Origin of the sequence: Streptosporangium sp. NPDC023615 (assembly GCF_040640155.1) — a bacterium.
GTDB lineage: Bacteria > Actinomycetota > Actinomycetes > Streptosporangiales > Streptosporangiaceae > Streptosporangium.
In genome coordinates, this window is the sequence record NZ_JBFABE010000014.1 from 57,268 (window position 1) to 153,598 (window position 96,331).

General features: G+C 72.2%; 80 protein-coding genes and 3 pseudogenes (1 of these 83 cut by a window edge). 53 read left to right on the forward strand and 30 right to left on the reverse strand.

All coding sequences use genetic code 11. The features are described 5' to 3' along the window. From AB0G16_RS13720 to tkt, 7 genes are all read right to left on the reverse strand, one after another. Window positions 1–565: the 5' portion of a serine/threonine-protein kinase gene (locus AB0G16_RS13720; RefSeq protein WP_362803688.1), read on the reverse strand. 1,163 nt of this gene lie to the left of the window's left edge; only the first 565 of its 1,728 coding nucleotides appear in the window; it begins with the start codon at window positions 563–565; the stop codon falls past the left edge of the window. A 118-nt stretch (window positions 566–683) separates the two neighbouring features. Then, on the reverse strand, window positions 684–1,436 hold the full coding sequence (pgl, locus tag AB0G16_RS13725) for a 6-phosphogluconolactonase (RefSeq protein ID WP_362803691.1): 753 nt from the start codon (window positions 1,434–1,436) through the stop codon (window positions 684–686). A 102-nt stretch (window positions 1,437–1,538) separates the two neighbouring features. Next, window positions 1,539–2,450 (reverse strand): glucose-6-phosphate dehydrogenase assembly protein OpcA, encoded by a 912-nt coding sequence (locus AB0G16_RS13730; protein WP_362803693.1) that lies wholly within the window; start codon window positions 2,448–2,450, stop codon window positions 1,539–1,541. Then, on the reverse strand, window positions 2,451–4,136 hold the full coding sequence (gene zwf, locus AB0G16_RS13735) for a glucose-6-phosphate dehydrogenase (protein ID WP_362803696.1): 1,686 nt from the start codon (window positions 4,134–4,136) through the stop codon (window positions 2,451–2,453). A gap of 19 nt (window positions 4,137–4,155) precedes the next feature. Then, a complete protein-coding gene (locus tag AB0G16_RS13740) occupies window positions 4,156–5,784 on the reverse strand; it encodes a glucose-6-phosphate isomerase (protein WP_362803699.1) in 1,629 nt (542 codons plus the stop codon). A gap of 8 nt (window positions 5,785–5,792) precedes the next feature. Continuing rightward, window positions 5,793–6,896, reverse strand: coding sequence for a transaldolase (gene tal, locus AB0G16_RS13745; protein ID WP_362803702.1), 1,104 nt, complete (start codon window positions 6,894–6,896; stop codon window positions 5,793–5,795). 2 nt (window positions 6,897–6,898) lie between these two features. Continuing rightward, window positions 6,899–8,932 (reverse strand): transketolase, encoded by a 2,034-nt coding sequence (tkt, locus tag AB0G16_RS13750; protein ID WP_362803916.1) that lies wholly within the window; start codon window positions 8,930–8,932, stop codon window positions 6,899–6,901. A 502-nt stretch (window positions 8,933–9,434) separates the two neighbouring features. On the opposite strand from tkt, the gene AB0G16_RS13755 reads away from it, so the two are divergent. Together AB0G16_RS13755 and AB0G16_RS13760 are read left to right on the forward strand one after the other, a co-directional pair. After that, window positions 9,435–10,394 carry a heme o synthase gene (locus AB0G16_RS13755; protein WP_362803705.1) on the forward strand — a complete coding sequence of 320 codons (960 nt, stop codon included), beginning with the start codon at window positions 9,435–9,437 and terminating at the stop codon, window positions 10,392–10,394. Between the two features lie 489 nt (window positions 10,395–10,883). After that, window positions 10,884–12,098, forward strand: a complete 1,215-nt coding sequence (locus AB0G16_RS13760) for a PrsW family intramembrane metalloprotease (protein WP_362803708.1) — start codon at window positions 10,884–10,886, stop codon at window positions 12,096–12,098. A gap of 13 nt (window positions 12,099–12,111) precedes the next feature. Here the strand turns inward: AB0G16_RS13760 and AB0G16_RS13765 are convergent, their stop codons facing one another. Together AB0G16_RS13765 and AB0G16_RS13770 are read right to left on the reverse strand one after the other, a co-directional pair. Further along, a complete protein-coding gene (locus AB0G16_RS13765) occupies window positions 12,112–12,795 on the reverse strand; it encodes an ElyC/SanA/YdcF family protein (RefSeq protein ID WP_362803711.1) in 684 nt (227 codons plus the stop codon). A gap of 86 nt (window positions 12,796–12,881) precedes the next feature. Beyond that, complete coding sequence (locus AB0G16_RS13770) at window positions 12,882–13,889, reverse strand: COX15/CtaA family protein (protein WP_362803714.1); 1,008 nt, start codon at window positions 13,887–13,889, stop codon at window positions 12,882–12,884. A gap of 309 nt (window positions 13,890–14,198) precedes the next feature. Between AB0G16_RS13770 and AB0G16_RS13775 the strand changes: the two genes are divergently transcribed. From AB0G16_RS13775 to AB0G16_RS13795, 5 genes are all read left to right on the forward strand, one after another. Beyond that, complete coding sequence (locus AB0G16_RS13775; protein WP_362803717.1) at window positions 14,199–15,446, forward strand: FAD-dependent oxidoreductase; 1,248 nt, start codon at window positions 14,199–14,201, stop codon at window positions 15,444–15,446. Window positions 15,447–15,588: 142 nt separating this feature from the next. Further along, window positions 15,589–15,978 carry a (2Fe-2S)-binding protein gene (locus AB0G16_RS13780; RefSeq protein ID WP_362803720.1) on the forward strand — a complete coding sequence of 130 codons (390 nt, stop codon included), beginning with the start codon at window positions 15,589–15,591 and terminating at the stop codon, window positions 15,976–15,978. After that, the gene (locus AB0G16_RS13785) at window positions 15,975–17,486 is read left to right on the forward strand and encodes an FAD/NAD(P)-binding oxidoreductase (RefSeq protein ID WP_362803723.1); all 1,512 of its coding nucleotides are present in this window, start codon (window positions 15,975–15,977) and stop codon (window positions 17,484–17,486) included. The genes AB0G16_RS13780 and AB0G16_RS13785 overlap by 4 nt, the downstream gene beginning before the upstream one ends. Further along, complete coding sequence (locus AB0G16_RS13790) at window positions 17,483–18,376, forward strand: dihydrodipicolinate synthase family protein (protein WP_362803726.1); 894 nt, start codon at window positions 17,483–17,485, stop codon at window positions 18,374–18,376. The genes AB0G16_RS13785 and AB0G16_RS13790 overlap by 4 nt, the downstream gene beginning before the upstream one ends. Before the next feature lie 76 nt (window positions 18,377–18,452). Next, window positions 18,453–19,454, forward strand: coding sequence for a proline racemase family protein (locus tag AB0G16_RS13795; protein WP_362803729.1), 1,002 nt, complete (start codon window positions 18,453–18,455; stop codon window positions 19,452–19,454). 106 nt (window positions 19,455–19,560) lie between these two features. On the opposite strand, the gene AB0G16_RS13800 is transcribed toward AB0G16_RS13795, so the two are convergent. After that, window positions 19,561–20,397, reverse strand: a complete 837-nt coding sequence (locus AB0G16_RS13800) for an SDR family NAD(P)-dependent oxidoreductase (RefSeq protein WP_362803732.1) — start codon at window positions 20,395–20,397, stop codon at window positions 19,561–19,563. Window positions 20,398–20,489: 92 nt separating this feature from the next. Here AB0G16_RS13800 and AB0G16_RS13805 point away from each other — a divergent pair, with 92 nt between their 5' ends. The 8 genes from AB0G16_RS13805 to AB0G16_RS13840 all read left to right on the forward strand — a co-directional run bounded on the left by AB0G16_RS13805 (window position 20,490) and on the right by AB0G16_RS13840 (window position 26,941). After that, the gene (locus tag AB0G16_RS13805) at window positions 20,490–21,056 is read left to right on the forward strand and encodes a TetR family transcriptional regulator (protein ID WP_362803735.1); all 567 of its coding nucleotides are present in this window, start codon (window positions 20,490–20,492) and stop codon (window positions 21,054–21,056) included. A 197-nt stretch (window positions 21,057–21,253) separates the two neighbouring features. After that, window positions 21,254–22,432 (forward strand): branched-chain amino acid ABC transporter substrate-binding protein, encoded by a 1,179-nt coding sequence (locus AB0G16_RS13810; RefSeq protein ID WP_362803738.1) that lies wholly within the window; start codon window positions 21,254–21,256, stop codon window positions 22,430–22,432. Then, window positions 22,429–22,647 carry a hypothetical protein gene (locus AB0G16_RS13815; RefSeq protein ID WP_362803740.1) on the forward strand — a complete coding sequence of 73 codons (219 nt, stop codon included), beginning with the start codon at window positions 22,429–22,431 and terminating at the stop codon, window positions 22,645–22,647. The genes AB0G16_RS13810 and AB0G16_RS13815 overlap by 4 nt, the downstream gene beginning before the upstream one ends. After that, window positions 22,644–23,537, forward strand: a complete 894-nt coding sequence (locus tag AB0G16_RS13820; protein WP_362803742.1) for a branched-chain amino acid ABC transporter permease — start codon at window positions 22,644–22,646, stop codon at window positions 23,535–23,537. Before AB0G16_RS13815 ends, AB0G16_RS13820 begins: the two co-directional genes overlap by 4 nt. After that, on the forward strand, window positions 23,534–24,499 hold the full coding sequence (locus AB0G16_RS13825; protein WP_362803745.1) for a branched-chain amino acid ABC transporter permease: 966 nt from the start codon (window positions 23,534–23,536) through the stop codon (window positions 24,497–24,499). Before AB0G16_RS13820 ends, AB0G16_RS13825 begins: the two co-directional genes overlap by 4 nt. Continuing rightward, on the forward strand, window positions 24,496–25,323 hold the full coding sequence (locus AB0G16_RS13830) for an ABC transporter ATP-binding protein (RefSeq protein ID WP_362803748.1): 828 nt from the start codon (window positions 24,496–24,498) through the stop codon (window positions 25,321–25,323). Before AB0G16_RS13825 ends, AB0G16_RS13830 begins: the two co-directional genes overlap by 4 nt. Continuing rightward, window positions 25,316–26,023: an ABC transporter ATP-binding protein gene (locus AB0G16_RS13835; RefSeq protein ID WP_362803751.1), complete on the forward strand. Its 708-nt coding sequence runs from the start codon at window positions 25,316–25,318 to the stop codon at window positions 26,021–26,023. Before AB0G16_RS13830 ends, AB0G16_RS13835 begins: the two co-directional genes overlap by 8 nt. A 234-nt stretch (window positions 26,024–26,257) precedes the next feature. Beyond that, complete coding sequence (locus AB0G16_RS13840; RefSeq protein ID WP_362803754.1) at window positions 26,258–26,941, forward strand: GntR family transcriptional regulator; 684 nt, start codon at window positions 26,258–26,260, stop codon at window positions 26,939–26,941. A gap of 112 nt (window positions 26,942–27,053) precedes the next feature. Here the strand turns inward: AB0G16_RS13840 and AB0G16_RS13845 are convergent, their stop codons facing one another. The 4 genes from AB0G16_RS13845 to AB0G16_RS13860 all read right to left on the reverse strand — a co-directional run bounded on the left by AB0G16_RS13845 (window position 27,054) and on the right by AB0G16_RS13860 (window position 31,337). Then, entirely contained in the window at window positions 27,054–27,971 is a 918-nt protein-coding gene (locus tag AB0G16_RS13845; RefSeq protein ID WP_362803757.1) for a DMT family transporter, read from the reverse strand. Between the two features lie 149 nt (window positions 27,972–28,120). Beyond that, window positions 28,121–29,560 (reverse strand): glycosyltransferase family 39 protein, encoded by a 1,440-nt coding sequence (locus tag AB0G16_RS13850; RefSeq protein WP_362803760.1) that lies wholly within the window; start codon window positions 29,558–29,560, stop codon window positions 28,121–28,123. A 59-nt stretch (window positions 29,561–29,619) separates the two neighbouring features. Next, the gene (locus AB0G16_RS13855; RefSeq protein ID WP_362803762.1) at window positions 29,620–30,387 is read right to left on the reverse strand and encodes an ABC transporter permease; all 768 of its coding nucleotides are present in this window, start codon (window positions 30,385–30,387) and stop codon (window positions 29,620–29,622) included. Window positions 30,388–30,428: 41 nt separating this feature from the next. Continuing rightward, window positions 30,429–31,337, reverse strand: coding sequence for an ABC transporter ATP-binding protein (locus AB0G16_RS13860; RefSeq protein ID WP_362803765.1), 909 nt, complete (start codon window positions 31,335–31,337; stop codon window positions 30,429–30,431). 318 nt (window positions 31,338–31,655) lie between these two features. Here AB0G16_RS13860 and AB0G16_RS13865 point away from each other — a divergent pair, with 318 nt between their 5' ends. The 8 genes from AB0G16_RS13865 to sufU all read left to right on the forward strand — a co-directional run bounded on the left by AB0G16_RS13865 (window position 31,656) and on the right by sufU (window position 39,239). After that, complete coding sequence (locus AB0G16_RS13865; RefSeq protein ID WP_362803768.1) at window positions 31,656–32,897, forward strand: multidrug effflux MFS transporter; 1,242 nt, start codon at window positions 31,656–31,658, stop codon at window positions 32,895–32,897. Window positions 32,898–33,001: 104 nt separating this feature from the next. Then, window positions 33,002–33,802, forward strand: a complete 801-nt coding sequence (locus AB0G16_RS13870) for a metalloregulator ArsR/SmtB family transcription factor (RefSeq protein ID WP_362803770.1) — start codon at window positions 33,002–33,004, stop codon at window positions 33,800–33,802. Then, a complete protein-coding gene (gene sufB / locus AB0G16_RS13875) occupies window positions 33,799–35,211 on the forward strand; it encodes a Fe-S cluster assembly protein SufB (protein WP_362803773.1) in 1,413 nt (470 codons plus the stop codon). Before AB0G16_RS13870 ends, sufB begins: the two co-directional genes overlap by 4 nt. After that, complete coding sequence (gene sufD / locus AB0G16_RS13880) at window positions 35,211–36,335, forward strand: Fe-S cluster assembly protein SufD (protein WP_362803776.1); 1,125 nt, start codon at window positions 35,211–35,213, stop codon at window positions 36,333–36,335. The genes sufB and sufD overlap by 1 nt, the downstream gene beginning before the upstream one ends. Continuing rightward, on the forward strand, window positions 36,332–36,649 hold the full coding sequence (locus AB0G16_RS13885; protein ID WP_362803779.1) for a non-heme iron oxygenase ferredoxin subunit: 318 nt from the start codon (window positions 36,332–36,334) through the stop codon (window positions 36,647–36,649). Before sufD ends, AB0G16_RS13885 begins: the two co-directional genes overlap by 4 nt. Window positions 36,650–36,692: 43 nt before the next feature. Beyond that, window positions 36,693–37,424, forward strand: coding sequence for a Fe-S cluster assembly ATPase SufC (gene sufC, locus AB0G16_RS13890; RefSeq protein WP_362803918.1), 732 nt, complete (start codon window positions 36,693–36,695; stop codon window positions 37,422–37,424). After that, the gene (locus AB0G16_RS13895; RefSeq protein ID WP_362803782.1) at window positions 37,424–38,683 is read left to right on the forward strand and encodes a cysteine desulfurase; all 1,260 of its coding nucleotides are present in this window, start codon (window positions 37,424–37,426) and stop codon (window positions 38,681–38,683) included. Before sufC ends, AB0G16_RS13895 begins: the two co-directional genes overlap by 1 nt. 118 nt (window positions 38,684–38,801) lie before the next feature. Further along, the gene (gene sufU / locus AB0G16_RS13900) at window positions 38,802–39,239 is read left to right on the forward strand and encodes a Fe-S cluster assembly sulfur transfer protein SufU (protein WP_362803785.1); all 438 of its coding nucleotides are present in this window, start codon (window positions 38,802–38,804) and stop codon (window positions 39,237–39,239) included. A gap of 126 nt (window positions 39,240–39,365) precedes the next feature. Here sufU and AB0G16_RS13905 read toward each other — a convergent pair. Then, window positions 39,366–40,175: pseudogene (locus AB0G16_RS13905) on the reverse strand (RNA-guided endonuclease TnpB family protein); the annotation flags it as partial. Between the two features lie 140 nt (window positions 40,176–40,315). On the opposite strand from AB0G16_RS13905, the gene AB0G16_RS13910 reads away from it, so the two are divergent. Together AB0G16_RS13910 and AB0G16_RS13915 are read left to right on the forward strand one after the other, a co-directional pair. Continuing rightward, window positions 40,316–40,705, forward strand: a complete 390-nt coding sequence (locus tag AB0G16_RS13910; RefSeq protein WP_362803788.1) for a metal-sulfur cluster assembly factor — start codon at window positions 40,316–40,318, stop codon at window positions 40,703–40,705. A 421-nt stretch (window positions 40,706–41,126) separates the two neighbouring features. Beyond that, entirely contained in the window at window positions 41,127–42,809 is a 1,683-nt protein-coding gene (locus tag AB0G16_RS13915; RefSeq protein ID WP_362803791.1) for a DEAD/DEAH box helicase, read from the forward strand. A 169-nt stretch (window positions 42,810–42,978) separates the two neighbouring features. Here the strand turns inward: AB0G16_RS13915 and AB0G16_RS13920 are convergent, their stop codons facing one another. Next, window positions 42,979–43,455, reverse strand: a complete 477-nt coding sequence (locus AB0G16_RS13920) for a helix-turn-helix domain-containing protein (RefSeq protein WP_362803794.1) — start codon at window positions 43,453–43,455, stop codon at window positions 42,979–42,981. Between the two features lie 97 nt (window positions 43,456–43,552). On the opposite strand from AB0G16_RS13920, the gene AB0G16_RS13925 reads away from it, so the two are divergent. Continuing rightward, window positions 43,553–44,269, forward strand: coding sequence for a DUF899 domain-containing protein (locus AB0G16_RS13925; protein WP_362803797.1), 717 nt, complete (start codon window positions 43,553–43,555; stop codon window positions 44,267–44,269). A gap of 160 nt (window positions 44,270–44,429) precedes the next feature. On the opposite strand, the gene AB0G16_RS13930 is transcribed toward AB0G16_RS13925, so the two are convergent. After that, window positions 44,430–45,464, reverse strand: coding sequence for a LacI family DNA-binding transcriptional regulator (locus AB0G16_RS13930; RefSeq protein WP_362803800.1), 1,035 nt, complete (start codon window positions 45,462–45,464; stop codon window positions 44,430–44,432). A gap of 169 nt (window positions 45,465–45,633) precedes the next feature. On the opposite strand from AB0G16_RS13930, the gene AB0G16_RS13935 reads away from it, so the two are divergent. The 12 genes from AB0G16_RS13935 to AB0G16_RS13990 all read left to right on the forward strand — a co-directional run bounded on the left by AB0G16_RS13935 (window position 45,634) and on the right by AB0G16_RS13990 (window position 58,731). Next, window positions 45,634–47,406: an ABC transporter substrate-binding protein gene (locus tag AB0G16_RS13935; protein ID WP_362803802.1), complete on the forward strand. Its 1,773-nt coding sequence runs from the start codon at window positions 45,634–45,636 to the stop codon at window positions 47,404–47,406. Window positions 47,407–47,479: 73 nt separating this feature from the next. Beyond that, on the forward strand, window positions 47,480–48,475 hold the full coding sequence (locus AB0G16_RS13940) for an ABC transporter permease (protein WP_362803805.1): 996 nt from the start codon (window positions 47,480–47,482) through the stop codon (window positions 48,473–48,475). Further along, window positions 48,472–49,332: an ABC transporter permease gene (locus AB0G16_RS13945; RefSeq protein WP_362803808.1), complete on the forward strand. Its 861-nt coding sequence runs from the start codon at window positions 48,472–48,474 to the stop codon at window positions 49,330–49,332. The genes AB0G16_RS13940 and AB0G16_RS13945 overlap by 4 nt, the downstream gene beginning before the upstream one ends. Before the next feature lie 16 nt (window positions 49,333–49,348). Then, window positions 49,349–50,290: an ABC transporter ATP-binding protein gene (locus tag AB0G16_RS13950; RefSeq protein ID WP_362803811.1), complete on the forward strand. Its 942-nt coding sequence runs from the start codon at window positions 49,349–49,351 to the stop codon at window positions 50,288–50,290. Window positions 50,291–50,425: 135 nt separating this feature from the next. Beyond that, window positions 50,426–51,328 carry an ATP-binding cassette domain-containing protein gene (locus AB0G16_RS13955; protein ID WP_362803814.1) on the forward strand — a complete coding sequence of 301 codons (903 nt, stop codon included), beginning with the start codon at window positions 50,426–50,428 and terminating at the stop codon, window positions 51,326–51,328. After that, complete coding sequence (locus tag AB0G16_RS13960; RefSeq protein WP_362803816.1) at window positions 51,325–53,910, forward strand: glycoside hydrolase family 2 protein; 2,586 nt, start codon at window positions 51,325–51,327, stop codon at window positions 53,908–53,910. The genes AB0G16_RS13955 and AB0G16_RS13960 overlap by 4 nt, the downstream gene beginning before the upstream one ends. Before the next feature lie 151 nt (window positions 53,911–54,061). Further along, window positions 54,062–54,331 carry a phosphoribosyl-ATP diphosphatase gene (locus tag AB0G16_RS13965; protein ID WP_362514069.1) on the forward strand — a complete coding sequence of 90 codons (270 nt, stop codon included), beginning with the start codon at window positions 54,062–54,064 and terminating at the stop codon, window positions 54,329–54,331. A 61-nt stretch (window positions 54,332–54,392) separates the two neighbouring features. Further along, window positions 54,393–55,238: an ATP phosphoribosyltransferase gene (gene hisG / locus AB0G16_RS13970; protein ID WP_362803820.1), complete on the forward strand. Its 846-nt coding sequence runs from the start codon at window positions 54,393–54,395 to the stop codon at window positions 55,236–55,238. A 68-nt stretch (window positions 55,239–55,306) separates the two neighbouring features. After that, complete coding sequence (locus AB0G16_RS13975; RefSeq protein ID WP_362803823.1) at window positions 55,307–56,191, forward strand: ABC transporter ATP-binding protein; 885 nt, start codon at window positions 55,307–55,309, stop codon at window positions 56,189–56,191. Further along, window positions 56,191–56,925, forward strand: a complete 735-nt coding sequence (locus tag AB0G16_RS13980; RefSeq protein WP_362803826.1) for an ABC transporter permease — start codon at window positions 56,191–56,193, stop codon at window positions 56,923–56,925. The genes AB0G16_RS13975 and AB0G16_RS13980 overlap by 1 nt, the downstream gene beginning before the upstream one ends. After that, window positions 56,922–58,046, forward strand: coding sequence for a sensor histidine kinase (locus AB0G16_RS13985; protein ID WP_362803829.1), 1,125 nt, complete (start codon window positions 56,922–56,924; stop codon window positions 58,044–58,046). The genes AB0G16_RS13980 and AB0G16_RS13985 overlap by 4 nt, the downstream gene beginning before the upstream one ends. A 79-nt stretch (window positions 58,047–58,125) precedes the next feature. Beyond that, entirely contained in the window at window positions 58,126–58,731 is a 606-nt protein-coding gene (locus AB0G16_RS13990; protein ID WP_362803920.1) for a response regulator transcription factor, read from the forward strand. Window positions 58,732–58,889: 158 nt separating this feature from the next. Here AB0G16_RS13990 and AB0G16_RS13995 read toward each other — a convergent pair whose 3' ends face one another. The 3 genes from AB0G16_RS13995 to AB0G16_RS14005 form a co-directional block, all read right to left on the reverse strand. After that, window positions 58,890–59,741 (reverse strand): siderophore-interacting protein, encoded by an 852-nt coding sequence (locus AB0G16_RS13995; protein WP_362803832.1) that lies wholly within the window; start codon window positions 59,739–59,741, stop codon window positions 58,890–58,892. Window positions 59,742–59,790: 49 nt separating this feature from the next. Continuing rightward, window positions 59,791–61,170, reverse strand: a complete 1,380-nt coding sequence (locus AB0G16_RS14000; protein WP_362803836.1) for an aminotransferase class V-fold PLP-dependent enzyme — start codon at window positions 61,168–61,170, stop codon at window positions 59,791–59,793. A 120-nt stretch (window positions 61,171–61,290) separates the two neighbouring features. Beyond that, the gene (locus AB0G16_RS14005; protein ID WP_362803839.1) at window positions 61,291–62,409 is read right to left on the reverse strand and encodes an EAL domain-containing protein; all 1,119 of its coding nucleotides are present in this window, start codon (window positions 62,407–62,409) and stop codon (window positions 61,291–61,293) included. Between the two features lie 167 nt (window positions 62,410–62,576). Here AB0G16_RS14005 and AB0G16_RS14010 point away from each other — a divergent pair, with 167 nt between their 5' ends. From AB0G16_RS14010 to AB0G16_RS14035, 6 genes are all read left to right on the forward strand, one after another. Next, window positions 62,577–63,233 (forward strand): acVLRF1 family peptidyl-tRNA hydrolase, encoded by a 657-nt coding sequence (locus tag AB0G16_RS14010; protein ID WP_362803842.1) that lies wholly within the window; start codon window positions 62,577–62,579, stop codon window positions 63,231–63,233. A 260-nt stretch (window positions 63,234–63,493) separates the two neighbouring features. Continuing rightward, window positions 63,494–65,092, forward strand: coding sequence for an ABC-F family ATP-binding cassette domain-containing protein (locus tag AB0G16_RS14015; protein WP_362803845.1), 1,599 nt, complete (start codon window positions 63,494–63,496; stop codon window positions 65,090–65,092). Window positions 65,093–65,206: 114 nt separating this feature from the next. Then, entirely contained in the window at window positions 65,207–65,422 is a 216-nt protein-coding gene (locus AB0G16_RS14020; RefSeq protein ID WP_344903296.1) for a helix-turn-helix domain-containing protein, read from the forward strand. Between the two features lie 133 nt (window positions 65,423–65,555). Then, complete coding sequence (locus tag AB0G16_RS14025; protein ID WP_362803849.1) at window positions 65,556–66,383, forward strand: enoyl-CoA hydratase/isomerase family protein; 828 nt, start codon at window positions 65,556–65,558, stop codon at window positions 66,381–66,383. Window positions 66,384–66,494: 111 nt separating this feature from the next. After that, on the forward strand, window positions 66,495–68,369 hold the full coding sequence (locus AB0G16_RS14030; protein WP_362803852.1) for an ABC transporter ATP-binding protein: 1,875 nt from the start codon (window positions 66,495–66,497) through the stop codon (window positions 68,367–68,369). 88 nt (window positions 68,370–68,457) lie between these two features. Then, window positions 68,458–68,787, forward strand: a complete 330-nt coding sequence (locus AB0G16_RS14035; protein WP_362803855.1) for a transposase — start codon at window positions 68,458–68,460, stop codon at window positions 68,785–68,787. 36 nt (window positions 68,788–68,823) lie between these two features. Here AB0G16_RS14035 and AB0G16_RS14040 read toward each other — a convergent pair whose 3' ends face one another. Next, the gene (locus AB0G16_RS14040; protein WP_362803858.1) at window positions 68,824–69,714 is read right to left on the reverse strand and encodes a sulfotransferase; all 891 of its coding nucleotides are present in this window, start codon (window positions 69,712–69,714) and stop codon (window positions 68,824–68,826) included. A 30-nt stretch (window positions 69,715–69,744) separates the two neighbouring features. Between AB0G16_RS14040 and AB0G16_RS14045 the strand changes: the two genes are divergently transcribed. The 3 genes from AB0G16_RS14045 to AB0G16_RS14055 all read left to right on the forward strand — a co-directional run bounded on the left by AB0G16_RS14045 (window position 69,745) and on the right by AB0G16_RS14055 (window position 74,497). Continuing rightward, on the forward strand, window positions 69,745–70,671 hold the full coding sequence (locus tag AB0G16_RS14045) for an LD-carboxypeptidase (protein ID WP_362803861.1): 927 nt from the start codon (window positions 69,745–69,747) through the stop codon (window positions 70,669–70,671). A gap of 39 nt (window positions 70,672–70,710) precedes the next feature. Next, window positions 70,711–71,649: a hypothetical protein gene (locus tag AB0G16_RS14050; RefSeq protein WP_362803864.1), complete on the forward strand. Its 939-nt coding sequence runs from the start codon at window positions 70,711–70,713 to the stop codon at window positions 71,647–71,649. A 226-nt stretch (window positions 71,650–71,875) separates the two neighbouring features. Beyond that, window positions 71,876–74,497 carry an Hsp70 family protein gene (locus AB0G16_RS14055; RefSeq protein WP_362803867.1) on the forward strand — a complete coding sequence of 874 codons (2,622 nt, stop codon included), beginning with the start codon at window positions 71,876–71,878 and terminating at the stop codon, window positions 74,495–74,497. Window positions 74,498–74,748: 251 nt separating this feature from the next. Here the strand turns inward: AB0G16_RS14055 and AB0G16_RS14060 are convergent, their stop codons facing one another. Then, entirely contained in the window at window positions 74,749–75,957 is a 1,209-nt protein-coding gene (locus AB0G16_RS14060) for a hypothetical protein (RefSeq protein ID WP_362803870.1), read from the reverse strand. 292 nt (window positions 75,958–76,249) lie between these two features. Between AB0G16_RS14060 and AB0G16_RS14065 the strand changes: the two genes are divergently transcribed. Continuing rightward, the gene (locus AB0G16_RS14065; RefSeq protein ID WP_362803873.1) at window positions 76,250–77,188 is read left to right on the forward strand and encodes an NAD(P)/FAD-dependent oxidoreductase; all 939 of its coding nucleotides are present in this window, start codon (window positions 76,250–76,252) and stop codon (window positions 77,186–77,188) included. Between the two features lie 281 nt (window positions 77,189–77,469). Beyond that, window positions 77,470–79,053, forward strand: coding sequence for a S1 family peptidase (locus tag AB0G16_RS14070; RefSeq protein ID WP_362803876.1), 1,584 nt, complete (start codon window positions 77,470–77,472; stop codon window positions 79,051–79,053). Window positions 79,054–79,227: 174 nt separating this feature from the next. Here the strand turns inward: AB0G16_RS14070 and AB0G16_RS14075 are convergent, their stop codons facing one another. From AB0G16_RS14075 to AB0G16_RS14100, 6 genes are all read right to left on the reverse strand, one after another. Next, the gene (locus tag AB0G16_RS14075) at window positions 79,228–81,144 is read right to left on the reverse strand and encodes a dynamin family protein (RefSeq protein ID WP_362803879.1); all 1,917 of its coding nucleotides are present in this window, start codon (window positions 81,142–81,144) and stop codon (window positions 79,228–79,230) included. Further along, entirely contained in the window at window positions 81,141–83,018 is a 1,878-nt protein-coding gene (locus tag AB0G16_RS14080; RefSeq protein ID WP_362803882.1) for a dynamin family protein, read from the reverse strand. Before AB0G16_RS14080 ends, AB0G16_RS14075 begins: the two co-directional genes overlap by 4 nt. Before the next feature lie 135 nt (window positions 83,019–83,153). Further along, a complete protein-coding gene (grpE, locus tag AB0G16_RS14085; protein WP_362803884.1) occupies window positions 83,154–84,074 on the reverse strand; it encodes a nucleotide exchange factor GrpE in 921 nt (306 codons plus the stop codon). Between the two features lie 88 nt (window positions 84,075–84,162). Next, window positions 84,163–84,453, reverse strand: coding sequence for a hypothetical protein (locus tag AB0G16_RS14090; protein WP_362803887.1), 291 nt, complete (start codon window positions 84,451–84,453; stop codon window positions 84,163–84,165). 165 nt (window positions 84,454–84,618) lie between these two features. Beyond that, window positions 84,619–86,379: a glycoside hydrolase family 15 protein gene (locus AB0G16_RS14095; protein ID WP_362803890.1), complete on the reverse strand. Its 1,761-nt coding sequence runs from the start codon at window positions 86,377–86,379 to the stop codon at window positions 84,619–84,621. A 108-nt stretch (window positions 86,380–86,487) separates the two neighbouring features. Next, window positions 86,488–87,981: an oligopeptide:H+ symporter gene (locus AB0G16_RS14100; RefSeq protein ID WP_362803892.1), complete on the reverse strand. Its 1,494-nt coding sequence runs from the start codon at window positions 87,979–87,981 to the stop codon at window positions 86,488–86,490. A 178-nt stretch (window positions 87,982–88,159) separates the two neighbouring features. Between AB0G16_RS14100 and AB0G16_RS14105 the strand changes: the two genes are divergently transcribed. Beyond that, window positions 88,160–89,995 carry a long-chain fatty acid--CoA ligase gene (locus AB0G16_RS14105; protein ID WP_362803895.1) on the forward strand — a complete coding sequence of 612 codons (1,836 nt, stop codon included), beginning with the start codon at window positions 88,160–88,162 and terminating at the stop codon, window positions 89,993–89,995. 367 nt (window positions 89,996–90,362) lie between these two features. Beyond that, window positions 90,363–90,799 (forward strand): annotated as a pseudogene (locus AB0G16_RS14110) (IS5 family transposase); the annotation flags it as partial. 248 nt (window positions 90,800–91,047) lie between these two features. On the opposite strand, the gene AB0G16_RS14115 reads toward AB0G16_RS14110, so the two are convergent. Further along, window positions 91,048–93,744, reverse strand: a complete 2,697-nt coding sequence (locus AB0G16_RS14115; RefSeq protein WP_362803898.1) for a tetratricopeptide repeat protein — start codon at window positions 93,742–93,744, stop codon at window positions 91,048–91,050. A 445-nt stretch (window positions 93,745–94,189) separates the two neighbouring features. Between AB0G16_RS14115 and AB0G16_RS14120 the strand changes: the two genes are divergently transcribed. Beyond that, window positions 94,190–94,513 carry a trypco2 family protein gene (locus AB0G16_RS14120; protein WP_362803901.1) on the forward strand — a complete coding sequence of 108 codons (324 nt, stop codon included), beginning with the start codon at window positions 94,190–94,192 and terminating at the stop codon, window positions 94,511–94,513. A 62-nt stretch (window positions 94,514–94,575) separates the two neighbouring features. After that, window positions 94,576–95,037, forward strand: coding sequence for a hypothetical protein (locus tag AB0G16_RS14125; RefSeq protein WP_362803904.1), 462 nt, complete (start codon window positions 94,576–94,578; stop codon window positions 95,035–95,037). Window positions 95,038–95,232: 195 nt separating this feature from the next. Here the strand turns inward: AB0G16_RS14125 and AB0G16_RS14130 are convergent. Further along, window positions 95,233–96,331, reverse strand: a pseudogene (locus tag AB0G16_RS14130) (hypothetical protein); the annotation flags it as partial.

The window sequence follows — 96,331 nt, forward strand, 5'->3', positions numbered from 1 at the left end:
CGGGGGCGATGTAGGCGGGCGTGCCCACGACCATCCCGGCGCGCGTGAGGCCGGGCTCCCCGTTCACGGCGGTGGCCAGCCCGAAGTCGGTCAGGATCGCCCGGCCGTCGTCGGTGAGCAGGATGTTGGCCGGTTTGACGTCGCGGTGGACGACACCGGCCGCGTGGGCGGCCTCCAGGGCCGACAGCACCTCCAGCCCGATGCGCGCGACGACGGGAGCGGGCAGCGGGCCCTCGGAGGCGATCACCTCTCCGAGGTCGCGGGACCGGATGAACTGCAGCATGATCCACGGATTGCCGTCGGTGCGGACCACGTCGTACACCGCGGCGATGTTGGGATGGCTCAGCCGCGCGGCCAGGCGCGCCTCCCGCATGGTGCGTTCCAGGAGGACCTCGCGCTCCGGGCCGGGCAGGTGCAGGGGGATCGCGACCTCCTTGGCGGCGACCTCGCGGTCCAGGAGCTCGTCGCGGGCGCGCCACACCGTCGCCATGCCGCCCCTGCCCAGTTCGGCGATGAGACGGTAGCGCCCGGCCAGCAGCAGGCCCTCGTAGCGCAGAAAAGACACGGGGCCTCCTACCCGGTCGATCGGTTCGGCATGCCGTTCACGTCCGCCCCATCGGGTGGACGCCCCCACCGGGTGGACGCGCCCGTCGGACGGACGCGTCCGGCGGGGAACGCGCCCCTCAGGAAGAGGGGATCTTCGAGGCGGCGGCCCGGTCCAGCAGGAAGAGGGTCCGGCTGCCGCCCCGGGCGCCCGCAGCGGGCACCGGCATCGGCCCCGACTCCGACAGGGCCGCCCGTACCGCCTCGGCCTTCTCCTCTCCCGCGGCGATCACCCACACCTCGGCGGAGTTGCGGATGACCGGCAGGGTCAGCGAGATCCGGGTGGGCGGCGGCTTGGGGGAGCCGTGCACCGCGACCACCGGGCGGGTGTCGTACAGGGCGGGCATGCCGGGGAAGAGCGAGGCCACGTGCCCGTCCGGCCCCATGCCGAGCATCGTCAGGTCGAAGACCGGTGCCGGGACGTGGTCCCCGGGACGGGCGGCGCGCCGCAGCTCCTCGGCGTAGGCGTCGGCCGCCTCCTCGACGGTCATCCCCGAGTCGGGGCCGCGCATCACATGGACCCGCTCCGGGGCGAGGTCGAGGTGGTCCAGCAGGGCCTTTCGGGCGCCGGTCTCGTTGCGTTCGGCGTCGCCGGACGGCAGGAAGCGCTCGTCGCCCCACCACAGGTCCACCGCGCGCCAGTCGACGGCGTCCCTGGCCGGGGAGGCGGCGATCTCGGCGAGGGTGGCGATGCCGACGGTGCCGCCGGTCAGCACCAGGTGGGCCGAGCCCCTGGCCGACTGCGCGTCGACGGCGCGGACGACGACCCGGGCCGCGACGGCCTTGGCGAGCACGTCGGCGTCACGGTGGATGATCACGGTGGGAACGCTCACGGGACTACTTCTTCTCTTTCGGCCCGGGACCTCGGGCGCGGGACTTCGGGAACGCCGGCGGGCGGACGGGCGCCCCGCGGCTCACCGCGGGGCGCCCGTCGCTCAGGACCTGCCGGTCTTGGCGAGCCGCTGGATCGCGGCCTCGTAGACCTCGTCGGGGTCCAGCCGCCGCAGCTCCTCGGCGAGCAGCTCCGACGTCGGGCGACGGGTCAGGGCGACCCGGCGGTCCGGCTGGCCCGGACGCGAGAGCGTGGCCAGGTGCCCGTCGGCCCGCGTGATCACGATGTCGCCGTCGGCGGCCGACAGCTTCACCGCGGTCAGGCCGGGCCCCTCGGAGTCGGAGACCTTCACGGACGCGCCGAGCCGGTCGCTCAGCCAGGCCGCCAGCAGCAGGGCGCTGGCGTGGCCGGGCACCGCCTCCACGCTGCCCCGCTTGACCTTGCCCACCGGCTGGTCGAACGCGGCGGCCAGCAGGCTCCGCCACGTCGTCAGCCGGGTCCAGGCCAGGTCGGTGTCACCGGGCACGTAACCGCGGGCCCGGCCGACGATCGCCTTGACCGTGTCGTTCGCGGACCGCGCGTCGATGATGCGGCGCTGGGCCAGCATGCCGATCGGGTCCTTGGACGGCACGTCCGGGCACTCGCCGGGCCACCAGGCCACCACCGGGGTGTCGGTGAGCAGCAGGGGGCTGACCACCGAGTCGGCGTGCCGGGTCAGCTCCCCGTACAGGCGGAGCAGGATCACCTCGCCCGGGGTCGACTCGCCGAACCGGATCTCGGCGTCGAGCCGGTTGGGCTCGTTCGCGTCGCGGGAGATGACGACGAGGATGCGCGAGGGGTGCTCCCTGGCCGCCTCGGTCGCCGCCCGGACCGCGTCGTACTGCTCGCTCTCGCCGCACACCACCACCAGGGTCAGCACCATGCCGACCGCGGGGGTGCCCATCTGGTGACGCAGATGGGTGAGCTGCGAGGAGATCTTCGAGGCGGTCGTGCCGCTCAGCATGAAGCTGGTCATCTACAGCCGCCTCCAGACGCGCCCGTCGCGGGCCATCATCTCGTCGGCCGAGGCCGGCCCCCACGTGCCCGCCGGGTACTCCTCCGGCGGACCCTGGGAGCTCCAGAACTCCTCGATCGGGTCGAGGATCTTCCACGACAGCTCCACCTCCCGCTGGTGCGGGAAGAGCGGCGGGTCGCCGATCAGCACGTCCAGCAGCAGCCGCTCGTAGGCCTCGGGGGAGGACTCCATGAACGACTCGCCGTAGGCGAAGTCCATCGAGACGTCCCTGACCTCCATCGCGGTGCCGGGCACCTTGGAGCCGAACCGCACCGTGATGCCCTCGTCCGGCTGCACCCGGATGACCAGGGCGTTCTGCCCCAGGATCTCGGTGTCGTCCTTGCTGAACGGCAGGTGCGGCGCCCGCTGGAACACCACGGCCACCTCGGTCACCCGCCGGCCGAGCCGCTTGCCGGTGCGCAGGTAGAACGGCACCCCGGCCCAGCGCCGGTTGGCGATCTCCACCTTGACGGCGGCGTAGGTCTCGGTGATGGAGTCCGGCGGGATGCCCTCCTCCTCGGTGTAGCCGATGACCGGCTCGCCGCCCTGCCAGCCGGGCCCGTACCGGCCGCGCGCGGTGGCCAGCGACAGGTCCGCCGGCAGCCGCAGCGCCTTGAGGACCTTCTCCTTCTCCCTGCGCAGCGAGTCGGCCCCGAACGAGGTGGGGTCCTCCATGCCGACCAGGGCCAGGAGCTGGATCAGGTGGTTCTGGATGACGTCGCGGGCCGCGCCGATGCCGTCGTAGTACCCGGCCCGGCCGCCGATGCCGATGTCCTCGGCCATCGTGATCTGCACGTGGTCGACGTACCCGCGGTTCCAGATCGGCTCGAACAGGTTGTTGGCGAAGCGCAGCGCCAGGATGTTCTGGACCGTCTCCTTGCCCAGGTAGTGGTCGATGCGGAACACCGAGCTCTCCGGGAACACCGCGCTGGTGATCGCGTTGAGCTCCTGGGCGCTCTTCAGGTCGTGCCCGAACGGTTTCTCGATCACGACCCGCCGCCAGGCGTCGTCCGGGCCGTCGGCCAGGTCGGTCCGCTTGAGCTGCTGGACCACGACCGGGAAGAACTTCGGCGGCACCGACAGGTAGAAGCCGTAGTTGCCGCCGGTGCCCCGGGTCTGGTCGATCTCCTTGAGCATCATCGCCAGCGCGTCGAACGCGCCGTCGTCGGTGAACTCGCCCCGGCAGAAGAAGATGCCCTCCGAGAGCTGCTTCCAGACCTCCTCGCGGAACGGCGTCCGCGCGTGCTCCTTGACCGCGTCGTGGGTGAGCTGCGCGAAGTCCTGGTCCTTCCAGTCGCGGCGGGCGAAGCCGACCAGTGAGAAGCCCGGCGGCAGCAGCCCCCGGTTGGCCAGGTCGTAGATCGCCGGCAGCAGCTTCTTGCGGGCCAGGTCGCCGGTCACGCCGAACAGCACCAGCACGCAGGGGCCGGCCACGCGCGGCAGGCGCTTGTCGCGCGGGTCGCGCAGGGGGTTGGCCTCGATCACGGCGTCGGTGATGCCGACGCTGGAGGCGGCGGTGGCCGCCGTGGTCGTGTCCGTGCCCTTCCCTGGGCTCTTGTGTCCCTTGTTCCCGCCCTGACGGTCGGAGGCGTCCGCGGAATCCTTCTTGCCCTCCCCGGCGGGCGCCGGGGAGCTGTCCTTGCTCATGCGAACCTCCAGCGTCCCATCAGACCTCCCTGGCGGCGGCCAGCAGGCGTGCGACGCCCGCGACGCGGTCGGTCAGGTGCAGCCGTACGGCGGGACGCCCGCGGCCGGTCAGCGCTCCCAGGTCGCCGAGCGCCTGGGCGAGCTGGAGCCGGCCCAGGGTGTACGGCTTGCCGGGCACCTCGAGATCGTTCTCCACGGCACCGGTGATCTGCAGGAACGCGCCGTTCTGCGGGCCGCCCTTGTGGTACTGGCCGGTGGAGTGCAGGAAGCGGGGGCCCCAGCCGAAGGTGACCGGGCGGTCGGTGCGGATGGCGAGCATCCCGCGCAGCGTGGCCGCGTCGGCCCCGCTCCACACGTCGGTCATCTCCTCGAACGAGGCGCCCTCGGCGTAGGGGGCGTCGAAGGCGGCCTCGCGGTCCAGGTAGGCCATCACCGCGAGGTAGCCGTCGGAGGGGATCGCCTCCAGCAGCCGGGTGAACACGTCGGAGAGGTCCTTGGCCTCGCCCTCCCCGGGCAGCTCGCCGTAGACCTCCACCGGGCCGTCCACCAGGATCGGCGTGCCGAGCGGCAGCTCGGCCCGGTCGAGCAGCGCGGCGGTGTTCTCCTTGGACTCCGACACGTTCGGCTGGTTGAACGGGTCGATGCCCAGCACCCGCCCGGCCACGGCCGTGGCGTACTCCCAGACGAGGAACTGCGCGCCCAGCGGCCCGGCCACGGTCACCACGCCGTCGGTGTCGATCCCGGCGAGCAGCTCGTCCTCGGCGTCGCCCGGGTCGGCGCCCACCACCGGCAGGATGCCCCTGCCGGACTTGCCGGTGGACTCGGCGACGAGCTGCTCGATCCAGTCGGGCAGGCCGTTGATCTCCGACAGCCCGTCCTCGATGACCAGCTTGTCGCGCCCGGCCGCCGCGGCGGCCCCCAGGGCGGCGCCGAGGTCGAGGCCGGGGTTGCCCTCGGTGCGCGACAGCAGCGGCAGCACCTCGGCGGCGTCGTCGAGCAGCCGCTCGACGTCGGCCCCGGCCAGCGCGCTGGGCACCAGGCCGAACGCGGTCAGCGCGCTGTAGCGCCCGCCGACGTTCGGGTCGGCCAGGAACACCTGGTAGCCGGCCTCGCGGGCGCTGTGCTCCAGCGGCGAGCCCGGGTCGGTGACGACGACGATCCTGCTCACCGGGTCGATCCCGGCGTCGCGGAAGGCCTTCTCGTAGATCCGCCGGTGGCTGTCGGTCTCGACGGTGCCGCCGCTCTTGCTGGCCACGACCACGATCGTGCTCTCCAGCCGGTCCGCCAGCGCCCGGCGCACCTGGCCGGGGTCGGTGGTGTCGAGCACGGTCAGCGGCACGTCGTCGGAGGCCGTGATGACCTCCGGGGCCAGGGAGGAGCCGCCCATGCCGGCCAGGACCACGTGGTCCAGGCCCTCGGCGCGGGCCCTGCTCACCAGCGCGCCGATCTCGGGCAGCAGCTCCCGGCTGGTGTGCGGCAGGTTCAGCCAGCCGAGGCGGACGGCCGCCTCGGCCTGGGCCTCGGCCCCCCACAGGGTGGGGTCGCCGGAGGCCAGCGCCTGGGGAACGCCCTCGGCGGCCAGGCGCCCCGCGGTCTCGGCGGCAAGCTCGGTGAGATCGTCCTCACCGAACGTCACGGACACTGACATGTGCTCCCTCACGCCTTCTTCAGCTCGGCGGAGACGGTCGCCAGCAGCTCGGTCCAGGAGGCCTCGAACTTGTCCAGGCCGTCCGTCTCCAGGAAGCCGACGACGTCGTCGTAGTCGATGCCGACCTCCTTGAGGGCGGCCATGGTGTTCCACGCCTCCTCGTAGGAGGAGCGGATCGTGTCGCCGTCGATCTTGCCATGGTCGGCGGTGGCCTCGAGGGTCTTCTCCGGCATCGTGTTGACCGTGCCGGAGGTGACGAGCTGGTCGACGTAGAGCGTGTCGGGGTAGTCGGGGTTCTTGGTCCCGGTGGAGGCCCACAGCGGGCGCTGCGGACGGGCCCCGGCCTCGGCCAGCGCCTTCCAGCGGTCCGAGGCGACGACCTCCTCGAAGGCGGCGAAGGCCAGGCGGGCGTTGGCGAGCGCGGCCTTGCCCTTGAGGGCCGACGCCTCGGGGGTGCCGATCGCATCGAGCCGCTTGTCGATCTCGCCGTCCACCCGGCTGACGAAGAACGAGGCCACCGACTCGATGCCGCCCAGTTCCAGGCCCTTGGCCTTGGCCTGCTCCAGACCGGTCATCCAGGCGTCCATGACCGCGCGGTAGCGCTCCAGGGAGAAGATCAGCGTGACGTTGACGCTGATGCCCTCGGCGATCACCTGGGTGATCGCCGACAGGCCCTCGACGGTGGCGGGGATCTTGATGAACAGGTTGGGCCGGTCGACCAGCCACCACAGCGCGCGCGCCTCGGCGACGGTCTTGTCGGTGTCCTTCGACAGGCGCGGGTCGACCTCGATGGAGACCCGGCCGTCGGTCCGGCCGCCGCTCTCGTAGACCGGCCTGAGCACGTCGGCGGCCCAGCGGATGTCGTAGGTGGTGATGGCGCGCACCGCCTCCTCGACGTCCACGCCGCGGATCTTCAGGTCGTGGATCTGCTGGTCGTAGGCGTCGCCCTTGCTCAGCGCCGAGGCGAAGATCGTCGGGTTGGACGTGACGCCGACCACGTGCCGGTCGCGGATCAGCTCCTGGAGGTTGCCGGTGCGCAGGCGCTCGCGGCTGATGTCGTCCAGCCAGATGGAGACGCCCTGCTCGGACAGTTTCCTGAGAATCTCACTCATGATCAGTTTCCCGTCGTCTCGCCCTTGTCGGCTCCGGTCTTGGCGAGGGTCGCCTTGGCGGCGGCGGCCACGCGCTCGGCGGTCAGCCCGAACTGCTCGTACAGGGTGCGGTAGGGGGCCGAGGCACCGAAGTGGTCCAGGCCCAGGATCACGCCCTCGTCTCCCACGAACTCGCGCCAGCCCAGCGGGATTCCCGCCTCGACGGCGACGCGCGCCTTCACCGAGGGGGGCAGCACCGACTGGCGGTAGGCCGCGTCCTCGGCCTGGAACCACTCCACGCACGGCATCGACACGACCCGGGCGGTGATGCCCTCGGCCTCCAGGAGCTTTCGCGCCTCGACGGCCAGCTCGACCTCGGAACCGGTGGCGATCAGCAGCACCGACGGCTGGCCGTCGGAGGCGTCCTGCAGAATGTAGCCACCGCGGGCGACCTTGGTGGCGTCCCGGGTGCCCTCGTAGACCGGCAGGTTCTGCCGGGTCAGCGCCAGCGCGGCCGGGCGGTCGTGGTGCTCCAGCACGACCTGCCAGGCGGCGGCCGTCTCGTTGGCGTCGGCCGGGCGGACCACGTCCAGGCCCGGGATCGCGCGCAGCGCCCACAGGTGCTCGATGGGCTGGTGGGTCGGGCCGTCCTCGCCCAGGCCGATGGAGTCGTGCGTCCACACGTAGGTGACCGGCAGCTTCATCAGCGCCGCCAGCCGCACCGCCGGGCGCATGTAGTCGCTGAAGACCAGGAACGTGCCGCCGTAGGGGCGGGTGCCGCCGTGCAGCGCGATGCCGTTCAGGATCGCGCCCATGCCGTGCTCGCGGATGCCGAAGTGCAGGGTGCGGCCGTAGGGGTGGCCCGGGAAGTCCTTGGTCTGGAACTCCTCGGGGATGAAGGACGGCTCGCCCTTCATCGTGGTGTTGTTGGACTCGGCCAGGTCGGCCGAGCCGCCCCACAGCTCGGGCAGCACCGGCGCGAGGCTGCTGAGCACCTCGCCCGAGGCCTTGCGGGTGGCGACCGAGGAGCCGATCTCGAACGTCGGCAGCGCCTCGCTCCAGCCCGCCGGCAGCCGCCGGGAGGAGATGCGGTCGAACTCGGCGGCGCGCTCGGGCTCGGCCTCGCGCCAGCTCTCGTAGCGGGCGTTCCAGTCGGCGCGGGCGGCGCGGCCGCGCTCGACGACCTCGCGGGCGTGCCCCAGCACGTCGGCGGGGACCTGGAAGTCCTTCTCGACGTCCAGGCCGAGGACCTTCTTGGTGGCGGCGACCTCCTCGGCGCCCAGCGCCGAGCCGTGGATCTTGCCGGTGTTCTTCTTGTTCGGCGCGGGCCAGCCGATGATCGTGCGCAGCCGGATGAACGACGGCCTGCCGGTCTCGGCGCGGGCGGCCTCCAGGGCCTGGTGCAGCGCCTGGACGTCCTCGACGTAGTCGCCGGTCTGCGTCCAGTCGACGGTCTGGGTGTGCCAGCCGTAGGCGTCGTAGCGCGCGACGACGTCCTCGCTCAGCGCGATCTGGGTGTCGTCCTCGATCGAGATGTGGTTGCTGTCGAAGACGACGGTCAGGTTGCCCAGCTTCTGGTGGCCGGCGAGCGCGCTGACCTCGTGGCTGATGCCCTCCTCGATGTCGCCCTCGGAGGCGATGCACCAGATGTTGTGGTCGAACACGCTGGTGCCCGGCGCGGCGTCCGGGTCGAACAGGCCGCGCTCGCGGCGGGCGGCCATCGCCATGCCCACCGCGTTGCCCAGACCCTGTCCCAGCGGGCCGGTGGTGGTCTCCACGCCCGCGGTGTGGCCGTGCTCGGGGTGGCCGGGGGTCAGGCTCTGCCACTGGCGCAACCCCTTGAGGTCGTCCAGGCTCAGGCCGTAGCCCGACAGGTAGAGCTGGATGTAGAGGGTCAGGCTGCTGTGCCCGGCCGACAGGACGAACCGGTCACGGCCCGTCCAGGAGGGATCCGACGGGTCGTGCCGCATGACCCGCTGGAACAGCAGGTAGGCGGCGGGCGCCAGACTCATCGCGGTGCCCGGGTGTCCCGAGCCCGCCTTCTCAACCGCGTCCATGGCCAGAGCCCGTACGACGTCGACCGCGCGGCGGTCCAGGTCGCTCCATTCAAGGGTTGGCACGAGTTCACTGCTCAAGTGCTCGATCTCCGGATCTTTAATCGTGTGATGATGGCACCGGTCTGGCTATTTCCCGCCCACACCGGACCCTAACGGTTTCGGCCGTGCCGTCGTGGCGCGGACGTTTCCCGGGCGAGGCCGCGGAATCGGCGATCGGTCCGCGCCGGTGCGGCGCGGACGTCCCCGGGGCGCCCCGCGGGACCCGTTGATCCGCCCGCGCCGGTGCGGCGCGGGCGTTCCCCGGGGGCGGGCCCGCGGGATCCGTGACCGGCGCGGACGCCTCCCCCGGGGGATGGCGCGCCGTGCCGCTTCCGTACCCCGTGCCAGGACCGGCCCCCCCTGCAACTACAGTGAGTCCTCAAGGCTGGCTGGTGCCCGCATTCACGGATCCGCTCTAATCAGAGGTTACGCGTTGACCCCGCACGTGCTGGAAGCGCCTTAGATGGTGCTCACCGAGAAGCAATCGACGGCCCCGCGCGAGCCGGGCGCGACCCCGCACACGGCGGGCGCGTCCCGCTCCCTCGGCGACGTCGTCAAGGCGTACGTGGCCCTGACGAAGCCGCGGATCATCGAGCTGCTGCTGATCACGACGCTGCCGGTGATGTTCCTGGCGGCCAAGGGGCTGCCGCCGCTGTGGGTCGCGGTCAACACGCTGCTCTTCGGCACCCTGTCGGCCGGCAGCGCCAACGCGCTGAACTGCTACATCGACCGCGACATCGACGCGGCCATGCGCCGCACCCGGCGCCGGCCGCTGGCCCGCCACCTGGTCCCGCCCGCCAACGCGCTGATCTTCGGGATCGTGCTGGGGGTGCTGTCCACCCTGGGGCTCGGCCTGACGGTCAACTGGCTCGCCGCGGGCCTGTCGCTGGCCGCGAACCTGTTCTACGTGCTGGTCTACTCGATGATCCTCAAGAGGCGGACCTCCCAGAACGTGGTGTGGGGCGGGCTCGCCGGATGCATGCCGGTGCTGATCGGCTGGGCCGGCGTCACCGGCGGCCTCGCCTGGGCGCCCGTGGTGCTCTTCGGCGTGGTGTTCTTCTGGACGCCGCCGCACACCTGGACCCTGGCCATGCGCTACAAGGAGGACTACGCCGCCGCCAAGGTCCCCATGCTGCCGGTGGTCGCCACCGAGCGCCGCGTGGTGCTGGAGAGCATCGCCTACACCTGGGCCACCGTGCTCTGCTCGCTGCTGCTGTGGCCGGTGGCCGGCACCACCCTGCTCTACCCGGCGGTCGCCCTCGTCCTCGGCGCCGCCTGCCTGTGGGAGGTGCACCGCCTCCTGGGACGGGTCAACGCCGGCAAGACCGGGGTGGACCTGCGCCCGATGCGCTTCTTCCACTGGTCCAACGCCTACCTGGCCCTGCTCTTCCTGGCCGTGGCGATCGACTCGATGTTCGTCTGAGCCGTCCCGCGACGCCGCGGGGCCCGTGGCGCACCCCCGGTGTCGCACCCCCGGTGCCCCGAGGGCCTCGGGACGGGGGGCGTGACCGGTCGCCCCGGGCGGTGACACGCAAGGGGCGGGGCGCCGGGAAAGGACGGGGATCCCCCGGATTCGCCGGGACGCGCCGGCTTCACCCGGGTGCCCGGAGGGCAGGATCCGCAAGGGGCGGGGCGGACCGTGCCGGGGGAGGGGCGTTCATGATCACCGATGGCCGGCGGCGCCGGGATCGCGGATCCGCTCGCGGAGACGGCCCGTCACCCGGTATGGTCACGGAATTCCGGGAGGCCGTACGGGGTCACCGGACCGTCGGCAGGGCGTGGGGGCCCCGCCGCCGGACGATCCGCCGTCCGGTGATCCACCCGGTGACCCGCGTCCGGCCGATCTCCGACGCCGGAGGTGGATTCCCCCTGTCTGAACCGCGGTGTGCGCCCCAGCGGTTACGGTTGCCACATGTCCAGCCGTGACCCCCGATGGGTGCTCAGGGACCGCCCGTCGCGCTCCCTGATCGCCGGGCTCGTGGCGACCGGGCTCTGTGGCCTGGTGTCGCTCTCCTTCGACGTGCTGAACGGCGACCCGGTCTACTTCTTCATCGCGCTCGTGCTGGCGCTGGCGCCCGTCCCGGTGCTGCTGGCCGCGGTGCTGGCGCTGGACCGGATCGAACCGGAGCCGCGCGGCAACCTGATCTTCGCGTTCGCCTGGGGCGCGGGGGTGGCCGTCCTGTTCGCCGGGGTGATCAACTCCTTCAACCTCATCTACCTGGAGAGCACCGTCCAGCTCGGCTACGACTACGCGCGCAGCCTCACCGCCACCTTCGGCGCCCCCGTGGTGGAGGAGACGATGAAGGGCCTGGTGCTGCTGGGCCTGCTCAGGTTCAGGCGCGCCGAGCTGGACGGTCCCACCGACGGCATCATCTACGCCTGCATGGTCGGCCTCGGCTTCGCCATGAGCGAGAACGTCAGCTACTACGTGGCCGCGCTCGACGAGATGGGCGCGCAGGGCCTGGCGGTGACCGTCGTGCTGCGCGGGGTCCTGTCGCCGTTCGCGCACCCGCTGTTCACCTCGATGATCGGCGTCGCGGTGGCCTACGCGGCGCAGCGCCGCGGACCGGGCCGGATCCTCGTCATCGCCGCCGGGTGGATCGGCGCGATGCTGCTGCACGGCATCTGGAACGGCTTCGCCTCCTACGTCGGCATCCTCGGCCTGGCCATCGCCTACGTGCTGCTGATGGTCGTCTTGTTCGTCCTGATCTGGATCGTCTTCCGCGACCGCAAGCGCATCATCGGGCTCATCCAGGCCTACCTGCCCGCCTACTGGGCGACGGGACTGGTCTCCTCCGCCGACGTCGCGATGCTCTCCTCCCTGCCCGGACGCCGTCACGCCAGGCAGTGGGCCAAGGCGAACGGCGGGCGGGCCGGATCGCGGGCGATGAGCGACTACCAGCTCGCCGCGACGGAGCTGGGCCTGCTCCACGAGCGGGCCAGGGGGCACGTGATCGACGAGGCCACCTTCAACACCGAGCAGCGGGCGCTGCTGGAGTGCATGGCCGCCTCCCGCGCGCGGTTCCCGGCCGTGCCCCCTCCGCCGCCTCCCGGCCGGGGCGGGCCGGCGCCGGCGTACGGGCCGGGTCCGTGGCGGGAACGGCGCCGGCCGGGCGGGACGCCGTAGCGGCCGGGCGCGCTCACCCCGACCGCAGCGCCGTCTCCAGGGTGGTCTCACGCGGCCCGGGGAAGACGGCAGGGGAGTCCAGGATCACGGAGTCCAGGAACCCCTTGGCGGCGGCGGCGAACTCGCGGGCAGCGTAGGCGCAGGTGGTGGAGGCCCACCGTCGTGACGAGTCGTCGCCCACGCCGAAGGCCTCCAGGCCCGCGGTGCGGCAGAGCGCGACGGCCCTGGGCAGGTGGAAGACCTGGGTGACCACGGTGAGCCGGGTGGCGCCGAACACGGTACGGGCCCGCACGCAGGAGTCCCACGTGTCGAAGCCCGCGTGGTCGAGGACGAGCGCGCGGCCGGGGATCCCGCGGGCGAGCAGGTAGTCGCGCATCACGGTCGGCTCGTCGTACCCCGCCCGGCCGTTGTCGCCCGAGAGCAGGATCGCCTCGACCCTGCCCGCCCGGTACAGCTCGGCGGAGACGTCCAGCCGCCTGGCCAGCATGGCGGAGGGGGTGCCCCCGAAGACCGCGGCCCCCAGCACCAGCGCCACCGGCGCCCGGGGCACGCCGGCCGTCCAGCCGGGGGAGGAGCCGGCCACCAGGCGGTGTCCGGAACTGGCCAGCCAGGCCCAGGTCAGCGGTCCGATCGCCAGGACGCTCAACAGCACGGCGCCCTGGTAGCAGAGGCGGAGAGTCCGCCGTGACGGTGGCATCCGGCCATTCTCCCGGCCGTACGGGGGCGGGGTCGAACCCGCCGGGTCAGGCGGGGCCACGGGACGGGCGGGCAGGGGGCCGCGGGTCAGGCGGGGACGCGGTCGAGCCGGTCGGCGTCGTCGGTCCCGGCGGGCTCCGCCGGGGCGTGCGGACGGGTCGCGAACAGCACCCGCAGGGCGCAGACCCAGACCAGGGAGGCCCCGAGCACGTGCAGGTTGACCAGGGCCGCGGGCACGCCCGTGAAGTACTGGACGTAGCCGACGACGCCCTGGGCCGCCTCCACGGCCAGCAGCGTCCACGCGGCCCGGCGGGCGCGCCCGGAGGCACCGGTGATGTGCAGCGCGAACGCCAGCGCGAAGGTGAGGCCGACCGCCACGTAGGCGATGTCGGCGTGGATCCGTGCCACGGTCTCGATGTCGAAGCCGAACCGGGAGGCCATCTCGTCGCCGGAGTGCGGACCGGTTCCGGTCACCACCACGCCCGCGACGACCAGGACGAACACCGAGGCCAGCAAGGCCCAGGCGAGCGCGCGGACCTCGCGGCGGACCGGCCGCTCGGGGGCCTCGTGCCCGGTGGCGGGCACCCGCGCCCGGGAACGCGCGTACAGCGCGTACGCCGCGGCGGTCATGCCGATGGAGACCAGGAAGTGCACGCTCACGGTGACCGGGTTGAGCGCGCTGCGCACCACCAGACCGCCCCAGACCCCCTGGAAGGCCACGCCGACCGGCTGCAGCCAGGCCAGCAGGACCAGGTCGCGGCGCCGGGGGAGCAGCCGCAGCGCGGCCAGCAGGCAGGCCACCGCGACGAGCAGCACCACGAAGGTGAGCAGCCGGTTGCCGAACTCGATCGCCATGTTGATCGGCGAGATCTCGTCGTGGGCGCTCGGGACGAAGCTCTCCGGGGTGCACCGGGGCCAGGTCGGGCAGCCCAGCCCCGAACCGGTGACCCGCACCGCCGCGCCCGTGACGGTGATCAGGACGTTGACGACCACCGCCGCCAGCGCCCAGCGGTGCACGGTGGGCAGGGTGGGCGGCCCCACGATCCGCGCGGCGCTCAGGAGGCGCCGGTCGGCCAGGGCGAGGAGGTGCTTCACGGCTCATATGGTAGGCGGCCAGGTGGGCGGTCCCGTGACGGGCCCCGGCGGCTCCGGTCCCTCCCCGCCGGCCTCCCCGCTCCTCCCGCCGGCCTCCCGGTCGGTCCTTCGGCCCCACCCGTGACCTTCACCGGGCCACGGCCTTCACCGGGCCGTGGCGGGCTCGCCGGGGCGGCGGTGGAACCGGCCGGGCGGGGGGACGACGGGGAGGCGAACGCGCCCCCCGTAATGTCTGATTTGGTGCATTGATCCGTTTAAAGGTATGTGACATAGTACTGACGGATCCGGGCTGCGGGAGCGAGGTGGGACATGCCGGACGTGGTGGTCATCGGGGCCGGGGTCGTCGGCGCCGCCTGCGCCTACTACGCCGCCCGTGCCGGACTCGACGTGGTGGTCGTCGACCGCGGACCCGTGGCGGGCGGCACGACCGGGGCCGGTGAGGGCAACATCCTGGTCTCCGACAAGGAGCCGGGACCCGAGCTGGACCTGGCGCTGCTCTCCAACCGTCTCTGGCGCGACCTGGCCGGGGGCGCGCAAGGAGCCGGTGCCGGAAGCGGGGGCGGGGCCGGAACGGGGACCGGGGCCGAGACGGGAATCGGAGCCGGGGACCTGCCGGAGGGCGGGTCCCGTCCCGGCGGCGGGTTCGAGTTCGAGGCCAAGGGCGGCCTGGTGGTCGCCGAGACGGACGAGGTCCTGGAGGCGCTCACCGGCCTGGCCGTCGCGCAGGGCGTCGAGCACGTCCTCGCCGGTCCCGGAGAGCTGCACGACTACGAGCCCCACCTGGCCAAGGGATTCGCCGGGGGCGTGTTCTACCCGCAGGACGCCCAGGTCCACCCCATGCTGGCGGCGGCCGGGCTCATCCGGCTGGGCGCCGAACGGTTCGGCCACGGCGCCCTGATGCTGCGTACCGGCGTCACGGTGACCGGTTTCGTCCGCCGGGGCGACCGGATCGCCGGCGTCGCCACCGACCAGGGCGAGATCCTCGCCGGGGCCGTGGTCAACGCCGCGGGCACCTGGGGCGGCGAGATCGCCGCCCTGGCCGGGGTACACGTCCCGATCCTGCCCCGCAGGGGGTTCATCCTGGTCACCGAGCCCCTCGCCGGGCCGCTCGTCCGGCACAAGGTCTACACCGCCGCCTACGTCACCGCGGTGGCCAGCGACTCCGCCGGGCTGGAGACCTCCGCCGTGGTGGAGAGCACCCCGTCCGGGCCCGTGCTCATCGGCGCCAGCCGGGAGCGGGTCGGCTTCGACCGCACGGTCTCGATCCCGGTGCTCGAACGCCTCGCCCGCCAGGCGGTGGAGCTGTTCCCGGCGCTGGCGGACTACCGGGCGATCCGCGCCTACTGCGGGTTCCGCCCCTACTGCCCCGACCACCTGCCGGTGATCGGGGAGGATCCCCGGGCGCGAGGTCTCTACCACGCCTGCGGCCACGAGGGCGCGGGCATCGGCCTGGCCCCGGCCACCGGCCACCTGATCGCCCGGCTCCTGGCGGGGCTCCGTCCCGAGCTGGATCTCACCCCCTTCCGCCCGGACCGCTTCATCGAGGAGGCGTCGTGAACCCCGCCGGAGGTGACCCCGTGAGCGGTGCCCCCTTGAGAGGTGACCTCGTGGGAGGTGTCCCCGTGGGAGGTGTCCCCGTGGGGAACGGCGCCGTGGGGAACCGCGCTGTGGGGAACGGCGCTCGCGCCGGGGACGTGCGATGAGGGGGCCGTACGAACTGGTGCGGGCGCGGCCCGAGCCGGAGTTCGAGATCAGCGTGGACGGCGCCGGTGTCCCGGTGGTCCCCGGCCAGACGATCGGCGCCGCCATGCACGGCGCGGGCATCCGCTCCTGGCGGACCACCCGGTTCGGCGGGCGCCCGCGCGGGCTGTTCTGCGGCATCGGGGTCTGTTTCGACTGCCTGGTCACGGTGAACGGCGTGCCCTCCCTGCGCGCCTGCCTGACCGAGGCCCGCCCCGAGGACCGGGTGACCACCGGCACTGACGCCACCGTCGGCACCGACGCGACCGACGTCACCGATGGCACCGACGACGCCGCCGCCGGTGACGAGGGGGAGAGCGAAGAGGGAGGGACGGTGGGCGGCCCGTGACGCGGATCCACGACCTGGCCGTCGTCGGCGCCGGCCCCGCCGGGGTCGCCGGTGCGCTCACCGCCGCCCTGGCCGGGCTCGACGTGGTCCTGCTCGACGGCGCGGCCAGACCCGGCGGCCAGTACTTCCGGCGCCCCGCCGAGGGGTTCAACGCCGCCCGGCCCGGCGCGCTGCACACGTCGGGGCACGGCCTCGACGGGTTCACCCGCCGCTGGGAACTGCTCGGCGAACGGGCCGAGGTGCTGCTGCGCCACCGGGTGTGGGCGGCCGGGCGCACCGGGGGGACGATCACCCTCCACTGCCTGGAGGGGGACCGCGAGGAGCGGCCCCGCACGGTGACCGCGCGCGCCCTGCTGATCGCCACCGGCGCGTACGACAGGCCGCTGCCCTTCCCCGGCTGGGACCTGCCGGGCGTGCTCACCGCGGGGGCGGCGCAGGCCCTGCTCAAGGGGGACCTGGTCCTCGCCGGGCGCAGGATCGTGGTCGCCGGCACCGGCCCGTTCCTGCTCCCGGTCGCCGCCGGCCTGGCGGACGCGGGGGCCCGCGTGCTCGGCGTGTACGAGGCCAACAGCGGGTTCGGGCTGGCCGCGCACCCGCTGCTCGCGGCGGGCCGGGCGGGGGAGGCCCTGGGGTACGCCGCACGCCTGGCCCGCCACCGGATCCCGTACCGCGGGCGCCGCGCGGTGGTCGCCGCGCACGGCCGGGACGCGCTGACCCACGTCACCGTCGCCACCCTGGACGACGGCTGGCGGCCGGTCGCGACGAGGACCGTCGAGTGCGACACCCTGGCCGTCGGCTACGGCTTCGTCCCCCAGCTCGACCTGCCGGTCCAGCTCGGCTGCGCCACCCGCCGCGACCACGACGGCGGCGCGGTCGTCGCGGTGGACGCGGGCATGCGCACCAGCGTGCCCGGCGTGTACGCGGCCGGGGAGAGCACCGGCGTCGGCGGCGCCGCCCTGGCCGAGGTGGAGGGCCGCCTGGCGGGACGCGCCGCGGCCGCCGACCTGGGCCGCCCCACCGCCCCGGCCGGTCCGGTGTCGCCCGACCCCGCGCTGACCCGCCGCAGGGAGCGGCTCGCCGCCTTCGCGCGCGCCCTGCAGGAGGCGTACCCGGTACGGCCCGGCTGGCAGGACTGGCTCCACGACGACACGCTCGTCTGCCGCTGCGAGGAGGTGCCCCTGTCGGCCGTACGCGAGGCCCAGGCCATGGGCGCCGCCGACGCCCGTTCCGTCAAGCTGCTGGCGCGGCCGGGGATGGGCTGGTGCCAGGGCCGGATCTGCGGCTACGCGATCTCCTGCCTGGCCGGTGAGGACCCCGCCCCGGCCCGGCGCCCGATCGCCCACCCGATCCGGCTCGGCGCCCTGGCGACGCGGGCCGACCCTCACCCGCCCGGCCCCCAGGACGAGCCCGCCCCCCACGGCGAGCCCGGCCTCCACGGGAAGCCCGACCCCCAGGACGATCTCGACCCCCACGGCGAGCCCGACCCCCACCGGAAGGACGAATCATGACGACCCGCGTGAAACCCTGGCACGGAGTGACGGTGGCCACCGCGCTGCCCCTGAACGAGGACCTCTCCGTCGACCTGGACGGCTACGGCGAGCACTGCCGGTGGCTGGTCGACTCCGGTTGCGACGGCGTCGTGCCGAACGGGTCGCTGGGGGAGTACCAGACGCTGACCCCCGAGGAGCGCGCCTCGGTCGTGGAGACCGCCGTGGCGGCCGTGGGCGGGGACCGGGTGATGCCGGGGGTCGCGGCGTACGGCTCCCTGGAGGCCCGCCGCTGGGCCGAGCAGGCCGGTGAGGCCGGATGCCGTGCGGTGATGCTGCTCCCGCCGAACGCCTACCGCGCCGACGAGCGGACCGTGGTGGAGCACTACCGGCACGTGGCCGCGGCGGGCCTGCCGGTGGTGGCCTACAACAACCCCTTCGACACCCGCGTCGACCTCACCCCCCGCCTGCTGGCCACGCTGTACGGCGAGGGCCTGATCGTCGGGGTCAAGGAGTTCAGCGGCGACGTCCGCCGGATCTACGAGATCGCCGAGCTCGCCCCCGGCCTGGACGTGCTCGTCGGGGCCGACGACGTGATGCTCGAGCTGGTCACCGCCGGCGCGGTCGGCTGGGTCGCCGGGTACCCCAACGCGCTGCCCGTCTCGACCGTGGCGCTGTACCGGGCGGCCGCCGAGGGGGACATGGCCACCGCGCTGCCCCTCTACCGCGCGCTGCACCCGCTGCTGCGCTGGGACTCCCGGCCGGTGTTCGTACAGGCGATCAAGCTCTCCATGGACCTGGCCGGGCGTCGCGGCGGCCCGTGCCGCCCGCCCAGGCTCGCGCTCGTCGGCGAGCAGGAGGCCGCCGTGCGCGCGGACACCGAGAAGGCGCTGGCCGAGGGCCTGCGATGACCCCGTCCCTCCGCGTCCCCGCCGGACCGGCCCCCGCCAGGTCCGGGACGGGGGCGCCCTCCCGCGAGGAGCGTCCATGAGAACGAAGAGGGTCTTCCACGCGGTGGACTCCCACACCGAGGGCATGCCCACGCGGGTGATCACCGGAGGGGTGGGGGTCATCCCGGGCGCGACCATGGCCGAGCGGCGCGAGCACTTCCTGGCGAGGATGGACCACGTCCGGACCCTGCTCATGTACGAGCCGCGCGGCCACTCGGCGATGAGCGGCGCCATCCTGCAGCCTCCCACCCGGCCCGACGCCGACTACGGGGTGCTCTACATCGAGGTGTCGGGCTGCCTGCCCATGTGCGGGCACGGCACCATCGGGGTCGCCACCGTCCTCGTCGAGACCGGGATGGTCGAGGTCGTCGAGCCGGTCACCGTCATCCGGCTGGACACCCCCGCCGGGCTGGTGGTCGCCGAGGTGCGGGTCTGCGACGGCGCCGCCGTCGAGGTGACCATCACCAACGTGCCCTCCTTCAGCGTGGGCCTGGACCGCGTGGTCCGGGTGCCCGGCATCGGCGAGGTCGTCTACGACCTCGCCTACGGCGGAAACCACTACGCGATCCTGCCGATCGAGTCCGTGGGCCTGCCGTTCGAGCGCTCGCACAAGCAGGAGATCCTGGACGCGGGCCTGGCCGTCATGCGGGCGATCAACGAGCAGGACGAGCCCGTCCACCCGCTGGACCCGGCCATCCGGGGCTGCCACCACGTGCACCTCACCGCGCCGGGCTCCGACGCCCGGCACTCGAGGCACGCGATGGCGATCCACCCCGGCTGGTTCGACCGCTCGCCGTGCGGCACCGGCACCAGCGCCAGGATGGCCCAGTTGCACGCCAGGGGGGAGCTTCCGCTGGGGGCCGACTTCGTGAACGAGTCGTTCATCGGCACCCGGTTCGTCGGGCGGCTGGTGGAGGAGACCCGGGTGGCGGACCTGCCCGCGGTGGTCCCGACCGTCACCGGGCGGGCGTGGATCACCGGCACCGCGCAGTACTTCCTCGACCCCTCCGACCCGTTCCCGGCCGGTTTCCTGCTCTGACCGCCCGCCCGTCCCGCGAGGGGTCCCCGCCCGTCCCCGGACGTCCCCGCCCGCCACCGCCCGCCACCGCCCGCCGTCCCTGCCCGTCCCCGCCCGCCACCGGCCGTCACCCGGTGATCCTCCCGAGCAGGTCCCTCGTGACACGGTCGAGGCGTGCCGCGGCGGCCGGGTCGAAGTCCTCACCGGTCAGGGGCAGCGGCCTGCCGCGCGTGTAGGCGGTGACGGGGGGTTCCGGCGCGGCGTCCAGCAGTGCCGCGATCGGCACCGTCGCCTTCGCGGCCGGCGTCGCGAAGAGCCGGGCGAGCGCCTTGGTGACGGTACGCGCGGGCTGCGGCAGCGGATCGGCCATGCCCGTCCTCACGAAGCCGGGGTTGTAGAGGACGTAACGCGTGCGGGCGGCCGGATGGCGGGCGGGGAAGGCCGCCCCGAGCAGGTCGTTGCAGCGGGAGGCCTGCATCGCCGCGCGCATCCCCGTGTAGCCCTCTCGCCACTGCAGGTCGTCCCAGTTGACGCGGCCCGGCAGGCCGCCGGGTCCGGCGATGTTCATCACCACGGGCGCCTCGGCGCGCTCCAGACGGCCCATCAGGCCGTGGCCGATCACGAAGCGGCTCAGGTAGGCGAGCGCGAAGGTGAACTCCAGCCCGTCCGCGGTCTCCTCGCGCACCGGGCGGAAACGCTGGGCCCCGAACACCAGCCCGTCCACGGCCCCGGTGGTCGCCGTCACCTCCTCGACCACCCGCAGCATGCCCGCGACGGTGCTCAGGTCGGCCCGGAGGAACACGGCCCTGTCCCCGGCCCCGGACCGGCGTGCCTCGGCGAGGAAGGCGCGCCCCCGGGCCTCCCCGCTGGCCACGGCGATCACGGCGTCCCCGCGCCGCAGGAGGCGCAGCCCCAGCTCCCTGCCCATGCCGTCCGTACCACCGGTGATCACATATGTGCGCATCCCCGAGCCCTCCCGCAAGTCATCGGTCGATGACCGAAAGGGTAGGGCGCTACGGCTCGCTAAGTCAACGTTCGATGACTTATGATGATTTCATGGAACAACCGAAACGCCGCGACAGGGCCGCCACCCGCGCCGCGCTGCTCGACGCCGCCCGCCTGCGCTTCGCCCGGCAGGGCTTCGACGGCACGGGTGTACGTGAGATCGCGGCCGACGTGGGCGTCGACCCGGCGCTGGTCTTCCGCTACTTCGGCTCGAAGGAGCGGCTCCACGAGGAGGCCGTGCGCGTGGAGATCCCGGCCGGCCTCGCGGACGACCCGGCGCGCCCGCTCGCCCACCTCGCCGACGCGTTGCTGCACGACGTCGTCTTCGCCGACTGGGAGCAGTTCGACGGTGAGCACCCGCTTCTGGTGATGCTGCGCTCCGCGGGACGCCCGGCCATCCGCGACCAGTTGCGTACGCAGATCTGCGAGGGTTACCTGCCCGGCTTCGCCGAGCGGATGGGCGGTGAGAACCCCGCCCTGCGGGCCGAGCTGGTGGGCGCGCTGCTGCTCGGCATGGGCGTGATGCGCTCACTCCTCGACAGCCCCGCCCTGCGCGACGCCTCCTTCGAGGAGACGCGCGCGCTGGTCGCGCGGCTGGTCACCGCCCTGGCCGAATAGACCGGAACCCGCCGCGCCGGGGCCGGGGCGGGGCCGGGGCGGGCCCTCCCCCCGAACCGCCGAAGAGGTGGTTCGTGCCGGTCGGGAGGGTTGCGCGGGGAAACGGCCACTTAACGCTAACGGTCTTATTTCGGCCCTTGACGTTGTCCTTCACTTGGCCATGCAATGTCACACATCACCAGATGTGAGGAGCGGCAATGCGCGCCATCCCCCTGAAGTCCTTCACGTCGCTGGCCGTTCTCGGTCTCCTGGTCACCGGATGTGGCCAGGGGCTGCTCGGTGGCGGCGAAGACGGCGGCGGCCAGGCGGCCGGCAAGAAGGACGAGCCGATCGTGCTCGGCATGCTGGTCCCGCAGTCGGGCAGCGAGGCCGCCATCGGTCCCTACATGAGCAACGCGGCACAGCTCGCGATCGACGAGATCAACGCCAAGGGCGGCGTGCTGGGCCGCCAGCTCCAGCTGAAGACCGCCGACGACGCCTGTGACGCCCAGTCGGCGGCGGCCGGTGCCAACAAGCTGGTCACCGAGGGGATCGACGTCTCCGTGGGCGGTTACTGCTCCGGGGCGACGCTACCCACCCTGCCGATCTTCGGCAAGGCCGGCATCCCGATGATCATTCCGGCCGCCAACTCCCAGGAGCTGGTGGACCAGAAGCTCAAGCACGTCTTCCTGATCAACGGCACCGGTTCCCAGCAGGCCGAGGCCGCCGAGAAGTGGATCGCCAAGCAGGGTTCCAAGAGCGTCGCGCTGATGCACGACAACACCAGCTACTCCAAGGACATCGCGCTGCGCACCCAGACCCTGCTGAAGGCTCCCGACGGGGCCGAGGCGGTCATCACCGAGGCGGTCACCCCCAAGGAGAGCGACTACAGCGCCAACATCACCAACGTGCTGGCCAAGAAGCCCGACTTCGTCTACTGGACCGGCTACTTCCAGGAGGGCGGCCTGATCGCCCGCCAGCTCCGGCAGGCCGGCTACAAGGGCTCCATCATGGTCGGCGACGGCTCGGTCTCGCCCAAGCTGATCGAGATCGCCGGTGACGAGGCCGCCGAGGGCCTCTACGCCACGATGACCCAGACCCCCGACACGCTGGAAGGCGCCGAGGGCTGGATCGACGCGTACAAGAAGAAGTTCGGCACCGACCCCGGGCCGTACTCCAACCAGGCCTACGACGCGGTGCGGCTGGCCGCCGAGGCGGTCACCAAGGCGGGCGGCACCGACGGCACCAAGGTGATCGCCGCCCTGGAGGCCGTCGACGGCTTCTCGATGTTCTCCGGGCCGCTGAAGTTCACCCCCGAGCACACCCTGGCCAACGGCGGGTTCCAGATCCTCGTCGTGAAGGACGACGCCTTCGCCCTTCAGGACTCCCTCAAGTGACCGGGAACACCTCGCCCGGGGCCCGCGGCGGCGACGCCGCGGCCCGCGGGAGCGCGCCGGGCGGCGAGAACGACGCCCGCCCGGAGACCCCGGGGGAGCGGTCGCCCGACGGCTACCGGGGCAGGCACCGGCGTCCGGGCACGAGCGGCGGCAACGGCGGCAGCGGCGGGCACGGCGGCCCGGACCGCCCGCTGGCGAAGCGGGCGGCGCGATGACGCAGCTCGTCTGGAACGGCCTTTTCGTCGGCTCGTTCTACGCCCTGGTGGCCCTGGGCTACAGCATGGTGTACGGGATCATCAAGCTGCTCAACTTCGCCCACGGCGACCTGTACATGCTGGGCGCGTTCGCCGGCTTCGCCATCCTCGGCGCGGTCGGCGGCGTGACCTCCTCCATGGCGCTGCCGCTGCTGCTCGCGGTCCTGCTGGCGACCATGGCGCTCACCGGCCTGGCCGGGGTCGCGCTGGAGCGGATCGCCTACCGCCCGCTCCGCCGCGCCCCCCGCCTGTCCCTGCTGATCACCGCGGTGGGCGCCTCCTTCGCCCTGGAGTACGGGATGCGCGCCGTGGCCGGGGCCGACCCGCGGGTCTACCCGGTACGCCTGGGCGGCACCTCGATCGAGATCCTCGGCGCCCGGATCACCCTGCAGCAGCTCGCCCTGATCGCGGTGGCGGTGGTGCTGATGGCCGGGCTCAACCTGCTGGTCACCCGCACCCGGCAGGGCCGGGCCATGCGGGCCATCGCGCTGGACCCGCGCACCAGCGCGCTGATGGGCATCGACGTCAACGCCGTGATCTCGCGCACCTTCTTCATCGGCTCGGCCCTGGCCGGGGCCGCGGGCGTGATGGCCGGGGCCTACTACGGCAAGATCGACTTCCTGATGGGCTTCCTGATCGGCCTCAAGGCCTTCACCGCGGCGGTCATCGGCGGCATCGGCAACATCCCGGGCACCATGCTCGGCGGGCTGCTGCTCGGGCTGCTGGAGTCGTTCGGCACGTTCTGGCTGGGCGGCGAGTGGCGCGACGTGTTCGCGTTCGGGGTGCTGATCCTGTTCCTGACCGTGCGGCCCACCGGCCTGCTCGGCGAACGCGTCACGGAGCGGGTGTGACGGCCGCGACCAAGGTCCGCCGCCGCGGCACGGACCGTCCCCCCAGCCGGGCGTCGAAGCTGATGCAGAACAGGTGGGCCGGGCTCGCCGGCCTGCTGATCGCGCTGCTCGCGCCCTTCGTCAACGCCAGCCCGTACGCGCTGTCGGTCATGACCAGCGCGGCCATCGCCGTGATGCTCGCGGCCGGGCTGAACATCGTGGTCGGCTACTGCGGCCTGCTCGACCTGGGATACGTCGCCTTCTTCGCGGTCGGCGCCTACACCAGCGGCGTGCTCGCCACCCGGTTCGACCTGCCGCTGATCGCCACGGTGCCGGCGGTGATCGTGGTCACCGTCATCGCCGGGATCGTCATCGGCGCGCCCACGCTGCGTCTGCGCAGCGACTACCTGGCGATCGTGACGCTCGGCTTCGGCGAGATCATCCGGATCACCGCCAACAACCTGGACGTCACCGGCGGCCCGTCGGGCATCTACGGCATCCCGACCCTGGTGGAGAACCCAGCGGTCTTCTACTACGTCACCGTGGCCGTCGTCTCGCTGGCGGTCCTCGGCTCGGCGCGGCTGGGCCGCTCCCGGCTGGGCCGGGCCTGGCGGTTCGTCCGCGAGGACGAGGACGCCGCCGAGGCGATGGGCGTGCACACCTACCGGGTCAAGCTCGCCGCCTACATCGCCGGCGCGGTCTGGGGCGGCCTGGCCGGGGTGCTGTTCGCCGCGCAGCTCTCGGCCATCTCCCCGGGCAGCTTCACCTTCCTGGCGTCGGCCCTGGTGCTGATGGCCGTGGTGCTCGGCGGCATGGGCTCGGTCTCCGGCGTCGTGGTGGGCGCCGTCGTGATCAGCGTCCTGCCGGAGATCCTGCGCGACCTGGCCGACTACCGCTACTTCCTGTTCGGGGTCCTGCTCATCGCCTTCATGCTGCTGCGCCCGCAGGGGCTGTGGCCCGCCCGTTCCAAGGAGGTCCCGTGAGCCTGCTGAGCGTGACCGACCTGCGCCTGACCTTCGGCGGGGTGACGGCCATCGACGGCCTGACGTTCTCGGTGGACGAGGCGGAGATCGTCTCGGTCATCGGCCCCAACGGGGCGGGCAAGACGTCGGCCTTCAACTGCGTCACCGGGTTCTACCGGCCGACCGCGGGGCGGATCACCCTGCGCGGCAAGGACCTGCCGGGACTGCGGCCCTCGGCCGTGGCCGCCCTCGGCGTCGCCCGCACCTTCCAGAACCTGCGCCTGTTCGGCGAGCTGTCGGTCCTGGACAACGTGCGGGCCGGATCGCACCTGTGGCTGCGCCAGAGCGTCTTCGACGCGCTGCTGCACACCCCCCGCTACCGGCGTTCCGAGCGTGAGTGCACCGAGCAGGCCCACCACTGGCTCGACTTCGTCGGCCTGCGCGGCGACCGGTACGGGCAGGCCCGCAACCTGCCCTACGGCGAGCAGCGCCGCACCGAGATCGCCCGCGCCCTGGCGCGCAAGCCCGACCTGCTGCTGCTCGACGAGCCCGCCGCCGGGCTCAACCACGGCGAGAAGGCCGAGATGCTCGACCTGATCCGGCGGATCCAGGCCCTGGGCGTGGCCATCGTGCTCATCGAGCACGACATGGGACTGGTCATGGAGGTCTCCGAGAGGGTGGTGGTGCTCAACTTCGGCAGGGAGATCGCCGACGGCCGCCCCGAGGACGTCCGGCGGAACCCGGCCGTCATCGAGGCCTACCTCGGCGGAGACATCACCGCCGAGGAGAGGGGCACCGCCGAGGAGAGGGACACCACGCAGACCGGGAGCGACGCCGATGCTTGAGATCGAGGACCTGGACGTCCACTACGGCGGCGTGCACGCCCTGCGCGGGCTCTCCATCTCCCTGGCCCAGGGGGAGATCGTGGCCCTGCTCGGCAACAACGGCGCCGGCAAGACCACCACGCTGTCCGCGGTCTCGGGGCTGGTGCGCCCCAGCGGCGGCACGGTCACCTTCGACGGCCGGAACATCACCGGCGGGAAACCGCACAGGATCACCGCCTCCGGCCTGGTGCACGTCCCCGAGGGCCGCAGGATCTTCAGCACGCTCAGCGTCCACGAGAACCTCCAGCTCGGTGGCTACCTGGTCCGTGACCAGGCGGAGGTCCGCGGCCGGATCGAACGGGTCTACGAACTCCTGCCCCGCCTGGCCGAGCGGCGCACCCAGCAGGGCGGCACGCTCTCGGGCGGCGAGCAGCAGATGCTCGCCATCGGCAGGGCGCTGGTCACCGGGCCGCGGCTGCTGCTGCTCGACGAGCCGTCCATGGGCCTGGCCCCGCTGGTGGTCGCCTCGGTCATGGAGCTCATCGCGGGCATCAACGCCGAGGGGACCTCGGTGCTGCTCGTCGAGCAGAACGCCACGGCCGCCCTCGGGATCGCGCACCGCGGCTACGTGATCGAGAACGGCGCGTGCCTGCTCGCCGGGTCCGCCGCCGAGCTCCGCCGGGACCCCCGCGTGGTCGAGGCCTACCTCGGCGGGGTCTGACGAGGGCCCGGCGGGGTCTGACGGGGGTCTGACGGGGCCCGGCGGGGGCGGCGGGAACGGCGCCCGCCCCGGCCCCCACCCGGGCCTGGCGGGGACGCCCGGGGGCGCCCGTGCCCCGCGCGAGATCCCGGGCGCCCCCGGGGGTTCGGCGGTGGCCGTACGGCCTGGGAGGATGTGACGGTGGCGGGTTCCGCCCACCGGGACATGGACGCGGTCGACAGGAGAGGCTCCGGTATGGCTTCGAGGGCGGACGGCCGACCCGACCTGCCCGCGGTGGGCGAGAGGCAGAGCCTGCGGGAGCAGGTGGCCCACGCGCTGCGGGCGGCCCTGATCACCGGTGAGATGCGGCCCGGCATGGTCTACTCCGCCCCGCTGCTCGCCGCCCAGTTCGGGGTCTCCGCCACCCCGGTGCGCGAGGCCATGCTCGACCTGGCCAAGGAGGGCCTGGTGGAGGCGGTGCGCAACAAGGGTTTCCGCGTCAGCGAGCTGTCCGAGCGCGACCTGGACGAGCTGGCCGAGATCCGCGAGCTCATCGAGGTGCCCACGGTGACGCGACTGGCCGGTGCCGATCACGCGCGGGCCTTCGAGACGCTGCGCCCGATGGCGCAGGAGATCGTCGACGCGGCCGAGCGGGGCGACCTGCTCGCCTACGTCGACGCCGACATCCGCTTCCACCTGGAACTGCTCGCCCTGGGGGGCAACTCCCACCTCGTGGAGGTGGTCCGCGACCTGCGCAACCGGGCCCGCCTGTACGGCCTGTCCGACCTCCAGCGGCGCGGCAGGCTCGCCGACTCCGCCCGCGAGCACCTCGCCCTGCTGGACCTGCTCTCGACCGGGGACGCCGGCGGCGCCGAACGGCTGATGCTGCACCACATCCAGCACGTCCGGGGCATCTGGGCCGGCTCCGCGGAGCCCTGACGCCCGCGCCGCGGGCACGGGCCCGCCGGGCCCCCGGGGGGCGCCGAGCCGGGGGGCGCCGAGCCCGGGGAGGGCGCGGGTTCCACGGCCCGGCGCCGGGGCGCCGCGCGGGTCAGCCGGAGGAGCGGGTGGCGCCCAGGGTCGCGACGACCACGCAGCCGACCGCGGCCCACTCGCGCGCCTGGAGCACCTCGCCCAGCACCACCAGGCCGACCAGCGCGGCCACCGCCGGCTCCAGGCTCATCAGGATGCCGAAGACCCGCTTGGGCATCCTGCGCAGCGCCTCCAGCTCGATCGAGTAGGGGATCACCGACGACAGCAGGGCCACCCCCAGGCCGATCAGCAGCACCTCGGGCCGGAGCAGGTCGACGCCGCCCGAGGAGATCCCGACGGGGGCGACCACCACGCAGGAGACGATCATCGCCAGGGAGAGCCCGGTCGCCCCGGGGAAGCGACGGCCGACCGAGGCCGACAGCAGGATGTAGGCGGCCCAGCAGGCCCCCGCGACCAGGGCGAAGGCGATCCCGGCCCAGCTGATCCTGGACGTGGCCGCGCCCCACGGGGCCAGCAGCACCACGCCCGATCCGGCGAGCGCCACCCAGAGCAGGTCGAGGCGGCGGCGCGAGGCCGCCACCGCGACGCCGAGCGGGCCGAGGAACTCGATGGCCACCGCGATCCCCATGGGCAGGCGGGCCAGCGCCTCGTAGAACGACAGGTTCATCACGCCCAGGGTCAGGCCGAACGCCGCGCCCGCCGCCAGGTCCGCCCGCGTCAGCCCCCTCAGCCGGGGCCGGGCGATCGCCCCCAGGATCACCGCGCTGACGGCGATCCGCAGGAACACCACCGCGCTCGGTGAGAGCTGGGCGAACAGGTCCTTGGCGAATCCCGCGCCCACCTGGACCGACAGGATGGCCAGCAGGACCAGCCCGGACGGCGGTACGGCGTCGGAGGCGGCCCTCAGCAGCGCTCCCGGCCTGGGCGGGCCGGGCTCGTAGGGTTCTGCGGGCCCGTGCAGGGCTTCGGCGGTCACGGCGCTCCTCAGGTGCAAAAAGGTCGGTGACACCTTACTGGGTGGGGCGTCTCCTCTCGGGAACGTCCGTCATCCGAGACGCGCCCGGCCCCGGGTCGCCCGGCCCCCGGGTCGCCTCGCGCCCGGCGCCACCCCGCGTCCCCGTGTCGTCAGCGGGTGTAGAGCGCCACCGTCATGCCCGGCACCCGGCCCGTCCGCCGGGCCCTGACGCGGGCGAACCCCTCCCGCTCCAGGACGGCGACCCGGCCGACGCGCGCGGCCGCCTCGGACCCGCCCCGCCAGATCACCCACACCCGGTCGCGCCCGGTGAGGGCGGCGGCCAGGTCGGCGTGCTCGGGGTAGCCGAACGAGTCCGGCAGCGGATCCGGGCCGGCGAGCATCACGTCGTCGGGCAGATTCCCGCCGCCGTAGTACAGCAGGCCCTGCCGCAGCGAGGAGCGCCCGTAGACGAGGGCGTCCCCGGGCCGGGCCTCGGCGGCCAGGATACGCGCCGCCCGGGGGTAGTTCTCGTGGTGGCCGTCCTCCCCGCGCACGTCGAGCTGACCGGGCAGTCCGGCCGCCAGCACGCCCGCCAGCACGAGCCCGGCGGGCGGCCGGGGCAGCGCGGCGAGCGCGAGCCCGGCCAGCAGCGCGTACGCGGGCACCGTGGCGAACAGGTAGCGGTCGACGTAGACCGGGGTGATCAGGTGGGACAGCGCGAACAGCAGCAGGGGCGGCAGGAGGGCCCAGCCGGCCAGCAGCGCGACCCAGAGCCGGTCGGCGCCGTGGCGCCGCAGGAAGGGGGCCGCCGCCGCGAGCAGGAGCAGCGCGCCCCCCGCCAGGGCGGTGCCGCCGATCATCCTGGGCAGTGCCAGGAACACGTCGGGCCCGGGCAGGGCGATCCAGCTGATCGCGTGCCGCTCGGCGAAGCCGACCACCGCCCAGACGGCCCCGGGGACGAGGCCGGCCGCCAGGCAGGCCAGCGTCCTGGGCAGGACCCTCCGCCCGTACAGGGCGACCGCCGCCAGGTGCGCCGCCGCGACGAGCAGGGCGAACACCTGGGTGCAGCCGAGCAGCGCCACCGCGGCCGCGTACCCCCACCACCCCCGGCGCCGCCCCGGCTCGGTGACGGCGCGGTGCAGCGCCCAGGTGGCCAGGACCGCGGCCGCGGCGGCGAACGCGTAGGAGCGGGCGTTCTGCCCGTGGTAGGAGACCGACGGCAGCGCCACGTGGACGGCGGCGGCGGCCAGCCCGGCGGGCCACGAGCTCAGCCGGCGCCCCAGGTCGGCGATGAGCGCGGTGGCCGCCCCGGCGGCGAGCGCCGAGGGCAGGCGCATCCACCACTCGGCCTGCCCGAACTCCAGCCACAGGTGCATGAACGCGTAGTACGGCAGGAAGTGCCCGTCGATGTGCAGGGCCAGCTCCCACAGCCCCCCGGCGCTCCGGCGGGCCGCGCTGAGGGTGGCGAGCTCGTCGGAGGAGTGGGAGACCGTGGAGGAGCCCGCGACGCAGACGAGCGTGGCGACGATCCCCGCGGCCAGGGCCGGCCACCTCCGCGCCGGTCGCGCCGGCGCCGGGGGGGCGTGATGTCGCGCCCCGGTAATGATCACCCGGAGGATGCTAGGGGGTAAAGATCATCCCTGCCCCTCTTTCGGGGAGAAAAGTATGATCACTCCCAGCGGAAGGTCCGCGCCGTCAGCAGCAGCGACACCGCCGCCCACGCCGCCAGGACCGCAACGGCCGCGAGCGGCGGCCCCGCGCCGTCGCCCAGCACCGCGCGCAGCCCGCCGGTGAGCGCGGAGATCGGCAGCAGCTCCAGCGCCGGCCGGACCGCCTCGGGGAACCTCTCCAGCGGGAAGGCGACCCCGCCGCAGGCCAGCAGGACCAGGTAGACCAGGTTCGCCGCGGCGAGCGTGGCCTCGGCGCGGAGCGTCCCGGCCATCAGCAGGCCCAGGCCGCTGAAGGCGGCGGTGCCCAGCACGACCAGCAGCAGCACCGCGAACGGCGAGCCGGACGGGCGCCATCCCAGGGCGAGCGCCACCGCGCAGACGACCGCGACCTGGACGACCTCCACGGCGATCACCGCGAGCGTCTTGGCCAGCATCAGCCCGGTCCGCGTCAGGGGGGTCGCGCCCAGCCGCTTCAGCACCCCGTAGCGGCGCTCGAAGCCCGTGGCGATGGCCTGCCCGGTGAAGGCGGTGGACATCACCGCCAGCGCCAGCACCCCGGGGGCCATGAAGTCGATCCGGGAGCCGCCGCCCAGGTCCAGGATGGGGGCCGTCGAGAGGCCGACGAGCAGCAGCACCGGAATGATCATCGTGAGCAGGAGCTGCTCGCCGTTGCGCAGCGTCGCCCGGATCTCCGCGCCGGTCTGGGCCGCCACCATCCGCCCCAGCGGCGCGGCCCCCGGGGCCGGGGTGAGGTCCAGCGTCGTCATGCGCGTCTCCTTCGGGGCGGGACGGGGCGTGGCCGGGCGTGTCACCGGAGCTCACGCCCGGTCAGCTCCAGGAAGACGTCCTCCAGGGTGCGCCGCTCGATGCTGAGGTCGTCGGCGGTCACGCCCTCGGCCGCGCACCAGGTCGTCACGGTCGCCAGCAGCTCGGGCGCGACCTGCCCCTCGATGATGTAGTGACCGGCCGGCGACTCCTTGGCCGCGCTGCCGACGGGCAGCGCGGCGAGCAGCTCGTCCAGGCAGAGCCCCGGACGGGCGCGGAAGCGCAGCTGCCGCTCGGCGCCGGTGAGGGAGGAGGGGGTGCCCTCGGCGACCACCCTGCCGCGGTCGATGATCACGATGTGGTCGGACAGGCGCTCGGCCTCGTCCATGTGGTGGGTGGTGAGCACCACCGAGACCCCGCTCCGGCGCAGCTCGCGGACCAGCTCCCAGCAGGCGTGCCTGGCCTGCGGGTCGAGGCCCGCGGTCGGCTCGTCGAGGAAGACCAGCTCGGGACGGCCGACGACCGCCCCGGCCAGCGACAGCCGCTGCTGCTGGCCGCCGGAGAGCCTGCGGTACGGGGTGCGGGCGTGCTCGGTCAGCCCGAGCCGCTCCAGCAGCGCCGCCGGGTCGAGCGGACGGGCGTGGAAGCGGGCCATCAGCCGCAGCCACTGCCCGCAGCGGGCCGCGGGCGGGACGCCGCCGCTCTGGAGCATCACCCCGACCCTGGCCCGCAGCTCCTGCGCGGACGGGTCGAGCCCCAGCACCCTCACGCTGCCGGCGTCGGCCCGGCGGAACCCCTCGCAGATCTCCACGGTGGAGGTCTTGCCGGCCCCGTTGGGGCCCAGCACCGCGGTGACCGCGCCGCGGGCGGCGGTGAGGGTCAGGCCGTCGATCGCGGTCGTCCTGCCGTATCTCTTGACCAGGTCGACGATCGCGACGGCTGGGGAGTCCATGGCCACGAGTTTAGAGACCGTACCGGGCGCCTTCGCTGCCGGACCACGCGTCCGGCGTCCGGAGCCGTCCCGCCGGTGCGCGCGGCCCGCCTTCCGGCGTGTCGCGGCGGGGTCCGTCCCGGGGGCCGCCGGACGCTCCGGCCAGCCCTTTTCAGGAAATTTCCGAAATACAGGAATTCGGCTGGCCAATTGATGGTTGGGACGCTTCGGCTCACGTGGCCCGCCGGGACTCGTGGGCCGTCCTGCGTCAACACGTCCACATCAATGCGTCATATGTCCGTGAGTCGTATGACGGTGACCAAAAAAGGGAGTGCGAGTATGACCGCGGCCGTCGTCGAGCCGGGGGTGACGCCGGCGCCGGGCTCGCGGCGCAGGACACTGCTGCTGCTGATCCTGGGCGCGCTGTCGGCGATCGGCCCGTTGTCGATCGACATGTACCTGCCCGCCTTCCCCGCCATCGCCGAGGGGCTGGTCACCGGGCAGGCGCAGGTGCAGCTCACCCTCACCGCCTGCCTCGTCGGGGTCTCCGCCGGGCAGGTCGTCGCCGGGCCGCTCAGCGACGTCCGGGGCCGGCGGGGCCCGCTGCTGATCGGCGTCGCCGCCTACGCGGCCGCCTCCCTGCTGTGCGCCTTCTCGCCCTCGGTGTACGGGCTGATCGCCTTCCGCCTGCTCCAGGGCTTCGCGGGCGGGGCCGCGCTGGTGATCGTCCGCGCGATCGTCCGCGACCTGTACGAGGGCGCGGCCATCGCCCGCATCTTCGCCACCCTCATGCTGGTCACCGGCCTGGCCCCGATCCTGGCCCCGATCGCCGGCGCCCAGCTCCTGGCCCACACCTCCTGGCGCGGCGTCTTCGTCGCCCTCAGCGCCACCGGGCTGCTGCTGCTGGTCGCGGCGCTGGCCGGGGTTCGCGAGACCCTTCCCGCCGACAGCCGCGAGGGCGGCGGGCTCCGGCACACCCTGGTCACCTTCCGCTACCTGCTGCTCGACCGGTCCTTCATGGCCGCCGCGCTGGCCGGCGGGATGGGGTTCGCGGCGATGTTCGCCTACATCTCCGGCTCGCCGTTCGTGCTCCAGGAGGTCTACGGCACCTCGCCGCAGGTGTTCTCCCTGGTGTTCGGGCTGAACGCGCTCGGCCTGACCGTCACCGCGCAGATCGGCGGGCGCCTGGCCGGGCGCCGGACGGACCCGGCCCGGCTGATCCTGCTGGGGCTGCTGCTGAGCGTGGCCGGGGCCGCGACGATCCTGGTCACGGTCGTGGCCGGGCTGGGGCTGCCGGTGCTGGTCGCCGGGCTGTTCACGATGATGTGCGGGGCCGGGTTCGTGCTGCCGGGCAGCGGCGCCCTCGCCCTGGCCGGCCAGCCCCCGCAGATCGCCGGGAGCGCGGCCGCGCTGACCGGCGTGCTGCAGTTCGGGCTCGGCGCGCTCGCCGCGCCGCTGGTGGGCCTGGGCGGCGAGGGCAGCGCCCTGCCGATGGCCGCCGTGCTGACCGGCTTCACGGTGGCGGCGCTGGTGGTCTTCACCGTTCTGCGCGGAAAACCGGGACGCGTTTCCGCTGGTTAGGTAAGCCTTTCCTACGTGATGCATCACATTCTCGACACGCCCACACCGGTTTGTCAGCGGGGAAGTAATTACGGCACACTGATGTTGTGAAATACGTGACCGGGATGCGAGACACCGAGAAGGCCGCCGCCGCGCGGCTCTCCGGCGTGTCCGCCGAGCGGAGCACGCGTGCGCGCGTCGCCCGGCTCATCCTGGAGCACGGACCGATCACCGCCGCCGCCCTCGGCGAGCGGCTCGGCCTGACCCCGGCCGCCGTGCGCAGGCACCTGGACGCGCTGCTGGCCGAGGGGATGGCCGAGGCCCGCACCGCCAGACCGCGCGGCCAGCGCGGACGCGGACGGCCGGCCAAGCTGTTCGCGATGACCGACCAGGGCCGCAGCGCCTTCGAGCACGCCTACGACGACCTGGCAGGAAGCGCGTTGCGCTTCCTGGCCGAGCGCGTGGGCGAGGAGGCCGTGGCCGAGTTCGCCCGGTCGCAGGTGGCCGGTCTCGTCGACCGCCTGCGGCCCCAGATGCGCGAGGTCCCCGCAGACCAGCGGGTCCGCGTCCTGGCCGAGGCCCTCTCCGACGACGGGTACGCCGCCTCGGCGAGCAAGGCCGGCGTCGGCGGCGAACAGCTCTGCCAGCACCACTGCCCGGTGGCGCACGTCGCCGCCGAGTTCCCGCAGCTGTGCGAGGCCGAGACCGAGGCGTTCGCGCGCATTCTCGGCACGCCCGTGCAGCGGCTCGCGACCATCGCCCACGGCGACGGTGTGTGCACCACGCATGTGAGCCCCCACCGGGCTCCGGGAGCGAGCGCGCGGGAGGGGGCGGCGTTCGCCCCGCCCGCCCCGCGCTCCGAACCGGCACCACCGCCGGCCGTCCACGAAACGATCGACATATCGAGCAAGGAGACCGGAAGGTGACTGTCACCGACCGCCCGGAGCTGGAAGGCCTCGGGAATTACAAGTTCGGCTGGGCCGACTCGGACGCCGCGGGAGCGACGGCCAAGCGTGGCCTGTCCGAAGAGGTCGTCCGCAACATCTCCGCGCTGAAGAACGAGCCGGAGTGGATGCTGGACCTGCGTCTGAAGGGGCTCCGCCTCTTCGGCAAGAAGCCCATGCCGAACTGGGGCTCCGACCTCAGCGGGATCGACTTCGACAACATCAAGTACTTCGTGCGCTCCACCGAGAAGCAGGCCGCCTCCTGGGAGGACCTGCCCGACGACATCAAGAACACCTACGACAGGCTGGGCATCCCCGAGGCCGAGAAGCAGCGCCTGGTCGCCGGGGTCGCCGCCCAGTACGAGTCCGAGGTGGTCTACCACAAGATCCGTGAGGACCTCGAGGAGAAGGGTGTCATCTTCGTCGACACCGACACCGCCCTCAAGGAGCACGAGGAGATCTTCAAGGAGTACTTCGGGACCGTGATCCCGGTCGGCGACAACAAGTTCGCCGCGCTGAACACGGCCACCTGGAGCGGCGGCAGCTTCATCTACGTGCCGCCGAACGTCAACGTGGAGATCCCGCTCCAGGCCTACTTCCGGATCAACACCGAGAACATGGGCCAGTTCGAGCGGACCCTGATCGTCGTGGACGAGAACTCCTACGTCCACTACGTCGAGGGCTGCACCGCGCCGATCTACACCTCCGACTCGCTGCACAGCGCGGTCGTGGAGATCATCGTGAAGAAGGGCGCCCGCTGCCGCTACACGACCATCCAGAACTGGTCGAACAACGTCTACAACCTGGTCACCAAGCGCGCCGTGGCCTACGAGGGCGCGACGATGGAGTGGGTCGACGGCAACATCGGCTCCAAGGTCACCATGAAGTACCCGGCCGTCTACCTCATGGGCGAGCACGCCAAGGGCGAGACCCTCAGCGTCGCCTTCGCCGGTGAGGGCCAGCACCAGGACGCCGGGGCCAAGATGGTCCACCTGGCGCCCAACACCAGCTCCTCGGTGATCTCCAAGTCCGTCGCCCGCGGCGGCGGCCGGACCTCCTACCGGGGCCTGGTGCAGATCGAGGAGGGCGCGCACGGCAGCGCCAGCACGGTCAAGTGCGACGCGCTGCTGGTCGACCAGATCAGCCGCTCCGACACCTACCCGTACGTGGACGTGCGCGAGGACGACGTGTCCATGGGGCACGAGGCCACCGTCTCCAAGGTCTCCGACGACCAGCTCTTCTACCTGATGAGCCGCGGTCTGGGCGAGGACGAGGCGATGGCGATGATCGTCCGGGGCTTCGTCGAGCCGATCGCCCGCGAGCTCCCGATGGAGTACGCCCTGGAGCTGAACCGGCTGATCGAGCTGCAGATGGAAGGAGCCGTCGGCTGATGGGCCTCGACACCGCCGTCAAGCCCCTCTCGACGCTGCACGAGAGGGCCTCCTACGACGTGGCCGACTTCGCCGTCCCCACCGGCCGGGAGGAGGAGTGGCGCTTCACCCCGCTCTCCCGGCTGCGGGGCCTGCACGAGGGCGTCGCGGCCTCCGCGAACGTCACCGTGCACGTCGACGCCGCGCCCGAGGCGACCGTGGAGACCGTCGGCCGCGACGACGCCCGGCTCGGGCGGGCCTACGTGCCCGCCGACCGGGTCAGCGCCCAGGCCTACGCCTCCTTCGAGAAGGCCACCGTGATCACGGTGCCCCGCGAGGCCGTCGCCTCCACGCCGACCGTGGTCACCTTCACCGGGTCGGGCTCCGGCACCGCCTACGGCCACACGGTCGTGCGGCTGGAGCCGATGGCCGAGGCCGTGGTCGTCCTCGACCACCGGGGCAGCGCGGTCTACGCCGACAACGTCGAGTTCGTCGTGGGCCAGGGCGCGACCCTCAAGGTCGTCAGCCTGCAGGACTGGGCCGACGACGCCGTGCACGTCTCCCACCACCACGCCCAGCTCGCCAAGGACGCCGTCTTCCGCGGCTTCGTGGTCACCCTCGGCGGCGACCTGGTCCGGCTCTCGCCGTCGGTCTCCTACTCCGGCCCCGGCGGCGACGCCGAGCTGAACGGCCTGTACTTCGTCGACGCCGGCCAGCACCTGGAGCACCGCCTCCTGGTCGACCACTCCACGCCCGACTGCCGCAGCAACGTCGACTACCGCGGCGCGCTGCAGGGGGCCGACGCCCACGCGGTCTGGATCGGCGACGTCATCATCCGCGTCGAGGCCGAGGGCACCGACACCTACGAGCTCAACCGCAACCTGCTGCTCACCGACGGCGCCCGCGCCGACTCGGTGCCCAACCTGGAGATCCTCACCGGGGAGGTCGCCGGGGCCGGCCACGCCAGCACCTCAGGCCGCCTCGACGACGAGCAGATCTTCTACCTCCAGGCCAGGGGCATCCCGTTCGCCGACGCCCGGCGCCTGGTCATCAGGGGTTTCTTCGCCCAGCTCCTGGAGAAGATCGAGATCCCCGAGCTCCGCGAGCGCGTCCTCGCCCGGGTCGAGGCGGAGCTCGAGAAGTGACGTTCGAGAAGGTCTGCAAGCTCGCCGACATCCCCGACGAGGGAGTGATCGGCCTGGAGGTCGGGGACGTCCCCGTCGCCCTGGTCCGCCGGGGCGAGGAGGTGCACGCGCTGCACGACGTGTGCTCCCACGCCGAGGTGAAACTCAGCGAGGGGGAGGTCTACGACGGCACCCTCGAGTGCTGGCTGCACGGCTCGTGCTTCGACCTGCGCTCGGGCAAGCCCACCGGCCCGCCCGCCATCAAGCCCGTCCCCGTCTACCGAGTAAAGATCGACGGCGATGACGTCCTCGTCTCGCTCTCGAAGGAGTCATAACGTGTCTGACACCAGCCGAGTCACCTCGGGTTCCACCCTTGAGATCCGCGGCCTGCACGTCTCCGTCGCCGACAAGGAGATCCTGCGCGGCGTCGACCTGACCGTGCGCGCCGGTGAGACCCACGCCATCATGGGCCCCAACGGCTCGGGCAAGTCCACCCTCGCCTACGCGATCGCCGGGCACCCCAAGTACGCCGTCACCGGCGGCCAGGTCCTGCTCGACGGCACCGACCTGCTCGACCTGTCGGTCGACGAGCGCGCCCGCGCCGGCCTGTTCCTCGCCATGCAGTACCCGGTCGAGGTCCCCGGCGTCAGCGTCGCCAACTTCCTGCGCACCGCGGTCACCTCGACCACCGGCGAGGCCCCCAAGCTCCGCCAGTTCGCCAAGGACCTCAAGTCCGGCATGGACGCCCTGTCCATCGACGCGGCCTTCGCCCAGCGCAACGTCAACGAGGGCTTCTCCGGCGGCGAGAAGAAGCGCCACGAGATCCTCCAGCTCGAGCTGCTCAAGCCGAAGATCGCCGTTCTCGACGAGACCGACTCCGGCCTCGACGTCGACGCGCTGCGCGTGGTCTCCGAGGGCATCAACCGCTTCCGCGCGGGCGGCGAGACCGGCGTGCTGCTCATCACCCACTACACCCGCATCCTGCGCTACGTGAAGCCGGACTTCGTCCACGTCTTCTCCGCCGGGCGGATCGTGGAGCAGGGCGGCCCCGAGCTCGCCGACAAGCTCGAGGAAGAGGGCTACGAGGCCTACACGAAGGCGTCGGCCTGATGAACGACGGCCTTGACGTGGAGAGGATCAGGAAGGACTTCCCGGTCCTGTCCCGCGAGCTTCCCGGCGGCAGGCCGCTGATCTACCTCGACTCCGGAAACTCCGCGCAGAAGCCCACCCAGGTCATCGAGGCGATGCGCGAGCACATGGCGATGCACTACGGCAACGTCGGCCGCGCCATGCACGTGCTGGGCGCGGAGTCCACCGAGGCGTACGAGGACGCGCGCGACAGGATCGCCGCGTTCATCGGCGCGCCCGGCCGCGACGAGGTGGTCTTCACCAAGAACGCCTCCGAGGCGATCAACCTGGTGGCGTACGCCTTCGGCAACCGGACCTGCGAGGACCCGCGCCTCCGGCTCGGCCCCGGCGACGAGATCGTCATCTCGGAGATGGAGCACCACTCCAACATCGTGCCGTGGCAGATGCTCGCCCAGCGCACCGGCGCCACCCTGCGCTGGTTCTCCGTCACCGACGAAGGCCGCCTGGACCTGTCGAACCTCGCCGAGCTCGTCACCGAGCGCACGAGGATCGTCTCGATCGTGCACCAGTCGAACGTGCTCGGCACCGTCAACCCGGTCGCCCCGGTGCTGGCCAGGGTCCGCGAGGTCGGCGCGCTGATGATGCTGGACGCCTCCCAGTCCGTGCCCCACCAGGGGGTGGACGTGGCCGCCCTGGGCGTCGACTTCCTGGCCTTCACCGGTCACAAGGTCGTCGGCCCGTCCGGCATCGGCGTCCTGTGGGGCCGCGCCGAGCTGCTGGAGGCCATGCCCCCGTTCATGGGCGGCGGCGAGATGATCGAGGCGGTCTGGATGGACCACTCGACCTACGCGCCCGCGCCGCACAAGTTCGAGGCCGGCACCCCGCCGATCGTCGAGGCCATCGGTCTCGGCGCCGCCGTGGACTACCTCACCGAGATCGGCATGGACGCCGTCGCCGGCCACGAGCGCGAGCTCACCGCCCACGCGCTCGGCGCCCTGGGGGAGGTCCCGGGCCTGCGGGTCATCGGCCCGGCGGACCTGGCCGACCGGGGAGGCACCGTGTCGTTCACGCTGGAGGGGATTCACCCGCACGACGTCGGGCAGATCCTCGACGACGAGTTCGGCGTGGCCGTGCGGGTGGGTCACCACTGCGCCCGCCCGCTCCACCTCAGGTTCGGGATCCCCGCGACCACGCGGGCGTCCTTCTACCTGTACAACACACCGGCCGAGATCGACGCGTTGGTCCGCGGCCTCCACCACGTGCGGAAGGTGTTCGCCTAGCCATGCCCGAGCAGTCGAGCCGGCGTACGGGCGGACGGCGGGGGCCCGGTGCCCTCCGCACGGCGTCCGGCGACGCGCGAGCGCACGGCGCAGCGAACGAGAAGGTGAGCACGACCCTATGATCGCCGAGTCCATGTACCAGGAGCTGATCCTGGAGCACTACAAGCACCCGCAGGGGAGGGGTCTTCGCGACCCCTACGACGCCGAGGTCCACCACGTGAACCCGACCTGCGGCGACGAGATCACCATGCGGGTGAAGCTGGGCGACGGCGGCAAGGTCGAGGACGTCTCCTACGACGGCCAGGGCTGTTCGATCAGCCAGGCCGCCGCCTCGGTGCTGCACGAGCTGGCCACCGGCTCGACCGTCGACGACACCCTCGGCGTGGTGGACGAGTTCACCAGGCTCATGCAGGGCAGGGGCAAGGTCGAGGCCGACGAGGACGTGCTGGGCGACGCGGTCGCCTTCGCGGGCGTGGCCAAGTTCCCCGCCCGTGTGAAGTGCGCGCTACTGGCGTGGATGGCCTACAAGGACGCGATCGTGAGGAGCACGAATTGACATCCTCCCCTCCCTGAGGGGAGGGGATTCCCGCGGTCGCCCGTGAGGGTTCCTGCTTCATCGCCGACGGCCCGCCAGAGAGGATTCTCGTTGAGGTCTTACGTCAGCTCCACAGGCGTTTCACCTCTCCGCCGGCCCGGCGGCGAGGATGTTCTTCGCGGCGTTGACATCCCGGTCATGGCAGGCGCCGCAAGCACACACCCAGTCTCGGACGTTCAGCGGCAGGGACCGCTGAAGGGTGCCGCACGCCGAGCACAGCTTCGAGGAGGGAAACCAGCGGTCCACCACCAGCGGCTCCCGCCCGTACCAGTGTGCCTTGTACTCCAGCATCGTGCGCATTTCCCGCCAGGAGGCGTCGCAGACGGCTCGGGCCAGGGTGTGGTTCTTGGCCAGATTGCGCACGGCGAGGTCTTCGATCACGACCGTTTGGTTCTCACGGACGAGACGTGTGGTGACCTTGTGCAGATGATCGCGGCGCCGGTCGGCGATACGAGCGTAGATGCGGGCGACCTTGAGTTTGGCTTTGTGCCGGTTGGCCGACCCTTTCTCCTTGCGGGCGAGGGGGCGCTGCGCCTTGGCGAGCTTGCGGCGATCAGCCCGCTCATACCGAGGGTTGACGATCTTCTCCCCGGTGGAGAGCGCCGCGATGCCCGCGTCCACGCCGACCGTGCCGGTCGTCGGAGGAAGCGCAGGGATGCGGTCCTCACACAGGATGGACACGAACCACCGCCCGGCCGCGTCCTTCGACACGGTCACCGTGGCCGAGGACTCCACGTAGGAGACCTTGCGGCCTTCGGCGGTGTAGGCGCGGCTGCGGTGTTAGAGGGCTTTGCTGTACACGAGGCGAGCGCAGCCGAACGTGCGAGACAGCTCCGCTGCCTGCTCGTTCGTCGGATGGAAGCGGAACTTGAATGCCCGCTTCACGATCTGCGCCACGCCTCACACGGTATCGCGAGATCAGCTACGCGCTGGGTGGGATGGATCGGGCAGGTCCAGGCACGCTCAGGCGCCAGAGCGTCTTCCCGCTCCCGTTTCCTTCCCGGCCCGAAGGCCGGAGTATCCACAGGAGTTATTCGATGAGCAAGGCTGTTGAGACGCCGACCACGGCGCAGGACGAGACCGTCACCCATGACGAGGTCATGGAGGCGCTGAAAGACGTGGTGGACCCCGAACTCGGCATCAACGTCGTGGACCTGGGCCTGATCTACGGGTTGCACCTCGACCCGGCAGGCGAGGGTGCCGAGGGAGCCGATGGTGCCGCCGCGCTGCCGGTCGCCACCATCGACATGACGCTGACCAGCGCGGCCTGCCCGCTGACCGACGTCATCGAGGAGCAGGCGCACTCGGCGCTGGAGGGCATGGTCTCCGACGTGAAGATCAACTGGGTCTGGCTGCCGCCGTGGGGCCCGGACAAGATCACCGACGAGGGGCGTGAGCAGCTCCGCATGCTCGGCTTCAACGTCTGAGGCGCCGCCGCCCGCGCCCCGTGGGACTCCCGGGGCGCGGGGGACAGAGAGGGAGAACCGCGCCGGACACGGCTCACGGGACCCCCGGATTCGAGCTGTGCCGAATTATGTGAGAGTATCTCCGAGGCCGGGAAGAAAAGCCCGGCCGGGAGTGTTGACTCCTACCGACGGACAAGCGGCCGGCCGATGCCGGACGCCCCGAACGAACTCGGCACTGCGAACGCCGGGTATGCTTGATCGTGGTTTGACTGCGTGCGGGTAAGCTAGACCCGCCCCGTGCGGTGCGCCTCGACTTGCACCGCACCACCGCCCCGATGTGGGTGTTCATCCAGTGCGGCCTCAGGCCGCGCGCTCCAGGCTCGTCCTTTCGCAGAAGTGACGTGCCCCGTTCTTCTATCGAAAGGCACGAGTCTTCGTGACCATGCTTGACGCTGTTCTGCCCGAGTTCACCGAGATCACCGAGATCGTCCAGGCCCCCGCGGGCCCGTCCGAGTTCACCCTCCTCGGCCTGCCGAAGCCCCTGGTGACCGGCCTCTCCCGCGCGGGTATCGACAGCCCCTTCCCCATCCAGCGGGCCACGATCCCCGACATCCTCGCCGGGCACGACGTTCTCGGCCGCGGCCAGACCGGCTCCGGCAAGACGCTCGCCTTCGGCCTGCCCATGATGACCCGCATCGCCGGCGCCAAGGCCCGCCCGGGCCGCCCGCTGGCCGTCGTCCTGGTGCCGACGCGCGAGCTCGCCATGCAGGTCACCGACGCGCTCGAGCCGCTCGGCCGCGGTCTGTCGCTGCGCATGAAGACCGTCGTCGGCGGCATGTCCATGGGCCGCCAGATCGAGGCGCTGCGCCGCGGCGTCGAGGTCGTCGTGGCCACCCCGGGCCGGCTGACCGACCTCATGCAGCAGGGTGAGTGCACGCTGGACGAGGTCCAGGTGACGATCCTGGACGAGGCCGACCACATGTGCGACCTCGGCTTCTTCCCGGTGGTCAGCGCGATCCTGCAGCAGACCCCGGCCGACAGCCAGCGCCTGCTGTTCTCCGCGACCCTGGACGGCGACGTCGACAAGCTCGTCCGCCGCTTCCTCACCGACCCGGTGACCCACTCCATGGCCCCGGCCACCTCCTCGGTCGACACCATGGAGCACCACGTCCTCGAGGTGCACCGCGACGACAAGTTCCCGGTGACCGCCGAGATCGCCAACCGCGAGGGCCGGACGATCATCTTCGTGCGCACCCAGCACGGCGTGGACCGGCTCTGCAAGCAGCTCGCCCAGGTCGGCATCCGTGCCGGCGGCCTGCACGGCGGCAAGCGCCAGAACCAGCGCACCCGCATCCTGGCCGAGTTCAAGGAAGGCACGATCAACGTCCTGGTCTGCACGGACGTCGCGGCCCGCGGCATCCACGTCGACAACATCAGCCTCGTGCTGCACGTCGACCCGCCCCAGGACCACAAGAGCTACCTGCACCGCGGCGGCCGTACCGCCCGCGCCGGGGAGAAGGGCACCGTCATGACGCTGGTGCTCCCCAACGAGCGTCGCTCCACCGAGTCGATGACCCGTCGCGCCGGCATCAAGCCGTTCCGCATCAAGGCCACCCCGGGCCACCCCCGCCTGGAGGAGGTCGCCGGTGCGCGTACCCCCAGCGGCGAGGCGATCCCGGTCTGGGAGCCCTCGGCCCCGGCCGCCAAGCAGCGTCAGGGCCGTGGCGGCTACGGCAACGGCGGCGGCAACGGCGGTGCCCGCGGCCCGCGCCGCTTCCGCTCCGACCGTCCCGCCCACGGCGCCGAGGGCGGCCAGCCCCGCGAGCGTTCCTTCGGTGACGACCGCCCGGCCGGTGGCGGCGGCTACCGCTCCGAGCGTCCCGCCGGTGGCGGCGGCTACCGTTCCGAGCGCCCGGCCGCCGGCTACCGCGGTGGCGAGCGGCGCGAGCCGTTCCGCGCCGACCGTCCGGCCCCGGCCGGTGGCGGTTACCGTTCCGAGCGCCCCTCGGGCGAGCGCGAGCCCTTCCGCGGCGAGCGTCAGGGCGGCGGCTTCCGCGGCGGCGAGTTCCGCGCCGACGGCCGCGGCTCGGCCCCGCGCGGCGGCGGCAGCCGCTACGGCCGCTGATCGCTGATCCACCGTCGGGCCCCCTCAGGGGGTCCCGGTACGACCCTTCGAAGGGCCGGCACGGCATCCGCCGTGCCGGCCCTTCGGCGTTCCCGCGTCGGCGTTCCCGCGTCGGCGGCACCGGGGCGGTGGCACCGGGGCGGCGGACGGCCCCCCGGTCAGGACGTGATCACGCCGGCGATCCGGACCGTGCCCCGCTCGCCCCCGGGCCGGGGAGCACGTCGACGTCGGTCGCGTGCATCGGCCGCTCGCAGACCGAGCAGCGCGGCTCGACGTGGCTGATCTCACCGCAGGCGTGGTGCCGGTAGAGGACCGGGGGACCGGCCTCGCCCGCCGTCCACCGGTCGCCCCAGCGCACCATGGTCAGCAGCAGGTCGCACAGCTCCATGCCCTTGACGGTGAGCGTGTACTCGTGACGCGGGGGACGGCTGGAGTACTCGGTGCGCTCCAGGACGCCCTTCTCGACCAGCCACCTGAGCCGTTCGGCGAGCACCTTGCGCGAGATGCCCAGGCTCTGCTGGAGCCGCTCGAAGCGGGTGATGCCGACGTAGACGTTCCGCAGGATCAGCGGTGACCACGGCTCGCCGACGACGTCCAGCGTGCGGGCGATCGAGCAGGCCATGTCACCGAACGGGGTTCGCTGCATGAGGCCAGTGTAGGCGAGTGGGTTCCCTCAGGAGACCATCCGCTGCTACGGTCGATCGAGTACGTTCCCTGAAGAGACTGAAAGGGGCAGGGGCATCATGAACCTTCCGGAGATCGTGTCGGAGGAGCGGTGGCGGGCCGAGCGGGACGCGCTGCTGGTGAAGGAGAAGGAGCACACCCGCGCGCTGGACGCGCTGGCCGCCGAGCGGCGCGCCATGCCGATGGTCCGGGTGGGGAAGGACTACGTGTTCCAGGGGCCGGACGGGCCGGCGAGCCTGCTCGACCTGTTCGACGGACGGCGCCAGCTCATCGTGTACAGCTTCATGTGGCACGGCGGCGAGGACTTCTGCTCGGGGTGCTCGATGTTCACCGACAACGTCGGCCACCTGGCCCACCTCCACGCGCGCGACACCTCCTTCGTGCTGGTCTCCCGCGGCCCGCTGTCCGAGATCACGCCGTTCAGGGAGCGGATGGGCTGGACGATCCCGTGGTTCTCCTCGCTGGGCACCGATTTCAACGACGACATGGGGGCGGGGGACGGGTTCGCCCTGAACGTCTTCCTCCGCGGCGACGGCGACGGCGACGGCGGTGGTGGTGACGGGGGCGCGGACGCGGTGTACCGCACCTACGACACCACCGGGCGCGGTGTCGAACGGCTGGGCAGCGTCTGGACCTTCCTGGACCTGACCCCGCTCGGGAGGCAGGAGACCTGGGAGGACTCGCCCGCGGGCAGGCCGCAGGGACCCCCCTACACCTGGTGGCGCCTGCACGACGAGTACGACGAGCGGGCCGGGCACGCCGCGCGCGAGGCCTGACCGCCGCCGGTCGCCCGCCCGGCCGTCACCGGCCGTCCGCGTGGCCCCGTGGCCGAGTGACTCCGTGGCCGAGCGGCCCCATGGGCCGAGCGGCCCCATGGACCGAGTGGACCCAAGGCCACGGGGCCCCGTGGCCACGGGGCCGCTCGGCCTTCTCGCGTCACCCGCGCGAGGAGCCGTCCCTCCCCCCGGGCGGGGGAGCGGTGCTGCCCCGGGGCGTGAGGCGCGCGGCCCCGTCCTCGTACGGGCCGACGTCCTCGCCGGAGATCAGCGAGAGCAGGTGGCGGGCGGCCTGCGCGCCGTAGGCGGAGATGTCGCGGCTCAGGGCGGTGAGCGGGGGATGGACGACCCGGGAGAGCGGGGAGTCGTTCCAGGCGACGACGGACAGGTCGCCGGGCACGTCCAGGCGCAGCTCCCGGGCGGCGGACAGGCCGGCGACGGCCATGATGTCGTTGTCGTAGACGATCGCGGTGGGCCGGTCCGGTGAACTGAGCAGGCGCCGGGTGGCGCCGGCGCCCTCCTCGCCGGTGTAGTCGGTGTGCACGGTCACGTACTCGGCGACGCCGTCGCACGCCTCGGCGAAGGCGCGGTCGCGCAGCACGGTGTGGACCAGGTGCGGCAGGCCGGCGATCCTGGCGATCCTGCGGTGGCCCAGGGCCAGCAGGTACCGTACGGTCTCGCGGACGGCGTGGGCGTCGTCGGACCAGACCGGGAGCAGCGAGCCCGCCCCCGAGGGGTGGCCGACCACCACGGAGGGCAGGCCCAGCGCCTCGAACGCCGGGACGCGCAGGTCGTCCACGTTCAGGTCGACGAGGATGGCGCCGTCGACGCGGCCCTCGCCCCACCAGCGGCGGTAGACCGCGATCTCCTGCTCGTGGTCGGTGACCATCTGCAGCAGGAGCGCGTACGAGCGGTCCGACAGCTCGCCCTCGATGCCGCTGATGAGCTCCATGAAGAACGGCTCCACGCCGAGCGTGCGGGCCGGGCGGCACACGGCCAGGCCGACGGTGCGGGCGCGCGCGCCGTTCAGGGCGCGGGCCGCGCTGCTGGGACGCCAGCCGATCTCCTCGGCGATCGCCATGATCCTGGCCCGGGTGCTCTCCGACACGCCGGGCTGCCCGTTCAGGGCGTAGGAGACGGCCCCCTTGGACACCCCGGCCTGCCGGGCGACGTCCGTGATCGTCGGTCTTCTCATGTTCCCCCCCGTCGATGAGTGGGGTGATTGTAGCTGAACCGGTCCAGTGCTCTATTGACAGGGCCGACACAGGGACTTTACGGTCTCGATACTTATCCGGTTCAGCAAGCGCATGCGGTCGCGTCTAGTCGGTTGGGAGCGCTCCCATGCTGGAGAGGAGAACTGTCCGATGCGGATTCGACGAAGGTTCGCGGTGCTCGGGACGGCGGCCTGCCTGGCCGCCGCCGGATGCAGCGGAGGTTCCAGCACGCCGTCGGCCCCCTCCGGGGCGCCCCCGGCGTCCGGTGGCGCGGGAGTCCCGGCGGGCTCGGCCGGGGCCGACGCCGCGTTCCCCCGCAACGAGACCCTGTACACCAGCGGCACCCAGTGGGGTCCCCCGGCCAACTGGAACCCGCTGCGCACCTGGGACTCGGCCACGGGCACCAAGGGACTCGTCTACGAGACCCTCTTCCTGTACGACCCCCAGAACGACACCTTCACCCCCTGGCTGGCCGAGAGCGGCGCCTGGACCGGCGAGAAGACCTACGAGCTCAAGCTCAGGCAGGGCGTGACCTGGGCCGACGGCAAGCCGTTCACCGCCGACGACGTGGTCTTCACCGTCGAGCTCGGCAAGATGAAGACCGTCCCCTACGCCAACCTGTGGGGCTGGCTGGAGAAGGCCGAGGCGGTGGACCCGAACACCGTCAGGTTCACCTTCTCCAAGGCCAACCACCAGCAATGGGCCAACTGGGTCTACAACAACGCGATCGTCCCCAAGCACATCTGGGAGGGCCGCTCCGAGGACGACGTGATGAACGGCGTCAACGACAAACCGGTCGGCACCGGCCCGTACAGCTACCACAGCCACGACCAGGACCGGATGGCCTGGGTCAAGCGGGACGGCTGGTGGGCCACCAAGGCGCTGGGCAAGGACGTCAAGCCCAAGTACGTCGTCGACATCGTCAACTCCAGCAACGAGGTCGCGATGGGCCTGCTGCTGCAGAAGGGCCTCGACCTCAGCAACAACTTCCTGCCCGGCGTGGCCAACCTCGTCAAGGGCAACTTCGGCATCCAGACGTACTTCCCCGAGCCGCCGTACATGCTCTCGGCCAACACCGCCTTCCTGGTCCCCAACACGAAGAAGAAGCCGCTGGACGACCCGGCCTTCCGCAAGGCCGTCGCCAACGCCATCGACACCAAGAAGATCGTCGAGGGCGTCTACGGCAACCTCGTCAAGGCCGCGAGCCCCACCGGCCTGCTGCCGCAGTGGGACAAGTACGTCGACCAGGCCGTGGTGAGCGAGAAGGGCTTCTCCTTCGACAGCGCCAAGGCCAAGAAGCTGCTGGCCGACGCCGGGTACAAGGACCGCGACGGCGACGGGCTGGTGGAGAACAAGGACGGCTCCAAGGCGTCCCTGAAGCTCATCGTCCCGGCCGGGTGGACCGACTGGATGGAGGCGAGCCGGGTCATCGCCGAGGGCGCCAAGGCCGCCGGGATCGACCTCGTCGCCGAGTTCCCCGACTTCAACGCGCTGGTCGACCAGCGCTCCTCCGGCAAGTTCGACCTGCTCATCAACAACGAGCGGCAGCTGTCGAACACCCCGTGGATGTACTACGACTACATCTTCCAGCTCCCGGTGAACAAGCAGCAGAACACCGTCAACTTCGGGCGGTACGAGAACAAGAAGGTCTGGGACCTCGTCCAGGAGCTCGACGGCAAGAAGGTCGACGACGTCGAGGGCATGAAGCAGGTCGCCTCCGAGATCCAGAAGATCCAGCTCGACGACCTGCCGGTGATCCCCCTCTGGTACAACGGCCTGTGGGCCCAGACCAGCACCGCGGTCTGGACGAACTGGCCCTCCTCGGCCCCCGGCACCCCCAAGAGCCCGCCGACCATGTGGCGCAACTGGCTGGAACTGGGCGGTGTGCTGACGCTGACCGAGATCAAGCCCGTCGGAGGCTGACCCCGCGATCTCTCGCCCCCTCCCGCGCCCGGCGCGCGGGAGGGGGCCCATCTCGCCGATTCGGGAGGATCGCGTGCGACGTTACTTCGGCCGGAAACTGCTCGTCTACGGCCTGACCTTCCTGGTGGCCGTCACCGTCAACTGGATGATCCCGCGCTTCATGCCGGGCGACCCGGTGCAGAGCATGCTGTCGCGGGCCAACGTGTCCCAGCCGGCGGCGGTGGAGGCGATGCGCGCCCACTACACCGCCCTGTTCGGGCTCGACCTGCCCCTGTGGCAGCAGTACCTCAACTTCTGGGCCGCGCTGTTCCGGGGCGACCTGGGGATCAGCATCTGGGTGTTCCCCACCCCGGTGACCGACCTCATCATGCGGGCGGTGCCGTACACGCTGGCGCTGCTCATCCCCTCGATCCTGCTGAGCTGGTGGGCGGGCAACCGGTTCGGCGCCTTCGCGGCCCGGCGCAAGTGGCTCGACAACACCGCGCTGCCGATCGGGTACGTGCTGACCGCCACCCCGTACATGTGGCTGGCCATCCTGCTGGCCTGGGGGCTCGGCGTGGTGGCCGGGATCTTCCCCGTCTCGGGCGGCTACAGCTTCGCGATGCGGCCCAACTGGTCGTGGGAGTTCATCGGGAACCTGGCGCTGCACTGGTTCCTGCCGTTCGCCTCGCTGTTCCTGGTCGCGTTCGGCGGCTGGGCCATCGGCATGCGCAACATGATCATCTATGAGCTGGAGGCGGACTACTCCACCTACCTGGCCTCGCTCGGCGCGCCGCGCAGGCTCATCCGCCGCTACGCGTTCAGGAACGCGGTGCTGCCGCAGATCACCGGCCTGGCCCTGCAACTTGGCGTGCTGGTGGCCGGGGCGCTGGTCACCGAGATCGTCTTCTCCTACCCGGGCCTCGGCCACCTGATCCTCAAGGCGATCCAGAACCAGGACTTCTTCCTGCTCCAGGGAGCCTTCCTGTTCATCGTCGTGGGCGTGCTGATCGCCAACTTCGTCATCGACATCGTCTACGTCCTGGTCGACCCGCGCACCAGGATCGGCATGGGAGGGGAGGCGACGTGACGGCCGTTCCCGCACGACGCCGCGAGGGCCTGTACTTCGCGATCCGCAACGGCAAGCTGCTGGCCGGCCTGGCCGTGCTGGTCCCGCTGCTGCTCCTGGCCGCCGCGGCCCCGCTGATCGGCGGCCAGGACCCCAACGCCTACGTCGCCGCCCCGGCCTCGCCGCCCTCGGCGCAGAGCTGGTTCGGCACCACCATGTTCGGCCAGGACGTCTTCTCCCAGTTCGTCTACGGACTGCGCTCCACCTTCGTCGTGGGGGCGCTCGGCGGCGGGCTGGCCGCGATCATCGGCATGACGATCGGCTTCACCGCCGGGTACCGGGGCGGCCTCGTCGACGAGGTGCTGAACATGCTCACCAACATCGTCCTGGTGCTGCCCGCCCTGGCGGTGCTGCTGATCGTCAACGCCTACCTGGGCGTGCGCAGCGTCGGCGTGCAGGCGCTGTTCATCGGCCTGACCTCCTGGCCGTGGGCGGCCAGGGCCATCAGGGCCCAGACCTTCTCGCTGCGCTCGCGCGACTTCGTGGACCTGGCCAGGCTCAGCGGGGTGCGCACCTGGAAGATCATCGCTCGCGAGATCGCGCCCAACATGAACTCGTACCTCTTCATGACCTTCATCCTGCTGTTCGGCGGGTCGATCCTGATCGCGGCCTCGCTCGACTTCATCGGGCTCGGGCCCAGCCAGGGCATCTCGCTCGGCCTGATGCTCAACAACGCGGCCCGCTGGAGCGCCCTGCACCTGGGGATGTGGTGGTGGTTCATCCCGCCCGGCGCCGGGATCACCGCGATCGTCGGCGCCCTGTACGTGATGAACGTCGGCCTGGACGAGGTCTTCAACCCCCGCCTGCGGGAGCTGTAGTGAAGGAGAAGAGGACATGACCCTGAGCGTGCGCGACCTGAGGGTCCACTACAGGACCCTGCGCGGTGAGGTGAAGGCCCTCGACGGCGTCGGCTTCGACGTCGCCGACGGCGAGATCCTCGGCCTGGCCGGCGAGTCCGGCTGCGGCAAGACCACCCTGGGCAAGAGCCTGATCAGGATGGACGGCCGGATGCGGCTGGCCGGGGGCACCGCCGAGCTGGACGGCGAGGAGCTGCCGCTCGGCGAAGACCGCCGCATGAACCGCTTCCGCTTCGGCAAGGTCTCGCTCATCCCGCAGTACTCGATGAGCGCGATGAACCCCACCCGGAAGATCGGGAAGATGGTCGGCGAGCTGCTCGCCTCCCGGGGCGAGAGGCTGGACCTCGTCGAGCTGGAACGCCGCCTGGACCTGGTCGAGCTCCCGCGCGACGTGCTCGGGCGCTACCCGATCGAGTTGTCGGGCGGGATGAAGCAGCGGATGGTGATGGTCATCTCCACCCTGCTCGACCCGTCCCTGCTGATCGCCGACGAGATCACCTCCGCGCTCGACGTGTCGACGCAGAAGGCCGTGGCCAGGACCCTGGTGGAGTTCCGGGACCGGGGCTTCGTCCGCAGCATGATCTTCATCACCCACGACATCTCGCTGACCTACCAGATCGCCGACACGATCATGGTCATGTACGCCGGGAAGCTGGCCGAGAAGGCCCCGGCGGGGGTGATCGTCAGCGAGCCGCGCCACCCGTACACCCGGATGCTCATCTCCTCGCTGCCCGAGGTCGGCGTCCGGCACGCCGAGCGCAGGCTGTCGGGCATCCCGGGCAGGCCGCCCTCGCTGCTCGACCCGCCCTCGGGCTGCCGGTTCCGGGACCGCTGCCCGCTGGCCTTCGAGCGGTGCGCCGAGGAGCCCCCGCCGGTCGAGGTCGCCCCCGGTCACCACGTCGCCTGCTGGAAGGCCTGACATGCCCCGCGCCACCCCGGCACGCCCCGCGCCACGAGGAAGGGCGACGCCGCAGGGGCGGATCGCGCCACCGACAAGGACCGCACGGCGCGGGACGACCACGCCGGCCCCGCCCGCGCCCGCAGGAGTGAGACGATGCTGAGCCTCGAAGGGGTCACCAAGACCTACCGGGTCGGTGCCTTCGGCACCTCCACCCTCACCGCCGTCGACGACGTGAGCCTCGACCTGGCGCCGGGGGAGGTGGTCTCCCTCATCGGCGAGAGCGGCAGCGGCAAGACGACCCTGGGCAAGATGGTCCTCGGGCTGCTCTCCCCGACCAGGGGGAGGATCACCCTCGACGGCGAGCGGGCCAGGCCAGGGAAGGCGTACTACCGGCACGTGCAGGGCGTCTTCCAGGACCCGTTCAGCTGCTACAACCCGGTCTTCAAGGCCGACCGGGTGCTCACGATGATCAGGAACGAGTACTTCCCCGGCGTCGCCGACCCCGAGTGGCAGGGCAGGATCGAGACCTCGCTCGCCGACGTCGGCCTCGACCCCGGCCAGATCCTGGGCCGCTACCCGCACCAGCTCAGCGGCGGCCAGCTCCAGCGCCTGCTGATCGCCAGGGCGCTGCTGCTCGACCTGCGGTACCTGGTCGCCGACGAGATCACCAGCATGCTGGACGCCTCCACCAGGATCGACGTCCTCAACCTGCTCGCCGACCTCAAGGCGCGCGGGCTGGGGGTGCTGTTCGTCACCCACGACCTGTCGCTGGGCAACTACATCAGCGAGCGGGCCGTGGTGCTGTACCGGGGGCGGGTGGTGGAGTCCGGCTCCACCTCGGCCGTCTTCGGCAACCCCCTGCACCCGTACACGATCAGGCTGCTGTCGTCGGTGCCGAGGCTGACCGCCCGCTGGGGCGGCGACGAGGACACCGGGTCCGGCGAGGTGCCGGCGCCGGACGACCACGACGGGCCCTCCTCGCTCGTGGAGGCCGAGCCCGGCCATCTCGTCCGGCGCGCCGGCGCCGGCCCCAAGTCGCTGAGGAGCGTGAGTTGAGCACCGAGCCGATGACCGAGCCGATGACTGAGCCGATGACCGAGCCGATGACCGAGCCGATGACCGAGCGGGGCACCGGGCCGGGCGTCCGGCCGGGCACCGGCCCGGGGCTCGCCCCGGGGACCACGTTCAGGACGCTGCACGACGGGTGGACCCTCCGGCAGGTGGACGGGGAGGTCTCCGGCGTCCCGGCCACGGTGCCCGGGTGCGTGCACACCGACCTGCTGGCCGCCGGGCTCATCGACGACCCCTACCTCGACGACAACGAGAACCGGCTGACCTGGATCGGCCGCTCTCCTTGGGAGTACGAGACGGTCTTCGACTGGCACGACGACGGGCACGAGCGCGCCGACCTGGTCTGCGAGGGCCTGGACACCGTCGCCGTCGTCGAGCTCAACGGCGTGGAGGTCGCGTCCACGGCCAACCAGCACCGCTCCTACCGCCTGCCCGTGCGCGAGCTGCTGCGCGAGGGCGGCAACACGCTGCGGGTGCGTTTCGCCTCCCCGGTGGCCTACGCCGAGGCGCGCCGGGCCGAGCTGGGCGAGCGGCCCGGCGCCTACGAGGCGCCGTACCAGTTCATCCGCAAGATGGCCTGCAACTTCGGCTGGGACTGGGGCCCGGCCCTGGTCACCTCCGGCATCTGGCGGCCGATCGGGCTGCACTCCTGGAGCGGGACCCGGCTGGCCGGGGTCAGACCGCTGGTGCGCACCGACGGGCCGGACGGCCTCGTCGAGGTGCACGTCACCCTGGAGCACTCCGGCGGGCCCTCGTCGTCCGCCCAGACCCCGGTGACCGTGACGGCCTCGGTCGCGGGCGTCCGGTGCGAGGCGCGGACGGCCCCCGGCGAGCGCGAGGCCGTCCTGACGCTGCGGGTGCCCGGCGCGGAACGCTGGTGGCCACGCGGGTACGGCGCCCAGCACCGCCACGAGCTGACGGTGAGCCTCGGTGACGCGCCGTCCGCCGGCCCCGGGGCGCACGACGGGTCCGGGGCGTCCGGGACCTCCGGAAGGGGCGAGCCGGCCGGGCGGCGGTGGAGGGGCCTGATCGGGTTCCGCGACGTCCGGCTGGACCGGACCGGCGACGCCTTCACCGTGGTGGTCAACGACGTGCCGGTGTTCGTACGCGGCGTCAACTGGATCCCCGACGACTGCTTCCCGGCCAGGATCACCCGCGACCGCCTGGCCGAGCGCTTCGGCCAGGCCGCCGGGGCGGGGGTCAACCTGCTGCGGATCTGGGGCGGCGGCCTGTACGAGAGCGAGGACTTCTACGACCTGGCCGACGAGCTGGGCCTGCTGGTGTGGCAGGACTTCCCGTTCGCCTGCGCCGCCTACCCCGAGGAGGAGCCCTTCGCCTCCGAGGTCGAGGCCGAGGCGCGCGAGAACGTCGCCCGCCTGGCCTGGCGCCCGTCGCTGGCGCTGTGGTGCGGCAACAACGAGGTGCTGGAGGGCCACGCCGACTGGGGCTGGCGCGAGAGCCTGGGCGAGCGCACCTGGGGGGCGGGCTTCTTCCACGACCTGCTCCCGTCGGTCGTCGCCGAGCTGGACCCCACCCGCCCCTACTGGCCGGGCAGTCCCTACTCCGGCGGCCCAGAGCTGCCCCCCAACGACCCGTCACGCGGGACCCTGCACATCTGGGACGTGTGGAACCGCGAGGACTACACCCGCTACGGCGACTACCGGCCCCGCTTCGTGGCCGAGTTCGGCTTCCAGGGGCCGCCGGTGCACGCCACGCTGCGCGCCGCCGTCAGCGGCGAGCTGGCCGCCGACGCGCCCCTGGTGCTGCACCACCAGAAGGCGCACGAGGGCAACGCCAAGCTGCTGCGCGGCCTGGGCGAGCACCTGCCCGCGCCGCGCACCTACGACGACTGGCACTACCTGACCCAGCTCAACCAGGCCAGGGCGGTCGCCTACGGCATCGAGCGCTTCCGTGCCCAGGCCCCCTACTGCGCGGGCACGATCGTGTGGCAGCTCAACGACTGCTGGCCGGTCACCTCCTGGTCGGCCGTCGACGGCGCCGGGCGGCGCAAGCCCCTGTGGTACGCGTTGCGCCGCGTCTACGACGACCGCCTGCTGACCGTCGCCGACGGCGCCGTGGCCGTGATCAACGACGGCCCCGAGCCGTGGGCGGGCGAGCTGGAGCTGCTGCGCCTCGCCCTGGACGGCGAGCCGCTGGCCAAGGAGACGGCCGCCGTCGAGGTGGCACCCCGCTCGGTGGCCGCCGTCGCGCTGCCCGGCCCGGTCGCGACCCCGGGAGACCCCACCGCCGAACTGCTCGTGGCCAGGCTCGGCGACCGGCGCGCCGTCTCCTTCTTCGCCGAGGACACCCGGGTGGCGTTCCCGCGCGCCGCCCACCGCGCCGAGGTGACCGCGGTGGCCGGCGGCCTGGACGTCACCGTCACCGCCGGGACCGTCCTGCGCGAGCTGGCCCTGTTCCCCGACCGCCTCGACCCGGCGGCCTCGGTCGACGACATGCTGGTGACGCTCCTCCCCGGCGAGAGCGTCACCTTCCACGTCACCACCGACCGCGAGCTCGACCCGGCCGCGCTCGTCACCCGCCCGGTCCTGCGCTGCGTCAACGACTGAGCCCGCCCGCGACGGCCCGCCCGGTCCGGACGGGGACGCGACCCCCCGTCCGGCCCGATCATCGGACGGATCGCGTCCCGGAGCGTGGACCCGCACACGCGGAGGCCGGTCGGCCCGTTAGGCTTGACGCGCACATCCGACGACGCCGAGAGTGATCATGAAGACCTTCGAAGAGCTGTACGCCGAGCTGTCCGACAAGGCGCGCACCCGGCCCGAGGGCTCGGGCACCGTGGCCGCGCTGGACGCCGGGGTCCACGCCATCGGCAAGAAGGTCGTGGAGGAGGCCGCCGAGAGCTGGATGGCGGCCGAGCACGAGTCGAACGAGCGGGCGGCCGAGGAGATCTCCCAGCTCCTCTACCACGTGCAGGTCCTCATGATCGCCAAGGGGATCGGGCTGGACGAGGTCTACAAGCATCTGTGAGCCGGTGCGCCCGGCTTCCGGTCTCGCAGGCAGATCCCGTCCACACCTAAGGAAACCCGCCATGCTCCGTCTCGCCGTACCCAACAAGGGCGCCCTCACCGAGGGGGCCCAGACGATCCTCAAGGAAGCCGGGTACCGGGCCCGCAAGGACAGCAAGGAACTCGTGGTCGTCGACCCGGAGAACTCCTGCGAGCTGTTCTTCCTGCGTCCCAAGGACATCGCCGTCTACGTCGGCGAGGGCACCCTGGACGCCGGGATCACCGGCCGTGACATGCTGCACGACTCCGGGGCGCAGGTCGAGGAGCTCATCCCGCTCGGCTTCGGCCGCTCCACCTTCCGTTTCGCCGCCAACCCCGGCGACTTCGACTCCGTCGTCGACCTCAAGGGCAAGCGCGTCGCCACCGCGTACGCGGGACTGCTGGAGTCCTACCTCGCCGAGCGGGGCGTCGAGGCCAGGGTGATCAAGCTGGACGGCGCGGTCGAGACCGCCATCCGGCTCGGCGTGGCCGACGCCGTGGCCGACGTCGTGGAGACCGGCACCACGCTGCGCAACATCGGCCTGGAGGTCTTCGGCGAGCCGATCGCGCACTCCGAGGGCGTGCTGATCAAGCAGGTCGGCGCGGCCGAGGCCCCGGGCCTGCGCCAGCTCATCCGCCGCCTGCAGGGCGTGCTGATGGCGCGCGACTACGTGATGATGGACTACGACATCCGTGCCGAGCGGATCGAGGAGGCCATCGCCCTCACCCCCGGCATGGAGGGCCCGACGGTCTCCCCGCTGCACCGGGAGGGGTGGGTCGCGGTCCGCGCCATGGTGCCGCGCAAGGGCCACCAGCAGATCATGGACGAGCTCTCGGAGATCGGCGCCAAGGCGATCCTGGTGACCGCCATCTTCGCCTGCCGCGTCTGACAAATGTCACCGCCGAACCCGGAGGAGTGGCACTGCGGATCGGCGCCGGGCGCTCCTAGCGTTGGGGCATGAACGCGATCACCTTCACCGACGTGAGCAAGAGCTACGGGGACGTGCTCGCCGTCGACAGCCTGGATCTCACCGTCGAGGCAGGGCGGACCGTCGCCCTGCTCGGCCCCAACGGGGCCGGGAAGTCGACCTCGATCGGCATGCTGCTCGGCCTGACCCGTCCCACCCGCGGCCGCGTGGAGGTGCTGGGCGGTTCCCCCGACGAGGCCGTCGCCCGCGGCGACATCGGGGCCATGCCGCAGACCGGCGACCTCATCCCCGAGCTCACGGTCCGCGAGACGGTCGACTTCGTCCGGCGGCTCTACCCCGAGCCGCTCGGCCTCGACGAGGTCCTGGCGATGGCCGATCTCACCGACCTCGCGCGGCGGCGCGCCGACAGGCTGTCCGGCGGGCAGGCGCAGCGGGTCAGGTTCGCCCTGGCCGTCGCCGGGGCGCCCAGGCTGCTGGTGCTGGACGAGCCGACCGCGGCCATGGACGTGGAGTCGCGGCTGCGGTTCTGGGAGAGCATGCGCGCCTACGCCGCCGGGGGCCGCACGGTCCTGTTCGCCACCCACTACATGCAGGAGGCCGACGAGAACTCCGACCGGGTCGTCGTCATCGCCAGGGGCCGGATCGTGGCCGACGGCACCGCCGACCAGATCAAGGCGGGCAACGGCGGGCACGTCGTCCGCTTCTCCCTCGGCGGGCAGGCCGTCGCCGGCCTCGACGCCCTGCCCGGGGTCGTGGCGGTGGAGGTCGCCGACGGCGCCGCGCTGCTGCGCACCGCCGATCCCGACGCCACCGTGGCGGCCCTGTACCGCGGCACCTCGCTGGACGTCCGCGACCTCAGGATCACCGGCGCCGACCTCGAAGACGCCTTCCTCGCCCTCACCCGGGAGCCGTGATGCCGAACCACATCAGGATCGAAGCCCTGCGGATGCTGCGCAACAAGCGCTACGCCATCTTCGTGGTCGGCTTCCCCGTGGTGTTCTACCTGGTCTTCTCCAGCGTGTGGGGCGACGGGATCAGCGCCGACGGGGCCAGGGCCTCCGCCGTCCTCATGGTCTCCATGGGCGCCTACGGGGCGATCGCTGCCTCCATGATGAGCACCGCCGTGCCGTGGGCGCAGGAGAGGCGGTCCGGCTGGCTGCGCCAGTTGCGGACCACCCCGTTGCCCGGCTGGTCGATCATCGTCACCAAGCTGGTCACCTCGCTGCTGCTGGTGCTCCCGTCCCTGCTGCTGGTCTGCCTGGCCGCGGTCCTCTTCCAGGGCGTCCGGCTGACGGCGGCGGAGTGGCTGTCGCTGATCCCGATCCTGTGGATCGGCGCCGTGCCGTTCGCCGCGCTCGGCCTGACGATCGGCTCGCTGCTGCCCGGGGACACCGCCCAGTCGGCCGCGATGGTCGGGGTGTTCGGGCTGGCGCTCCTGGGGGGTCTGTGGTTCCCTGTGGAGATCATGCCCGAGGCCATGAGGACCGTCGCCCAGGTGCTGCCCTCCTTCTCCTACGCCGACATCGGCCGGCACATCGTCGCGGGAAGCGCGCCGCCGGTGTCCGAGGTGGTGACGGTCGTGGCCTGGGCCGCCGGGCTCTGCGTCGTCGCGGTGCTCACCTACCGCCGGGCCCTCGCCCGCGCATGACGATCCTCTCCGGGCTCACCTTCGGCGGCACGGGCTCCCCCCCGTCCCGCCGGAGGCGGCTGGCGGGGATCTCCATCGGCCTCGTCTACCTGTGCTTCCCGGTGCTGGAGATCGTCACCGGCGAGGTGAGCGGCACCAGGGCCCTGTGGGGCGGCGCGGGGCTGGCGGTCTTCGTCGCCTGCTACGTCGCCACCGTGCTCAGCCCGGCGGACTTCGGCGAGCCGACCCGCCTGACGTACTGGCTGCTGGGGGTGACCACGCTGCTGGGGGTCGGCCTGGCGGCGGCCTTCGGCGGCGGCTGGACGACGCTGCCGATCTACATGACGGTGGTCTACAGCATGGCGCTGAGCCCCCGGCTGTCGGTGGCGGGCGTCACCGCGATGGCCGTCGCCGTCCTGCTGATCGGCCTGCTGAAGGAGCACGACCTCGGCACCACCCTGGTGCTCGTCTTCCAGGTCGTCACGCTCGGCGTCCTGTTCATGGGGATGCGCAACACCAGGATGCTGGTGATGCGGCTCCGCCGGGCGCAGGAGGAGGTGGCGCGGCTGGCGGCGAGCGAGGAGCGGCTGCGCATCGCCAGGGACCTGCACGACCTGCTCGGCCACAGCCTGTCGTTGATCGTCCTGAAGAGCGAACTGGCCGGGCGGCTGGCCGAGGACGGCTCGGAACGGGCCGTGGCGGAGATCCGCGACATCGAGTCGGTGGCCAGGCAGGCGCTGGTCGAGGTGCGCGACGCCGTCACCGGCTACCGGCAGCGCGGCCTGGCGGGCGAGCTGGACGGCGCCCGCGCCGCCCTGGAGGGGGCGGGGACGAAGGTGACGATCCGGCTCGCGGGCACCCCGCTGCCCGGCGCTCTGGAGGAACTGCTCGGCTGGGCGGTGCGCGAGGGCGTCACCAACGTCATCCGGCACGCGCGGGCGACGCGGTGCGAGATCGAGGTGACCCTCGACGACAGGGCCGCCACCCTGGAGATCGTCGACGACGGGCGGGGCGCCGACCCCTACGGGCCGGGCAACGGGCTGACCGGGCTCACCGAGCGGGTACGGGCGGCGGGCGGTACGGTCTCCGCCGCGCCGCGCCCGCCCGGCTTCGCCCTGCGGGTGGTGGTGCCCCGTGGCTGACCTCCGGCGGGGACGACCGGGCGCGCCCGCCGTGCCCCCCGTGCCCCCCGTGCCTGCCGCGTCGGACGCGGCGGGCACGGTGATCCGGGTGCTGCTGGTGGAGGACCAGGCGATGGTACGGGGCGCGCTGGCCTCGCTGCTCGGCCTGGAGCCCGACATCGAGGTGGTGGGGGAGGCGGCCTCGGCGCGGGAGGCGCTCGCCGTGGCGCTGGAGACCCGCCCCGACATCGCGCTCCTCGACGTCGAGATGCCCGGCGGGGACGGCATCACCGCCGGGGCGCGGATCCGCGAGGCGCTGCCCGGCTGCCGGGTCATGATCCTGACCACCTTCGGGCGTCCCGGCTACCTGCGCAGGGCGATGGAGGCGGGCGCGGCGGCCTTCCTGGTCAAGGACAGCCCGGCCCGCGAGCTGGCCGCCGCCGTACGGCGGGTCCGCGGCGGCGAGCGCGTCATCGACCCGGGCCTGGCGGCCGCCGCGCTCAGCGCCGGCCCCAACCCGCTGTCGTCCCGCGAGCGCGACGTCCTGGCCTCCGCCGAGGGCGGCTCCAGCATCGCCGACATCGCCGCTCACCTGCACCTGTCGGAGGGCACGGTCCGCAACTACCTGTCCTCGGCCATCCAGAAGACGCACGCCCGCAACCGCACCGAGGCCGCCGAACGCGCCCGTACCCAGGGCTGGCTCTGACCGGATCCCCGCACGGCCCGCCCTCTCCCGAAGGGCCTGAACGGGCGTGCGCGCGCCGGCGCACCGAGGCCCGGGGCAGGGGGCGGTCCGGGGGAAGGCGGGGAGAGGCCGGTCCGAAGGGAGAGGGGGCCGGTCCGGGGAAACCGGGACGGACCGGTTCAGGAGGACAGGGCCGCGGCCTCCTCGGCCTCGATCTGCTCGTTCCACTCGCGCTTGGAGGAACGCCAGGCCTCGTCGTCGCGGCCCACACGCCAGTAGCCCGAGATGGACAGCCGCGACAGCGGGATGCCGCGCTCGGTGCGCAGGTGGCGCCTGATCTCGCGCACGGCGCCCGCCTCGCCGTGGACGAAGGCGTGCACGACGCCGTCGGGGAAGTCGAGCTCGCGGACCGCCCTGACCAGCATCTCGCCGTACGGGGCGTCCCCCCGGTGCAACCAGACGATCTTCACGTCGCCGGGGGAGTCGAGGCGCTGCTCCTCCTCGGGACCCGCGACCTCGACGAGGGCCCAGGCCGGGGCTCCGGCGGGCAGGTGCTCCAGGGCGACGGCGATGGCGGGCAGCGCGCTCTCGTCACCGGCGAGCAGGTGCCAGCCGGCCTCGGGATCGGGGCTGTACGCGCCGCCGGGGCCGAAGAAGTGCAGCTCGTCACCGGGCCGGGCCCGGTCGGCCCACGGCCCGGCGAGGCCGCTGTCGCCGTGGTGGACGAAGTCGATCGTCAGCTCACCCGCCTCGGCGTCCCAGCGGCGGACGGTGTAGGTGCGGGTGGTGGGCCACTGCTCGCGGGGCAGGTCGCGGCGGACGGCCTCCATGTCGAACGGCCGCGGGTAGCTCACCCCGGCCGGGGGGAACAGCAGCTTCACGTAGTGGTCGGCGTACTCGTCGGTGCTGAAACCGGCGAGGCCCTCACCGCCCAGCACCACCCGGATCATGTGCGGGGTGAGCCGCTCGGTGCGCAGGACCCGGCCTGTCGTCACCTTCCGTGCGGGGCGAGCGTCCTTGTCATCTGCCATGCGGTCACTCCCGGGGTACGAGTTAGGTAAGCCTAAGTAGTACCTTACGTCACCTGAGGGAGGCCACGGCCTTGACCGCCTGGTCGACCTGCTCCGGGGTGGTGACGATCCCGGGACCGAAGCGCAGGTAGACCTCCTGGTAGGGGGTGACGCTGGTGATGATCCGGTGGTCCTTGCGGAGCCTGCCCGCGGCGGACGGGGCGTCCAGGCCGTCGATCGCGCAGCAGACCAGGCCGGCGGACAGCTCGGGGGAGCGGGGGGTGACCAGCCGCACGTTGGGCAGGGCGGCGAGCCCGGCCTTGAGCCGGGTGGCCTGCTCGGTGATCCTGGCGGCCACCCGCTCCCTGCCGATCGCCCGGTGGAAGGCGAACGCCTCGCCCAGCGCCCAGCGGTGCTCGAAGCTGTGGTAACCGCCCGGGGTGCCGAGCAGCCCGCCCGGCCCGTACGGCCGGTAGGCCTCGCCCGTCCCGCCGCCGGCGTCGAGGTCGACCCTGCCGGAGAAGGTGGGGATCACCGGGAGCAACGCGTCCCAGGCCTTCCCCCGCCCCCACAGCACGCCGGTGCCCCGGGGGCCGAACAGCCACTTGTGGGTGCCCGCGGTCAGGAAGTCGCAGCCCAGCGCCTCGACCTGGTCGGCCGTGGCGCCGAGGCCGTGCACCCCGTCCACGCAGAGCAGCGCCCGGTCGGCGGCGTCCCTGTCCCGGTTGGCCTCGGCGACCATGTCGGCGATCGCCCTGACCGGCATCCGCACCCCGGTGCCCGAGTGCACCCAGGTGATCGCCACCACCCGGGTCCTCGGCCCGAGCCCGGCCCTCAGCCGGGAGACGATCGCGTCGGCCGAGGCCGTGGCCGGGTCGTCGTAGAGACGGACCCTGCGGACCCGGGCGCCCGTCCTGGCGGCGAGCAGCCGCAGGGCCTCGTGGGTGGCGTAGAAGTCGTGCTCGGTGGTCAGCACGTCCTGGCCCGGCGACAGCCGCATGCCGCCGTAGAGCAGGCCCAGGCCCATCGTGGTGCTGTCGGTCAGCGCCACGTCGGGGGCTTCGGCGCCCAGGTAGGCCGCGGCGGCCTCGCGTACGGCCCCCTCGTGGTCCTCGCCGTGCAGGTAGGCGTCGGTGTCGGTGTCCAGGCCGCGCCGGTGCTCCTCGATCGCCCGCCGCACCGGCGCCGGGTGGGCGGCGAGCACGTAGGCGGCGAACTGGGCGTAGGAGGGGTCCAGCGGGAACTGGGCGCGCACCGAATCCCAGTCGGCGGGGTCGAAGCGCGGTGTCCGCGACCCGGCCGCGTCGCCGGAGGAACCGGCAGCGCCGCCCGAGGTGCCCGAGGTGCCGGGGGTGCAGCCGGACAGCGTGCCCCCGGCCACCAGCCCCGCGCCCAGCAGTCCCGCGCCCAGCAGCCTCCGCCGCCCGACGGGAGGTCCCTGATGGTCCATGCCGTGCCTCCCGCCGCCGCCCGCCGCCCTTGTACGCCCTTTCCTATCGGGATCGTCCGTCCCTGCCAAGGGCGGAGCCGTGAATCTACAACGTAAAGGAGGCAGGTCGGTGCGAGATCGTCAGTGCTCCATGGCGGCGACCTGGCGGATCAGGTCGGAGACGCGGACGATGCCCATGCAGCGGCCGACCTCGTCGGTGACGACCAGGTCGTCGTAGACGCGCTCGGCGTCCTGGCCCGCCACCTGCATGGCCGCGATGGCCGGGGTGGTCCTGGGAACCGTACGGGCCGGGTCGGCCAGCCGCCCGGCGGCCTTCCTGCCGTGCAGGGCGTGGCCGAAGCGGCCGGCGATCGAGAGCAGGAAACGGCTGCGGTCGAGGCTGCCCCGCGGGCGCTGGTAGTCGTCGACGAGGATCACGCTGGTGATCGACGGCTCGCCGCCGAAGGCGTCGATCACGGCCTCGGCGGTGGCCTCGTAGGGGAGGGTGACCGCGGGCATCAGGAACTCCTGGACGCGCGGGCCGAGCACGAACCGCGACGGCTCCCGCTCGACGACGGGGAGCGGGACGTGCACGCGGCCGGACGGGCCGGGGACCAGCAGCGGTCCCTGCGCCAGCCGCACCCCCCAGCCGCGGACCGCGGCGAGCTGCGCCTCGTCGCGCACGCCGGGGGCCAGCACGTGCGCCCCCGTCCCCCGGGCGAGCCTGGCGACGCCCTCGCCGATCGCGGCGCGGCGCGGGTCGCGGGCCGCCTGGGCGACCAGGCCGGAGGAGAGCACCGCCAGGTACGGCGCGGCGTCGGCGAGCAGGTCCAGCGGGATGTGGCCGCTTCCCAGGTCGCCCACGGCGATGAGGTAGCCGATGGCGCGCAGGCCGTCCAGCCCGGTGAGCAGGGAGCCCCGCTCGAACTGGGCGAAGTCGCCCCTGACGGTGAGGATCACCTCGCGGGGCCGCCGGCCGGACGCGCGCAGCGCCTCGTGGAGCAGCGCCAGCGCGGCCGACCCGCCGATCACCGCGGCCGTGGGCAGGGTCAGCACCAGCGGGAGCGGGACGTCGCCGCCGGCGAGGCCGCGTACCGTCTCGACGGTGGAGGAGATGTTGCCCTGGCCCTGGTGCCCGCCGCTCGCCTGGAGGGCGATGACGCCCCCGGTGTCGAGATCGACGACGGGCGTGACGCCCACGGCCGCCGGCGCGGCGGCCGTCGCCGGGGAGTGCGGAAGGGCGTGCGCTCTGGTCGTCACGTGGAGAGCATGGTGTCTCCCGGAGCGTTACAGAAGTGACTCATGGTGATGTTCACCGACATTTCGCTGTTCGTTGACATCGATCACCGGGATCGCACGGCGGCCACGGCGGCCGTGGCGGCCCTGGTGGCCGTGGTGGCGGTCGTGCCCGGGTAGTGTCTTGTCCCGTGACGTCGCGACCGGCAAAGGGCGGAGGCCGCTGGGTCTCGGTGGCGCCCGAGCGGCTGAACCGCTGGATCGACGGCTTCGTCGAGCGGCACGGCCCGCCGGAGGTGACGGCCTCGCCCGGCGTCGTACGGCTGCGGGGGGCGGACGGCGCGGTGGCCGAGTGCCAGGTGCCCTTCCCGCCGCTGACCGGCGCGGGGGGCGGGCCGCTGGCCCGGCTGGTCACCCACGTGCGCACCGAGCGCAGGATCGGCGTGCTGCTGGTGCGCCTGGGCGGCCACGCGGCCGGGATCTTCCAGGGTGAGGAGCTGGTCTCCTCCAAGGTGGGCTCGCGGCAGGTCCACGGGCGCAGCGCGGCGGGCGGCTGGTCCCAGCGGCGCTTCGCCCGGCGCAGGGAGAAGCAGGTGGACCAGGCGCACGAGGCCGCGGCCGAGGTGGCGTTGCGGGTCCTGTCCCCGTACGTGGACGGGCTGGAGGCGGTCGTGCTGGGCGGTGACCGGCGGGCGGTCGACGCGCTGCGGCCCGACCGCAGGCTGGCGCCGGTCTTCGCGCTGGAGGCCGAGCCCTTCCTGACCGTTCCCGATCCGCGGCTGGTGGTGCTCAGGGACACCCCCGCCCAGTTCCGCGCGGTCCGCATCAGGGTGACCGACCCGGCCTAGCCGGGTCCCGTGTCGCCGGTGACCGGCTCCGGGTGGCCCGGTCCGCGCCGGGACGACCGGTCCGGCGTGACCGGGGCCGGGTAAACGAGGAGAAGAGGGCCGGTGACGCGCCGTACACTGATCGGTATGCGCACTCCCGATTGACCGTCGTCCCGATGAAGGCGAGACGGCCGAGCCGAGAGCCGGGAGACACAGGGCGCGGCGGGTTCGGCCACAGTGAAGCGAGCCTGTGTATTTCCTGCTGGGAGTGTTCTCCAACCATGATCGTAGCTTCTGACATCGAGCTGAGGGCCGGCGCGCGGCTGCTCATCGAGGGTGCCTCGTTCCGGGTCAACCCGGGCGACAAGATCGGGCTCGTCGGCCGCAACGGGGCAGGCAAGACGACGCTGACCCGGGTGCTCGCGGGAGAGGGGTCGCCCGCGGGCGGCACGGTCTCCATCACCGGCGAGGTCGGCTACCTGCCCCAGGACCCCCGCACCGGTGACCTGCACGTGCTGGCCCGCGACCGGATCCTGTCGGCCCGGGGTCTCGACCAGGTGCTGAACGGGCTGCGCGAGGCCGAGCTCGGCATGTCCTCGGCCGACGACCGCACCCGGGACCGCGCGGTACGCGCCTACGGGCGCCTGGAGGACCGGCTCCACGTGCTGGGCGGGTACGCCGCCGAGTCCGAGGCCGCCTCCATCGCCTCCAGCCTGGGCCTGCCCGACCGGGTGCTCGGCCAGCCGCTGGAGACCCTGTCCGGAGGGCAGCGCAGGCGGGTGGAACTGGCCCGGATCCTGTTCAGCGGGGCGGAGACTCTCCTGCTTGACGAGCCGACAAACCACCTAGATGCGGACTCAATCGGGTGGCTTCGTGATTTTTTACGATCTCACCAGGGCGGCTTGATCATTATCAGCCACGACGTGGGTCTTCTTGAAGCGACGGTAAACCGCGTCCTGCACCTCGACGCCAACCGCGCCGTGATCGACACCTACAACGTCGGCTGGAAGGCCTATCTGGCCCAGCGGGAGACCGACGAGAAGCGCAGGCGTCGTGAGCGGGCCAACGCCGAGAAGCAGGCCTCGGCCCTGATGTCGCAGGCCGACAAGATGCGCGCCAAGGCCACCAAGGCCAAGGCCGCGCAGGACATGCAGCGCCGCGCCGAGCGCCTGCTGTCGGGCCTGGAGGTGGAGCGGCGCAGCGACAAGGTCGCCAGGCTGCGCTTCCCCCAGCCCGCCCCGTGCGGGCGTACCCCGATCATGGCCGAGGGGCTGTCGAAGTCCTACGGCTCGCTGGAGGTCTTCACCGACGTCGACGCCGCGGTCGACCGGGGCAGCAGGGTCGTCATCCTGGGCCTGAACGGCGCGGGCAAGACCACCCTGCTGCGCATCCTGGGCGGGATCGAGGAGCCCGACACCGGCGCGGTCAAGCCCGGTCACGGGCTCAAGCTCGGCTACTACGCCCAGGAGCACGAGACCATCGACCCCGACCGCACCGTGCTGGAGAACATGCGCTCGGCCGGGGGGGAGCTGCCCGACGTGGAGCTGCGCAAGGTGCTGGGCTCGTTCCTGTTCACCGGCGACGACGTGGACAAACCCGCCGGGGTGCTGTCGGGAGGGGAGAAGACGCGGCTGGCGCTGGCGACGCTGGTGCTGTCCGCGGCCAACGTGCTGCTCCTGGACGAGCCCACCAACAACCTCGACCCGGCCAGCAGGGAGCAGGTGCTTTCGGCCCTAGCGTCCTATTCTGGGGCAATTGTGCTCGTCACGCATGATGAGGGTGCTGTAGAGGCTCTACGACCCGATAGGGTGATCTTGCTGCCTGACGGAATCGAAGACGCGTGGAGCGAGGAATTTTCCGATCTTGTGGCACTTGCCTGATCTTAATTTGAGCGGGTACGGATCTTTTCCCATGGAGTAGGTAGCCGATCTCGCTGAAATGACTGATCATGGCGTGTGTAACGCTGCGGAAGTCTGGCACTACAGGAGGTACTCGTGGCCGACACACTGAAGAAGGGCACCCGGGTCACCGGGGCCGATCGGGAGAAACTGGCCTCCGATCTGAAGAAGCGATACAGCGCCGGTGAGAGCATCCGTGCTCTGGCCGCTTCGACCGGAAGGTCATACGGGTTCATCCACCGCATCCTCAGCGAGTCCGGTGTGACTCTGCGCGGACGCGGCGGAGCCACCCGGGGCAAGTCAAAGCGCTGACCCCGCCTCGGAACGCGCGACCGCAGCCGCTCGATCCCCCACACGCCGACGCCGTCCCGCCCGACCTGTAGAACCTCATTCTGGAGGTCGATAGGCTCGGGCGAGGCGGAGACGGAAGGCGGGAGAAGAGGCGATGACGGAAGTGTCGTTCGGGGGGAGTGCGGAGGAGATCTCTCTGAAGGAGGTCGGTCTGCGCTACGAGGTGGACGGCGAGATCGCGACGATCACGCTGGACCGGCCGGACAAGCGGAACGCTCAGACGTTCGCGACCTGGTCGGCCTTGGCTCATATCGGTGACGGCCTGCCGCAGCAGGTGAGGGTCGTCGTGATCAGAGGTGAGGGGCCGTCCTTCTCGGCAGGGATCGATCTGAGGATGTTCACCCCGGAGGGGGTTCCGGGGCAGGGGTCGTTCGCGTCCTCGGTGGCACACGGAGAGGCGAGGTTCGCCGACCGGGTGGCACAGGCCCAGCGGGGTTTCCTCTGGCTGAGGCGTCCCGACATCGTCTCGGTGGCAGCGGTTCAGGGCCACGCGATCGGTGCGGGGTTTCAGCTGGCGCTCGCCTGTGACCTGCGGGTCCTGGCGGACGACGCCAAGCTGTGCATGAAGGAGCCCGCCCTCGGGCTGGTCCCCGACCTGACCGGCACCAAGCCGCTGGTCGAGCTGGTGGGGCTGTCCAGGGCCATCGAGATCTGCCTGACCGCCCGTGTCGTGGGGGCACAGGAGGCAGCGCGGATCGGGCTGGCCGAGCTGGTCGTCGCGCCCGGGGAGCTGGACGAGGCCGTACGGGACCTGACGGCCGCGCTGCTGGCCACGAACCGGGACGCCGCGACGGCGACCAAGCGGCTGCTCCAGGGCGCTTCGGGGCGCACCCTGGCCGAGCAGGCCGAGGCCGAGGGCCGCGAGCAGGCGGCGAGGATCAGGGCGCTCTTCGGGGAGGGGAGCGGGAAGGCCTCCGGATAGGCCCCGGACCGGTACGGGAGATCCGTTCCCGCGGGTTCTCGGGTGTTCGCCCGGAGCTGACGGGGGAATGGGCGCGCCCTTCGCGGTGCTCGCATCGACGAAGGAGGCCGGATGACGATGATGGGCGGGGGCTTCGGGCCCCAGATGATGCGCTCGCTGCGGCGCGACAGCTCGGTGACCAAGGAACGACTGGCGCCGGGCACGGTCCGGCGCATCGCCCGCTACGCCCGGCCCTTCTCCCGGCACATCGCCGCCTTCCTGGCGCTGGTCGTGGTCGGCTCGGTCATCGTGATCGCCAACCCGCTGCTGATGAAGGCGATCATCGACGACGGCATCGGCGCGAGGCGCACCGGAGTCGTGATCGCCCTGGCGCTGGTCATCGCGGGCCTGGCGGTCGCCGACGCGGCGCTCACCCTGGCCCAGCGATGGTTCTCCTCGCGGATCGGCGAGGGACTGATCTACAACCTGCGCACCGAGGTCTTCGACCACGTCCAGCGGATGCCCGTGGCCTTCTTCACCCGCACCCAGACCGGCGCCCTGGTCTCCCGGCTCAACACCGACGTCATCGGCGCCCAGCGGGCCCTGACCAGCACGCTGTCGTCGGTCGTGGCCAACGTGGTCATGCTGGTGCTGGTCCTCGGCGCCATGCTGGTGCTCTCCTGGCAGATCACCGTGGTCGCCCTGGTGCTGCTGCCGGTCTTCATCCTGCCCGCCAAGTGGGTCGGCAGGAAGATGTCCGGCCTCACCCGCGAGCAGATGGAGCTCGACGCCGAGATGAGCTCCATGATGACCGAGCGGTTCAACGTCGCCGGCGCCATGGTCGCCAAGCTCTACGGCCGCCCGGCCGACGAGGCCTCCGCCTTCGCCGGGAAGGCCGGGCGGGTGCGCGACGTGGGCGTCACCGTCGGCATGTACGGCACGGTCTTCCGCGCCGCCCTCGGCCTGGTCGCCGCGCTGGCCACCGCGCTGGTCTACGGGGTGGGCGGCGTGCTGGCCGTCTCCGGGGCGTTCGAGCTGGGCACCCTGGTGGCGCTCGCCGCTCTCCTGATGCGCCTGTACGGGCCGCTGACGAGCCTGTCGAACGTGCACGTGGACGTGATGACCGCGCTGGTCAGCTTCGACCGGGTCTTCGAGGTGCTCGACCTGCGGCCCATGGTCGCCGACCGGCCTGGCGCCGGGCCGGTCCCGCCCGGCCCGGTCTCGATCGAGTTCGACGACGTCCGGTTCACCTACCCGTCGGCCTCGGAGGTGTCGCTGGCCTCGCTGGAGGCGGTGGCCCGCCCCGACACCGGGCCCGGCCACGAGGTGCTGAGCGGTGTCACCTTCACCGCCCGTCCCGGCGAGATGGTCGCCCTGGTCGGCCCCTCCGGCGCGGGCAAGACGACCATCACCGCCCTGGCCTCCCGGCTGTACGACGTCTCGGCCGGCGCGGTCCGCGTCAACGGCCTGGACGTGCGCGAGGCCACCCTGGACTCGCTGCGCGACACCGTCGGGGTCGTCATGCAGGACGCCCACCTGTTCCACGACACGATCGGCGCCAACCTCCGCTACGCCAGGCCCGGGGCGGGCGAGGAGGAGATCTGGGACGCGCTGCGGGCCGCCCAGATCGCCGACCTGGTCCTGGACCTGCCCGACGGGCTGGAGACCGTGGTGGGCGACCGGGGCCACCGGCTGTCGGGCGGGGAGAAGCAGCGGCTGGCGCTGGCCAGGCTGCTGCTCAAGGCCCCCCGCGTGGTCGTGCTGGACGAGGCCACCGCCCACCTGGACTCCGAGTCCGAGGCGGCCGTCCAGCAGGCCCTGAAGATCGCGCTGGCCGGGCGTACCTCGCTGGTCATCGCCCACCGGCTCTCCACGATCCGCGAGGCCGACCAGATCCTGGTGGTCCAGGACGGCAGGGTGGTCGAGCGGGGCCGCCACGAGGAGCTGCTGGCCCTGGGGTCGGTCTACGCCGAGCTCTACCGCACCCAGTTCAGCGAGGCCTCCTGAGGGGTCGTTCCCGCCGGCGGGACGTCCCCGGAGGGCCGGCACCGATCCGAGTGGATCTTCAAGCGCCGATGGTGTAGATCATGTGATCGTGGATGACCGCCTGAGACGTGATGACCTGACCGACGACGAGTGGGAGTCCCTGGCGCCGCTGCTGCCCGCTCACGCCCGGCAGGGAAACCGGTGGGCCGACCACCGCACGATCATCGACGGGGTGTTCTTCCGCACCAGGACCGGCTGTTCCTGGCGGCGACTGCCGGAGACGTACGGGAAGTGGAAGACCGTCTACAACCGCCACCGCCGCTGGACGCTGGACGGCACCTGGGAGACGATCCTGAAGACCCTGCACGCCCGGGAAGCCCTCCCGGCGCGGCCGGGGGACATCCGCCCCTGGGCGACGTTCGAGGTGCCGGCGCACTGAGGCCGTGCCCCTCCCGCGGGGCCGGCCGGCCCGGCGTCAGGACGGCCGGCTGTAGCCCAGGCGGGCGAGCTCCTCCCGGGCGACCTTGGAGACCAGCTCGACGTCGCTCTCGCGCAGGCGGGTGCGCCAGATGCCGACCCTGGGCACGCTCGGACCCAGCAGGGCGACCCTCGGGACCCGGGTCTCCAGGAAGCGGGAGAGCCCGTCCACGGTCTCGGCGGGCGAGGAGACCAGGTCCTCGTACCGCAGCGTGAGCAACTGGTCGCGGGGCAGCTCGTGGTGCAGCGAGGCCGAGAGGCGGACCGCGCTGCGCCAGCGCAGCGCGCACTTGCCCGCCGTGGCCATCGCCTTCCAGCGCTCGCTGTGCTCGCCGGAGTTGACGCCCAGGAAGGGGTTGGGGAACTCCGTCTCCTCGCTCAGCATGGAGGGCTTGAACCACGTCAGGGAGGCGGGGTCGGCCAGCATGTCGGCGGCCACGTCGCGGCCGTCCCTGATCAGCTGCACGAAGCGGGCGTCGGGGAAGGCCTGCAGCAGCACCGGGGCGCTGTAGATCAGGTCGGGGCTGGCGTCGCCGAAGCGGGCCACGGCGTCCGAGGTCGTGCACGGCCCCGCGCCGGTCACGCCGCCGGCCTCCCGGCAGGGGGGCGGGCACTCGGCGCAGGCGCCGGGCAGCAGCTGCCAGGACTCGGCCAGGGCGTCGCGGAGCACGCGGGTCGCCCCCATGCCCCGGCCGGCGATCGAGGGCCGCCGGGCGAAGGCGTAGACGACGTGCGCCACCGACGCCCGCCCCATGGTCATGTGGAAGCCGGGGGAGCGTTTCAGGGCACGGGCCAGCAGGTCCGCGCCGGAGTGGGGGGCGGCGAGCACGAACACCGGCCGGCGGACCTTGATGCCGTTGACCACCAGGATGTGGGGCGGAGGTCGCATATGAAAGCCCAGTGTGGCACCGTTTGCGGGGTGAAAGAACCGGCCGCCGGGCTGACGCTCCCGCCCCCGCCGCGTCCGGGCGACACGGTGGCCGTGGTGGCGCCGTGCGGCCCTCCCGACCCCGAGCGGCTGGCGCGGGGCGTCCGCGTGCTGGAGGGCCTCGGCCTGAAGGTCCGCACCGGCCCGCACGTGCTGGAGCGGGACCGCTACCTGGCGGGCCCGGACGCCGGCCGGGCGGCCGACCTGCAGGACGCCTGGTGCGACCCCGAGGTGACCGCGGTGTTCTGCGCCCGCGGCGGCTACGGCGCCACCCGGATCCTGGGGCTGCTGGACTGGGACGCCATGCGGGCCGCCGGGCCCAAGGCGTTCGCCGGTTCCAGCGACGTCACCGCGCTGCACGCCGCGCTCGCCGTGGAGCTGGGCATCGCCTCCTGGTTCGGCCCGATGCCGGCCTGTTCCACGATCAGCGACCCCGAGGGGCCCGAGCCGCGCACGTTCGAGAACTTCACCGCCGCCCTGGCCGGTGCGCCGCCGGCCGTCACCGGAGACCGGGTGATCACCGGCGGCGCGGTCACCGCCCCGGTGACCGGCGGCAACCTCAGCCTGCTGGCCGCGCTCTGCGGCACCCCGTACGCGCTCTCGGCGCGGGGACGGATCGTCCTGCTGGAGGACGTGACCGAGGCGCCGTACCGGATCGACAGGATGATCACACAGTTGTTCCAGGCGGGCGCGCTCGACGGGGCCGCCGGATTCGTCCTGGGCTCCTGGGTCGGCTGCGGGGACCCCTATCCGGTGCTGGAGGAGCTCCTCGGGCCGCTCGGCGTGCCCGTGATCGCAGGTCTCCCCATAGGTCACGGAAAGCCACAATTTTCCGTATTACTAGGGACACTTGGTGCTATTGATGCAGAATCGTGCTCTCTGGCCTACTCAACCGGGGGCGCGAACACGGCACTCTAGGTGCGAACCTAGGAGGAAACCGGCAGAGGGGACGCACGCGTGAGATTGTTCCGGCGGCGCCGCGACCGGCGGGCCGAGACGCCCAGGCGTCCGGTCGAAGAAGTCGACCTCGACTCCCTGCTCGCCCTGGTCGCGGACAATCTCGGCTACGCCTGCGCCTTCGAGCCGGACGGCGCCACCCTGACGCTCACCGGCCCGCGCCGGCTCACGGTGCGCCTCGCCGGGCTGCGCGCCGAGGCCCTGCGCCGCTCCCGCGAGGACTGGCCCGTCCTCGTCTCCGGCCACCTGGCCCACGCGCTGGCATGCGCCGACGAGCCCTTCGACGCCTGTGACCTCGAGCAGGCCCGGCCGAGGCTGCGGACCCGCATCCAGCTCGACGACGATCTCGACCCGGCCCACGTGGTCGGGCGCCACCTCACCGCCGACCTGGTCGAGGTGCTCACCATCGGCCCCGCCTCCACCGGCTCCGGCGGCCGTCCGGTCCGCCCGGAGGAGGTCGGCTGCTGGCCGATCACCGCCGGTCAGGCGCTCGACCTGGCCCTGGAGAACGCCCGCAGGGACGAGCGGCTCTCGATGACCGAGGGCGATCTCGGCGGCGTGGCGGTCCGCAGGCTGACCGGTCCCACCGAGGGCGCCGCGGCCCACCTGCGCAGACTGGGCGACTACCTGCGCGTCCCCTCCGACGGGGTCCTCGTCGCGCTGCCCGATCCGGCGACGTTGATCGTGCATCCGGTCGAGGGCATCGGCGTGGTCCGCGCGATCGAGCGGCTCCGGCTGTTCGCGCAGCGGGAGTTCGACCGGCGGGCCGGGGCCCTCAGCCCCCAGGTCTACTGGTGGCACGCCGGCCGCCTCTCCCTGATCAGGGCGGACCTGATCGACCAGGACGGGCAGACCCGGCTGGTGGTCGCGCCCCCGCCGGACTTCGCCCGCGTCCTGGCCGCCCTGGCCGTACGGTCGGAGGGCGGCACGGAGGGCTGACCGCCTCGCGCCGCCCTCCGCTCTCCGCCTCGTGCCGCGTCCGTCCCCCTGTCCGCCCCCCTCTGCCTGGCGCCGTCTTCGTCCCGAGCCGCTCTGCCCCGCCCCGCCCTTCCCGTGCCGGAGCGGCGCCGTGGCGGGCCCTGGACCGGTCCACGAACCCCCGCGCGCCCCGTGAGGGGGCGCCGGATGCGGGATGATGGAGGTCTGGATCTACGGGGAGTGGGATATGACGCAGTGGTGCCTCGGTGTCGATCTGGGAACGAGCTTCTCCGCCGGGGTGCTGGCGGCCGAGGGGCGCTTCGACGTCCTGGAGGTCGAGGGGGAGCGGCGGATCCCCTCCGCCGTCATGCTCGACGAGCGGGGGACGCTCGTGGCGGGCCGGATCGCCCAGCGCGGGATCGCGATCAGCCCCGAGCGCGTCGAGCGGAACCCCAAACGCTACGTCGGCCGCGGCCGCATGCTGCTGGGCGGCGTCCCGGTGGACGTGGCCGACGCCCTGGCGGCCCTGCTGGAGCTGTTCGTCAGTGAGGGGCGCCGCCGGTTCGACGGCGCCGATCCCGACTGCATCGCGCTGACCCACCCGGTGGCCTGGGGCTCCGACCGCAAGGCCGTGCTGCTGGCGGCGGCCAGGAAGGTCGTCAGGGGCGTGCGGATCGCGCTCGTCGACGAGCCCGTCGCCTCGGCCCGCTACTACGCCTCCGCCGGCCGGGCGGCCGGCGGGTCCCGGCTGGCCGTCTACGACCTCGGCGGCGGGACCTTCGACGCGGCCGTGCTCGCCGCGGACGGCGGGGACTTCGCGGTCGTCGGCGAGCCGGGCGGCAGTGACGAGATCGGCGGGGAGGGGTTCGACGAGCAGGTGTTCGCGTTCCTCGGGGCACAGATCGAACGCCTCGACGCCGACTGGTGGCTGCAGGTGACCACCAACCCCGAGCGCCGCTACGTGAGCTACGCCGCCGACCTGCTCACGATGGCCAGGGAGGCCAAGGAGACGCTCTCGAAGTTCGACACCTCCTCGCACTACGTGGTGGGCGTCAACGACGACGTGCACATCACCAGGGCCGACCTGGAGGGGCTCATCGGGGAGGAGATCACCAGGACGGTCGACATCCTGGACCGGACGATCCGCGACGCCGGGGTGGAGCCGGACGAGCTCTCCGCGGTGTTCATGACCGGTGGGCCCAGCCGGATGCCCCTGGTGCAGAAGGCGGTGCGCGAACGCTTCGGCGACCGGGTGAGGACCTACGACGACCCGAAGATCGTGGTCGCGTACGGTGCCGCGCAACTGGCCTGGAGACTCAAGGTCGAGCACCGCGAGCCCGGCACGACGGCCCCGGGGATCCCGGTGTCCGGCACCCCGGTCCCCGCAGCCCCGGCTCCCGGCACCTCGATCCGCGGCGTCCCGGCTCCGGGTGTCCCGACCGGCGGGCACCGGGCGTTCAGCGGACCCGCGGGGGGCGCCACCGGGGGGCACCGGACGCCCGCGGGCGCCGTCCCCGGTGCGGGTCCCGGCCCGGGCACCGCCACCGGCGGTCACGGCACCCCCGCCGCCGCCCGGGCGGCCGGCGGCACCGGAGTCGGCGGCACCGGAGCCGGCGGTGCCGCGGCGGGCGGACCGGTCGTCCAGGGCGTCGAGAGGGTTCTGGACGGCGTGCTGGAGGCGCGCCTCGTGGCCGGCGGGGTCTTCATCCACCAGGCCTTCGAGACCGGCCACCTCCTGCGCAGGCTCGACGGCGTCGGAGGCCGCCACGACCGGGAGCTCGGCTTCGGCAGGCTCGTGGAGTGGGGGGCCTCCCCCGAGGGCGTGGTGACGGTGGAGCAGGTCGGGCCCGCACAGGTGCTGGTCCGAACCCTCACCCTCGACCTGGCCGTCCGCGCCACCCACCCGCTGCAGATGTGGGGCGACCCGACCGTGATCGCCCACGGCCGCACCGCCTGGGTCTTCTTCCACTCCCGGCAGGCTCTCCCGGCCGACGCCTCGATGGGCCTGCCCTGGGGTGAGACCGGGCAGCTCGCCGTGGTCGAGCTCGACCTGGGCGGGGGCTCCGCCTTCCAGGCCCTCCAGCCGCGCGAGCTCGGCCCGTACGCCCAGTGGTTCCTGAACGAGGACAACAGGTCGCGCCGGCTGCTCGACCAGGAGGCGCCCAGCGGCACCGAGCCGTCGTCCTCGGTGGGCGCGCCGGGCTGCACGGTGGTGCTCGGGCAGTTCAGCAGCAACAAGCCGATGTTCCAGAACCGCTACCAGGACTTCCGCCCCTGGCAGGTGCTCTGCCTCATCGACCCCGGCGGCGTGGTGCGCCCGACGGTACGGGAGCCGGGGCGCGCCTGGCTGCACCAGGTCGTCCTGCACCGGGGCAGGTGGTTCACCTCCGGCTCGGCGGGCCTGGAGGCCGACGCCGCGGGCGGCAGGACCAGGCTGGTCATGCCGCGCCCCCGGGGCGGCGCCCTGCGCTGGTTCCCCGCGGGAAACGAGATCTACGCCGTGGGCACCGACCAGGTGAGTCCCGCCAGGGGCTGGTCGGTCGGGATCTTCGACCAGCGATCCCAGAAGCTGGAGTTCCTGATGGGCAAGCAGTCGGCGACCCTGGCGGGCCACCTCACCTCGCGGCACCGCTGGGAACGGCCCAGGCTGGTCGCCGACGGCGACTCCATGTGGATGACCATGCTGGACGCGGGCCGCAGCAGGCTGGTGCACGTCACCCCGTCGGGGGCGCGTGAGGTGCACCGCACGGCCGGCACGTTCGAGCCGGTCGCCCGGGTCCCCAGCGGCCTGCTCTGCCTGCACCGCCCCGCCGATCCGGTCGGCGCCACCCGCGACCGTCCGGCGACGCTGGTGCACCTGCCGCTCTGACGCCCCGCCCCGCCCCGCCGCTCCGGTCACCGGGTCGGGGCCTTCCCGGCGCGTCTTCTCGGCGCCTCCCGAGGGGCCTCTCGACGAGCCTCTCGGCGGGTCTTCCTCTCGGGCCGCCGGCGCCGGGGATCCACGCCGAAGGCCGGGCCCCGGGCGGGGTGCTCCGCCCGGGGCCCGGCCTTCGGCGAATCGCTCTCACGGGCCTGCTCTCACGGGCCCGTTCTCACGGGTCCGCGCTCGACGACCCGTGCTCAGTCGTCACGGTCGGCGCGCAGGGAGGACACCGGGTGCGGGCCCTCCGTCTCCAGCCGGTACTCCCGGCCGGACTTGCCGCGGTTCTCGTCGATGACGACCTCGCTCGGGGGCTTCTCGCCACCGTGGATGGCCGCCTGCCAGCCCTCGAACCGCTCGTGCATGTCCCTGACGTAACCGGTACCGATCGTGGTGAAGTCGATCGTGTTGGTCAGCAGATCGCGCAGGTACGCCTTGTTCGGCTCGAAGGTCACCGGCGCCGGCAGGACCGGGGCCAGGACCTGCTCGGGCTCACGCCCGTCATGACGCTTGAACATCTCCGCGGCGAGGCGCAGGTGCTCCAGCTCCATGTTCAGGTGCAGCTCCCAGACGGCCTTGACCTTCGGGTCGGACTCGGTCTCCATGAACGAGTGGTAGAGGTAGCACTCGTTGTACTCGTGGGTGAGCAACTGCTCCCACCAGGTCTCACCCGGGTCGACCAGCGACTCGTAGTGGGTGACGTGTTCCTCCTCGATCAGCCCGATCTCCTGGTAGAGCTGGCGGGCGATCGGCTCCATGTAGGTGGGGCCGACGTTCATGTAGAAGTTCATGGTCTGCTGCTCGGCCGCCATGATGGTCAGCGCGTGCAGCCGGGAGAGCGGGTCGACGACGTTCTTGTCGTAGGGTTCGCGCACGTTGTCGACCGGGTGGCGGTGGTGCAGGTAGGTCGGCCGACCCGGAGTGACCTCCGTGAGGTTGTCGACGATCTTCTCTGCCTTGCGGTGCTCGATCATCTCGTACAGGTTGGCGTACCGGTACAGGTGGTCGAAGTCCTCCAGGACGCCGAACTCGTAGGCGCGCTTGAGGTAGGGGTCGGGCTCCATCCGGGCGACCCACGCGGTCAGGTCCACCGCGACCTGCTCGTAGGCGATCGTGGTCTCCAGCACCGACGCCAGGCCGGGCAGCAGCCAGTTGACCACCTTCTGCTGCTGGGCCTCGATGTAGCGGACCTCGGCGAGCTGCTGCTTGACGGCCGGGTCCGGGCAGTGGCGGGCGAACTGGTGGCTGAACATGATCGACTCGACCTCGATGCCGTTCAGCGCGATGATCCGGCAGCGGGTGTAGGGGTCGCCATGGTCGGGATCTATGGGGGTGACGTTGAGTTCACGCCAGTTGCGCAGTTGCCTGTCCAGCGGGATGCCCCGCTCCTGCAGGGGGTTGAAGGTCACTTGCTCTCGCTCCTTCTAAAACAGTGACGAGTGCGGAAAGCCTCCGGTACCCCTCCTTCCGGGGGCCAATCCAACATGGCCCTCACGCTGGGGGTCAGCGTTCCCGTCAGGAGAAACGGGTGGCGGAGCCGGGTGATCCGCCTTGGTCCGTCAGCGTTTCCGCCAGGAGAAACGGGTGGTGGGCCAGGGTGATCCGCCTTGGCCTGTCAGCGTTCCCGTCAGGAGAAACGGGTGGCGGACCCGTACGGTCCGCCCGTGGTTTGGCGGACCGGCCGGGGGGGAGTGCGACGCCATGACGTACGACGTGGTGGTCATCGGAGGTGGGGCCGCGGGGCTCAACGCGGCGTCGGTGCTCGCCCAGGCGAGACGGCGCGTCCTCGTGATCGACGCCGGAACGCCTCGCAACGCCCCGGCCGCGCGGATGCGCGGCTACCTGTCCCGGGAGGGGACCAGCCCCGCCGACCTGCTGGAGGCCGGTCGCGCCGAGGTGCGCTCCTACGGCGGCGAGGTGGTGCGGGAGCACGTCACCGGTGTACGGCGGGACGGGGCGGAGTTCCTGGTGGAGCTGAAGGAACGGGTGGAGGTGCGGGCGCGGCGGCTGCTGGTGGCGACCGGGCTCCGTGACGACCTCCCCGACGTGCCGGGCCTCGCCGAGCGCTGGGGCAGGGACGTGCTTCACTGCCCCTACTGTCACGGTCACGAGGTACGCGACCGGCCGATCGGCGTGCTGGGCACCGACGAGGAGGGGCCGGAGCACGCGCTGATGCTGCGGCAGTGGTCGGACGACGTGACGCTCCTGTCGCAGGTGCCGATCGGTGACGAGGACAGGCGCAGGCTGGACGCCCGGGACGTGACGGTGGTGGAGGGGCCCGTCACGGGACTGGTGGTCGAGGACGACCGGCTGACCGGTGCGCGTGTCGCCGAGCGGGACGTCCTCCCGATCGCCGCGATGTTCGTCACCCCGGGATCCACGGCCAACGACGACCTGCTGATCGCGCTGGGGTGCGACATGGACGAGAACGGCTGGGTGCGGACCGACCCCGACGGGCTGACCAGCGTGCCCGGCGTGTGGGCGGCGGGGAACGTCGCCCACGACACGGCTCACGTCATCACCGCCGCCGGGAACGGCCTGGTCACCGCGATCGCGATCAACGCCGATCTCGTCGAGGCGGACGTGCAGGCCGCGCTCTCCGCGCGCGCCGCCGGGGCGGGGCGGAACGGCGCGGCGTGACAGGCCGGCGGAACCGTACGGCGCGGCGCGGGGGGACCGGCGGCCGGGACGATGCGGGGGCGACCGGCGACCGGCGGCTGGCGGCCGGTTACCGGTGACCGGTGGCCGGTGACCGGGAGGGTGCGGGGCGGCCGGTGGGCGGATATTTCCGCCCACCTGGCGCGTGTCGCCGGTGCCGGTCGGTGACGGCCGTCTAGGGTGATGTCGTCCGCGTCGCGCGATCATCGGCGACCTGGCCTGATCTCCCCTTGTGTGCCGATGCCGAAACCGGGGGAGAGTCCATGGTCCGCAGACACGTCCTTGTCGCGGGATGCGTTCCGGTGATCACCACGCTCGCCCTCGCGGCCGTTCCGGCCCGCGCCGGCCTTCGCGGCGCCGTCCCGCTCCCGATGACGCTCGCGGCCCCGCTCGCCCCGGCGGCCCTGCCGGCGCCGGCCGCCCCGGCGGTGTTGACGGCGCCGGCCGTCCCGGCCGCCAAGCCTCCGCCGGGCATGCTGGAGGCCATCCAGCAGGATCTCAACATGAGCAGGACGGAGGCCGAGACCCGGCTGCTCAACGAGGGGCGGCTGCTCCCGGTCGCGGCCCGGCTGAAGGAGAGGCTCGGCGCCCGTTTCGGGGGCGCCTGGCTGCGGACCAAGACCGCGCACACCCTGGTGGTGGCCACCACCAGCGCGGCCGACATCGCCCAGATCATCGCCGAGGGCGCCCAGGCCGAGGTGGTCCCGCGTTCGCTGGCCCAGCTGCTGACGATCAAGAAGAAGATCGACGCCGTCCTGCCCCCGCTGCCGCTGGTCTCCAGCGTGCGTTACGTCGACGTCAAGCGCAACAAGGTGATCGTGCTGGCCCAGGAGCCCCAGCAGGTCGCGGTCTTCGTGAGGAAGGCGGGCGTGATCCCGGGGGCGGTGACCGTGCAGCCCTCGGTCGAGATCCCCCTGCCCCTGACCGCCCCGTCGTACGACCTGGTGGGCGGCGCCGCCTACTACGTCGGTCCGGTCAACCGCTGCTCGGTCGGCTTCTCGGTGCTCAAGGGCGTCCAGGAGGGTTTCGTCAGCGCGGGCCACTGCGGCAGGAAGGGGGACGTCACCACCGGCTTCAACCGCATCCCCCAGGGCGTCTTCCAGGCGTCGACGTTCCCCGGCGGGGACCACGCGTGGATCATCGTCAACAAGTCCTGGAAGACCGTCCCCGCGGTGGACAGCGGAGCGGAGTCCACCGTGCCCGTCTCCGGCGCCCGGCAGGCCGTCGAGGGCGCCTCGGTCTGCCAGTCCGGGTCCACCACCGACTGGCAGTGCGGCCGCATCCAGCAGCTCAACGCCAGCGTCACCTACTCCCAGGGCGTCGTCGGCGACCTGACCCGCACCAGCATCTGCGCCGAGCCCGGCGACTCGGGAGGTCCGATCATCTCCATCGACCAGGCCCAGGGGATCACCTCCGGTGGTTCGGGGGACTGCGCCTCGGGCGGCACCACCTACTTCCAGCCGATCGGGGAGATCCTCACCGCCTACGGCCTGACCCTGAAGACCGTCAGGGACGCGCCGTCGGCGGGCGCCGGCACCGACTGCGGAAGCTACCCGCGGCAGCTCACCGGCACCCTGGTCAAGGGGCAGGACGACTACCGGCCGGAGACCCCGTACCGTTCGGCCGTCGCCGGTCTGCACCTCGGGTGCGTGAACGGCCCCGAGGGCGCCGACTTCGACCTCTACCTGGAGAAGTGGACGGGCCTGAAGTGGCTGGCCGTCGTCCCCGGCGACACCGTGGCGCCCGACGAGACGGTCAGCCACTACGGCACCCCCGGCGCCTACCGCTACCGGATCACCGCCACCGCGGGCTCCGGCCCCTACACCCTGGGGTTCAAGACGCCCTGAGCGCCTCGCCCCGCTGGAGCCAGACGGTGAGCGAGCCGTGCGGCGCGTCCGCCGGAGGTCACAGGTGCGGGCTCTCGCCGTCGTGCTCGATCTCGTATCCCGGCGCCGCCGACCAGAACGCCGCCTTCCTCCTGCTGTCCCGTACGCCGAGTGTCCACTGCGCGAACCGGCTCGTCATGCCGAGGGACCTCCGGTGCCCAGGGCGGCCACCGCCGAGGCCAGTTCGGCGCGCAGTTCCCGTCCTCGGGTGGTCAGGGTGCCGATCGCGGCGATGCGTTCCTGGCCCGACTTCCTGGCCTTGAGGCGCTCGGCGGCCGAGCGCGCGGAGGCGGACTTCAGCTCGGCCTTCCTGGTCTCCAGTTCCTTGCGCCGCCGGGCCAGGCTCTCGTCGGCGGTCTGCTCGACGCCCACCCGCCAGGTCGCCACCATCCGTTCCAGGTCGAGCGTCATCTCCCGCGAGACCACCGAGAACTGGTCGCGCAGCGCCACCCTGATCGCGGCCTGGCTGCGCTGCACCTTCTCCATCGAGCGGCGTCCCGCGAAGATGGCCGCGCCGATGACCGGGGCGACCAGGACGAAGCCCACCGGGCCGAGCAGGGCCGTGGCGAAACCGCCCAGCGAGAGCCCGATCGAGGCCGACGGCAGCACGTCCCGGATCAGGTCCACGCCGCCCGCGTCGTCGGCCGCCATGTCGCCCCTCACCTGGACCTGCGACAGGCCGGGCATCGCCCGGCCCCCTCCGGCCAGGTCGACCGGGTCCATGCCGAGGTCGCGGGCGAAGGCGTCCAGGGTGGTCCTGGCCAGCTTCTCCACGTCGTAGACGATCTGCGACCAGGCAGCCTCCAGGGAACGCTGGACGCTCTCGGGCAGCTCCGCCATGTACTGGTCGATCTGGGCCTGCTTCTTCAGCGTGGCGATCGTGTTCTCGTACGGCTGGCGGATCTCGGCCACCCGCGCCGCCACGATGCCCGCAACCTCGCGCCCGAGGAAGGTGTTGGCCACCACGCCCGCCCTGCGGCGGCCGGCCAGCTCGGCCAGCTCGGCCAGCCCGGCGTCCACCGCGGCGAGGCGCTCGGTGACGTCGCCCTCGTCGTCGGAGCCCGCGGCCACGTCGTCCCTGGCGCCGGCCGCCAGCGAGCCCAGCACCGACAGGGCGGCGGCGACCACGGTGGCGCCGCGCGCCGAGTCCCTGCCCTCGGCGAACCCGCGCAGGTGGCGTTCGAGCACGTCCATGCCGCTGCGCGCCCGCAACGAGTCCGCCCGCTCGGCGCGCCCCTCACGCCGCTTGGCCTCGGCGGCCTCGGCGAGCTTCGCGCTCACCGGGATCCACGGCGCCTCCAGCAGCGGGGCCAGCGTCGCCGCCCTGGCGGGGGAGGCCGCGATCTCCTCGGTGACGAACGTCCTCAGCCGCGCCCTGTTCTCCTCCATCAGGCTCCGCCAGTTGGCCGAGTCCTCCACCTTGGTCAGCACGAACGCGATCGCCTGGACCCGCTCGGCGGCCTCGGCGAGGAACTCCAGCTCGTGCCGGAGCACCGGCTGGTCCTGGGCGCTGAGCGTGAACAGCAGCGCGTCGGCCCGCTGGAGCATGGCCACGGTCACCTGCCGGTGGCCCACCGTCAGGCTGTCCACGCCCGGGGTGTCGAGCAGCCGCAGGCCGTCGAGGAGCGGGGAGTCCAGCGTGATGTCGACGCTGACGACGTCGCGGCGCTTGCCCGCGTCGCCGCGCAGCGAGGCGTAGTCGGGGATCGACTCGACGGTGATGGGCGTCTGGACCGGGCCCGCGCCGGTGGCGCGGTGCACGACCGCGGCCAGGCGGGGGCCGCGCCGCAGCGACAGGAAGCAGTTGGTGGCGACGTCGGCGTCGACCGGCAGCAGGTCGGGGTGGCCGACCAGGGTGTTGAGCAGGCGGCTCTTGCCGCGCTTCTGCGCCCCGGCGACCACGATGTCGGTGCACTCGTCCTTCCAGCGGCCCGCGCAGGCGGCGAGCACCTCCGCCAGGTCCGGCCTGCCGCACTGCCCGGCCAGCGCGTGCACCTCGTTGGCGTAGCGCAGCAGCCGGGCCACCGGGCCGTTCGGATCGGGGGTCGTCATCGGACACCTCCAGCGTGGGGACCCGGGACCTCGGTCCCGTAACGCGTCCAGACGGTCTCGTACGCCTCGCAGAGCGTCTCGGCCGCGCGCCGCTGCCGCAGCGAGAGCGGCCGGTGGGTGAGGACCCGGAACCGGGCGCCCAGGGCGGCGGCGCGGCCCGCCACCTCGGCGGGCGGGGCGCCGGGCGGTGCCCCGAGCTGGGTGGCCAGCTCGGTCCCGGTGACCAGCAGCTCCAGTGCCCGCCGGTCGTCGGCCGGCACCAGGGGGGAGGCCCGCAGCGCCTCGATCGCGGCGGGGGACACCCGCAGCACCGGCAGGGGCTCGCCACCACCGCCACCGCCACCGCCGGCGCCACCGTCGGCGGCGGCCTCTTTCGCGTCCAGCGCCGCCGAGACGAGATCCTCCAGGACGGTCAGCACGTCCCTGGCCCGGTGCCCGCCGGTGCGGCCCTCGCTCATCATGGCGAGCGTGCGCCAGCGCGTCGACGCCGCCGTGGCCGCGGCGGCGATCTCGTCGGGGGACGCCTGCGCGGGCAGGCCGAGCTGCCCGGCCGGCTCGTCGTGGCGGGCCAGGCGGAGCAGTTCGCCGGTCATCTCCTCGTTCAGTACCAGCGTCCCCCGGCCGAGCGCCTCGGCGGCGGTGAAGATCCGCAGGCCGCCCAGGGCGGTGGCGATCGGGCGGTTCTCGTCGAGCTGGGCCGCCAGCGCGTCCAGGGTGACGCGGTCGGACCCCAGCGCGGGCGTCCGGGCGATCGCGCGCAGCCGGGTCAGCGCGTCGAGCGCCTTGAGCTGGTCGGCGCGGCGGGCGAAGTGTGCCAGGCCCGCCGCCACGGAACCGGTGGCGGCCCGTCCGGCCGAGGCGTAGCCCGAACGTTCCAGCAGCAGCGTGGTGAGCGCCCCGGGGTCGGCGGCCCCGCTCTCGCGCACCGCCCGGACCGCGACGGTGAGGCCGTAGCGGTGCAGCCGCTCGACCAGCCGGTGGCGCACCTGCGCCGGTACGGGCAGCTCGGGCGCCGTGCGGAAGTCCTCCAGGTCCAGCAGGTAGTCCTCCAGGTCGTCCTCGTCCATCGCGGCCAGCGCCTCCAGCGCGGCCGTCTCCTCGGCGTCCAGCGGGCGGGCCCGCGCGGTCTCGGCCAGCAGGCCGATCACCGGGACCACGTCGAAGACCGAGGTGCGCAGGTCCCGGTAGCCCTGGGCGGCCAGCCGCCTGGCGGTCGGCCAGGGGTCGTCCTCGTCGCCGCGCCGGTCGACCTGGCCGAGCACGGCGAGGGTGTTGACGCAGCTCATGCCGGAGGCGTCGGTCAGCGGGCGGAACTCCGACAGGGTGGTGTCGTCGAACCTCTGCACGTAGCGGAGCACGTAGATCATCGCCTGGGCGCGGTCGTCCTCGTCGCCGGAGCCGAACAGCATGCTCCTGGCGGCCCGCTCGTTGGACGCCGTCACCGTGTTCATGCCGGGGGTGTCGACGATGGTGATCGTGCGCAGCGACGGCACGTCCAGCGCGACCCGCAGCCGCCGGATCCGGGACGCCTCCACGCCGAGATCGGAGGGGAGGCGGTGGCCGGGCAGCAGCCGGGAGTGGGCCACGCCGCCGTCGGCGAGCTCGATCGTGATGCGGCCGTCGTCCTCGCCGTACTCGTACTGGGTGACCACGAACGTGCACTCACCGGCGTCCACCGGCGCGACGGGCAGCCCGAGCAGCGCGTTCACCAGGGTGGACTTGCCGCTGCTCACCGCGCCCGCCACCGCCACCCGCAGCGGCGCGTCCAGCCCGGCGCGCACCTGCGCCACCCGCTCGCGCAGGTGCGCGCCGGCCAGCCGGGCGGCGGTGGTGTCGCACAGGCGGCGCAGCAACTCCGCGGGCCCGGCACTCATGGTCCCTCCATCATCGCTCTGATCCGGGATCGTCACGGTCCACCGTGGGGGCCGGCGGGCGGCGGGCGGCCGACGCGCTCCGGGGGACGCCCGCGAGGAGCCGGCCGATCCACGGGCCCGCCGGGGCGGGGGGGCTCACCGCTCCGCCCCGGCGCCCGCCGACCCGTCGCGGTGGACGTCACCGTGGAGGTCGTGGTGGACGTCGTGGCGGACGTCACGGTAGACGGTGACCCGCGGGACGCGAACCACGCGCTCGCCGTCGGCGTACCCCTGCCTGACGGTCTCGGCGACCAGGTCGTGCAGGTCGGGCCGGGGGGCGGGCTCGGTGCCCGACGCCTCGTGCAGGCGCGGGTCGAACCGCTGCCCGTCCGCGACGATCTCCCGTACACCGGCCCGGTTCAGCCCGTCCAGCAGCGTCCCGGCCAGCCGGGGGTGCCGCTCGGCGAGCTGGTCGCGGTAGCCGATGCAGGCCGTCACCAGGGCCTCGCGGCCCGGGTGCCCCTCGGCGAGGAGCCGTTCCACCTGCTGCGCCAGCGCCGGGCTGATCCCGCTCCCGGCCACCTCGGCCAGCGCGACCGTCAAAGGGTCGGCGGCCGCATCGGTGCCCGGGGAGGCGGCCGCATCGGTGACCGCATCGGTGATCGGGGCGACGGTCGGAGCGGTGGTCCTGTCGTCCGGCGGCCCCGGCGGCCCCGGCGGCCCCGGCGGTTCCGCCGGCGTCTCTGGGAACGGCGGCGTCGGCCGTGCCCCGGAGGGCGCCGGCGTGGGCAGTGCCCCGGGGAGCGGAGGCCCCGGCGGTGTCTCGGGGAACGGTCCCGGGACCGGCCCGGGGAACGGTCCCGCTCCCGGGACCGGCGCGGAGAACGGTGCCCCGGTCGCCCCGGGGAACGGCCGCGGGGCCGGCGCGGCACGGTTCCGGTGCCACAGGTACAGGCCCGCGGCCACGGCGGCCAGCACGGCCACCGCCCCCGCGAGCAGCGACGGCAGCGGAAGGACCCCCATCGGCGTCTCCACCGTCCCGAGCCCCGAGCCGGGGAACACCCCTCGGTCCCTCATCGGTCGCCTTCCTGGTCGGCGACCCGTGTGACCCGGGTCCGGGTCCCCCCCTCGGTACGGTCACACGGGTTCATGCCGGTTCGTGTGATCAGACGGTCGGGAAGGGGCCGGCGGTCTCGGTGTAGTCGGAGACGCCGTCGCCGTTCAGGTCGACGCGCGTCTCGTCGATGTAGCCGTCGCCGTCGTGGTCGAGGTAGACGACGTCGGTGGCACCGTCGCCGTCGGTGTCGTAGCGCTCCTCGTCCGCGACACCGTCCCCGTCGGCGTCGATCAGCTGGGCGTCGGTACCACCGTCGCCGTCGTAGTCGATCAGCTGGGCGTCGGTGCCGCCGTCGCCGTCGTAGTCGACGAAGTCCGTGGTCACGCCGAAATCACTCATGGTCCGTCCCTTTCCGGTGGTGTTACAGGGGGTGAGAGTCCCGATCACACGGGATTGTTGCGGACTTGAGCCAACTTTCCAGATGAATTTTGGGAAATCGGCTCATCCGATACCTGTGTCCCCGCAGGGAAGAGGACGAATAATCTCAAAGCGGTTGAAACCGCCTCAGGTGAGCGCGCGAGCGGTGTGGATCAGGGGCACGTGGCTGAACGCCTGGGGGAAGTTGCCCACCAGCCTCTTGTAGCGGGGGTCGTACTCCTCGGCGAGCAGGCCGACGTCGTTGCGCAGCGCGAGCAGGCGCTCGAACAGCTCGACGGCCTCGTCCTTGCGGCCGATCATCGCCAGCGCCTCGGCCAGCCAGAAGCTGCACGCCAGGAACGCGCCCTCGCCGCCCGGCAGGCCGTCCACGTCGTTGTCGGGGGAGACCGGGTAGCGCAGCACGAAGCCGTCGACCATCAGCTCGCGCTGGATGGCCTCCACCGTCCCGGTCACCCGGGGGTCCTCGGGGGGCAGGAAGCCGACGATCGGGATCAGCAGCAGCGCCGCGTCCAGCTCCTGCGATCCGTACGACTGGGTGAAGGTGCCGCGCACCGGGTCGAAGCCCTTGTCGCAGATCTCGGCGTGAATCCGGTCGCGCAGCTCCTTCCAGTGCTTCAGCGGCCCCGGCTTGCCGAACGCCTCCACCTGCCGGACGGCCCGGTCCAGGGCGACCCAGCACATGACCTTGGAGTGCACGAAGTGCCGGCGCGGGCCGCGCACCTCCCACAGCCCCTCGTCCGCGTCCCCCCAGTGCTGCTCGACGTAGGAGATCAGCTCGAACTGCAGGGTCCACGCCCGCTGGTCGGCCTCCAGCCCCGAGACGCGCGACAGGTGCAGGGAGTTCATCACCTCGCCGTAGACGTCGAGCTGGAGCTGGTCCACGGCGCCGTTGCCGATCCTGACCGGCCGGGAGTTCTCGTAGCCCGGCAGCCAGTCGAGCTCCAGCTCCGTCAGCCGCCGCTCCCCGGCGACGCCGTACATGATCTGCAGGTCCTGGGCGCGGCCCGCGATGGCCCGCAGCAGCCAGGAGCGCCAGGCGCGGGCCTCGTCGAGGTATCCGGCGCCGATGAGCGCGTCCAGGGTCATGGTGGCGTCGCGCAGCCAGCAGTAGCGGTAGTCCCAGTTGCGGACGCCGCCGATGTCCTCGGGCAGCGAGGTGGTGGGGGCGGCGACGATGCCGCCGGTGGGGGCGTACGTGAGCGCCTTGAGCGTGATGAGCGAGCGGACCACGGCGTCGCGCCACGGCCCCTGGTAGGTGCACTTCTCGACCCACTCGGCCCACAGCGCCTCGGTCTCGGCGAGCTGCTCGTGCGGGTCGATCTCGACGGGCCGGGGCTCGTGCGAGGGGTGCCAGGTGAAGACGAACGCCATGCTGTCCCCCTCCGACACCGTGAACCGGGCGTGGTGGGCGTAGTCGCCGCCCTCCAGCGGGACGGGGGAGTGCAGCCAGACCGAGTCGGGGCCGCCGACGGCCTGCAGGAGGTCCTCGTCACGCCGCACCCACGGCACGATCCGGCCGTAGTCGAAGCGGATGCGGATCTCGGTGGCCATCTCCACCGTCCCGGACACGCCCTCGACGATCCGTACCAGGTCGGGGTTGGTGTGCCGGGTGGGCATGAAGTCGACCACCCGCACGGTGCCGGTCGGGGTGTCCCACTCGCTCTCCAGGACGAGGGTCTCGCCCCGGTAGCGCCGCCGGGTGGCGCGCGGGCGCTCGGCGTGCGCGGGCCCGATCCACCACTGCCCGTGCTTCTTGTCGCCGAGCAGCGCCCCGAAGCACGAGGGCGAGTCGAACCGCGGCAGGCAGAGCCAGTCGATGGAGCCGTTCCGCCCGACCAGGGCGGCCGACTGCATGTCGCCGATGAGCGCGTAGTCCTCGATCCACATGCCTTGACGCTAACGCCTCGGCCACGGTGCGCGCTCCCGCCCGCGTTCCTTCGGCGTCCCTTCCGGGACCGTTCCGGGACCGTTCCGGGCGGGGACGCCGGCGCCCCCTCAGGGGACGGCCCGCTGCGCCGGGTGCTCGCGCATCATCGCGTGGAGCCGGCCGGCGAACGCCAGCAGCACCAGCGACGCCACGATGGCGATGCCCGCCAGCGTGAGGAAGTACGCGGGCTCGGACATGTACCGTCTCAGCCGCCAGGTCTGCCCGCCCACCGCGTCGCCCACCGAGAAGGAGATGAACCACAGCCCCAGCATCTGGCTCTTGAACGCCTCGGGGGCGAGCTTGGTGGTGACCGAGAGCCCGACCGGGCTCAGCGCCAGCTCCCCGAAGACCTGGACGAAGTAGACCAGCACCAGCCACCACACCGAGATCCTGCCGCCCAGGGCGAGCTGGGCGGCCAGTGCCATGAGCACGAAGCTCACCCCGTTGAGGAACAGGCCCGCGGCGAACTTCTGCGGGGCGCTCACCCGGTTGCCCAGCCTGACCCACAGGGCCGCGAAGACCGGCACCAGGATCATGATGAAGAACGGGTTGAACGCCTGGGTGGTGGCCGGGGTGATCTGAAGGCCGAACAGCGACAGGTCCGTCCTGTTCCGGGCGAAGAACAGCAGCACGGTCGGCGCCAGGTCGTAGATCATCCAGAAGATCGCGGAGGCGATGAAGAGCCAGACGTAGGCCTTCACCCGCGAGCGCTCGTCGTCGCTCAGGTTGTGGCTGCCGAGCAGGACGTAGCCGAAGTAGAGCACCGGCACGGCCACGATGAACAGCGTCATCACCAGCGCGAAGGCGTCCAGCGTGAACGTGCCCGACGCCGTCCAGGCGGCCAGCGCCCCCGCGACCGCCACGACGGAGACGACGACGGCCAGCAGGAAGTGCCCGCGCTCGGCCCGGGTCATCCGGTGACCCGGCCGCTCGCCCACCCCCTTCAGGTGGCGCCCGCCCAGCACGTACTGGGTCAGGCCGAGCGCCATGCCGACCGCCGCCGCGCCGAAGCCCAGGTGCCAGCGGTCGCCCGAGGCCAGCCAGCCCACGACGAGGGGGGCGACGAAGGCGCCGATGTTGATGCTGAGGTAGAAGATCGAGAAGCCCGCGTCCCTGCGCCCGTCCTCGTCCGGCGGGTAGAGCCTGCCGACCATCGTGGAGACGTTCGGCTTGAGCAGGCCGGTCCCGACGATGATCAGCAGCAGCCCGAGCACCACGAAGACGCCACCCCGCACCGGGACGGCCATGCTGATGTGGCCGAACATGATCACGAAGCCGCCCCAGAGCACCGCCCTGCGCGCCCCGAGCACCCGGTCGGCGATCCACCCGCCGGGCAGGGCGACCAGGTAGATGAGGGCGCCGTAGATGCCGATGATCGCCTGCGCGGTCTGCTCGCTCAGGCCCAGTCCGCCGGTCGCCGGGGAGGCGGCCATGAAGGTGGCGAGGATGGCCCGCAGGCCGTACCAGCTGAAACGCTCCCACAGCTCGGTGCCGAAGAGCGTGGCCAGGCCGCGCGGATGCCCGAAGAAGGTCCTCTCGCGAGTCGCTCCCTGCGATGACATGCGCCCCCCCGGTGCCGCCGTGTGATCGGATGGCCACTCTACGTACGGGACCCGGCGACACGCGGACGCGGTTGTGCAACGTGGCGTTTCTTCTCCCTTTCAGGGGCTTGTCCGGAGGGAACGGCGTGTGGTGCGATGCATGCCACTTGCGCAAGCAAACACTTTCTGGAGGAGCGCCATGGCCGGTGTCCTTGAAGAGCGGGCGGAGATCGAGCGGGAGATCGCGGGCCGTACGGTCTGCGATCAGCTGAAGGAGGCCGCCGAGGGCAATCCCGACGCCCCCGCCTACTCCGACCCGGTCGAGGGGGGCTGGTCGACGCTCACCTACACGCAGGCGCGGCAGCGGGTCCTGGAGATCGCCGCCGGGTTCGCCGCCCTCGGGCTGGAGCCCGGCGAGGCCGTCGCGCTCATGATGGTCAACCGCAGCGAGCACGTGCTGGCCGACCTGGGCGCGGTGCACGCCGGCGCCGTCTCCTGCTCGGTCTACTCGACGTTCGCCCCCGAGCAGGTGGCCTTCGTCGCCTCCGACGTGCGGGCGAGGATCGCGGTGCTCGGCGGCCCGGCCGAACTGTCCAGGTGGGAGCCGGTCCTCGACGAACTCCCCGAGCTGCGCACGATCATCGTGCTGGACGGTGCCCCGGCCGGAGACCGGTTCATGAACTGGGACGACTTCCTGGCCCTGGGCCGCGAGCGGCTCGCCGCCGACCCGGCGGCCGTCGACGCCCGCTGGCAGGCGGTGAACGCCGACGACGTCCTCACCGTGCTCTACACCTCCGGCACCACCGGCAACCCCAAGGGCGTGCCGCTGACGCACTCCAACGTGTTCTTCGGGGTCGTGGCCACCAACCGGATGGCCGACCTGCCCGTCAGGGGCCCCCAGATCTCCTACCTGACCTACGCGCACATCGCCGAGCGGGTGCTCAGCCTCTACCTGCCGCTGTTCAAGTTCTCGCACACCCACTTCTGCACCGACCTCGCCCAGCTCGGCGCGACCCTCGGCCAGGTCAAGCCGGTGCTGTTCTTCGGCGTCCCCCGGGTGTGGGAGAAGATGATGGCCCGCCTGCAGGCGCTGCTGGCCTCCCAGTCCGAGGAGCAGCAGGAGGGCGTGCGCGCGGCCATGGCCGCGGGGCTCGCCTACGTCGAGGCCAACCAGTACGGGCGCACCCCCTCGCCCGAGGTGACGGCCGCCTACGAGCAGGCCGACGCCTCCCTGCTGTCGATCATCCGGTCGATGATCGGTTTCGAGAACGCCGGCTGGCTCGCCACCGCGGCCGCCCCCATGCCGCTGGAGGTCCAGCGCTTCTTCGCCGGGCTCGGCCTGCGGATCCTGGACGTGTACGGGATGACCGAGACGACCGGCGCGTTCACCGCCAACGCCCCCGAGCGCTTCAAGCTCGGCACGGTGGGGCAGGCGGGGCCGGGCGTCGAGGTCCGCATCGCCGAGGACGGCGAGATCCTCACCCGCAGCCCGGCCAACACCCGTGGCTACCTGGGACGCCCCGAGGCCACCGCCGAGCTGATCGACGCGGACGGCTGGCTGCACACCGGCGACGTGGGCTCCATCGACGAGGACGGTTTCGTCAGCATCGTCGACCGCAAGAAGGAGCTCATCATCACCGCCGGGGGCGAGAACATCTCCCCGGCCAACATCGAGAACTACCTCAAGGAGCACCCCCTCATCGGCCAGGCCCTGGCCTACGGCGACGGCAGGCCGTACCCGGTGGCGATCCTCACCCTCGACGGCGAGGTGGCCCCCGGCTGGGCCCAGGCGCACGGGATCGCCTTCGAGACCCTGGGCGACCTGGCCGAGCACCCCGACGTCCTCAAGGCCGTCGAGGGCGCGATCGCGGTGGCCAACGAGAAGCTGGCCCGCGTCCAGCAGGTCAAGCGCTGGCGGCTGCTGCCGGTGGAGTGGACGGCCGAGACCGCGGAGCTCACCCCGAGCCTGAAGCTCAAGCGCCGCATCATCCACGCCAAGTACGCCGAGATCATCGACGAGATGTACCGCGACTGACCACGCCGCCGCCCCCGCGGGACGACCCGTTCCCCGGGGGCGGCTCCGGCGCCGGTGCCCGCCGAAGAAGGAGCTGAACACCTCGGCGGGAAGTTCGGCTCGCCGGTGTCGGCCGTGTGGCCGGACGGGTTGCGAGAGCGCACGGTGCCGTAGGAGTAGCCGGTGACGAGCACCGGGTGACCGCCTCGGCCGGCACGGTCATCTCGATCGGGCGCCGGTGACCCCGGCGAAGGTCGCGCGATGCGGCCGCGTCGGCAGATGCGGCAGGAGCGCGGCCTGCCGGCTCTCGTGCGGCTCGTCCAGCGGCAGCCGGGCCGCTAGGACGTGTCGTCAAAGTGGTTGGGGATCGTGCAGCATGTAAGACGTGGTGCGACGCTATGGGCTGACGGACGCCGAGTGGCAGGCGCTGGAGCCGTTGCTGCCGACCTCGCGGATGGGACGGCCCCGGGCCGATGACCGGCGGATCCTCAACGGCATCGTGTGGAAGTTCCGGGCCGGGGTGGCCTGGCGGGATGTGCCCGAGCGTTATGGGCCGTGGGCATCGCTGCACACCCGCTTTCGCCGCTGGGCCGCCGACGGGACCTTCACCGCGATGCTGCAGGCGGCTCAGGCCCGGGCCGATGCCGCCGGTGACATCGACTGGCCGGTCGCGGTGGACTCCACCATCGTGCGCGCCCATCAGCATGCCGCCGGGGCGCGAAAAGGGGGCACACGACGGCGGCGCTCGGACGCTCCCGGGGCGGCCTGACCTCCAAGATTCACCTGGCCTTAGTGGACCGAGATCGTCGGCGGCTGTCGGTTACCGCCGAGATCCAGGCCGGTTTCGCAGGGAAGCCAGCGCATCCCCGAGGTCGTAGAAGATCCTTACGCCGTTACGTACTTCTGCTCTCAGCGGCGCCGTCCGCGCCGCAGCCCGTACAGCGCCAGTGACAGTCCCATCACCGCGATGGCGGTATCGAGCGGCGGCCACATGGGCGAGGTTGTGCCGGGTGGTCAGCGTGTCAGGTGCTTGGGTTCATGCACCCGCTCCTCCAGCGAGAGCAGCTGGGCAATCAGCTTCTGCGCCACCACTGCATCCACCGCGCTTTCTTGGTCCAGTAGGCAAGAAGGCCCCGGGTGATCAGGGTGTCGGGGTGCTCGGTCCCCTGCATCTGCTCACGTATCGGCAGTAATTGGGCGAACATCTCTCGAGCCGCCACCGCATCCCCCGCCCGCCCCGTCCAGGAAGCGAGGTTGTGCCGGGTGGCCAGGGTGTCGGGGTGTTCGGCCCCCAGCACCCGCTCCTCCAAGGGAAGCAACTGAGCGAACATCTCCCGCGCCGCCACCGCATCCCCCGCCCGCCCCGTCCAGTAGGCGAGATCGTGCCGGGTGGCCAGGGTGTCGGGGTGTTCGGCCCCCAGCACCCGCTCCTCCAAGGGAAGCAACTGAGCGAACATCTCCCGCGCCGCCACCGCATCCCCTGCCCGCCCCGTCCACAAGGCGAGGTTGTGCCGGGTGGCCAGTGTGCTGGGGTGTTCGGCCCCCAGCACCCGCTCCTCCAAGGGAAGCAATTGGGCATTCATCTCCCGCGCCGCCACCGCATCCCCTGCCCGCCCCGTCCAAGAGGCGAGGTTGTGCCGGGTGGCCAGTGTGCTGGGGTGTTCGGCCCCCAGCACCCGCTCCTCCAAGGGAAGCAATTGGGCATTCATCTCCCGCGCCGCCACCGCATCCCCTGCCCGCCCCGTCCACAAGGCGAGGTTGTGGCGGGTAGCCAGGGTGTTAGGGTGCTCGACTCCCTGTACCCGCTCACGTAGCGGGAGCAGCTGAGCGAACATCTCCCGCGCCGCCACCGCATCCCCCGCCCGCCCCGTCCACAAGGCGAGGGTGTACCGGTTGATCAGGGTATTGGGGTGCTCGGCCCCCAGCACCCGCTCCTCCACTGGGAGCAGTTGGGCGAGCATCTCCCGCGCCGCCACCGCATCGCCCGCCTGTCCCGTCCAGTGGGCGAGGTCATGCCGGGTGATCAAGGTGTCGGGGTGCTCGGCCCCCAGCACCCGCTCCTTCAAGGGAAGCAACTGAGCGAACATCTCCCGCGCCGCCACCGCATCTCCTGCCCGCCCCGTCCAGTAGGCGAGGGTGTGCTGGGCGGTCAGGGTGTCGGGGTGCTCGGAGCCGAACTGATCACTTACGGCGGTCAGGCGCCGGTGTTGCAGGGTGCGACCGGTACGCCAGTCGCCAGCGGCGTGCAGGTAGTCGATGACTTTGCCCATGGCTGGCGAAGCAGGATCTAAAACGGTGCGGGCATGTGGCAGCAGTTCGGCATACACCGCCCGGTTCGCCAGCGCTTCGGCGTCCTTCGGTAAGGTCGCTTGCAGCAGGGTGGCTGCTGTGCGCCGGGCACTTTCGTGCTCGTTAGTGGATAGGGCGGCCAGGGTGGCGGCTTGGACCAGGCGGTGTGCGCTGACCGCGTTGCCGTCGGCAGAGCGGTTGATCACGCTGTAGGAGGCCAGTACCCGCAGCGCCTCGGCCACCTCTGCCTCACCGACGTCGTGCATGCCGTACAGCACCTGGCACGGCAAGTATTCGGGGGCGTAGCAGGCCAGCAGATGCAGGATGTCGATGGCCAGCGGGTTGGTCTGGGTGATGTGGTCGGTGGTAATCGCCAGGGAATGGCCCACCACCTCCTCCAGCAAGCCCGGACGGACAGTGCCCGGCGTGGTGTGCAGCAGGTGCAGGTAGCGGGCCAGGTCCATGCCGGGCACGGTGGCGATGTAGGCACCGGCGTGGCGCAGCGCCAGCGGCAGCCCATCCAGCTCGGCGGCGAGCTCTTCGGCCAGGCGCTGATCCCAGATGGAGGCCTCGCCGATCAGCTCGCGCAACAGCGCCACCGCCGCGGCGTGCTCCAGCACGCCCAAACACACCACGGCGCCCACGTCGCTCCAGTCGCTGCTGCGGCGGCTGGTGATCAGCACATGGCCGGTCTGTAACCGGCCTAAGTACGACTGCAGATGCGCGGGGTCGTCGGCGTTGTCGAACACCAGCAGCCACCTTCGGTGGGCACTGAGCCAGGCCAGCGCCCACGCCTCGGCCTCAGCCGCCGACGCCTGGGCGGCGGCCGCCGAGGCCACCCCGGCGCACAACGTTCGACACAAAGCGGCCAGACCTGCCTGGACGGCGTCGACGCCGTCGGCGTCGATCCACCAGATCAGGTCGTAATCATGACAGCGGACGGTGGCATGGTGCAGGGCCAATTCGGTCTTACCGATGCCGCCTAGCCCGACCACAGCCTGAGCAATTACCCCCGGCCCCTGATCCAGCACTTGGGCCAGCGTTCGCAGATGGTCCTCACGGCCCACGAACACGGCCGAGGCCCGCCGCGGCAAACCGGCCAAGCCGTTGGCTGACACTTGGGCTACCGGCGGCAGTAGCGGACCGGCCAGGGCTGACCCGGTAGATGTGGTGGTCAGGGTGAGTGACGGGTTTACGTCGTGGAAGATCCCGCTGGGCGGGTTGACGAGGTCTTCGTCGGTGCGCGCTGGTATACCAGCCTTCACGAATGGTGCCGCGTTCGCGGAGGAGAAAAAACGAAGTTGTAACAGGAGGGCTGTTCCGGTGATGAGCAGGCCGATTAAGCCAATGAACATGCTGATCACGCTGGCGCGGCTGTCCAGCACTTCCAACACCTCATTTGGCAGGTTCAGCGGATCGGTGAAGAACCCGACCAGTCCAACGCCCAGCAGCCCCAGCGACAGAACCGCTATGACGGTCACAACACGGCGCAGACGAGAGCGACCAGAGATTGGCGGCGTGGTTGCAGAGCTTGGCAACGAGGGAGAAGACGACACGCTTCCCAGCTTGGTGCCAGCTGGCGACGAGTGGGGCAAGGTCGCCTACCTGTTACCGATTTCCGACAAAATTAGACGCTACATTCACTCCCATCCAGGACTTCAATAATCAGGCATTTCGGGCAAATGCAAAATTATTTGATAATTCGTGCAAATAGGTATATATGGTCGTCCGTAAACTCGAAATGGTTGTTGCTGGGTGAGATGGCGTGGCCTGGTAGCGATTCGACGACCTTGCCGGGCAAACCGATGCGGGGGGTGAACCGTCTGTTTTACGGTGGGTGATCGTGGTTGCGGGTGCATGCTGCGGCCGGGGTCGGGCGGTGAACAGAAGCGAGGTAGGGCGGGTGGAGATCGCGAGCTGGCTCGGGTGGTGGAAGGGCTGCGCAATGAGCTGCTGGAGGCCGTGGTGCGTGGTGCGGACAGCGACATCACGTTCACGGTGGGGGCGATCGAGTTGGAGTTCGCCGTGGAGTTGAAGGCCGATGCGAAGGTCAAAGGCGGTTTCAAAGCCTGGGTGGTCACCGGTGATGTCGAGGCGGGCCTGGCGCGGGGCCGTACTCACAAGGTGAAGGTCACTCTCACTCCCAAGAGCCCTGATGGCGGTGACGTGCTGATCAAGGGTGAGCCGGGTTCCGGCGGCAGGCCGGGTGAGGTGTCTGGGCGGTTGGGCCGCGGAGCCGTGCGCCCGTAGTCCGCTCGAAAGAGCGCCGTCCGATCAGGGCATGTTGAGAAGGTCGGGCAAGAAGGGGCGGGATGCAGGTACAGCCGGAACGGGTGGTCGCCGTCACCACCGCCGACGAGCTTGGGTCGGGGTATGTGATCGGGCCGCGCCTGGTGCTGATCGAGGACTCGCGCTGGTCGGCGCCAGCGGGGCGGCCGCCGGGGTGGGGACGCACCGCCACCTACCGGCCTGAGCAGCCGTGTCAGGCCTGGGACCTGCCCCGCGCCGTGCAGCGCCCAGCGCAGTCGGCGGAGATCCATCACGCCTCCAGCACGCTCAACCCCGGCAGCGGCTCCGTCCATGCTAATTATGTGGGACCTCCGACCTTGCTGAGCACAACGTTGTGCTGGCCAAAAAAGGTGGCCGAGCATACCAAGCACGATGCGACCGAGAGTCGGGTCGCCGACCTATACGTCAAGGCCGCCGAGCAACTCGGACACGACCAGGCCGTCATCCGCATGGTCGGCCTGTACGTGTTGGAACATCTGGCTTAAGACAACCTTGGCCAACGCCAGAAGCGCAACGCTGGACCGGTCTTTCCGGGGGGTGCCACGGAGGGCACCGTCGAAGATTTGGTCGCGCGGGACCCGTGGCGGTGTCGGCCTGCTCACTACACGATATGATGATCGGAAGTAGCAGGTCCACTGATCATCTTGGATGCGTTGGCTGCAGTCGAAGCAGGACAAGAATCATCGGTTGATGATCAGCCATTCCTGAAGTTCCCGGTGACGGAATTGATAGCTGGCGCCAGCTACCCGTAGCAGGCCCGCCACGCATGCCCACTGGCAAAACGCGGCGAATCGCCACGGTAATCGGCCGTGCATCGCCGCGAGTGCCACACCGAACATATACCGCACTCCTCCACCATGTGAGCTTCCAAACCCGCCCACGAGCCCAAACACGAGCCCGGCCGCGATCCCGACAGCGAACGCGCCTGCGAGCCCGCTAGTGAGTCCTGCAAGTCCTCCTGCGAGCCCACCTGCGAGCCCGACTGTGAGTCCGACAGCGAACCCGACAGCGAGATCGCTATGGACGGCTCGGTGGGGAGAAGTCACCTCAGCTCTCGGCTCCCACGAACGACGTTCGTACCCGAGCCCAGCCGCGAGGCCGATCGCGAGCCCGCCTACGGGCCCAACTACAAGTCCGACTACAAGCCCGATCGCGAGACCGCCCACGAGCCCGACCACGAGCCCAATCGCGAGACCGAATGTGATGGAGGTCATGCGGTTACGGATGGGGATTTTCTCGGGTGGGGAAATATTCGGTGTGGGCCATTTAGTCCATGCGTAAGACGGCAGCGCATAGAGCTCGTACCCGCACAGGAGCACGATCAAAGCCAGTCCAGTGGCGGGTGCCCATTGCCGGTCACTGAGCAACCATACCCAGTGGCGGATGTTGTCTGCCCAGGTGTTCGGCGGCACTAGCAACATGAACAAGATGATGAGCAGGGTAGTTGCGGCGAAGGTATGGAGCAGGCGGGGCAGTAGGTGTCCGCCGATCGGCCACAGCAGGTGCGGTGCGAGGTTGACACCTGACATGCCCGAGGGAGCGTCGGGGCTCCTGCCTTCCTTCTCCTGCCAATGCAGGTGATGCGCCAGCTGGGCTAGCCATTTCTCGACTTGCCGGGCGTTGTAGGGGCGCTGGGTGAAGCGGGAGCCGGTGGTGGGGGTCAGAGCGGTGGCGGCGGTGATGAAGTTTTCTAGCAGGTCGTGTCGCAGTCGCTCTACCGTCTGGGTCGCGTCCTCGGAGCGGTGTAAAAGGCTCGACGAGGTAGGTGCCGCGGGCTGA

Bases quoted from the DNA above. Each gene is read 5' to 3' on its own strand.
- AB0G16_RS13730 (WP_362803693.1), bottom strand. From the start codon at position 2,450: ATGACCAGCTTCATGCTGAGCGGCACGACCGCCTCGAAGATCTCCTCG.
- zwf (WP_362803696.1), bottom strand. From the start codon at position 4,136: ATGAGCAAGGACAGCTCCCCGGCGCCCGCCGGGGAGGGCAAGAAGGAT.
- AB0G16_RS13740 (WP_362803699.1), bottom strand. From the start codon at position 5,784: ATGTCAGTGTCCGTGACGTTCGGTGAGGACGATCTCACCGAGCTTGCC.
- tal (WP_362803702.1), bottom strand. From the start codon at position 6,896: ATGAGTGAGATTCTCAGGAAACTGTCCGAGCAGGGCGTCTCCATCTGG.
- tkt (WP_362803916.1), bottom strand. From the start codon at position 8,932: ATGGACGCGGTTGAGAAGGCGGGCTCGGGACACCCGGGCACCGCGATG.
- AB0G16_RS13755 (WP_362803705.1), top strand. From the start codon at position 9,435: ATGGTGCTCACCGAGAAGCAATCGACGGCCCCGCGCGAGCCGGGCGCG.
- AB0G16_RS13760 (WP_362803708.1), top strand. From the start codon at position 10,884: ATGTCCAGCCGTGACCCCCGATGGGTGCTCAGGGACCGCCCGTCGCGC.
- AB0G16_RS13765 (WP_362803711.1), bottom strand. From the start codon at position 12,795: ATGCCACCGTCACGGCGGACTCTCCGCCTCTGCTACCAGGGCGCCGTG.
- AB0G16_RS13775 (WP_362803717.1), top strand. From the start codon at position 14,199: ATGCCGGACGTGGTGGTCATCGGGGCCGGGGTCGTCGGCGCCGCCTGC.
- AB0G16_RS13780 (WP_362803720.1), top strand. From the start codon at position 15,589: ATGAGGGGGCCGTACGAACTGGTGCGGGCGCGGCCCGAGCCGGAGTTC.
- AB0G16_RS13790 (WP_362803726.1), top strand. From the start codon at position 17,483: ATGACGACCCGCGTGAAACCCTGGCACGGAGTGACGGTGGCCACCGCG.
- AB0G16_RS13795 (WP_362803729.1), top strand. From the start codon at position 18,453: ATGAGAACGAAGAGGGTCTTCCACGCGGTGGACTCCCACACCGAGGGC.
- AB0G16_RS13800 (WP_362803732.1), bottom strand. From the start codon at position 20,397: ATGCGCACATATGTGATCACCGGTGGTACGGACGGCATGGGCAGGGAG.
- AB0G16_RS13805 (WP_362803735.1), top strand. From the start codon at position 20,490: ATGGAACAACCGAAACGCCGCGACAGGGCCGCCACCCGCGCCGCGCTG.
- AB0G16_RS13810 (WP_362803738.1), top strand. From the start codon at position 21,254: ATGCGCGCCATCCCCCTGAAGTCCTTCACGTCGCTGGCCGTTCTCGGT.
- AB0G16_RS13820 (WP_362803742.1), top strand. From the start codon at position 22,644: ATGACGCAGCTCGTCTGGAACGGCCTTTTCGTCGGCTCGTTCTACGCC.
- AB0G16_RS13835 (WP_362803751.1), top strand. From the start codon at position 25,316: ATGCTTGAGATCGAGGACCTGGACGTCCACTACGGCGGCGTGCACGCC.
- AB0G16_RS13840 (WP_362803754.1), top strand. From the start codon at position 26,258: ATGGCTTCGAGGGCGGACGGCCGACCCGACCTGCCCGCGGTGGGCGAG.
- AB0G16_RS13855 (WP_362803762.1), bottom strand. From the start codon at position 30,387: ATGACGACGCTGGACCTCACCCCGGCCCCGGGGGCCGCGCCGCTGGGG.
- AB0G16_RS13860 (WP_362803765.1), bottom strand. From the start codon at position 31,337: ATGGACTCCCCAGCCGTCGCGATCGTCGACCTGGTCAAGAGATACGGC.
- AB0G16_RS13865 (WP_362803768.1), top strand. From the start codon at position 31,656: ATGACCGCGGCCGTCGTCGAGCCGGGGGTGACGCCGGCGCCGGGCTCG.
- AB0G16_RS13870 (WP_362803770.1), top strand. From the start codon at position 33,002: ATGCGAGACACCGAGAAGGCCGCCGCCGCGCGGCTCTCCGGCGTGTCC.
- sufD (WP_362803776.1), top strand. From the start codon at position 35,211: ATGGGCCTCGACACCGCCGTCAAGCCCCTCTCGACGCTGCACGAGAGG.
- AB0G16_RS13895 (WP_362803782.1), top strand. From the start codon at position 37,424: ATGAACGACGGCCTTGACGTGGAGAGGATCAGGAAGGACTTCCCGGTC.
- sufU (WP_362803785.1), top strand. From the start codon at position 38,802: ATGATCGCCGAGTCCATGTACCAGGAGCTGATCCTGGAGCACTACAAG.
- AB0G16_RS13910 (WP_362803788.1), top strand. From the start codon at position 40,316: ATGAGCAAGGCTGTTGAGACGCCGACCACGGCGCAGGACGAGACCGTC.
- AB0G16_RS13915 (WP_362803791.1), top strand. From the start codon at position 41,127: ATGCTTGACGCTGTTCTGCCCGAGTTCACCGAGATCACCGAGATCGTC.
- AB0G16_RS13920 (WP_362803794.1), bottom strand. From the start codon at position 43,455: ATGCAGCGAACCCCGTTCGGTGACATGGCCTGCTCGATCGCCCGCACG.
- AB0G16_RS13925 (WP_362803797.1), top strand. From the start codon at position 43,553: ATGAACCTTCCGGAGATCGTGTCGGAGGAGCGGTGGCGGGCCGAGCGG.
- AB0G16_RS13930 (WP_362803800.1), bottom strand. From the start codon at position 45,464: ATGAGAAGACCGACGATCACGGACGTCGCCCGGCAGGCCGGGGTGTCC.
- AB0G16_RS13935 (WP_362803802.1), top strand. From the start codon at position 45,634: ATGCGGATTCGACGAAGGTTCGCGGTGCTCGGGACGGCGGCCTGCCTG.
- AB0G16_RS13950 (WP_362803811.1), top strand. From the start codon at position 49,349: ATGACCCTGAGCGTGCGCGACCTGAGGGTCCACTACAGGACCCTGCGC.
- AB0G16_RS13955 (WP_362803814.1), top strand. From the start codon at position 50,426: ATGCTGAGCCTCGAAGGGGTCACCAAGACCTACCGGGTCGGTGCCTTC.
- hisG (WP_362803820.1), top strand. From the start codon at position 54,393: ATGCTCCGTCTCGCCGTACCCAACAAGGGCGCCCTCACCGAGGGGGCC.
- AB0G16_RS13975 (WP_362803823.1), top strand. From the start codon at position 55,307: ATGAACGCGATCACCTTCACCGACGTGAGCAAGAGCTACGGGGACGTG.
- AB0G16_RS13980 (WP_362803826.1), top strand. From the start codon at position 56,191: ATGCCGAACCACATCAGGATCGAAGCCCTGCGGATGCTGCGCAACAAG.
- AB0G16_RS13985 (WP_362803829.1), top strand. From the start codon at position 56,922: ATGACGATCCTCTCCGGGCTCACCTTCGGCGGCACGGGCTCCCCCCCG.
- AB0G16_RS13995 (WP_362803832.1), bottom strand. From the start codon at position 59,741: ATGGCAGATGACAAGGACGCTCGCCCCGCACGGAAGGTGACGACAGGC.
- AB0G16_RS14000 (WP_362803836.1), bottom strand. From the start codon at position 61,170: ATGGACCATCAGGGACCTCCCGTCGGGCGGCGGAGGCTGCTGGGCGCG.
- AB0G16_RS14015 (WP_362803845.1), top strand. From the start codon at position 63,494: ATGATCGTAGCTTCTGACATCGAGCTGAGGGCCGGCGCGCGGCTGCTC.
- AB0G16_RS14025 (WP_362803849.1), top strand. From the start codon at position 65,556: ATGACGGAAGTGTCGTTCGGGGGGAGTGCGGAGGAGATCTCTCTGAAG.
- AB0G16_RS14030 (WP_362803852.1), top strand. From the start codon at position 66,495: ATGACGATGATGGGCGGGGGCTTCGGGCCCCAGATGATGCGCTCGCTG.
- AB0G16_RS14040 (WP_362803858.1), bottom strand. From the start codon at position 69,714: ATGCGACCTCCGCCCCACATCCTGGTGGTCAACGGCATCAAGGTCCGC.
- AB0G16_RS14055 (WP_362803867.1), top strand. From the start codon at position 71,876: ATGACGCAGTGGTGCCTCGGTGTCGATCTGGGAACGAGCTTCTCCGCC.
- AB0G16_RS14065 (WP_362803873.1), top strand. From the start codon at position 76,250: ATGACGTACGACGTGGTGGTCATCGGAGGTGGGGCCGCGGGGCTCAAC.
- AB0G16_RS14070 (WP_362803876.1), top strand. From the start codon at position 77,470: ATGGTCCGCAGACACGTCCTTGTCGCGGGATGCGTTCCGGTGATCACC.
- AB0G16_RS14075 (WP_362803879.1), bottom strand. From the start codon at position 81,144: ATGACGACCCCCGATCCGAACGGCCCGGTGGCCCGGCTGCTGCGCTAC.
- AB0G16_RS14080 (WP_362803882.1), bottom strand. From the start codon at position 83,018: ATGAGTGCCGGGCCCGCGGAGTTGCTGCGCCGCCTGTGCGACACCACC.
- grpE (WP_362803884.1), bottom strand. From the start codon at position 84,074: ATGAGGGACCGAGGGGTGTTCCCCGGCTCGGGGCTCGGGACGGTGGAG.
- AB0G16_RS14090 (WP_362803887.1), bottom strand. From the start codon at position 84,453: ATGAGTGATTTCGGCGTGACCACGGACTTCGTCGACTACGACGGCGAC.
- AB0G16_RS14095 (WP_362803890.1), bottom strand. From the start codon at position 86,379: ATGTGGATCGAGGACTACGCGCTCATCGGCGACATGCAGTCGGCCGCC.
- AB0G16_RS14100 (WP_362803892.1), bottom strand. From the start codon at position 87,981: ATGTCATCGCAGGGAGCGACTCGCGAGAGGACCTTCTTCGGGCATCCG.
- AB0G16_RS14105 (WP_362803895.1), top strand. From the start codon at position 88,160: ATGGCCGGTGTCCTTGAAGAGCGGGCGGAGATCGAGCGGGAGATCGCG.
- AB0G16_RS14125 (WP_362803904.1), top strand. From the start codon at position 94,576: ATGCAGGTACAGCCGGAACGGGTGGTCGCCGTCACCACCGCCGACGAG.